This window comes from Streptomyces sp. NPDC050738 (assembly GCF_040654175.1).
In the GTDB taxonomy this organism is placed as follows: domain Bacteria; phylum Actinomycetota; class Actinomycetes; order Streptomycetales; family Streptomycetaceae; genus Streptomyces.
The window spans coordinates 113,841-225,727 of record NZ_JBFAHN010000011.1; the positions used below are offsets into that span (position 1 = coordinate 113,841).

Genomic DNA, 111,887 nt, shown 5'->3' on the forward strand with positions numbered 1-111,887 from the left:
GCCGTTGCACGATGCGCCCGACGACCCGGGCGCCGCGCGCTGTCAGTGCCGCGGCCGCCGCATCCATGATCGCCGTGAACTCCTTCTCCTTCGCGGAGAAGTAGCCGACGAGCACGACGTCGGCCCCCTCAACCCCCTCGGGCGGAGCTTGAGGCAGGGGCCTCTCCGGTCCCGCCCGGCGCGCAGGGCGTCGTTGGCGCCTCCGGAACTGATGCATGCGCCACAGGCTAGATGCTCCGCAGCCGGCGGCGACAGGCGATAGTGCACGGCCGGGCAACCGTCAGGCGGCGGGGCAGAGAGCGGTGGGGTCGGCGGGGGCCGTGGTGCGGGCCAGCGTGGTGGGCGCGGTACGGACGACGGGCGCGGCCGTGGCCTGCGCGTGGCTGCGTGCGAAGACGACGAGGCGCAGCATCGCGAAGCGTGCGACACCGGTGAGTGCCGAGGCCGACAGATAGACGGCCTGCTGGAGCATCGCGCCGGGCGCTGCCAGCAGGTGCTGGAGGAGGAGCATCGCCAGGCAGGTCACTGCGTACGCGGCCGCTGCCGACCCGGCGGACTGTGCGTGCTGGCGCCAGGTCGCGCGGCCGCCTGCGCCGAAGGTGAAGCGGGCGTGCAACTCGGTGGCGAGGAGTGTGGAGATGACGGTGATCAGGGCGTTGGCCAGGATCCAGGGAATCCAGGAGGCGAGAGCCGTCACGGCGAAGCTGGAGGCGATCCCCACGCCGCCGCCGCAGAGCACGAAGCGCGCGAAGGCGGCGCCGGCGCCGGGTGCCGCCTGCTGCTGGCTCTGTGCTGACTCCATGATCCGCCCCTTGGATGACTCGCTCCGTGCAACGCATCCCGTCGGCCCGTAAGGCAGGGGATGCGCTACCGATGGCGCCATCATGACATATCGATGGCGCCATATGTGCCATGAATGGCGCCATGATGTGGAAGGGGTGGCGTATGTGCAGGTCAGCGACTCGGATTGTTTTTGATGTGCGGCGGGCACGGAGGGGGATCTGGGCTCAACGGCGCGCGTAGTACAGCGTGTTGTGAGCGGTGTCCGGGAGGTACAGCACGTCGTTCCCGTCCGAGTCGCGGCACACTGCCAGCCGGTCGGCGGTCAGGCCGGGGACGACCGAGGCCGACGTCCACGCACCGCCCGCCTCCGTGGCGGCCATGACGCGGTCGGTGCCGGACGTGGTGACGTAGTAGACGCGCTTGCTGTCGGTCTCGTCCCAGGTGATGCCGAGTGCGGCGGTGGTCTGGCCTGCGGCGTACACGGTCTGGCGGGCCCAGCCGCCGCCGCTGGGATAGGCGTAGTAGACGCGGAAGTTGCCGGCGCTGTCGGCCGAGCGGTAGCGGTAGGCGACCTTCGGGACGGAGCCGTCAAGGGTGAGTTTGGCGCTCTGGACGGCGGGCCCGGTGTATCCGGTGTTGTCGTTGCTCCACTGCTCGCCGGTGGTCAGGCCCTGGATCACGTCGGCGGATCCGGGGGTTGCCGGAGTGGTGACGGCGTTGCCGGAGCTGTCGGCGAACGCACCGGTGGCCGGGTCGTAGCGCAGGTAGGAGAGCTGGTGGCGGAAGGAGGACGAGGGCGCCTTGGACCACTCGTAGAGGATGTGGACGCGCCCTGCGGCGTCCACGGCGAGGGAGTCGGGGTAGACGGCCCGGTCGGATGCGGAGGCGAAGGTGGCGACCACGCTCCATGTGGCGGTCGCGTTGTTCCAGCGGTACAGCTTGCCGGGGCGCTGGTCGGCGGCAGCGCCCACTCTGGCCATGAGGTACAGGTCGCCGTTGGGGGCAGTGGTCAGGACGGGGTAGGTGATGCCCTCGCCCTGGTCGGGCATCTCTGTCGCATGGTCGGTGACACTGCCGCCGGCTGCGTCGGAGCGGAAGTAGCGCCATGCGTTGACGTGCATGGACGTGAAGACGTGCAGGCGCCCGCTGCCGTCCCGGGCGATCGACGGCTGGTTGTGGCCGTTGTCGTCGGTGAACTCGGCCTGCTTGCCGTCCGTGCCGAGGAGGGGCAGTCGGCTCCAGGCGCCGGCGGGGTCCCTGCGGGCGATCGCAGGGCGGTGTGTGGCGGCGGTCGAGCCGGGCTCGTCGAAGGCGAAATAGGTGTACTGGCCGCTCCCCTTGTAGGTGGTGGCGGGTGTCCACCAGGCGGCCTGATTCGACGAGTCCATGGTGTACGGCACCGTCTCGACCGAGGCCGCCTCGGCGGTCGCGGGAGCGGCATGCGCGGCGGGGAAGGGCGTGACCAGGGCTGCGATGGCGGCAGCCGAAACCGCGAACGAGCGCGCGCGGGCGTGACGCATGGAGACTCCTTTGTCTCGTGTCTCAACCAGGGCTACCGAGGCGTGAGTTGTTCAGGCGGCGCCGAGTGCCTGACCGATCCTGTCGGCGGCCTCGATGACCTCGCGAGTGAGTGCGCTGCGGGTCTCGGCTCCCGCTCCGCCGCCCAGTACGGAGGTCGGCCCCCACAGGGACACGGCCGCCACGATGTCGCCGGATGCGTCGCGTACGGGGGCGGCCAGCGAGGCGCGGCCCAGGGCGCGTTCCTCGGCTTCCACCGCGTATCCGGTCCGGTGCACGGTGGTGATCTCCTCGTCGAGGAGATCGTGACTGACGGTGGTGAACTCGGTGTGCGACTCCAGCGGTTCGCCGAGGAGTTTCCGCCGTTCCTCGGGGGAGAGGCCGGCCAGCAGGCACTTGCCGATGCCGGTGGCGTGCAGGGGCGCGGTGTGTCCTGCCTGCGTGTACGACTTGGGCGCGCGGGCACCCTCGAAGTTGCACAGGAACATCAGTACGTCGTCGCGCCGGACGGCGACGTTCGCGCCGAGGCCGGTGCGCGCGGCCAGGTCCTGGAGCACGGTACGGGACGCCCAGTGCACGGGGTGACGGTTGACGGCGGTGGTGGCGAGGGACAAGGTGCCCAGGCTCAGCCGGTAGAGGTTGCTGACCGGGTTGCGTTCCACCAGGTCGAGGCGTTCCAGGGTGGACAGCAGCCGGGAAGCGGTGGAGGAGCCGAGCCCGGTCAGTTCGGCGACGTCGGAGACGCGGAGTTCGGCGCGTCCGGAGTCGAGTGAGCGCAGTACCGAGACGGCCCGCTCCACGCTCTGGTTCGTGCCCGCGCCGCGGTCGCCGGGCGAAGGATCAGCGCTTGACAAGGTCGGAGACCTCCTTGCCGGCCTGCTTCATCGCGTCCTTCGGCGACGACTTGCCGACCAGGACGGCCTGCACCTGCTTGGCCACCGCCTCTTCGATCTGCGCGTTCTGTGCGAAGCGCCAGAAGGGGCTGCCGGTCGCCGTCTTGGTGATCTTCTCGGTCCACTCGGTGGTGAACGTGTCCTTCGCGACCTTCGGGTCGGCAAGTCCGCTGGTGGTGGACGGAGGCAGGGCGAGGTCGGCGAAGTACCGCGATGTGGTGGCCTGGTCGGAGGTGGTGTGCAGTGCGAACTGCGTTGCCGCCTCCTGTCCCTTGCCCTTGACGACAGCGATCACGCCGCCCCACAGCAGCGCCCTCGGCGAATCGCCGGCGCGCAGCACCGGCCGGGGCACCGGCTGCATCGCCGCGGCCAGTGTCTTGTCCTTGGACTGTGCGGAGGTCACGCCCTTGCCGATGATCGCGTCGTCGTAGAACGCGGCCTTCCCCTGCCCGAACAGGGCCCGGGCGTCGAAGCGGTCCACATCCGAGGCGATCAGCTTCGCGTCGTGCAGTTTCTTGTACCAGGTGAGCGCGTCGATGGACGCGTCGTCACCTATGGTCACCTGGTCGCCGTCCAGGAGCGTGCAGCCGAAGGTCTGCATCCAGGGAAAGATGTCCTTGAGCTGGGCGACCTTGGTCGCCGCGGCGTAGGGGACGATGCCGCCGCCGAGCTTCTTGAGTTCGCGCAGCGCGGCTTCGAACTCCTCGGTGGTGGTGGGGTGTTCTTTGATGCCGGCCTTCTCCAGGAGCTTGGAGTTGGCGATGAGCCCGATCGATCCGGTGTTCCAGGGCAGGCCGTACTGCGTGCCGTCGTACTTGCCGCTGTTCAGCGCCACCTCGGTGTAACCGCCCTTCGCGGCCACGGGGCCGAGGTCGGCGAGCTTGCCCATCTGTGCCACCGTGCCGAGCCAGGCCATGTCGAGATGCACCGCACCGGTCGTCTCGCCGCCGCCGAGCTTGAGGGTCAGCTGGCTCAGGTATTCGTTGTACGGGTAGGCGACGGTGCGGATCTTCGCCTTCTCGGACTTCTCCCAGGCCACGATGATCTTCTCGATCGCGGGCTTGGCGGTCGCCTCGTTGAGGGACCAGGAGGAGAAGTCGAAGTTCTTGGCTTTCGTGTCGCCTCCGCCTGAGGTGCTGCCGCCGGACGGAGCGCAGGCGCCCAGCGCACCGGCGCCGGCCATACCGAGCGCGCCGATGCCGAACATCCGAAGGGCGCTGCGCCGGCTGATGCCAGAGGTGGTCATGGTGACTCCAGGGACGAGTACGGAAGGGGAGGGAGGAGCGGGGGTCAGCTCTTGACCGAGCCGGCGGTCATCCCGCCGACGAGGTAGCGCTGCAGGAACATGAAGGCGACGACCACCGGGACCGACACCACGAGCGAGGCCGCCATCAACTGGGGCCAGGAGGTCTGGAATTCACCGATGTAGGTGGAGACGAGCCCGGGCGGCAGGGTCTGCTTCTCCTTGTCGGCCAGGGTCAGCGCGAAGATGAAGTCGTTCCAGCCGCGTACGAAGGCGAACAGTCCGGCGGCGACCATCCCGGGCGCGGCCAGCGGCGCCACGATCGAGTGCAGCGTCCGCCACCGTGAGGCGCCGTCGATGGAGGCGGCCTCCAGCAGGGCGTCGGGGATGGTGTCGAAAATGCCCTTCAGCATCCAGACGCACAGCGGCATGGTGAAGGTGGTGAAGGAGAGCACCAGCGCGGTGTACGTGTTCAGCAGTCCGAAGCTGGAGAACACCGTGTACAGCGTCACCAGGAGCAGCGCCTGGGGGAACATCTGGGAGGCCAGCACCAGGTGCATCAGCGAACGGCGCCCGCGGTAGCGGAACTTGGAGAACGAGTAGCCCATGTACGTCGCGACGATCACGCTGAGCACCGCCGTGATCGACGCGACGATCATCGAGTTGAACAGGTACTTGAGCAGCTGGTCGTTCTCGGCGAGTGCGGAGAAGTTGCTGAAGGTGATCTCGGTGGGGATCAGCTTCGGCGGGAACTGGAAGGCCTGATCGGTGGTGCTCAGGGCCGTGACGAGCAGCCAGTAGACCGGCAGCATCCCGAACGCGCCGATCACCAGGACGGCCGACCAGGCGGCGATGCGCGAGCGGAGCAGGTCCTTGCGTATCCGGCGCCGGGAAGAGCTCCGGGCGGGTGCAGTTGTCGGCCCGAGCGTGTCGGCGCCGGACAGGGGGGTGGTGGTCGTGGACGTCATCGGGCGTCGTCCTTCCGCTCGGCGATCCTGAGGTAGACCGCGACGAGGACGAGGAGCAGCAGCATCCACAGACCGCCCAGTGCGGTCGCCCGGCCGAGGTCGAATCCCTTGAAGGCGGACTGGTACACGGCCGTCGCGAAGGTTTCGGTGGAGCCCGCCGGGCCGCCGCCGGTGAGGACGTAGATCGTGTCGAAGTGCTGGAAGTTCCAGATGAACTCCAGCAGCAGCACGATGGAGGCGACGCCGCGGACCTGTGGCCAGGTGACGGCGAAGAACCGTCGCACCGCACCTGCCCCGTCCATCGAGGCCGCCTCGTGCAGTTCCCTCGGTACGGTCTGCAGGCCGGCGAGGAGCATCACCATCATCCAGGGGAAGCTGGCCCAGGTCTTGGTGATGATGACGGCGAGCATGGCCGTACCGGGCTGCCCGAGCCAGGTGATGGCCTCGTCGGTGATTCCGGTCTGCATGAGGATCCCGTTGAGCACGCCGTAGTTGGCGTTGAAGATCCACATCCAGAGGAAGGAGACCACCACGCCCGGGATCACCCACGGGAAGAGGAAGAGCCCGCGCAGGAAGCCGCTGCCCTTCAGGCCCGTGTTGAGCGCGAGAGCCAGTGCGAAGCCGATCACGAAGGGGACGATCGTCGCCCCGACCGTGAAGATCAGCGTCTGCTTGAGGATCGTGACGAAGTCGCCGTCCAGCCAGTAGGTGAAGTTGTCCAGGCCGACGAACTCGCGTCCCGGCAGCCGCAGATCCTGCTTGAAGAAGCCCGTGAACAGCGCCGACACCAGCGGATAGACGATGATCGCCGCGAACAGGGCGAGGCCCGGTGCGGTGAGCAGCAGCGCGAAGGCTCCGTTGGAGAGCCGGCCACCGTGCCGTGCGCGGGGGCGCGCCGTGGTGTCGGGAGGTGAGGCGCTGGTCATTGCTCTGTCCTCTCGGAGGGGACCCGTTCCGAGCCCTGACTGGATGCCATTGATGCTCCAATGAAACTTGCTTGCGACATGCGGGATCGTTCTCCATATGACGCAACAGCGTCAACCCTCTTGCGCGTTGTATCTCCGTTCCGGGCGCGGACGGCGGCGCAAAGTAGGGTGATTTGAGGGTGAATTCCGCATCACGCGGGGCGCTCCACGCGGCAAGTCCCATCGAGTGAACGGTAGTTGCACTATGTGGATGTAATGTACGTTCGTCGCGCCTGGTTCCACCACCGAGGAGGCCGCACGTGCGGGAAGAAGAGGCCCACTACGACATCGCCGTGATCGGCGGCGGCCTGGCAGGGGTGTGCGCGGCCATCGCCGCGGCCCGGCTCGGACGCAGTGTCGCCCTGGTCAACAACCGCCCGGTCCTGGGCGGCAACTCCAGCAGCGAGATACGGGTCTGGGTCTGCGGGGCCACCGCACACGGGGTGCACCGATGGGCGCGCGAGACCGGCATCATGGGCGAGCTCTACACGGAGAACCAGTACCGCAACCCCGAGGGGAACCCGTACTACTGGGATCAGGTGGTCCTCGACGCCGTCCTCGCCGAACCGAACCTGGACCTCTACCTCAACACCGACATACGCGAGGCCCACGCATCGGGACCGGACGACGCACGTGAACTGCACTCCTGCACCGGCTGGATGATGGGCTCCGAACGCCGCATCACCTTCCACGCACGGCAGTTCCTGGACTGCACCGGCGACGGACTGCTCGGACACCTCGCAGGCGCGCGGTACCGGGTCGGCCGCGAAGCGCAGGCCGAACACGGCGAACCCTGGGCGCCCGACGAGGCGGACGAGGCGCTCCTCGGCTCGACGATCCTGTTCCACACCAAGGACGCCGGCCGGCCCGTCAAGTTCGTACCGCCCGCCTACGCCCGCGATCTCACCACGACGCCCATCCTGCGCAACCGCGTGCTGCGCACCGGGGACAACGGGTGCGACTACTGGTGGATCGAGTGGGGCGGCGAACTCGACACGGTCCACGACAACGAGCGCATCCGCGACGAGCTCCAGGCCGTCATCATGGGCATCTGGGACCACATCAAGAACTCGGGGGAGTTCCCGGACGCCGCGAACCTCACCCTGGAATGGGTGGGCAGCCTGCCCGGAAAGCGCGAGTACCGCCGCTTCGTCGGGGACCATGTCCTGACGCAGCAGGACATCCTCGGCCAGCGCCAGTTCGAGGACCGTGTCGCCTTCGGCGGATGGTCGGTCGACCTCCACCCCGTGCAGGGGATGTACGCCGACGAGCCCGGCGCCCGCCAGCGCTACGCGGACGGCATCTTCCACATCCCGCTGAGATCCCTCTACTCCGTGAACGTCACCAACCTGCACTTCGCCGGACGCAACATCTCCGCCACCCACATCGCCTTCGGCGCCACCCGCGTGATGGCCACCTGCGCCACCCTCGGGGAAGCCGCCGGCACCGCGGCCGCCCTGTGCGTCGAAGAAGGACTCACGCCGCGCGAACTGGCCACCAAACAACCGGAGCTGGTACGCCGCACCCTGCTGCGCCAGGATGCGTCCGTCATAGGTGTACGCGACGACGACCCCGCCGACCTGGCCCACGCCGCCCGCGTCAGCGCCTCCTCGCACCTCGGCCGCCTGGCCGCCGAGCCCTCGCCGGACGGTGCGCAGGGGGAGCCGTATCCGCTCACCCGCGACCTGGCGCTGCTGCTGCCCGTGGACCCCTCGCTAGACGCGGTCGACCTGCTCGTGCACGGCGCTCCGGACGGGCAACCCGGCGAACTCGTAGTGGAGTTGTGGGGCACGGGCCGCCCCGAGAACGCCGTACCCGTCGACCACCTCACCACCACCACGGTTCCCGTCCCGCCGGGCGGCCCGCACTGGGTGACCGCGCGTCTAGACCACCACCCCCAAGAGCCGGGCCATGCCGTCCTGGTGGTCCGGGCCTGCCCCGGAGCCTCGCTCGTCCTCGTGCCCGAACGGACCGACGGTGTCCTTGCGTTCCGCCGCCGAGCCGAGGGAGACGCAGCCGTCGATCACGACATTCCGGAAGAGGAAGGACAGCTGGTCCTGGAGTGGCAGGCCCGGGGTCTGCGCCGGCACACCTTCTGCTTCCGTGCCTCACCGGATACCCGCGCTCTCGCCCCCGAGCGCGCCGTCGGCGGATTCCAACGCCCCTACGGGGGGCCGCAGATGTGGTGTTCGCAACCGCTCGCCGACCCGGATCGGGCCGATGAGTGGCTGCGCCTGGACTGGGACCAGCAGCGGCAACTGGCAGAGGTGCGCGTGGTGTTCGACGACGACGTCGACGAATACCTGAACAACCTGCACCGCCACCGCACCCCGTTCGAGGTCATGCCGGAACTCGTACGCGACTACCGCATCCAGCACCAGGACTCCGAGGGTGCCTGGCAGACCCTGCTGACCGTGACCGGCAACCGCCGCCGCCACCGGGTGCACCGGATCGCCGCACAGACCCGTGCGCTCCGGCTGATGGTGGACGCGACACACGGCGCACCGCGTGCGCACGTGGTCGCGTTCAAGGTGTACGGGGCGTAGCGGGCAAGGCTCCCATGGCCAAGGCCCGTTGAGCGACGCGGACGGTCAACGGGGCCTCGGTATGCGGCGGTTCAGATGCCCCCGAGCGCCTGGCTGATCGCGTCGGCGGCCTCGATGACCTCGCGGGTGAGGGCCGTGCGCGCCTCGTCCTCGGGCCGCGTCGCCTTGGCCTGGCCACCGAGCAAAGAGGTCGGCCCCCACAGGGAGATCGCGGCCACGACGTCGCCCGACGCGTCACGCACCGGAGCCGCCAGCGAAGCGCGGCCCAGCGCCCTTTCCTCGGCCTCCACCGCGTACCCCGACCTGCGTACGGTGTCGATCTCCTCGTCGAGCAGATCGTGGCTGACGGTGGTGAACTCGGTGTGCGCTGCGAGCGGTTCGGCGAGAAGCCTGCGCCGTTCCTTGGGGGTGAGTCGGGTGAGCAGGCACTTGCCGATACCGGTGGCGTGCAGCGGTGCGGTGTCCCCGGCCTGGGTGTACGACTTCGGAGCGCGTGTGCCCTCGAAGTTGCAGAGGAACAGCAGAACATCACCGCGGCGTACGGCGACGTTCGCGCCGAGTCCGGTGCGTGCGGCCAGGCCCTGCAGCACCATCCGCGACGCACGGTGCACCGGATGACGGTTCAGGGCGGTGGCGCTCAGCGACAGCGTCCCGAGGCTCAACCGGTAGAGATTGCTGACCGGGTCCCGCTCCACCATGTCGAGCCGCTCCAGCGTCGACAACAACCGTGAAGCGGTGGACGAGCCGAGCCCCGTCACCTCGGCGACGTCGGACACCCGCAGTTCGGCCCGTCCCGAATCCAACGCACGCAGCACCGAGACGGCCCGCTCCACACTCTGGTTCGTTCCCGCGTCGGTCACTCGGATGGCCATGCCCTTCCTCGTTCTGCATTGGACTTGCACATCTTGCATCACCCTATCCCGAGCATGGTCCGCCCCGGGGGCTCTGTGATACACAGCCAGCACGGGCGAGTGCACGGCGCCTGCATGTTGTTGGTGATCGGTGAGAGGTGCGTGGCGCGTGAGCGAACCACTGCGTGTGGCAGTCATAGGTGCGGGACACATGGGAGCCGATCACATCCAGCGTATCGACCGCGTGGTGAGCGGGGCCCGGGTCGTCGCGGTGGCGGACCCCGACACCGGGCGGGCCAAGGACGTCGTCGCGGGCATCGACGGCGTCTCGGTCCACGCGGACGCGATGGCCGCGCTGGATGCGCCGGATGTCCAGGCGGTGTTGATCGCCTCACCTGGGCCCGCGCACGAGGAAGTGCTCCTCGCTGCCTTCGCGCGCGACCTGCCGGTGTTGTGCGAGAAGCCGCTGACGCCTGACTCGGCCGGTGCGCTTCGGGTCGTGGAAGCCGAGGCGGGCCTGGGGCGGCGGCTTGCGCAGGTCGGGTTCATGCGGCGTTACGACGCCGAGTACCTGCGTCTCAAATCCCTCCTGGACAGTGGTCGGCTGGGCCGGCCGCTCATGCTGCACTGCACGCACCGCAATGTCTCTTCGCCGCCCGGATTCACCTCCGTCATGCTCGTCAACAGCTCCGTCTCGCACGAGATCGACGCTGCCCGCTGGCTGCTGGGGCAGGAACTGACGGCCGTGACGGTGCTGAAACCCCGGCCCTCCTCGCACGCCCCCGAGGGGCTGGCCGACCCCCAACTGGTGCTGTTCGAGACCGCGTCGGGCGCGCTGGTCGACGTGGAGATCTTCGTCAACTCGGGCTTCGGCTACCAGGTGAGATGCGAGGCGGTCTGCGAGGGCGGCAGCGCGCGGATCGGCGACGAGCACGCGATGGTGGTGACCACCGCCGAAGGCGCGTACGAGGAGGTGGCCCAGGACTATCTCGTACGGTTCGCACAGGCCTACGACCAGGAGGTCCAGGCATGGGTGGACGCCACCCGGCAGGGCCGGGTCACCGGACCCAGCGCCTGGGACGGTTACGCGGCGGCTGCCGTTGCCGAAGCCGGGGTCCGCGCGCAGGAGAGCGGTGTCCGCACATCCGTCGAACTCGCCGAGTGCCCTGCGCTCTACCTCTGACCGCACGTCATGTCGGGAGCTTCGTGCCGGTCGGCCGAACGCCATCCGCGGTTTCCTCGGATCGAGGTTTTGCGACGCCTCGCCCACGGACCTGGTCCATCTCGCGCCATTCCGGCCGCAGACCGGCCAGGTTCGTGGTGAGGAAGTACCCGGCGCCGCCGACCAACAGCACCGGGGTGAGCCCGACAGCGGCCACCGCCGCTCCGGCGATCAGCCCACCGAGAGGGATGCCGGCCCAGGCCAGCGAGTCACCGAGGGCGTTGACCCGGCCCAGCATCCGGCGCGGCACCCGCTCGAAGAGGACGGCACTCAGCACCGGGTTGACGAAGCCCGCCCCGAACCCGCTGACGGCGAACACGGCCAGCACCGCGCCCATCGGAGCGCCGGAGGCGAGGATCAGAAATCTCGGAGCCCCGGCCAGCAGGAACCCGGCGAAGAACACCATCCGGCGTGGCAGCCGTTGCGCGGCCAGCGCAGCTATCAGGCTCCCCGCGACCGCCGCGGCTCCCATGACGCTGCCCAGCAGCCCAAGGGCGGCCGGACCGTTGCCGGACTCTCTGGCCCAGACGGGCACGAGCACGGAGGAGAAGCCTGCGTCGAGCAGGTTGGTGACGCCGACCATGACGATGACGGTCAGCAGCAACGGATCGCCGCGCAGGAAGGTGAATCCCTCACCGAACCGCTGCCAGTATCCCGGTTCCGTCTCTCCGGTCTGCGCGGGCGTCTCATCGACGGCGTGCCCCATCCCGCGGGGCATCGCCACCCCGATGATCAGCGAACCGAGAGCGAAGCAGCCAGCGTTGACGACCAGCCCCGGCATGGGGCCGAGCACCGCCACGAGAGCGCCGCCGGCCGCCGGGCCGACGGTGGACGCAAGCCGCTCGGTCACGCCGGAGATACCGGCGGCCCGTTCCAGCGCCACCCGGCTGCGCTCGGCGGCTTCCGGGACCATGACTTCCTTGGCCAGGTCGCCGGGACCACGGGCCGCGCCGATCAGCGCCACAAGTGTCAGCAGAAGGGGAAAGGAGAGCAGATCCAGGGCGTGGAACAGGGGAACCGCCGCGGCTGCGGTCGCGCTGGCCAGATCGGTGGTCCACGAAACGGCCCGCGGGCCGATCCGGTCCACCAGTGGTCCGGTGAACGCCTTGACCACCACGTACGGAGCCATCTCGCAGAAGGCGACCAGCCCCGTCTGTGTGGCGCTGCCGGTCGTGACGAGCACGAACCAGGGCAGCGCGACGGCGGAGATACGCGTACCGGCGAGCGATACGGCCATGGCGGCAAGGACTCCGCCCAGCGGTCGTAAGGACCGCTTTGCGGGTATGCCGTCCCAACCAGTGTCGTCTTTCGTCACGGCGCCGCAGCTCCTGTCGTTTCCGAAGACGTGTCCAGTTCGGGCAGGAGGTGCGTGATGACGGAAACCCGCTCCGCCCCCTCGGGGGCGTTCGCCGCCGCCTCCGGCGTTTCGCGCCGGTAGCGGGCGAGAACGGTGTGCAGCTCCTGGCGCAGGGAGGCGGCCTCCTCGGGCGTGAGCCGCAGGGGCCAGTCGCTCATGTCGAAGGTGTCACGCCACTCAGGGGGCATCGTCTGGAGCTCGTTGAGTGCCCGCTGTGCGCGAAGGGTGTAGGTGGCGGCGACGGACTGCAGGTAGGTCAGGGCGGCCTCGGGCTCGCGCTCGGTCAGCTCGGGGTCGTCGAGGTACGTCATCTGGTGCAGCGAACGCCACCAGCGCTCCCGCGCGTTGCCGCGTCCCGTGTCCTCCTCGACGAACCCGGCCGCGCCGAGCTGGCGCAGGTGGTAGCTGGCCGTCCCCGAGTTCACGCCGAGCCGCTCCGCGAGGCGGGTCGCGGTCGAGGGGCCGTGCTGGCGCAGCAGCCCGACCAACTGCACACGTACCGGGTGCGCCAGAGCGCGCAGCCCCTTGGCGTCCAGGACGATCGCGTCGACTTCTCGCTTCGGGCCGTCCGGCCCCGTGCTGGTTTCGGTCATGGCGCCACCCTAGACCGCAAACAGTTCTTCGCAAAGGGTTCTTTGCGAAGAACTGTTGGGGAATCAGAAGTGCGGGGCGGCCACGGGCAGTTCGACCGTGATGCGGATCCCGCCGGCAGAGCGCGGCGTGAGGGTGAGCGTGCCGTCGTGCGCGCGGGTGATGGTCTTGACGATCGCCAGGCCGAGACCGACGCCCGCATGGTCGGTGTGCATGCGCTCGGTGCCGCGCTGGAAGGGTTCAGTGAGAGTCGATGCCAGTTGGGGGGTGAGCATCTCGCCGGTGTTCTCGACCGTGAGCACCACCGACCCGGAGCGGAGGCCGGTCGTGACCCACACGGCGCCCTGTCCGGGCAGGTTGTGGACGATCGCGTTGTGCACGAGGTTCGTGGTCAGCTGCAGCAGAAGCGCCGGAGATCCGATCGTGGGCGTGATGTCGCCGCTCGTCTCGAGGGTGACGCCATGCTTCTCCGCGAGGGGCAGGAGCGACTCGGTGGCTTCTTCGGCCAAGAGGGACAGGTCGACACGTTCCGCGGTGAAGGACCGCTGGTCGGCGTGGCTGAGCAGGAGAAGTGCCTCCGTCAGGTCGATCGCCCGGGTGTTGACCGCGTGCAGCCGCTCGACGAGTTCAGCGGGGTCCTGGGTCGGATCGTTGCGGGCCACGTCGAGAAGCGCCTTGGAGATCGCCAGCGGTGTGCGCAGCTCGTGAGAGGCGTTGGCCGCGAATCTCTGCTGCTCGGCGACGTGTGCTTCGAGCCGTACGAGCATCGCGTCGAAGGCGTCGGCGAGTTCGCGGAATTCGTCCTTGCGGCCGGGCAGCCGGATCCGGTGGGAGAGCGACCCGTGCGTGGCCTTGCGCGTGGCATCCGTGATGCGCGTCAGCGGAGCGAGCATACGGCCGGCGAGGATCCACCCTCCCAGGAGACCGAAGAACAGCAGGAAGACCATGACCGCGGCCGCCCTCGGGGCGAAGACCTCCAGGAGCACGGACCGTACGGGAAAGACACCACCCGTCGGTTTGTCATCCGGGTTGATGAGCATCGCCCGGTCGGGAACGTAGCGAAGCAGGAACACCCACACCGCCGCGAGCAACAGGGCTCCGGCAAGCATGAGGAACCCCGCGTAGCTGAGGGTGAGTTTGAGGCGGACGCTCGGCCCGGGAGCCCTATCCATGGTCTGTTCCCTCGTGGCCGGTGTCCGGCTGCGTGTCGATGCGGTACCCGACGCCCGGCACGGTGGCGATGATCCAGGGTTCGCCGAGCCGTTTGCGCAGGGCCGAGACGGTGATGCGTACGGCGTTGGTGAACGGATCGGCGTTCTCGTCCCACGCGCGTTCCAGGAGCTCTTCGGCGCTGACGACACCGCCTTCGGCGGCGACGAGGACTTCGAGCACCGCGAACTGCTTCCTGGTCAGGGCGACGAAACGGCCCTCCCTGTAGACCTCTCTGCGGAACGGATCGAGGCGCAGACCGGAGATCTCGCGTACGGGAGGCCTGTTGTGGGCGCGTCTGCGGTCGAGTGCGCGCAGCCTGAGTACGAGTTCCCGGAGTTCGAAGGGTTTCGTGAGGTAGTCGTCGGCGCCGAGTTCGAACCCGCTGGCCTTGTCGTCGAGACGGTCGGCCGCGGTGAGCATGAGGATCGGCATGCCGCTGCCGGAGACGATGATGCGTTTGGCGATCTCGTCACCGGAAGGGCCGGGGATGTCGCGGTCGAGGACGGCGATGTCGTAGGTATTGATGTCCAGCAGTTCCAGGGCGGTGTCGCCGTGGCCCGCGATGTCGGCCGAGATCGCCTCCAGACGCAGACCGTCGCGGATGGCTTCTGCCAACAGGGGTTCGTCCTCGACGAGCAGCACACGCATGCCGTCGATGCTACGAGTCGGGACATATCGTCGGCGTATCGAAATCCCCATACGTGTCGGCAACACCGCGCTGCTTTGACTGGCCGTATGACTCGACCCCTCTCATCAGCACGAAAACCGGCCCGCCGGATCCGGTGGCTCCTCGCCATCGGCCTGATCGTCGTCATCGCGGCGATCGCCGAAGTCCTGGACCATCAGGAGGCCGGGCACTCGTCCCTCTCGCCGGCTCTGCCCTTCGCGTCGCCCTCGAAGATGCTTCGCGGCGAGCACCGTGGCGCGCGGGGCGAAGCCGTCGGCGCCGTCCCTGACGGTGCGACGGTCTTCGATGACGCGATTCCCGCGGTGGCCAACCTCGATCCCGATCTCCTCAGAGCCCTCCGGCAGGCCGCAAAGGATGCCGCGGAGGACCGGGTCTCCTTCTACGTCAACAGTGGCTGGCGTTCCCCGGAATATCAGGACCAGCTTCTTCGCGAAGCAGTCTCCAAGTACGGCTCCAAGGCCGAGGCCGCCCGTTGGGTGGCCACCGCCGAAACGTCTCCCCATGTGTCGGGGAAGGCGGTCGATATCGGGCACACCGACGCGACGGCGTGGCTGTCCGAACACGGCGCCGCGTACGGTCTCTGCCAGATCTACCGGAACGAACCCTGGCATTACGAGCTGCGCTCCGAAGCGATCGATCACGGCTGCCCGCGGACGTACGCCGACCCCACCCAGGACCCGAGGATGCAGCAGTGACCGGTAGTGAACAGGGACAGTTGACCATGCAGGTCGACACCGCGGAACGGACCGGTCAGGGGGCTGCCGGCCGCCCGGACACCGGCTCAGGCAGCTGGCGCGCGGGCATCCGCCGTACGATCCGCGCCACCTCCCGGCCGGGCCCCTGGAAGCGCGGCCCGGTGCTCGCGGCGCTGGCACTGCTGCTGGGCCTGCTCATGATGTTGCACGCGAGCATCCCCAACCGGATCGGCAACGTGGGCAGTCTGGTGGAGACGCTCCTGCCGTGGTTCGGTCTGTTCATCCCCGTGCTGCTGGCCGGGGCGCTCTGGCGTCGCTCGCTCTCCGTCGTGGCCGCGCTGCTGCTGCCCGTCATGGTGTGGCTGAACCTCTTCGGCGGCCTGCTCGGCGACAAGTCCCACGCCGGCGGCGACCTCACCGTGGTCAGCCACAATGTCGGCGCCGACAACCCCGACCCGGCCGGCACCGCCCGCGACCTGACCGCCTCCGGCGCGGACATACTCGCCCTGGAGGAGATCACCACGCAGGCGAAGCCGCAGTACGAGAAGGCGCTGGCCAAGGCGTATCCGTACCACGTGGTCCTCGGCACGGTCGGTCTGTGGAGCAAGCTGCCGTTGTCGGACACCGGTCCGGTCGAGATCCGGACGGACGCCGGGCCGCTGGGGGAGAGGAAACCTCTTGCCGTCAAAATGGCCGAGGCCAGGGCGCTGCGCGCCACGGTGACCACCCACCAAGGACCGTTGGCGGTGTACGTGGCCCACCTCGGCTCCGTGCGCGTGAACCCGAGGGCGGGCTTCTGGACCGACTCGCGGGACAGGAACGCGCAGGCGCTCGCCAAGGCCATCGCCGCCGAGCGCAATGAACGCGTGGTGCTTCTCGGCGACATGAACGGCACCACGGACGACCGCGCGTTCGCCGGCATCACCTCGCGGATGCACTCGGCGCAGGACACGGCAGGCGACGGCTTCGGCTTCACCTGGCCCGCGAAGTTCCCGGTGGCGCGGATCGACCAGATCCTGGTGAGCGGCGTGAAACCGGAGAGTTCATGGGTGCTGTCGGCCACCGCCAGCGACCACCTGCCGGTGGCGGCCGACATCAACTGGTGAACTCCGGGCTGTCAGTGGGCTGTCCCGCCCCGCGGCGCTGCTGGAGGGACCGCTCGCAGCCGATGTCTGGGCGTTCGGCAGGGAGCTGACGCACATCCTGCTGGTCGATCACCGCTGTCGCGGGTGGGTCCCGCAGCGCTGCATGCCCGCTCCGTCAGGCGGCCTCGCGCAGGGCCCCTTCGGGTTCCTCCTCACGGGGGCGCACCGCCTTGCGGCGGGGTGTCATCACCAGGCCCAAGCCCAACGCCAGGCCCAGCGCGGGCAGGAGCGGGAACCGGCCCTCGTACGCGAAGCCCTGCACGGCGAAGCGGGTCAGCGCTGCGACGCTCGCCGCGAGACCGAGCCACAGCTGCCAGGAGCGGTTCGTCCCGGCGTCCGGCAGAGTCCGCTCGTACGCGCGCGTCAGCCAGTGCTCCAACGGCCTCAACGCCAGCAGGACACCGGCCAGTACGACGCCGAGCACCAGCAGCCACGGCCCCCGGAGCCACCACCACGCCGCGGACCCGAAGGCGGGCTCCGGCGCGAGTCCGGTCAGGTAGAACGCGGCGGCGACCACCAGCACGGGCAACATGTGCCAGAGGTAGAGCGTCATGCTCGCGCCACTCACGGGGCGTACCACCCGCCATATCCGGGCACGGGCCAGAAAGCGGCGGGCCGTCGGTGCGATGAGCAGGCACAGGCCTGTCTGGGCCACCGCCCACGCCAGCATGGCCGCCGACGGCGGGTTGGTGTTGCTGGGTGTCTGGCCGGTCACCATGATCAGGCTGACGGGGAACGGACCGACCGTGATCAGTGCGGCGAAAGCCAGTCCGCCGACGGCCGCCATCGCGGCCGGTACCGGCCGGCGTTCGGTGAGCGAGCCGTCGTGCCAGCAGAAGCCGAGTTGGTACGCCGCGCCCCACACGAGCACGTAGTTGAGCAGTCCGATGTACGGGACCTGCGCGGCCACCACCAGCGTGTCCGCCGCCAGGGCCGCCGCCCCCATCGCCACGGGCACCAGGAGACCCCAGCGCCGGTGCGCCGCGTGCAGCGCCGGCGTCAGGGCGCTGAGGAGCAGATACACCGGAAGGAACCAGAACTGCATCGCCATGGCCCACCCCACCAGGGCCAGAGTGCCGGCGTCCACGCCGACGGCAGAGCAGACCCCGACGGCGAGCAGCACCAGACCGCTGTACGCGCACGCCGGAAGAAGCAGCCGCAACGCCCGACGCCTCACCCAGCCGGCCGCCGTACCGTCCGCCTCACGCGTCCTGGACCAGGACCCGCCTGCCGCATGGCCTCCGGCAAGGAAGAACAGCGGCATGATCTGGAAGCCGAGGGTCAGCCACTGGGTCCAGTGGACGGTCGCCAGCAGCTCCGGGGCGGTGATCTCCCCGCCGGGCGCCCGGACCAGGGCAGTGATCAGCCAGTGTCCGAGTACCACCAGGACGATCGCCCAGGCGCGAAGGAAGTCGAGGTAGCGGTCTCTGCTCATGCACCGTGATGCTGCCGCAGCCTGGGTACGGCCGGGGCGGGAAGCCGAGGCTGTGATCAATCCGTGGCTGGTGCGACACCGCGCCGTTCCATGACCTCGGGTTATCCCCACCCTTCATCCGCCAGCAGCCGCCATGGTCCGCAACGACCGTGATCCGTAGCTTCGAGTTGACGGCTTGAAGAGAACGCGAGAGGACGGGCATGAGGCTGCGCGGCGGCACACGACGGATGGCGGGGGTCGCGGCGTGACCAGGTTCACCCCCAATGGCCTTGCTTGGGCGGCCGTACGCTTCAAACCGGCGTCGTTCGCCGGGACCTTCGTCGCGCTCATGATGGCGGCGCTGATCGTCTCGGCCTGCGGCATCCTCCTGGAGACGGGCACCCGCGCGTCGGTGCCCGCGGAGCGGTACGCGAAGGCGCCGGTCGTCGCGGCCGCGGATCAGTACGCCCACCTCGTCACGGGCAGCGGCGACAGCCGCTCCGATTCGGCGGTCCCGCTGCCGGACACCGCACGCGTGGACGTCGCGCTGGTTGCCAAGGCGGCCGCCGCGCCCGGCGCGGAGTCGGCGGTGGCGGACTTCTCGTTCCCTGTGCGCCAGGGCGATGGCGCGCTCACGGGCCACGGCTGGGGGTCGTACGCCTTCACCGGCACCGCGCTGACCTCCGGGACCGCGCCCCGTACCGGCGAGGTGGTGCTCGACGCCGCCGCGGCGCGGGCCGCCAGGGCCGGCGTCGGTGACACCGTCGAGCTCCAAACCGCCGCCGGGCGTACCGACTTCCGTGTCTCGGGGCTGGCAGCGGCAGGACCCGGCGATGAGGCCGGGACCGCCACGGGATGGTTCGCCGATGCCCAGTCGCCCGCGCTCGCCGGGCATCCCGGCAAGGCGGACGCCATCGCCGTACTGGCGAAGGGCGGCGCGGACACCGATGCCCTGGCCGACGGCGTGAAGAAGGCGCTCGCAGGCTCCGGCGCCAAGGTGCACACCGGAGACGACCGAGGCGCCGTCGAGGACAGCGGGCTCGCGTACGCCAAGGAAACACTCACCGGGCTCGGCGGCTCCTTCGGCGGGATCGCCGCCGCGGTCGCCATCTTCACGGCGTCCGGAACGGTGGCGCTGTCCGTCGGCCAGCGCGCCCGGGAGTTCGCGCTTCTGCGCGCGGTCGGCGCCACCCCGCGGCAGATCCGGCGCGCGGTCGCCTCCGAAGGGCTGCTCGTCGCGCCGCTCGCCGGAGTGGTCGGCTGCCTGCCCGGGATCGGGCTCGCGCACTGGTGGTTCGGGCAGTTGAAGGACCGCGGGGCCGTCCCGGCCGCCGTGGATCTGCAGGTGTCCTGGATCCCGCTCGTCGTCGCCGTCGCAATCGGGCTGCTGACCGCGCTCGTCGCCGGCTGGGCGGCCGGGCGCAGGCCCGCGAAGATCAAGCCGGGGCAGGCGCTCACCGAGGCGTCGGTGGAGCGGCTGCGGCCGGGTGTGATCCGTACCGTGCTCGGTCTGGCCGCCCTCGTCGGCGGCGGGTTCCTCACCGTCGTCGCCGCCCGTTCGGCCGGGGACGACGCGGCCAACGCCGCCCTCGGTGTGGTCATGCTGTTCATGCTCGCCGTCGCACTGCTGGGCCCGCTCGTGGCGCGGCTGTGCGCGGAGCTCTTCGGGCTGGCGCTGCGGGGTGGTGACGCCGCGGCCTCGCTGGCCGCCGCCAACTCTCGTACGAACGCCCGCCGTTCGGCCTCCGCGATCACACCGATCGTGCTGGCCATGGCGTTCGCCTCGACGCTCGCCTTCATGCACACCAGCGAGAGCCACGTCGCCGCCGACCAGCTGCGCGCGGGCGTCACCGCGGGCCACGTCGTCACGCACCCCGCAGGGTTGCCCGCCGGAGCCGTCGACCGGGCTGCTCGCGCACCCGGTGTCGACACGGCGGTGGGCCTGCTCGACACGCAGGTGCTGGTGCCCGTCGGATCGGGCGGCGACCGCTGGCTGCAGGGCTCGACGACCCAGGGCATCTCCGGCTCCGGTGCGCAGCTAGCGAAGGTGCAGGACCTCGATGTGCGCAGCGGCAGCCTGGACCGTCTCGGCACAGGTCGCGTCGCCATCGACAAGACGCTCGCCACCTCCGCGAAGGTCAAGGTCGGCGACAAGCTGCCGTTGTACCTCCCGGACGGCACCAGGGTCAGCCCTGAGGTCGTCGCCGTGTACGGCCGCGGGCTCGGTCTCGCGGCGGTGACGATGGACCGCGCGACGCTGGCCGCGCATGTCACCTCGGGCTTCGACAGCACGCTGCTCGTACACGGCGGAGAGGCGAAGTCCCTGGCCGCGCTGGGCCTGGGGGAGGTCGCGGACGGTTCCGGTTATGCGGTCGAGCAGACCGCCGACAATGAACTCAACGCCTGGGCCAACTACACGATGGCCGGAGTCCTGGGCGGCTTCGCCGCGGTCGCCGCCGTCAACACCCTCGTGATGACCGTCCTCGACCGCCGCCGTGAACTGGGCATGCTCCGACTCGTCGGTGCGACCAGGCGTCAGGTGATGGGCATGCTGCGCTGGGAGGGCCTGATGGTGGCCGCGGCCGGCATCGTCCTGGGTACGGCCATCGCCGCGGCCACGCTGATCCCGATGATGCGCGGTCTGACCGGCGAAGCCCCGTACGTCCCTCCGCTCGTGTACGGGTCCTTCGTCGCGGCCGCGGTGGGCCTCGCCCTCCTCTCCGTCACCCTCCCGGCGCGAGCGGCGCTCCGCGACCGGCAGGGCTGAGGGAAGTCAGCTGGGCGGGGCGGTGCTCTCGCGCGGTTCGAGGTGGGGGAGTTCGGCCTGGACGCTGCGCACCGGACCGCCGTCCAGCCGGTCGAGAAGCTCCTTGGCCGCGAGGCGGCCGAAGCCCGAGGTGTCCCGGACCAGAGCGGTCAGCCGGGGATGGGTGACACGGCACAGGGGCGAGTCGTCCCAGGCGACGATGGAGAGCCTGCCGGGGACCGGAATGCCCCGTTCGGCGGCTACGGAGGCGCCCGCCACGGCCATCACGTCGTTGTCGTAGATGATCGCGGTGGGCGGCCGGGGATCGTCGAGGATGCGCCGGGTGGCCTCCGCGCCCTCGGCGTCCGAGTAGTCCGTGGTGACCGAGCGGGTGTGCTTCAGGCCCAGGCGTGCCGCTTCGGTACGGAGGCAACGGATGCGTCTCTCGGTGTGCGCCAGTCCGGGCAGTCCCGCGACATGGACGATGCGGCGGTGGCCCAGGTCGTACAGGTGCACCAGCACGGAGGCCATCGCGGCGGTGTCGTCCGCCCATACGGTGGACACCTGCGGGTCGTCCTCACCGGGTGCCGGAGCACCGATGACGACCGCGGGCAGGCCGAGAGAGGCCAGCAGTTCGGGCCGCGGGTCGTGGGTGCGCGGGTCGACGACCAGTACGCCGTCCACGCGCTTCTCCGCCCACCAGCGCCGGTGGACTGCGCACTCGGCGTCGACGTCCTCCACCACCTGGAAGAGCAGGGCCACCTTGCGCGCGGCCAGCGCCTCTTGAACTCCTGAGACCAGCTGCAGGAAGAACGACTCCACCCCCAGCGTGTGCGCAGGCCGGGCCAGCACCAGACCGATGCATCCCGAGCGCTCTCCGGACAGTGCGCGGGCGGCGCTGTTGGGCTGCCAGCCCAACTCCTCGGCCACGCGCCGGACACGGTCGCGGGTCCCCTGGGACACGCCGGGGCGGCCGTTGAGCGCGAAGGAGACCGCGCTCTCGGAGACGCCCGCCCGCCGGGCGATGTCTTTGATGGTGGGCCGGCGTGCCGGAGTGGTGCGGGTGCCGTCGCCGGGCGGTGTCATCGTGTGCGCTCCTCGTACCGTCCGTGCCTCTGAGCACCCAGTAGACCCCGGCGGCGGTGCCGACGTCCATGTTTGCCCGCTTTCCCGCACCCGCAGAGCTGAAAGGCGCTGAGGGTCAAATTACCTAAAGCGCATTAGTGCATCAAGTCTCGGCGGGGCACATGCTGGTTCAAGGATCGGCTCTGACCAGGTAGTTGACGATGAACCGGGCCAGGGCATTGACATGAACTAAAGCGCATTAGTAGCGTCGGCGCCGCCACGGTGGAGAAGCGAGCAGAACCTCCGCCGACATTCCCCGTGTGCGCCTTCAGACATGTTTCTGGTCCGAGCAAAGGAGCCGCCAGCCATGCGCATATCCCGCCGAGCAGCCGCAGTCGCCGCGGTAGCTGTCACGTCAGCACTCGTCATCACGGGATGTGGTTCCTCGGGAGGCTCCGGCAGCTCCGACGGTGCGTCCGGCAAGGTCGAGGGCACGGTCAAGTTCCAGACCTGGAACCTGAAGACCAACTTCAAGGGCTACTTCGAGGGCGTCATCGCCGGGTTCGAGAAGAAGTACCCCGACGTCAAGGTCGAGTGGATCGACCAGCCCGCCGAGGGCTACGCGGACAAGCTGAGCGCCGACGCCACCGCCGGCACCCTGCCCGACGTCGTCAACGTCTCCCCGGACCTGGCGACCCCGCTCGCCAAGGCAGGCCTCGCCCTCAACCTCGACGACGCGGCCGCCAAGTACAAGGGCGAGTACCTCGACGGCGCCTGGACGAGCCATGAGATGCCCGGCAAGAAGGGCACGTACGCCTTCCCCTGGTACCTCAACACCGGGCCGATGTTCTACAACAAGAAGCTCTTCAAGGACGCGGGCCTCGACCCCGAGAAGCCGCCGACGACGTACGACGCCCTGTTCAAGGACGCCCTCGACATGGCGGACAAGAGCAACGGCAAGATCGCGATGCTGGCCAACGCCCCGGCCGTCGAGGACTTCGGCCGCTACGGCGTGAAGATGATGAACGACGACCTGACCTCGTTCACCTTCAACGAGCCCAAGGGCGTCGAACTCGTCGAGAAGTACAAGGAGTTGTACGACCGCAAGGCCCTCGACTCGCAGGCCCTGACCTCCGTCGCCGAGGCCGCGGGCCGCAAGTTCCAGCAGCAGTCGATCGCCATGAACCCCGGCGGCGCGAACGACCTGAAGACGTACAAGACCGAGGCCCCCAGCCTCTACAAGAACATCGGCATCACGCCCGCGGTGAACAACACCGGCAAGGACAACATGTACGTCCAGGGCCTGATGGTGAACTCGCAGTCCAAGGTGAAGCCGGCCGCGATCGAGTTCGCGCACTGGGTCACGGACGCGAAGAACCAGGAGGCGTTCGGGCGCCAGGTGGCGATCTTCCCGTCCACCAAGGGCAGCCTGGACAGCCCGTATTACACCAAGGACGACGGCACCGACGAGGGCCGGGTGCGGATCGCCGCGGCCAAGGCCCTGAAGACCGCGGTCAACTACACGCCCGTCGTCTTCAGCGAGCAGATGAAGACGGTCCTGAAGAACGAGGTGGCCAAGGCCATGCAGGGCAAGAAGTCCGCCAAGCAGGCCATGGACGACGCGGTCGCACAGTGCAACAAGCTGCTGCAGCAGGCCGGCTGAGCCGCGGCCGAGGAGTCACGATCATGAGTGCCACGTCGATGCGGGGCGGTGAACCGGTCGCACACACCGGCCGGGCCGCCGCCCCCTCGCACACCGCTTCCCCTGCCGCCGCCCACAGCGGCGGCACGGGGGAGCGGGCCGAGGCCGGACACCCGGGCGGTGCCGGCCGGCGGCGCCAGGGCATCCGCACCCATCTGCCGATCACGCCCTGGCTCTTCCTGCTGCCGGGCCTGCTGGTCACCGGCGTCTTCGTCCTCTATCCGTTCCTCTCGACGGTCAGGAGCTCGTTCACCGACCGGCGGACCCTCATCGGGGGCCAGTGGGTCGGCGGCGCCAACTACCAAGAGCTGCTGCACGACGACATGTTCTGGACCGCACTGCGCAACAGCGTCCTGTACATGGTGGGCGTCGTACCGCTGCTGGTGGTCCTGCCGCTGCTGCTCGCGATGCTGGTGCAGAACTATCTGCCGGGCATCGGCTTCTTCCGCTCCGCCTTCTACACCCCCGTCGTCGCCTCCGTCGTCGTGGTCGGCCTGATCTGGGTCTGGATGCTGGACGACCGCGGACTGATCAACTCCACGCTGGGCGTCATCGGCGTGGGGCCGGTCGCCTTCCTGAGCGACCAGTGGCTGCTGCTCATCAGCTGCATGCTGGTCACGGTCTGGAAGGGCCTCGGCTACTACATGATCGTTTACATGGCCGCGCTAGGGAACGTCCCGAAGGAGCTGCACGAGGCCGCCGCCGTCGATGGGGCGGGCGCGGTGCGCCGGTTCTTCACGGTGACCGTGCCGGCCGTGCGGTCCACGATGGTGCTCGTCGCCGCGCTCTCCTCGGTCAACGCCTTCAAGGTGTTCTCGGAGGTCTATCTGATGGCCGGCCCGAACGGCGGGCCCGGCGGCGAGGACACCACCCTGGTGATGCTGATCAAGCAGGTCGGCACCGGTCTGACCGGCCGGGTCGGCTACGCCTCGGCGATCTCCGTGGTCGTCTTCGTGATCACCCTGGGCCTGATGCTGCTCGTCCTGCGTGCCGACCGTAAGGAGGACGCATGAGCGCCCCCGCCGCCAGGTCCGTCAGGGACAAATTCCTCGCCGAGGGCGGCCGCCGCCCGCCGCTGTGGAAACTGGCCCTGCGCTACCTGCTGCTGCTCGCCGTACTCGCCCTGACGGTCGGCCCGTTCGTATGGCAGCTGTCCACCTCGCTGAAGGGCCCCACCGAAGACCTCTTCAGCAGCACGCCCAAGCTGCTGCCCGCCCACCCGACGCTCGACAACTACGCCAAGGTCGCCGACCTCATCCCTGTATGGGACTTCGCGCTCAACTCGCTGAAGGTCGCCCTGGCCAATGTCCTCACCAACTGCGTGGGCGCCGCACTCGCCGGATACGCGCTGGCCCGGCTGAAGTTCCGCGGCCGCAAGCTCGGCACGGTCGCCTTCATCGTGGCCATGCTCGTGCCCGTCGAGTCGATCATCATCGCCCAGTTCCTGACCATGCGGGATCTGCAGCTCAACAACACCCTGACCGCCGTCGTCCTGCCCGGCTGCATCGGCGCACTCAATGTCCTGCTGATGCGCAACGCGTTCGCGAACATCCCCTACGAGATCGAGGAAGCCGCCTTCGTCGACGGCGCCAACGCCTGGCAGCGCTTCACCCGCATCGCACTGCCCGCCGTGAAGGGCACCGTCGCCGTCGTCGCGATCTTCTCCTTCATGGGCGCCTGGGACGACTTCCTGTGGCCGCTGATCGTGCTCAGCGACCAGTCGAAGTTCACCCTCACCATCGGGCTCGACTATCTGCACGGCACCTTCGCGAGCAACCAGCGCCTGGTGGCGGCCGGCACGATCATCGCCGTGGCCCCGCTGATCGCACTGTTCGCCTGCCTGCAGCGCTACTTCTTCCGTGGTGTCGGAGAGGGCGCCGTCAAGGGCTGACCCGACCGACGACGCGTCCGCCACCCCCGTACTTCTAGGAACTCCGTATGTCAGACACGGCCATGCCGGTCAGCTCCCGCACGCCGCGCTTCGGCGCCAACTACACGCCCAGCCAGGGCTGGTTCCACCACTGGCTCGACTTCGACCTCGATGCCGTACGCGCCGATCTGGACTCGATCGCCTCGCTCGGCCTGGACCACATCCGGGTCTTCCCCCTGTGGCCGGTCTTCCAGCCCAACCGCACCCTGATCCGCCCGCGCGCCGTCGAGCAGCTGGTGCAGCTCGCCGACGCCGCGGCCGAGCGGGGGCTGGACGTCAACGTGGACGGTCTGCAGGGGCACTTGTCGAGCTTCGACTTCCTGCCCGCCTGGACCCAGACCTGGCACCGGCGCAACATCTTCGCCGACCCCGAGGTGATCTCCGGGCAGGAGGAGTACCTGCGCACCCTCGCGGCCGCGCTCGCCGACCGGCCGAACTTCCTCGGCATGACCATCGGCAACGAGATCAACCAGTTCTCGCACGACCCGCACCCCGACCCCGACCGCATCTCCCATGAGCAGGCCGCCAGTTGGCTGGAGCGGATGCTCGCCGCGTGCGAGGCGGGCGCGCCCGGCCGGTTCCATCTCCACGCCGAGTACGACGCCGCCTGGTACCAGGACGCGCACCCCTTCACCCCCGCGCAGGCCGCCCGGCTCGGCGCTGCGACCGCCGTGCACTCCTGGGTGTTCAACGGGACCGCGCAGCGGCACGGGCGTACGGGCACGGCGACCGAGCACCACGCCGCGTACATGATCGAACTGGCCCGCGCCTGGCACACCGACCCGCGCCGGCCCGTATGGCTGCAGGAAGTCGGAGCCCCGGCCCCGCACATCCCCGCCGAGCACGCCGCCCACTTCACCGAGCGGACGATCGCGGGCGCGCTCGACTGCACGGACGTCTGGGGCGTCACCTGGTGGTGCTCGCACGACGTGTCCCGCGAGCTCGCCGACTTCCCCGAACTCGAATACAGCCTCGGCCTGTTGACGAACGACCGTGAGGTCAAGCCGGCCGGACACGCCATCGCCCGGATCGTGAAGGAGTGGCGTGGCCGTACGTACGAGCCCGCACCCCGCACCACCGCCCTCGTCCTGGACACCGGCGACACCATCGCCTCCCCGCACCGCGCACTGTGCGGACCGGGCGGCGCCTTCTTCGAGGCCTGGCACCGCCTGACGGCGCAGGGCGTACGCCCCGCCGTGGTCCTGGCCGGGCACGCGCACGACACCGAGCACCTGACCGCCCGCGGTATCACCGCGACGGTCACCCCCGAAGAGGTTGACTGACCCCGCGCAGAACCTGCAGCCACCCGACAGCACCGCTCCCCTCGGAAAGTTGGAGTCCCCTCATGCATGACGACCGCGTCCTCGTCGAGGCCCGCCTCAAGCGCGTACTCGACGAACGCATCCGCCCCGCCGTCTACCCCGCCTCGGTGCCGCTCACGGTCGAGTCCTGGACCGCGCCCGGCGAGCCCGTGCCGGTGGCGGAGGGGCTGGCCGCCACGCACGGGCCGGTCGCGGTCGGCGACGCATGGGGGGCTCCGTGGGCGACCACCTGGTTCAAGGTGACCGGCGACGTGCCCGCCGAGTGGGCCGGAAAGACCGTGGAGGCCGTACTCGACCTGGGCTTCGACGAGCGGATGCCGGGCTTCCAGTGCGAGGCGCTCGTCTACACGCCGGACGGCACCCCGCTCAAGGCGATCAACCCGCGCAACCAGTGGGTGAGGGTCGGTGACCCGGTGACCGGCGGCGAGAGCGTCGAATGGCACCTGGAGGCCGCCTCCAACCCGGTGCTGCTCGGCGACAACCCCTTCCGCCCGACGAACCTGGGCGAGAAGGAGACCGCGGGCACCGAGCTCCAATACCGCCTGGAGCGCATGGACCTGGCGGTCTTCGACCGTGACGTCTGGGAGCTCATCGCCGACCTGGAGGTCGTCGGCGAGCTCATGGAGCAGCTGCCGGTCGAGGGCGGCCGGCGCTGGGAGCTGCTGCGCGCCGTCAACCGCTGCCTGGACACGGTCGACCTGCAGGACGTCAACGGCACGGCGGCCGCTGCCCGTTCGGAACTCGCCGGCGTGCTGTCGGCGCCCGCGGACGCCTCCGCGCACCGCATCAGCGCCGTCGGCCACGCCCACATCGACTCGGCCTGGCTGTGGCCGCTGCGCGAGACGGTGCGCAAGGTCGCCCGTACGACATCCAACATGACCTCGCTCCTCGAGGACGAGCCCGAGTTCGTCTTCACCATGTCCCAGGCCCAGCAGTACGCCTGGATCAAGGAGCATCGCCCCGAGGTGTACGCGAAGGTCAAGAAGGCGGTGGCGGACGGCCGCTTCGTGCCGGCAGGCGGCATGTGGGTCGAATCCGACACCAACATGCCCGGATCCGAGGCCATGGCCCGCCAGTTCGTGCACGGCAAGCGGTTCTTCATCGACGAATTCGGCATCGAGAACGACGAGGCATGGCTGCCGGACACCTTCGGCTTCGCCGCCGGACTGCCGCAGATCATCAAGGCCGCGGGTTCCAAGTGGCTGCTGACGCAGAAGATCTCCTGGTCGCAGATCAACCGGTTCCCGCACCACACCTTCAACTGGGAAGGGATCGACGGGACCCGGATCTTCACCCACTTCCCGCCGGTGGACACCTACAACTGCTCCATGCAGGGTAGCGAAATCGCCCATGCCGCCAAGAACTTCAAGGACAAGGGCGTCGCCAGGCACTCCCTGGCGCCGACCGGCTGGGGCGACGGCGGTGGCGGCACCACGCGCGAGATGATCGCCAAGTCCAAGCGCCTGAAGTCGCTCGAAGGATCGGCGCAGGTGACGTGGGAGACCCCCGCCGAGTTCTTCACGAAGGCGGAGGCCGAGTACCCCGAGCCGCCGGTCTGGGTCGGCGAGCTCTACCTCGAACTCCACCGCGCGACCCTGACCAGCCAGGCCAAGACCAAACAGGGCAACCGCCGCTCCGAGCACCTGCTCCGCGAGGCCGAACTGTGGGCGGCGACGGCGTCCGTACGCACCGGATTCGCCTACCCCTACGAGGACTTGGACCGGATCTGGAAGACGGTCCTGCTGCACCAGTTCCACGACATCCTGCCCGGATCGTCGATCGCCTGGGTGCACCGCGAGGCGGAGAAGACGTACGCGGCGGTCGCAGCCGAGCTGAACGGGATCATCGACGCCGCCCAGCGCGCACTCGCGGGCACCCCCGAAGGCGGCTCCGAGATCGTCTTCAACGCGGCCGCGCACACGCGCTCCGGCATCGCGGCCGGTGGCGCGGGGCCCGCCGAGATCTCCGGCGAGGTCACACTCACCGCCCGACCCGAGGGCGGCCACGTCCTCGACAACGGCCTGCTGCGCATCGAGATCGACGGGCGCGGCCTCATCGTCTCGGCGTACGACATCGAAGCGGGCCGCGAGACGGTCGCACCCGGTCAGGCGGCCAACCTCCTCCAGATCCACCCGGACTTCCCGAACATGTGGGACGCCTGGGATGTGGATGAGTTCTACCGCAATGTCGTCACGGACCTGACCGCGCTGGACTCTTTGTCGGTACGCGTCCAGAGCGCGGCCACCGTCTCCATCGAGGTCGTACGCTCCTTCGGCTCGTCCAGGGCCACGCAGGTGCTGACCCTCGCGGCGGGGCAGAAGCGTCTCGACATCGACACCGAGGTCGACTGGCACGAGACGGAGAAGTTCCTCAAGGCCGCCTTCCCGGTCGATGTGCACGCCGACCGGTACGCGGCCGAGACCCAGTTCGGGCATCTGTACCGGCCGACCCACACCAACACCAGCTGGGAGGCGGCCAAGTTCGAGGCCTGCAACCACCGCTTCCTGCACCTGGCGGAGCCCGGTTGGGGCGTCGCCCTGGTCAACGACTCGACGTACGGCCACGACGTGACACGCGAGGTCCGCCCGTCCGATGCGGGTACCACCACCACGGTCCGTCTCTCCCTCCTGCGCGCCCCGCGCTTCCCCGACCCGGAGACCGACCAGGGTCTGCACCGCTTCCGCCATGCCCTGGTGCCGGGTGCGACGGTGGTGGACGCGGTGCGCGAGGGATTCCGTATCAACCTTCCCGAGCGGCGCGTCGCCGGCTCCGCCGAGGTGCCGCCGCTGGCGGTGGCGGACAACGAAGCGGTGGCCATCAGCGCGGTGAAGCTGGCCGACGACAGTTCGGGCGACGTGGTGGTCCGCCTCTACGAAACCGGGGGCGGCCGCGCCACCACCCGCCTGGCCCTCGGGTTCCCCGCGGACGCGGTGACGGCGACCGACCTGCTGGAGCGGCCGCTGGAGGAGGCACCCGCCTACGCCGTCGAGGACGGTGGGATCACGGTCCGGCTGCGCCCGTTCCAGCTGCTGACACTGCGGCTGCGACGGAGCTGAGCGCCTGAGGCCCGGCCGGAGCCCGCGGGCTCCGGCCGGACACCGTCCTCACCCTCACCCACCGATGATGAGCGATTACTCACTGTTCACCCCTATTGCCCGGTTAGGTGCATTTTTGCTACCTTCGCCTCTCCCCGTCCAGATCCTTCTCCAGGGAGAGTCATGCGCCGAATACATCCCGCCGCGGCCGCTGGTGGTGCGGTGGTGGTCGGCGCAGGCGGCCTCTATCTGGCCGGGCTCCTCCTCGCCGGCGACGGCATAGCCGACGGCACTCAGGTGCGCGGTGTCGACATCGGCGGTCTGAGCCGGTCCGAGGCCCGCGAGAAGCTCGAGAAGCAGTACGCCGGGCCCGCATCCGCGCCTCTCGCGATGAAGATCGGGGACCGCACCGTCGAAGTCGACCCCGTCAGGGCCGGCCTCGGGTTCGATGCCGGGCAGACCGTCGAACAGGCCGCACGTCCCGGCGGCGCCAACCCATTGACCGTGATCGGGAACCTCTTCGGTTCCGGCGGCGACATCGATCCGGTGGTGCGCGTCGACGAGGCCAAGGCCCGTACCGCACTCCAGGGGCTGTCCAAGACGTACGACCAGAAGGTCCGCGACGGCGGCGTGTCCTTCACGGACGGTACGGCCAAGGAGATCCAGGCCCGCAGCGGACAGACCCTCGACGTCGACCGTGCCGTCGAAACCCTGCGCAGCGCCTACCTGGCCTCGGACAAGGGCGGCAAACCCGCGACGGCCGTGACCGGTCTCCCCACCAAGGAGACCGAACCCACGATCTCCGCCGGCGAGGCCCGGCGCGCCCTGCGCGCGTTCGGCGAGCCCGCCATGTCGGGCCCGGTCACGCTCACCGTCGACGGCAAGCGGCTCGTCATCGGCCAGGAGACCCTCGGCAGGCACCTGGCCATGGCACCCGACTCCGAAGGCCGTCTGCAGCCCGAGCTCGACGCCAAGGCGCTCCTCGCCGACCCCGCCCTCGCCGCCTCGCTCGCCCAGGTCTCACCGAAGGCGACCAATGCCCAGCTGCGGCTCGACGGCGACAAGGCGGTGGTGGTCGCCGACGCCGGCACGGGCCTGGAGATCACCGACAAGGCCCTCGGCAAGGCAGTCCTGCCGCTGCTGACCAAGACCGGGACGGCAGCCCGTAGCGCAGAGGCCACCGCCGAGCGCACCGAGCCCGAGGTCACCCGCGAGAACGCGGCCCGGCTCGGTCTGCGGGAGAAGATGTCCTCCTTCACGGTCGACTTCGAGAAGGCCCCGTACCGTACGACCAACATCGGCCGCGCCGCCGAGCTGATCAACGGTTCCTTCGTCGGGCCGGGCGAGACCTGGAGCTACAACAAGACCGTCGGCGAGCGCACCAAGGCCAACGGGTTCGTCGACGGCACGATGATCCTCGACGGGCAGTACACCAAGGCCGCGGGCGGCGGTGTCTCGGCCGTGGCCACCACCATGTTCAACGCGATGTTCTTCGCCGGCGTCAAGCCCGTCGAGTACGGCGCCCACTCCTTCTACATCGAGCGCTACCCGGAGGGCCGCGAGGCCACCGTCGCCTGGGGCAGCCTGGACCTGAAGTTCAAGAACGACTCGGGCAAGGCCATCTACATCGAGGCCAAGGCGACCGACACCTCGGTGACGATCAACTTCATCGGCACCAAGAAGTACGACGCCGTCGAAGCGACCAAGGGGCCCCGCACCAACGTCAAGCAGCCTGCGGAGCGCACCAGTACGAGCGCCCAGTGCGTGCCGCAGCCCCCGCTGGAGGGTTTCGACGTCACCGTCGAGCGGATCTTCAAGAAGGACGGCGACGAAGTGAAGCGTGAGCCCTTCCGCACGCACTACACGCCGCGCGACAAGGTGACCTGCGCGCCCGAATAGGGCCGGCCCCGCAGCCGACTTCCGGCCAGCCTGTCCGAAATGACCTCCTGACAGGGTGATCCGTAACCTGTTTCGGATCTCGGTACGTCGTACCCATGGATCCTTGGCGCCAATTGGTGCATTCTCCGCCCACCCGCAAGGGGCGACATGCACGAACTAGGAGGCCTCCCCATGGAGTTCGGACTCTTTCTCAATGGATTCATCCCCGGCAGGGCGGCCCACGACCGCCCCTCCGAACACCTCGCACTGAAGCGGGAGATGGACCTCGCCATCAAGGCGGACAAGCACAACTGGAAGTACGTCTGGTTCGGCGAACATCACTCGCTGACCGAGTACAGCCATATGTCCGCACCCGAGGTTGTCATGGGCTACGTCGCCGCGAAGACCGAGAGGATCCACCTCGGCACCGGCATCAACAGCCTCTCCCCGCGCAAGGAGCATCCGGTCCGCTACGCCGAGCGCGCCGCGATGCTGGACCACATCACCGAGGGCCGCTTCGAATGGGGCACGGGCCGGGGCGCGGGCAGCCATGAGCTCGCTTCGTTCAACATCATGGACACCTCGTCGACCAAGGCCGAATGGGACGAGGTGGCACCGGAGATCGTGCGCATGTGGGAGCAGTACGACTACTCCTTCCAGGGGGAGCACTTCACGGTGCCGACCCCGCACAACATCCTTCCCAAGCCGTACGGTCACTCGCACCCGCCGATCTGGATGGCCTGCGGCAACCCGCCGTCGTTCGCCAAGGCCGGATCCCTGGGCATCGGGGCGATCGCCTTCAACTTCGAGCCGATCTTCGAGCTCAAGGGCCGTATCGACTCCTACAAGGAGGCGGCCGCGAACCCGGTCCAGCTCCTCGGCGACTACCAGAACAACAACGTCATGATGACCAACACGGTCATCTGCCTCAACGACCGCAAGCGGGCCCGCGAGATAGCCATGCACGCGGGCCTCGGCTACCTGATCACGCTGGTCAACCTCTACCACGACACCATGCCCAAATCGATGGACGAGAGGACATGGCCGACCCCGCCGATCGCCTTCAGCGAGCTCGGCGGCGAGGAGATCCTCGACGAGATCATCAAGGCGGGCCTGCTGCTGTGCGGCACACCCGACGAGGTCTGCGAACAGGTCGCCGCGTACCAGAGCGTCGGCTGCGACCAGTTGGTCTTCGGGCTGACCGGCGGCATGTCCTTCGACGAACACCTCGAGATGATCGAACTGTTCGGCGACAAGGTCATCCCCGAGTTCGACACGAACCCGGAGCACTCCACCGCCGTCTACCGCCGGGGTGCGCAGGGCCCCAAGTACCCGTCGCACAACCACCCCGTCCCCGCAGACCTCAAGCACACCGTGCTGCCGCCGAACGCGATCCTGCCGCTGGAGTCCTGACCCTGGAGAACGACGGGGACTTCTCCTTCGCGGCCTGGCGCGCCGCACACCCGGCCTGAGCGCACACGGCGCTCAGGCCGTCCCCCTCTTCACGCTCCCAAGGGCGGAACTCCCACCAGTTTCACCAGGAACCGCTCCACCTGCTCATCCAGCGGGGGCCAGGCGGACTCGGGATGATTGACGCGCAGTGAGACCGCTCCGTGGACGGCCGTGCGCAGATCCAGAGAGACGGTGTCCGCATCGCCGCGCGGCACCAGCCCGGTGTCCATGCAGCGGCGGATCGCCGTGGTCGTACGGGTGGCCATGTCCTCTTTGAAGGACATCGCCGAGCGCCGGTTGAGCGTGCTCTCGTGCAGCACCTTGTACAGCCCCGGGTGCTCGCGGGACCACGCGCCGAGCAGCGTGGTCCTGGCACGCAGTGCGGCCACCGGGTCGCCGGCGCCCGACTCCGCTGTGTCCACCGCGCGCAGCAGATCCTCGTGGCAGTGCTCCAGCGCGGCCAGCACCAGCGTGTCGCGGTCGGCGAAGTGGATGTAGACCGAGGTCGCGGCGATACCCACCTCGCGGGCGACCGCCCGCAGCGACAGTGTCTGGTCGTCGCCGAGTTCGTCCAGAAGCCGCAGCGCCGTGTCGATGATCTCGGCGCGCAACCGCTCGCCCTGACCGCGCGGGTTGCGGCCGCGTGGGGCCTTGCGGGCAGGTGTCCGGGGCGGAGTGGTCGCGTCCATGGTCGGCCATTGTATTGGATCGACTGTAGGGCTACAGTCGTAGCCCTACAGTCATTCACTTAAGAGGAGTCGTCATGACACTGCCGACCCAGGCCACGGTCAAGGAACTCGACCCGGTGTTCGCAGAGATGGCCGCCGCGAGCCTCCAACTCGCTGCGTTAGAGGCGAAGTTGACGCCACGCGAACTCGCCCTGCTCAGCCTCGTCGCGGACGTCTGTGAACAGGTCCACGGGCTGCCGTTCGAACTGCACGTCATGGCCGCCCTGGACAACGGCCTCGACGCCGACGACCTGCGCGAGCTGCTGCGATTCATCTCCTACGACAGCGGGTACCCGGCCGCGCTGGCAGCCCTGGAGCGCCTCGCGGAGGTCGAGCGCACATATGGCCTGCCCGGCCCGACGGGCCAGAGCCACCCGGTGAACGCGGAGGGCACGGGAAGCCCCCTGCCCGCAGCGATGCGCGAACAAGTGCAGGCACTCGACCCGGCCTTCGCCGACTACATGGACCTGCAGTCGCGGATGCGCGCGGGCATGTCCCGGATCACTGTCCGCGAGCGGGCGTTCGCCACCATGACGGTGGACGTCCTCTACCAGACCCTGCAGGAGAGCTTCCGCGCCCATGTCGGACGCGCGCTGGGCTCAGGAGCCACACCCGAGGAGGTGCGCGGCGTCGTGCGCGCCACCGCCCATTCGGGATGACCCGTACCTGGCGCGCCCTGCACGTCCTCGACGCACTGCTGGCCGAAGCGCAGGAGCCGCGGCCCGAGCAGTCGGCCAAGAACGCCTGACGGCGCCGGCGAGCTGCGGGGGAGTGCCCACGGCTGGAAGTACTCCGACATCAGTCCGCGTCAACCGACCAGCAGTACAAGCTTTCCGCGTACATGACCCTCCTCGCTCGCCCGGTGCGCCTCGGCAACTTCTGCGAGCGGGAAGGTCCGCGCGACCGGAAGAGAGAAGCGCCCGGCCTCGATCAAAGCGCCGATCTCGGCGAGTACGTGGACCGCACGCCCGGCATCCCCGCGGCTGAATGTGACCCCGTACTTCTGCGCACCGATGAAGTCGGCGACCGTGACGACGTGTTCCGGGCCTCCGGTGAGGGCGATGAGCTCGGGCAGCACCCCGCTTCCGGCGACGTCGAGCGCCAGATCGGCGCCGTCGGGAGCAAGCGCGTGAACACGCTCGACGAGGCCCTCTCCATAGGCGACGGGCTCGGCTCCCATCGCACGCAGGTAGTCGTGATTCGCCGGTCCTGCGGTGCCGATCACGCGGGCGCCGCGCACCACGGCGAGCTGCACCGCGGCGCTCCCGACGCTTCCGGAGGCGCCGTTGATGATGAGCGTGCCGCCGTCGCCGACGCCGAGTTGATCCAGTGCGCGGGTGGCCGTCTCGATGGCGGCGGGCAGCGCGGCAGCGCCGGCGAAGTCGAGCGACGGCGGGATCGGTGCATAGAAGGACAGCACCGCCAGCTCGGCCTGGGCCGACCCCTCTGTGGAGAAGCCGAATACGCGATCGCCGACTGCCACGTCCGTGACGCCTTCGCCGATCTCGTCGACGAGGCCCGCCGCCTCATACCCCAGGGTCTGCGGCAGTTCCTCGTCCATCAGGCCCTTGCGCTTCTTCCAGTCGCTCGGGTTGACTCCCGCCGCGCGTACCGCGATCCGGACCTGGCCCGTACCGGGCCGGGGATCGGGGAGATCCACGATCTCGAGGACCTCAGGGCCCCCGAACCGCTGGAAGCGAACAGCCTTCATCATGTGCTCCGTTCTGCTGACAGGGGTTCATCCGGATCCGGCACCCCGTGGACTTCGGACGCGAAGATGTTGAGACCGAGACTGCGGGAGAGGTACGCGGTAGCGCGCTGCCCACGGACGCTGTTGCCTGCCGCGTCCAGAGGCGGTGAGTACGTGCCGATACCCGCCTTGCCGGGAGACACGGCCACGATGCCGCCGGCCACACCGGACTTGCCCGGCAGCCCGATCTCGAAGAGCCATTCGCCGGAATTCTCGTACAGGCCGCTCGCCGCGAGCACGGCGAGCGTGTCCCGGCACGCATCCGCTGAGATCACCCGCTCACCGGTGACGGGATTGACGCCTCCATCGGCGAGCGTCGCCCCCATCACCGCAAGGTCGTGCGCGCCCACCAGCAGCGCACACTGGCGGGTGTAGAGGTCGACCACCGCGTCGGGGCCGTGGTCGATCCGTCCGTATCCCTCCAGGAGCCGGGCGATGGCCCGGTTGCGCTGGTTCGTCGCGGCCTCCGAGGCGTGGACGACGTCGTCGAGCTCCAACTGGCGGCCGGCGAACCGCGACAGCCCCTCACTGATGAACCGCCACTGTGCCGCTGGATTCCGGCCGGGCACGAGAGCGGTCGTCGCGATCGCGCCCGCATTCACCATCGGGTTCCTGGGATGCCCCTGGTGCAGCTCGATCGCCATGACGGAGTCGAACCGCAGACCGGTGTTGTTCACGCCGACTCGCTCGAACACCCGCGCATGGCCGAGGTGATCGCACACCAGGGCGTACACGAACGCTTTTGAAATCGACTGAATGGTGAAGCGCTCGCCCACGTCGCCCGCATCGTGCGTGCTCCCGTCGACCTCGACCACCGCAACACCGAACAAGGCAGGGTCCGCTGACGCCAATTCCGGGATGTAGTCGGCCACGACCCCCTCATCGACGTGCCGATTGCGTTCGTACGCGGACCGCACCAGCCGCTCGATGTCCTCCCAGCCCGGCAAGCCGCCGGTGGACACCTGCTGGGTGACGTCCCCGACCCCCAGTTCCACGGCCACGCTCCCTGAATTCAACGTAGGAAAAGGACGGAACAACCCAATCATGAGGCGATTGCCCCTGTGTGAGCGCCGCGTGCCGAGTACGCCGTCCGGCCGCACGGATTCCGACCACCACAATGGGTCCGGCGGAACGACACGTGTGAAAGACGATACGCAGAAGGCGTACGGGCGGATCGGCTATGGGAGTTTATGCCCATGTTCCTCATTCCGGCACGACGGCACATCACACGCGAGGTGCCGGCATGACCGACTCCGAAGAATCCGAATCGCGCCCACCTGTCCGCGAACCGTCCTTGATGGACGCCATCCTGCCCATGCTGGTTCTGATGGTCCTGGTCGCGGGCTCACTCGCCCTGTTCGGGCTCGACGCTCTGGACGGGCCCATCCAGGTCGCCCTCATCCTGTGTGCGATGGCCGCGGCACTCATCGCGATGAAGAACGGGCACAGCTGGTCGGCGATCCAAGGTGCCGGCCAGGGGGCACTGGCCTCGATCACCAGCGCCCTGTTCATCCTGCTCTCCGTGGGCGCCCTCATCGGCGTATGGAACCTGAGCGGCACCATCCCCACGCTCGTCTACTACGGCATCCAGATCCTGTCGCCCTCCTGGTACTACGCTGCCAGCGCGGTCATCTGCGGGGCGATCGCGATGAGCATCGGCAGCTCCTGGACGACCGCCGGCACGATCGGTGTGGGGCTGGTCGGTGTCGCGGAGATGCTGGGCTGTTCCCCCGCGATGACCGCGGGCGCCGTCATCTCCGGCGCATATCTGGGTGACAAACTTTCCCCGCTCTCCGAGACGACTGTACTGACCGCACAGATGGTGAAAGTCGATCTGTACGAGCACATCAAGCGGCAGGCCTGGACCTCGCTGCCCGCCTTCGCCATCGCTGTGGCCGTGTTCGTCGTTCTGGGGCTGGTCCGCGCCGCCGACGTACACAATCCGGTGGGCAAGGACATCGAACTGAACAGCCTCGGCGACATTTACCACATCACACCGTTGAACCTGCTTCCGCTGCTGCTCTTGGCATTCCTGTCCGTACGCAAGGTCCCCGCGACGCTCGCGCTGATCTGCTCGGCGTTGTTCGCCGGCCTGCTGGGCGCGTTTCTCCAGCCGTCCGTGATGCGGGACTTCGTCGCCGGGTCGGGCAACGTCGTCGTCGAGTCGATCAAGGGAGTGTGGGCCGCGATGGCCAACGGCTTCTCGATCGACTCCGGAATCCCGCTGATCGACCAACTCCTGTCCCGCGGCGGCATGGACAGCATGCTGCTCACCCTGTGGCTGATCATCGGAGCGGTGACGTTCGGCGCGCTCCTGGAGGAGTTCGGCCTCATCAAGCGTCTGGTCGACCCGCTGATCGACTCCGCGAAGAGCACCGGCCGACTCTTCTTCACCGTGTTCGCCTGCGCGTTCGGCCTCAACATCGTCGCAGGCGACCAGTACATCGCCCTCGTACTGCCGGCCAGGGTCTTCCGGGTCGAGTTCGAGAAGCGGCAACTGGCCCCCACGAACCTCTCCCGGCTCGCCGCCGACAGCGGCACCGTCACCTCGCCGCTGGTCCCCTGGAACTCCTGCGGCGCCTTCATGGGAGCCGTGCTCGGCGTCGCGACCCTCTCCTACCTGCCGTACGCCGTCTTCAACTACGCCAGCCCCGCCCTCAGCGTCCTGTACGGAATCACCGGTTTCAAGGTCGAAAAAATCAAATCACCGACGGCACAGGCACGTTAGGGCTGTGGCTCGCCTGTATGGCACAGAGAAAAAGAAAAAGGCAAAGAGCACGCGCTCTCCTTGCCACTACCAACATATAGCGCAGTGGGGGGCTTGCCGCAAGGCCCCGGTCACGGTGCACAATCGTCGGCCGGTCCCACAGCCTGCGGAAATGAGAGTACGACGTGCGTGTGTTGTCGCCGAAGTCCGGAGGACTCGCAGTGGTTGAGCAGTACGTGTTGGATCTTCGAGAGGTCGACGAGACACTGGTCGCGGCCGTTGGCGGCAAGGGCGCTCACCTTGGTGCGCTTTCGCGCATCGAAGGCATCCGCGTGCCGGGCGGCTTCTGCGTCACGACGGACGCCTTCCGGCGGATCATCGCGCAGGCGCCGTCGATCGGCGGTCTGATCGACCAGTTGTCGGGCTTGGACTCGGACGACCGGGAGGCGATCCGCACACTCAGTGCGCAGATTCGCCGGACCATCGAAGAGATCGACATCCCGGACGATGTCACCGCGGCGATCACCCGAGCGCTCGCCGGCCTCGGCGAGCAGACCGCCTGCGCCGTCCGATCCAGCGCGACGGCGGAAGACCTGCCGACGGCCTCCTTCGCCGGCCAGCAGGACACGTACCTCAACATCATGGGGCCGACAGCGCTCCTCCAGCACATCAGCCGGTGCTGGGCCTCACTGTTCACCGAGCGGGCGGTGACCTACCGCCAACGGAACGACGTCGACCACCGCACGGTCCACATGGCCGTGGTCGTGCAGCAGATGGTCATCCCGCGTGCGTCCGGCATCCTGTTCACGGCCGACCCCGTCACGGGCAACCGCAAGGTCGCCACCGTGGACGCCGGCTTCGGCCTCGGCGAAGCCCTGGTCTCCGGCCTGGTGAACCCGGACGTCTTCAAAGTCCGAAACGGCGAAGTCGTCGACAGGACGATCGCAGCCAAACAGCGTGCCATCCACGCTCTCCCTGCCGGCGGGACGCACACATCGGCAATCGACGCATCGCAACAGAAGCAGCCGTCGCTGACGGATCCGCAGGCGGTAGGGCTCGTGCAGCTCGGGCGGCGGATCGAGGCGTACTTCGGCCGCCCGCAGGACATCGAATGGTGCCTGGCCGACGACGGCTTCCACATTGTCCAGAGCCGTCCGATCACGACGCTGTTCCCCGTTCCCGAGGCCCACGACCAGGAGAACCACGTCTACGTCTCCGTCGGCCATCAGCAGATGATGACCGACGCGATGAGGCCCTTGGGGTTCTCCATGTGGCAGTTGACGGCCATGGCGCCGATGCACGAAGCAGGCGGCAGGCTGTTCGTCGACGTCACCCGGCGTCTGGCCGTGCCCGCCGTCCGTGCCGGACTCCTGGACCTCATGGGGAAGGGCGATCCGCTGGTCAGGGACGCACTGGAGACCGTCATCGACGCCGGTTTCGTCCCGTCGAACCCGGACCCTGCGCCGGCCCCCGGCGGACCGCCTGCCCGCGGCGCGTCCACCCCGATCGCGACCGATCCGGCCATCGTCGCCGAGCTGATCGAGCGCAGCCAGGTGTCCGTCGCCGCCCTGGAGCGCGACATCCGGACGAAGAGCGGACCGGCGCTCTTCGACTTCCTGCTGGAGGCCTTCGAGGAGCACAAACGTGTACTCGGCGACCCGTTGAGCATGCAGGCGATCATGGCCGGGATGGAGGCCACATGGTGGCTCAACGACACACTGCAGGAGTGGCTGGGGGAGAAGAACGCGGCTGACACGCTCACGCTGTCGGCCCCCGACAACGTCACCTCGGAGATGGGCCTGGCGCTGCTCGGCGTCGCGGACGTGATCCGCCCGCACCCTGAGGTAGTGGCGTTCCTGCAGGGCGCCGAGGACGAGGGTTTCCTGGACGAGCTGGGGAAACTCGCCGGTGGGACCGAGGCGCGCGATGCCATTGAGACCTACCTCGACCGGTACGGCATGCGCTGCGTCGGCGAGATCGACATCACGAGGCCGCGCTGGCGGGAGCGCCCCAGGACGCTCGTACCCGTAATCCTCGACAACGTCCGGAACTTCCGGCCGGGCGTCGCGGAACAGCGCTTCGAGCAGGGGCGGCAGAAAGCGGAAGAGAAGAAGCGGGAAGTGCTGTCCCGCTTGCGGGCCCTGCCGGAAGGGGACTTGAAGGCCGACGAGGCCCAGCGGATGATCGAACGGGTCAGAACCTTCATCGGCTACAGGGAGTACCCCAAGTACGGCATCATCTGCCGCTACTTCATCTACAAGCAGGCCCTGCTGGAAGAGGCCGAGCGCCTCGTGCAGGCAGGCGTGCTTGCTGAGAAGGAGGACGCCTTCTACCTCACGTTCCAGGAACTCCACGACGCCGTGCGCTCGCACCAGGTCGAGGGGGGACTCATCCAGCAGCGCAAGGACGCATTCCGCGCCTACCAAGCACTCACACCGCCGCGGGTGCTCACCTCGGACGGTGAGGCCCTCACCGGGGCGTACCGGCGCGACGACGTACCGACCGGCGCTCTGGTCGGTCTGCCGGTGTCCGCCGGGACCATCGAGGGAAGGGCCCGCGTCATCCTCGACCTGGCGCAGGCCGATCTCGAAGCGGGCGACATCCTGGTCACGACCTTCACGGACCCCAGCTGGTCGCCGCTGTTCGTCGGAATCGCGGGGCTGGTGACGGAGGTTGGCGGCCTGATGACTCATGGTGCTGTGATCGCCCGGGAGTACGGCCTGCCGGCCGTCGTGGGCGTGGAGCAGGCCACCCGGCTGATCCGGGACGGACAGCGGATCCGTGTGCACGGAACTGATGGGTACGTCGAGATCCTGCCCTGACCGACCTCACGGAGAAGCTTTCCACGGGCTCTCGATGGTCGCTGAGCGATCGAAATTCGGAGCCGCCGCCTTGAAATGTGCTGACGTCAGCGATCGGTTCAGCATCCGTAGGCATGATGGAGGGCATGACTCACAGTGCGCGGCGCATGTTCGAGCTCGTGGAACCGATCTGCCTGGTCACCTTCTTCGCCGATGAGTGCAACGAGGAGCTGACCGCGCTCGGCCACCGCACCTACTGGGACGGCTACTTCGCCAGCCGCGCCGCGCCTCTGGGGCGGGTGCCGGCGCAGGTCGTACACGCTGCCTTCTACAACTTCGCCGACGGGGAGGCCGCGCGGCACATCCCGAGCGCGTGGGAGACGATCCCGCCCGAGGCGTCCGCCGCCGCGAGGGAGAGGGGCAGCGCGGCCTCCCTGCGGCGGATCCTCGGCGACGAACTGGCCGGGTCCCCGGGGCTCGTGCGCGCCGCCGATCTGACCACCAAGGCCGCGACGAACGCACCCACGGAAGGCCGGGTGATGTACGCCGCCCTGCGCACCCTTCCGGTGCCGAGCGATCCCGTCGCCCGGCTGTGGCACTCCGCGAACATGCTGCGCGAGCACCGCGGAGACGGGCACATCGCCGCTCTCGTCGGGGCGCGCATCGGCGGCACGGAGGCTCATGTGCTTTCCGCGCTGGAGATGGGCATCCACCCGCCGGAGTCCTTCGGGCGCATCCACCACCTGCCGAAGGAGCGGCTGGCTGCGGTCATGGACGGCTTGCGCGAGCGCGGGCTCGTCGACGCCGAGGGCCGGTTCACCGACACCGGTCGTGAGACCAAGCAACGCATCGAGGCGCTCACCGACGAGCTCGCCGCTCCGCCGTACGACTCCCTCTCTCCCGCCGAGCTCGACGAACTGGTCGCCGAGCTCGAACCCATCACCGCGACGCTGGTGGCCGCAGGGTCGCAGTGACGGATATGGGCGCCGCAGACAGTGCAGCGGAGGAGTCGCGCTCACTCATGGGCGGCCAGCACTGCCGCGAGGCCTTCTTGCAGATCCTTGACGAAAAATTCGGGAACCTCCAGCGACGGGAAGTGCCCCCCGAATTCAGGCGACCTCCACCGGACGATCTGTCGGAACCGCTCCTGTGCCCAGACGCGCGGGCACTTCTCGACATCGCGGGGATACACGCTGATCGCTGACGGGACGTCGACCCGAAGATCGGGGTCGAGGGAGTTGTGGCTTTCGTAGTAGATGCGGGCCGATGAGGCACCGGTCCGCGTCAGCCAGTACAGCGTGACGTCGTCAAGAACGCGGTCCCTGGAAATCGTCTCGAATGGGCTGTCCCCGGTATCGCTCCACTCGGCGAACTTGTCGAGGATCCAGGCGAGAAGCCCGACTGGCGAGTCGACGAGCGAGTAGCCGATGGTCTGCGGCCGGGTCGCCTGCTGTTTCGCGTACGCCGCGTGGTGATGCCAGAAATCGCGGGTTTCCTCGGTCCATGTGCGCTCGGCCGCCGTCAGCCCGTCCGTCGTCAACCCGGGCGGTGCCTGCGCGGTTGTCGTGTGGATGCCGAGAACGTGCGCCGGGAACCTGCCGCCGAGGACCGTGGTGATCACACCTCCCCAGTCGCCGCCGTGGGCCAGGAACTTGTCGTAGCCGAGCCTGCCCATCAGTTCCACCCATGCGGCCGCGATCTTTTCGATTCCCCATCCGGTGGTGGCCGGCTTGTCGCTGTAGCCGAAGCCCGGCAGTGACGGGATCACGACGTGGAACGCCGGCACGTCCGGGTCTTTCGGATCCGCCAGCTCGTCCACCACATCGATGAACTCGGCGATGCTGCCCGGCCAGCCGTGCGTCACGAGCAGTGGTGTGGCGTCCGGGCGCGGGGATCGGCGGTGCAGGAAGTGGATTCCCAGGCCGTCGATGGTCGTGCGGAACTGGCCGATCCGGTTGAGGCGCTCCTCGAACGACCGCCAGTTGTACCCGGTGCGCCAGTAGTGCACGAGATCGACGAGGTCGGCAAGCGGAACACCCTGCTCCCATCGGCGAGCGTCGGGCGCGGTGCGATGGACCGTCTCGGCTTCCGGCAGCCGAGCCGCGAGCAGCCGCGCGCGCAGATCGTCGAGGTCGGCGTCCGTTGCGTGGGCTTCGAATGCTTGCACGTCGCTGGGCATGCGTCCTCCTGGTCCTGGGGGAGCCGACTCGGGCCTGTCGCGAACCGGCTAAGACGGTTCTAGCGCGTCTCGGCACCGGTACGCAACCAGCTAAGGTGGTTCCATGCATGCTCAGTTCCCTGACTTCCGTCTCGGCAAGGTGCTGGCGACCAGCTTCACGGCGACTCTGACGGAGCGTTGTGGCAACGCTGTGGAACGCATCCCCACGCCCCAGCGGCTCGTCGACTGGCTGGCGGTGACTGGCCTGGCCGTCGAGTCCTGCACCACGGCTCAGCTCGAACTCGCACGGGAACTGAGGGAATCGATTCACGCCGCTTTGACAGCGGCTGCGATCCAGCACCCTCTCCCTGCATCTGCTGTCCAGGTCATCAATGACTGCAGCATCCAAGGTCGGGCCGCGGCTGTCCTGACGCCCGAGAACAATCGGCAATGGCAGCTCGGCCCGGGATCCTGCGTGGAAGATGCCCTCGGCGTTATCGCCGCCGACGCGATCAGCATCGCCGCAGGTGAGCGAGACGGAAAACTGGCCTTGTGTGCGTCGCCGACCTGCCGTGCCGCCTTCTTCGACACCAGCCAGAGCCGCACCCGCAAATGGTGTGAAATGAACACGTGCGGAAATCGTCATAAGAAAGCGCGCTTCAATGCCAACAAACTCAATACGCGGTGAACCGCATTGCCGTGCAGTCCAGTTGAGCATCCAACGCACGCTGTGCCGGTGGCACTCGATAGGGTGCCGACGTGATGGTGGGAACCGAAGAGACGCGATTGATCATTCTTCGCGGGAACAGCGCCTCGGGGAAGTCGTCGATCGCTGCTGGTCTGCGAGAGCAGTTCGGCCGCAACCTGGCGCTGGTCGGTCAGGACAACGTGCGCCGCGTCGTGCTCCGCGAGCGTGACCGCCCAGGCGCGGCCAATATCGGCCTGATCGACGTGACAGCGCGGTACGCCCTGGACGCCGGATTTCACACGGTTGTCGAAGGCCTCCTGTATGCCGACCGGTATGCCGCAATGCTGGAAGCCCTCGTGCGGGACCACCGAGGCATCTCCCGGTGTTACTACCTTGATGTGTCGCTCCAGGAGACGCTGGTACGTCACGCGACCAAGCACGACGCGGAGTACCTGGCCCAGGTCACCGACGAGCACTTGCGGGATTGGTATCGAGAGCGGGATCTGCTGACCAGCGGTCTCGAAACGGTCATCGACGCCGGCAGTGGTCTGCACGACTCGGTGAAGCGCATCATGCGCGAGACGGGTCTGGACCAGGTTTCGCCCCTCGACCGCTGAGCGAGACCTACTCGGCGTCAGAGTTCGTGGACCGCCGAGCGGGCGGCAGCCACGAAGGAGAGCACCGAATTCCAGAACGGGTCGTAGCACTCCTCGAATGTCGCGCCGGCTCCGAGGCCGCCCGTGATGATCTGCTCAAGAGCGCGGTATGGGGGCCGAGTTGCCAGGCGAAGCTCTTCCGCGGCAGCCGCGACTTCGTCCGGCCCCTCCAGGTAGATGACCCAGATGGAGTGCCGGAGCTTCCCGTACTCCTCGCGCAGGCTGGTCCGGACTTCCTTGAGGGCGGGCAGCTGCTCGCCGCGGGGGAGGCCGGAGGCGAGCGTGTCCGACACGGTCCAGTACAACTCGGCCATGCGATGGGCCTGCCCGATCAGGCTGACGTAGGCGCTCTTGCGCGCATCGCGCACCTCGGCGGTCCGCTGGATCCGCTCGGTGGCGGAGGCCTGGATCTGAGCCGCACGGGAGGTGCCGCTGCTGGTCACCCAACTGGCGAGCACCGCCGTACCCGCGGTCAGCGACGAGATCCACAGAGCCGAATCGATCACGCCAGCGAGCATCGGCCAAAGGGCTCGTGTTGTTCCAGAGGAAAACAAGCCTGTTTGGCATCGGGATCACGTCAGTGCTGCGGAAAGCCGAATCCGTACGCCTGCTGCTTCATCCAGGGCAGGAGCCGCTCGAGAGCCGCGACGGTTTGCGACCGGTCCCCGCCGCCGTCATGAAAGAGGACGGTGGGGCGTGAGGAACTCACCTGCTGCTCAACGGTGTTCACGATCGCGCTGACACCTGGCCTGGTGTAGTCCTTGCTGTCCGCGTTCCAGCCCAGGGGGCGCATCCCGTGGTCGGCTGCGAGGTGGCGGCTGTACGGGTCGAACGCGCCGCCCGGAGCGCGGTAGTAGAGAGCCTTGGTTTCGCCGGAGGGGGATTCGATCATCCTCTGCGCATCGACTATCTCGGCGGACTGGTACCCCTGGGGCTTCTTGTCCATGGTCTCGTCGTGATGCACGGTGTGGTCGCAGAGCCGGTGGCCGTCCGCGACGACCTGCTTCACCAGGTCGGGATGTGCTTCGGCCTGTGGGCCGATCATGCAGAACGTCGCATGGACGTGATGCTGCTTGAGCACGGCGAGGATCTCAGGGGTCCACTGGGGGCTCGGACCGTCGTCGAACGTCAGATTGAGGCTCTTGCCCGGACGCTCGGAGGCGTGCGCGATGGACGCGTCCACGGCGGCGGGGCTGGTGGCCGGTGGGGCGGACGTGGCGCCGGTATGCGTACTGCCGTGCCCGCACGCGGCCGCACCCGCCGTCGCGAGGACGAGGACGGTCGCCCCCAGACGCAGCCTGGACCGGCCGGCGACCGTGGTCTCCGGGCCTGCGTGCAGCTCGTTCGCTCTGGTGTGTCGCTCGAACCTGGCCATCCCTCCAGGCTGCATCACCGGCCCGGCGTCATCGAGGGCCTTTAGTCCCTTACGGACGGGACGCTGGTCCCGGCCAGGAGGCGCCCGGGTTGTCAGACCTGATTCGTAGGATCACCGCATGTCTGATGCCTTCACCGTCCTGTGGACCCACGACACGTGCCGCGCCCTGCGTAAAGGGGGCCGGGTGGGCGCACGGCCCTCCGTCGCGTTCAGCGGTGTTCACTCGTCCCTGCCCGCCTGGTCGGGTGCCGCCGCCGGCGACCAGGTGTACGCACTCCATGTCAACCGCGGTGAGGTGTTCGTGCTGACCCGTATGGAAGTGATCGACAGGGAACGGGGTGAGTGCTGCGGCAAGGGCCCCGCGACATGGCAGGACCCGGTGTTTCCCGGCCACGACGACTGGGCGATGCTCGGCGCCGACGGCTGTGGAGCGGAGGCGGTGCATGTCGATGCGACGCCCGTCGCCTTCGACCGGCCGATACCCGGCGAACTGTTGGCCGGACTGACCTGGCGCAACCGGCGGGGCCGGATCCGCGGCCTGAAGTACGTGGAGGAAGGCCGCCTCGTGCACTCGATCAGTCTCCAGGGGTTCTACCGGCTGACCCAGGAATCCGCCGACGAACTGGCGCGCCTCTTCGGCGACGCGGAGTGAACCACTTGGCGTCTGTCACCACAAAGGCATCGTCGCAAGAGGAGCCGTATCAGGTTTGCGGTGCTGTGCCTGGACCGCCTCGCGATGCAGGAAGGCCGCGAAAATACCCGTGAGGTCGATCCCGGTGAGCCCCTCGACGAACAGGAACTGACCCTGCGGGTTGAGCTCCAACCAGACGGCCTCGCCGGTCGATTGATCGATTTTCAGGTCGGCGACCCCCATCCGCAGGCCCAGCAGTTCGAGCACGCGGGCGAGAGCGCGCCGGACGTGTGGCGGAAGGTCGCCATGGTGGACGGGTACGTCGAGGTTGCGCCGCCAGTCCAGCTCTGGGGAGTCGACGGTCACCGCGTGCACCTCGGTGTCGAGGCACAGCGCCCGGATGTGCACGGACCCGGGTACGTACTGCTGGAAGATCGATGGGCAGAGTCGCAGGGCCTCGTCGTCGGCGAGCATTTCCTGCGTCACCGGAAGGGTGAAGAGCTGGCTGCGCGGGGTCGACCGGAGAGCTTTGAGCACGATTCCGGAGGCCGCGTGGTCCTCGTGGAACTTCCTTATGGCGGGCGGGTCCTGGCTGATCAGGGTGGCGGGGACGGCCAGTCCGGCAGTGCGCGCGGCCTCCAGCTGGAGGATCTTGTTCTCCGCGCGACGGGTGGCTTCCGGGTCGCTCACCCACGTGCCGCGGAAGCCCGCGTACAGCGTGCCCAGGAGTGCGGAGGAGGTGGCCGCGTTCACCGTCTCTTGCACCGCCGGGTCGGCGAGCGCGTCGGCGGCGCGCTGTGGACGGTTCCAGCGGCGGTGCCAGATCAGGTCGAGGGAGGCGGGGTCGACCGTTCCGTTTCCGCGCACGGGAACGGTGTGCGGGAAGTGCCCCGGATCGGTGGACCACGACGGCCCCGGTCGGGTGTCGGCCAGGGTGTCCGTCTCGACGATCTCGCAGCGTGTCCCCGGGTATTGCTCCCGCAGCCGGTCGCGTACGAGCAGAGCGTGCAGGTCGTCGGTGAAGGTGATGACCGCAATGCGCGGTCCGCTCATTCCGGAGCCTCGTAGTCGGAGTCGTCCATGCAGTCGTTGGGCAGGGTCGCGCTCAGCGTGCCCGAGGAGGCATCCGCGCCGAGTTGCAGGGCGGGCAGTCCGACGTGCTCGCGGGTGATGCGTTCCCACTCCATGAGCTGGTCCGGGCCGATGGGATCGAAGCTTGTCGGCTGCCACGTGAACACCACGGGGCGCCGCTGCGACGTTCCTTCGGTACGGGATCCGGCGCCTTCGTCGGCGAACTCGTAGTAGTCGGAGTCGTCCGCGCAGATCTCGCCGTCCCCGGAGTTCGACCAGGTCGCGGACTCCAGCATGATCTTGCCTTCTGCCCCGGCCAGACGGGCGCCGGGCAGCCCGTACCGCGTGGAGAGCGACTCCTCCCACTCGGTCAGCCGCTCTGGGGTGACGGCCGTGAACGTGTGCGGCCGGAACGGGAAGACGGCGGGCCTGCGGCCGCGGCGGTCCTTGTCATTGCTCATGTCGGGCGTCCGATCCCGCGCCGGGCGAGGGCGCGCCTGGTGACGGATGGCGGGAGCGTACGGCAGCGGGGGAGCGGGCGGCAGATGGGCAGTTGGCGTATTTCTGTTGGTACCGGAGGGAGCCCAGCGGCCCCGGAAAGCGTGGTGCCGGTCAGGGCTACCAGGTGCAACCCGGCTGTGGTAGAACCCGTTCTACTTTCTTCGGGTGAAGGGCTGACCATGCACTGGTACACCGGCGATACCGTCTACGACACCGTCCTGACGATCGCCTGTGCGTTCGCCGCCCTCGTTCTCATCGGCGGGCTCGTCGCGCGCGGCTCCTACGGCCGTTTCGCCACCGCCACGATCGGGCTCAACCTGAATCCGAAACTCGGCTGGTGGCTGATGGAGATCCCGGCCACTGTGGTCTTCGCGGTCGCTTACCTGACGGGCCCGCACCGTTTCGAGCCGGCTTCCCTTGCCATGGCGTCCATCTGGATCCTGCACTACGCCAACCGCGGTTGGTACTTCCCCCTCACGATCCGCCGAGTCCCGGGGAAGGCCGGTGGCTTCAACATCTCGGTCCTCGTCATGGGCATGTTCGTCACCGCGCTGCACGGTTACCTCAACGGCGCGCTGTTCAGCCACGATTACCTGAGCCGATACGGCAAGGCGTGGCTGACCGACCCCCGCTTCCTCATCGGTGTGGTCGTCTACCTCGGCGGATTCACGCTGCTGGTGAGCTCGGAGCGGATCGTGCGCAATCTGCGCGACAAGAGCGCCACCGGCACGACCGACTACAAGATCCCTTACGGCCTGGGCTTCCGCTTCGTCACCAGTCCTGCGTACCTCGGTGAGTTGATCGCCTGGGCCGGGTTCGCCATCCTCACCTGGGCGCTGCCGGGTGTGGTCATCTTTCTGATCACCTTCGGCAACCTTGTCCCCCGCGCCTTCGCCACGCACCGGTGGTACGGGGAGAAGTTCACCGATTACCCGGCGGAGCGAAAAGCGCTGGTGCCCTTCGTGATCTAGGGCACCTCGGACGAGCTGCCGGGTGCGGTCAACTGTGCGGAAAAGGAACCCGCGTGAGCTCTTCGGAGATCTGCCAGATGCGCCGGGCCTGCTCGGGGCTGCTCAGCCGGCTGTACAGCTTCTGCACCCCCGGAGCACCGCCCAGGTGGCCGGGTCCGTTGGGCCCGTAGAAACGGCCGGGCTCGGCGTCGGGGGAGGTGGCGGCGTAGAGCGCCGGAAGCTGTGCGGAGCGAACGGTCCCGACGAGGATGCCGCGGGCGGACATGGCGCGGATCATGCGTACGCCCAGAGTGTCCTTGTCGCGCCCGAGCTCGGGGCGAGCCGCGAGCAGGCTGGTGGGGGCGATCCCGGGATGCGACAGGTTGCTCGTGATGCCCCAGTCGCCTGCGGCGCTGCGCCGGTTGAGTTCCAGACCGAAGAGCCCGAATGCGATCTTCGACTGGCTGTAGGCGCGCTGACCGCTGTAGGACCGCTCCCAGTTCAGATCGTCCCAGTTGATGGCACCCCGGTTTGCCGCGATGCTGACCTGCGAGGTCACCCGTGCCCGGCCGGCGCGCAGCAGCGGCAGCAGGTGGGCCACCAGGGCGAAGTGGCCGAGATGGTTGGTGCCGAACTGCAGCTCGAACCCATCGTCGGTGGTCTGCCGCTCGGGCGGGGTCATGACCCCGGCGTTGTTGATCAGGAGGTGGATGGGCCGGTCTTCTTCCAGCAGCGTCTTGCCCAGGGCCGCGACGGACGCGAGCGAGGACAGGTCGAGACTGCGCAGCGAAACGTCCGCATCCTGCACTTGCGCACGGAGCTTGCCGAGCGCGGCCTCGCCCTTGCGCGGATTACGGACCGGCAGGAGTACTTCGGCTCCGGCCGCGGCGAGCCTGGTGGCGATGCCGAGCCCGATGCCGTCGCTCGCTCCGGTGACGACGGCGCGCGTGCCGGACAGGTCCGGGACGGTGATGTCGATGGGTTTACGTGGCATGTTCGCGCTCCGAATGGTCGTGTCGCTGCCTCCCCTGGTGTGGAGGACGCCGCCGTGATGCGGGGCCCCTCGATGTGGCGAGAGCCTCCGAACCGGTCGTCACCAAGTCTCGGACGGTGTCCCAGTGGCGGCAACGCGGGAAGGGGGGATCAACAATCCGTGGATGCCACGACGTGCGGGCGGTAGAAATGAGCTACGAACGAGGCACGCTGGTGCAGGAGGTATCCACACAGTGATCGACCGGACCGCACTGGCGGGCTTCCTCCGGCGCCGACGGGAGTCGCTGCAGCCCGAAGACGTCGGCCTCCCACACGGACGACGCCGCAGGACCAGCGGACTGCGGAGGGAGGAAGTGGCCCTCCTCTGCCACATGTCGACCGACTACTACGCACGCCTCGAGCGAGAGCGCGGGCCCCAGCCGTCCGAGCAGATGATCGCGTCCATCGCGCAGGGACTCCACCTCTCCCTCGATGAACGCGACCACCTCTTCCGGCTCGCCGGACATACCCCGCCCCCGCGCGGCGCGGACAGCGAACACATCAGCCCCGGCCTGCTGCGCATCCTCGACCGTCTGCACGACACACCAGCGGAGATCGTCACCGAACTCGGCGAAACACTCCGGCAGACCCCGCTCGCCGTCGCCCTCACCGGCGACCTCACCGTCTACAGCGGACCGGCCCGCAGCATCGGCTACCGATGGTTCACCGACCCTGCCACCCGAGCGCTCTACGCTCCCGACGACCATCAGTTCCTCACGCGCATGTTCGTCTCCGGCCTGCGCACAGTGACCGCCACGCGGGGCCCCGGTTCGCGTGCTACCCACCTTGCCGACCTGCTGCTCGCCCAGAGCGAAGAATTCCGGCACGTGTGGGACGACCACGAGATCGGCATCCGCCCCAACGAGGTGAAGCACTTCGTCCACCCCGAGGTCGGCGCACTGGAACTGGCCTGCCAGACACTCCTCGATCCCGACCAGTCGCACCTGCTGCTCGTGTACACCGCCGCTCCCGGCAGCGAGAGTTACGAGAAGCTGCAGCTTCTGTCCGTCATCGGACCGCAGGCGCTCCGCCGAGGGTGAGACGCTCAGGATGAGGTGCTCACGCCGGTACGAAGCCGCATGCTGTTGCCTGTAGCCCCGGACCACCCGGGCACTCGAGCCACCGAAGGGACGCAGAAGGCGGGCACGAAGGCCGCCGAATCCGCCATGACCCACATCCGGCCGAACATCACCGACGAGCAGCGCCGAGCCCGCGTCACCAGCCGCCATCTGCTCACGCCCTCCACCCGTGCGACCACCCCGGAGCAGGTCACCGAAGCGCTGCTCGCGCTGCATGCCACGGACCCGGCGAGCGTGTATCTGACGGTGGCCGCCCGTATGACCGATCCGTCGGCGGCGGAACTTCAGCGGGCTCTGTACGAGGATCACACCCTGGTCCGGATGTTGTGCATGCGCCGCACCATGTTCGTCGTGCCCCGCGAACTGGCCCCCGTCGTGGACGCCTCCACCGCCCGCGCGGTGGCGGCCCGCGAGCGTAAGAAACTCATGAAAGACCTCAACGATCAACTCGGATACGACGAAGCCTGGTTCGCCGCCACCGAGAAAAAGGTCCTCACCGCCCTGGACGGCCTGGGCGAGGCCACCGCTTCCCAAATCGGCGACGCCGTACCGGAGTTGCAGGCGCAGCTCCTGATGGCCCCGGGCAAGCCGTACGAGGCGCGCCCCCGGATCACCAGCCGCTTCCTGGGCGTGATGGCTGCTGAGAGCCGTATCCGGCGCGGCCGTCCCCTGGGCAGCTGGGCCTCGTCCAAGTACCGCTGGACGGTGGCCGAACCGCACCCCGAGCTGTCCGGCGACGAGGCCAGAGCCGATCTCGCCACCCGCTACCTGACGGCCTTCGGCCCCTCCACCACCGAGGACCTCAAGTGGTGGACCGGCTGGACCCTCACCGACACCCGCAAAGCGATCACCCGCACGCCCGCGATCGAGGTGGACCTGGACCACGGCCCCGGCCACGCCCTCCCCGAGCACCTGGACTCCGTGCCCGCGCCCGAACCCGGCGCCGTCCTGCTGCCCGCCCTCGACCCCACCCCCATGGGCTGGCGCGACCGCGACTGGTACCTCGACCCCGCTTACGTACCCGAACTCTTCGATGCCTACGGCAATGTTGGCCCCACCATCTGGTGGAACGGCCGCATCGTCGGCGGCTGGACGCAGCGTCCCGACGGCGAGATCGCCACCGAACTCCTCACCACCAAGGGCCTGGGCCGGGACGTCCGCAAGGCCGTCGCAGCCGAGGCCGCCCGTCTGGCCGCCTTCTTCGGCGACATCCGCATCCGCCCCAGCTTCCGTACCCCGCTGGAACGCCGCCTCTGATCCACGCCGCCGGCGCGGGAGGTCAGACCGGGCGTCGTTGCACGGTGTCGGCGATGACCGTGGTCACGAGTTTGTTGACGACAGCCGTGGTCGGCGGACCGGAGTCGCGGTCTGCGAACAGGAGATGTCCGCCGCCGACCAGGGAGAGGGTGAGCGAGTCGATGTCGGCGTCGGCCGCGATGCGGTCCCGTTCACGCTCGGCGGCCAGGTAGGCGGAGACGGCGGTCGTGACCTGGGCCAGGATCGCGATGCCGCCCCCGGATCTCGCCACCCGCAATCGTGCGCGCAGCTCGTCCCGGAAGGTGATGAGCGGGATGATCGCCACCGGAACGGGTCCGAACAGCGTGGTCAGCGCGCTGGTGAGGTTGTCGGCGACGGTGCCGGTGCCGGCGGACGCGCGCAGCGTCATGGCCTGTTCCTCGAGCTGCGCCGCCCGGTCGAGTACGAGGGCGGTGAGGAAGGCGTCGAAATCGCTGAAGTGCCGGTGCAGCACGCCTTTGGCGCAGCCCGCCTCGTCGGTGACGGCCCGGCTGGTCAGCCCGTTCGGCCCGTCCCGCAGCAGCAGGCGTTCGGCAGCGTCGAACAGCTGCTGCCGCGCGTCGCGAAGGTGTACCCCGGTCGGCACTCGAAGGTCCTCTCGTACGTCGCTGCGCTGACACCCGTTGTCGAGTGGGCAGGCGCCCACTAAGGTGGGCGTATGCCCACTCTACCGCGAGAGCAACCAGAACCATCTCCGGTCAAGCCGCACGAATCCCGGCGGATAGCGGAGTCGTTCGGCGTGGACGTGCAACGCTACGACCGTTCCCGGCCCGGCTACCCCGATGCCTTGGTGGCTCGGATCGTCGCCGGCAGCCCCGGCCGTGACGTGCTCGACGTCGGCTGCGGCACCGGCATCGCGGCCCGCCAGCTCCAGGCTGCCGGCTGCGCCGTGCTCGGCGTCGAGCCCGATGCGCGGATGGCCGAGTTCGCGCGAGCCCGTGGTCTGCAGGTCGAGGTGGCGTCCTTCGAAGCCTGGCAGCCGGCCGGCCGGACGTACGACGCGATCATCGCCGCCCAGTCGTGGCACTGGGTCGATCCCGTCGCCGGCGCCGTGAAGGCGGCACAGGTGCTGCGTCCAGGCGGACGGCTGGCGATCTTCGGGCACGCCTACGAGCCGCCCATCGAGGTGGCCGAACCGTTCGCCGCTGCCTACCGGCGGGTGGCGCCCGGATCCCCGCTCGCCAGGCAGCCGGCCCGACGCCCGCTCGACTTCTACCAGGCGGCCTACGCGAAAGTCGCCGACAAGATCCGTGTGACCGGACAGTTCGACGAACTTGAGCAGTGGGAATTCGACTGGCAGCAGACCTACACACGCGACCAATGGCTCAACCTGCTGCCCACCACCGGCGGCCTCACCCAACTCCGCCCGGATCAGCTGGCCGAGATATGGGACGCGGTCGGCAGCGCCATCGATTCCCTCGGCGGACGCTTCACGATGACCTACGCCACCCTGGCCGCGACCGCAGTACGCGCCAACACCCCCTGAGTCCACCCGGCCGGTCCGACAGCGATGAGTTCTTGCGGTGGTCGAAGTCCCTACCTGCAGCGATCAACCGCACCCGAGGAGGACGACGTGACTGCCACCTACACCTTCGACATCTTCTCCAGCCTCGACGGCTATGGGGCGGCCAGCGGCGACTGGTCCGGATACTGGGGCAAGCAGGGCCCCGAGCTGCTCGAGCACCGCCTCGACTTGTACAGCGCGAAGCAGCGGATGGTCCTGGGGGCCCATACGTATCGGGCGTTCGCGGAGATGCTGGCATCGAGCACCGAGGAGTCCGATGTGCGTGATCCGTGGGTCACGTGCATGAGGAACCTGCCGGCAACGGTGGTGTCGACGACGCTGGAAGGTCCGCTCGACTGGCCGGACGCGACCCTTGCACGCGGGAACGCCGTCGATGTCGTCGCCCGGCTCAAGGAGGAGTCCGAGGTGCCGTTGCGTTCGCACGGCAGCCTGTCGATGAACCGGGCGCTGATGGCAGCCGGCCTGGTCGACAGGTTGCAGGTGACGCTCTTCCCTGTCGTCACGGGTCGGACCGGGCTGGCCCCGATCTTCCGGGGTGCGGACGATTTCGACCTGGAGCTGGTCGAAAGCCGAACCCTCGACGGTCACATCCAAGAGCTCGTCTACCGGCCCACGCTCCATTGACTCACCAGTCCTCCGCGCAGCTCAGGATGGTGAGTTCAGGCGACGAGGAGGCGCAGGCCGAGTTCTGCTGTGTCGAGATCGGTGAGATCGCGGTTGCGCTCCGCCCACCGGCCCGAGGAGAGGTCTTCGCGGAGCCCGGCCACCGCCCGCTTCTCGGCCTGTGGTCCCACCCTTGTCCAGACCGAGACCGCGCGGCGTACGTGCTCCTCGAGGTAGGCCTCAGGGCGGCGCCAGTGGGCTTCGAGGAATCCGTCCGCACAGTCCCACGGAATCAGTACCGGCTCCAGGCGCGCCCCGATCGCACGGGCGAGCTGGTCGACCGGCGGGCGCCCGGTGACGAGTTCGGAGACTTCGGGCAGGTAGTCGCGGGTGAGCCAGAACCGGTGACGCCATCCGGCGTCGCTGGCGTCATGGGTGAAGACCACCACGCGCCTGGCCACGCGCTGCATTTCGCGCAGCCCGGCGATGGGGTCCTGCCAGTGATGAATGGTGCTGAAGGCCATCGCGGCGTCGAAGGACTGGTCCTTGAACGGGAGGCTCTCCGCGCTGGCGGCCACGCACCGGGCTGCGCCCGCGGGGCGTTGCGCCCGCATGACTGCTGAGGGTTCGACCGCGGTCACGTCGCGGTGGGAGGGTTCGTAGGAGCCGGTGCCGGCCCCTACGTTCAGCACGGTCTGCGCGTCGCCGAGCGCATCCCAGACCTGTGCGGCGATCCGCGGTTCGGTGCGCCGTGTGGCGGGGTAGGCCGACCCGATGGCCTCGTACAACTGCGCGCCGAATACCTTGAGTTGTTCCTCCGGTGTCGTTCTGATCCCCATGGCCCGTGCCTCCAGTTCCTTGTCGATGGCCGCCAACGTGGCGGCAGCGCGGTCCCGCTGTTCGAGCAGGAGGCCGCGTAGCCGGTGCAGGTGCGCGATCGTGTCGGTCGCCGGGTCGTCGACCAGATCCGAGATCTCGCGCAGTCCGAAGCCCAGCCGCCGGTAGGCGAGGACCTCCCGTAGGCGTTCCACGTCGCCCGCCGCGTAGGCCCGGTAGCCGCCCGGGGTCCGTGCGGAGGGCCGCACGAGGCCGATCTCGTCGTAGTGATGCAGCGTGCGGACGCTCACACCGGCCAGCCCGGCCACACGTCCCACGGTCAGGTGCTCTTCCACGCCACCGACCATGCAGCATCACGCCACGTGAGGGTCAAGGGCCCCACTCCCGATACGGCGGGGAGGCGCTGCGTCGATCTCAGTAGCGGGTGATCGCAGTGGGTCCGGACGTGACGCCGATCGCGATGTGCGGCCGCTGCCCGGGCCTGGCCCATGCAAGGATCCGGCGCATGGCATCCAGCGGCACGGAGACGCAGCCGGCCGTCGCGGACCGACCGTTGACGTGCAGGAAGATGCCCGCGCCCCGGCCTCGTACCGGCGCCTTGTAGTTGAAGCCGATGACGAGAGCGTGCGCGTACTGGGTGGCGTAGTCGGCAAGGTGCTCGGACTCGGCGGCGCGGCAGCCGGCGGGCAGCGGCTCGACCCAGCGGTTGTAGGCGGGCGAGCGATTGTCCTGGCACCACCAGGAGTTCCGGTTCACCCGGCGGTACGGCATCGAAGTCCCGCCTGCCACGGCCTTGGTTCCGAAGCCGTAGGGCAGGTCGTACAGGCCAGTGGGGGTGGTGTTGCTGCCCTGGCTGCGCCTGCCGCCTTCGACAAGGCCCTTCGCACCGAAGCGAGCAGGGGCGGTGCCGATCGCGACCCACGTGCCGCCTCGCCGGTCCCACCAGGTCAGCGTCCCCGTCGTGGCACCGGTACGTGATGCGACTGCGGTGATCAGCTGACTGCCCCCGCCCGTGTTCGCCAGTCGGTCCGGTAGCGGTCGACCGCTGCCGTCCGGGGTCAGGGTGAGCAGCATGGCAGAGAGCACGACACCGGCGGATACGACGGTCACGGCAACCCCCGAGGGCAGTGGGACGGTTGCTCAGAAGTTACTGGGTGGCAGCGCAAGCGGCAGCCCGGGCAGGTCGTCCGTGCACCCGAACGATGCTTGACGGCCCTTGGAAGGCGCGCCACCTCCCCTTCGGCACTCCTATGCCACCTACGCCGAAGCCCTCTGATCAGCCTCCCCATGTTCCTTGGCAATGTCCGCGAAGGCCCTCGCGAAGGCATGCCAGTCAGCGGCCGAGGCGTCCTCCACTGCGAGGGCGCGGGCATGCAGGGCCTGCGGATCGAGTCCGTGGGCTGCGAGCGGGCCCTGAGGCCAGTCGAGAATCTTTGCGGCAGAGGCCTCCGGGTGGAACTGCACTCCCCAGGCGCGTCTGCCGATACGGAATGCCTGGTGTGCGCAGTCGGCGCTCTGCGCAATCCATACGGCTTCCGGGGGCAGCTTCGTGATGGCGTCCTGGTGGCGCTCGATGGCGTATGTCGTTTCCGGCAGCGCACGGAACAAGGGATCGGAGCGGGCTTCCGGGCGCAACTGGATCGGCGTGGCGCCGAATTCGGGGGTCCCGTGGCAGGCGTCGACCCGTCCGCCTGCCACGTGTGCGAGCAGTTGCCCGCCCAGGCAGATCCCGAGCATGGGGTTTCCGCCCTCGAGGGCTTGGCCGACGAGGTTGCGCACGGCCGGGAGCCACGGCGCTTGTTCGTCGTCGTCGGGCAGCCACTTGCCACCGAGTACCAAGAGCGCCCGGTGCCCGAGGTGTTCGGGCACCGGCACATGGTGAGGTCCCGCGACCTCTATGTCCATGCCTTCCTGGCGCAGCCACTCGCCGAACCGGCCGGCGCTGCCGAAGGGGGTGTTCTGGATGACAAGCACTGTCCGAAGCCGCATGCACCCAGGCTCCCCACACCCGGCCCGCCCCACACGGGCCCGATCACCGGACTCGCCGAGGGCCTCTCACGGGTGGTACGGAGTGTGGGTGATGGAGGAGATCTTGAGATAGCGGGCGCCGTCGGCGGTGGCCCAGGTGGAGGAGTCCGGGTTGCCCGGCCAGTCCCCGCCGACCGCGATGTTGGCAATGAAGCGCATGCCTGTGCCGGCCGGAGTGCTGTACCAGGTGGTGCCCGTGTAGACCTCGTCCACGGCGTAGTCGATGTGGTCGGGGAACCAGCTGAACGAGTACGTGTGGAACGCGTTCGTCCAGCCGGAGGAGTTCGTCTTCGAGAACTGCTGCTGGGCGTTGTTGGCGTCGTGCGACGTCTGGTGCACGACGTTGGGGTTCTGTCCCACGATCTCGGCGGCGTCGAACTCCGGCAGCCACGGATTGAGATAGGCCGCCCATACCGCCGGCAACAGTCCCTGCCCGTTGGGCATGTTCGCGGTGAAGCGGTAAGTGCCGTACCCGTACAGCGCCGTCGACTCCACGCGGCCCGAGTAATAGGTGCCGCCCCCGGCGTTGTACGCCTTGATGATCAGGGTGTTGCCCTCGTACCAGACACAGTCCGGTGTGTACGTCTCCAGTTCGTTGTTGGCCGTCCACCTTCCGCTGAGCTTCTTCCAGGAGTTGACGGTCACCGGGGCGCCCCACGAGGAGGCCCGTGCGGTCTGCGCACCCAGCATCAGTGCGGGCGGCACGACCAGCGCGGCACCGAGGATGCGCCGGCGGCTCGGCCTGCGAGGTATGGAGTTCATGGCGGCTCCATTGTTTGGATGAACGAAGAGGAATGGGAGCGATCCCACGCCCCACCTGTCGCCGGACTGTAGGAGTACGTTCGTCCATTGACAAGATGCGCCGCCAAGATTCGCGCATGCCTTTGGAAGTTGAATGCGTCAACTCTCGGAAGGAAGTGCGGCGGCCTGAGGGAATCGACCAGGCCGCCGAACAGGATTCAGGCGATGGCGAGCCGGTCCACCAGCAGGTCCACCCGCTGCTCGGTGAGCTCCGGCGGCAGTCGTCCGGACCGGGTCAGGGTTGCCACCCCGTGCAGGGATGCCCAGAACACCTCGGTGAACAGACCCGGGTCCATCCCGTCCCCGGCGACCTCGCCCAGGGTTTCCAACAGCGCGGCGAAGGCGTCCTTGAGCGGTGCCGGGGTGTCTTCCTGCGCGTACGCCAGGCCGCCGTCGAGCTGGAAGATGGCGTCGTAGACCGCTGGGTTGCGTGCGGCGAAGGCGAGGTAGGCGCGCGCGAGGGCGGCGACCCGCTCGCGTGTGCCGTCCTCGGCGGCGGTCGCGGCCCGCATCACCACGGCCATCTCGGTGGCGCCCTGAAGCGCGACGGCGCCGATGATCTCGCGCTTGCCGCGGAAATGGCTGTAGAGCACGGGCTGGCTGTATTCGATGCGCTCGGCGAGCCGGCGGGTGGTGACTGCGTCCCAGCCCTGCTGCTCGGCGAGTTCACGGGCCGTCGCCACGATGAGGCGCTCGCGTTCCGCCCGTTCGCGTTCCTTGCGTTCTTGTACCGACATGATTCGATCCTAGCATCGCTAGACAACCGAGCGGCAGTAGTACTAGCGTTGCCTCATCACCTAGCAACGCTAGATCCGAGGAAGGGTCGTCATGTTCAACGCGCTCGAGGTCTTCACCACCGTGGTCGTCGGCGTGATGGTGGGGGTGGAGTTCTCCGTCCTCTTCATCATGAACCGCATCCTCAACGCACTCCCGGAGGACAGCGCCCAGCTCGGCCACGCCCACGGGGGCCGGATGCTCGGCACGCTGATGCCCTTCTGGTACATCGGCTCGTGCGTCCTCGTCGCGGTCTGGACCATCACCGGGTGGCATCACCACGGCGCCGGACTTGCCCTCACCGCCGGTGCACTGCTGATCCTCAGCGTGATCATGTCGCTCCTGCTGCTCGTCCCGATCAACAACCGGAACAGGACGTGGACCCCCGAGACCCGGCCCGCCGACTGGAAGGAGCAGCTGGACCGCTGGCAGCGCTACCACTACGTCCGTGTGGCCGTCATCATCGCCGCATTCACCCTGCTGGTCGCCGCCCTCGTCTGAGCCTGCGGCCCCCGGCGACACCCACTGACCGACAGAGAGAGGAAGTACCGAAAATGGCCAAGCTGCAGAGTCTCGACCCGCACACACCGATGTTCGCGCAGTTCAGGGAGAAGACCGGACCCATCGTCCTGGCCAACACCTTCTTCGTCCCGAAAGAGAGCACGGAATCGTTCCTGCCCCTCTTTCGGAGGCAGGCCGAGTTCATGAAGGCTCAGCCGGGATTCGTCTCCCTGCAGATGCACAAGGGAACGGCGGACAGTCAGCTACTGATGAACGTCGCGGTCTGGGAGTCGACCGAGGCGCTCGCCACGGCGTTCGGCAGCCCGGAGTTCCAGCGCATGGCGGCCGAGTTCCCCGACGACATCGTGTCGTACCCGCACATCTTCGAGCAGATCGACGTATGACACGGCGGCTGCAACCGGGGGAGGGCAGCGGAGAAGCCCTGCCCTCCCCCGGTCGGTCACGCAGCCAGGCATCATGCCGGGTCGCCCAAGGCCATCGAGCACACCACCACGCGTAACCGGTCCTGAAAGGGAGTCACCATGACCGTGGAACTGAATCACACCATCGTCCCCGCCCGTGACCCGCAGGCCTCGGCGCAGTTCCTGGCCGGAATCCTCGGCCTGAGCGTCGATCCGCCGCTGGCGCACTTCACGCCCGTCACGCTGGCCAACCAGGTCAGCCTGGATTACGACCAGATGGACGTCTTCGAGCCGCACCACTATGCGTTCATGGTCAGCGAGCAGGAGTTCGACGCCGCCTTCGCGCGTATCCAGCACAGCGGGATCGCCTACTACGGCGATCCCGCATGCCAGGAGATCGGGCAGATCTATGAAAGCAAGCACACCGAAGGCCGCAGGGGTACGTACTTCCACGACCCCGACGGACATCTCATGGAGATCCTCACCCGGGGCGGCGCGGGGGCGTAAGGCCTGCTCGCGGATGGGCGGCGCTGCGCGGCCGGGTGCGCAGCGCCGCCCGTCGATGACTTCAACTCGTGGTGCGGGTTTGCGAAGTGTGGGGGCATCACCCGTTCAGCGCGCGACCCGCATGCGGCGGGACGATGGCCTTTCCACTGCTCCCACCTGCGGACATCGCCCGTCGTAGGACTGCCGCCGTGCCCCGTTCGGCGGAAGGATTCGGCAAGCCCCGTCGTGCGGGCGACCTCCGATGCCGCCTTCATGGAAGGAACAGGCACCACTGCGGCGCACCGGGCGCCGCGCCTGTCCGGCGAAAGCAGAGGCCATGCGCTCGATCCGTTTCACCCTCCCCGCCGCAGCAGCTCTCACCGTCGCCCTGGGCCTTGGCGCGCCGATAGCCCACGCCGCCGTGCCGCAGGCCTCCGCGGCCTGTGACACCGCGACGAGCAAGGCCAACCAGGCGCAGGCGGACTCCGACGCCGCCGCTTCGGACCTCAAGAAGCAGGAGGAGGCCGGCGGCCACCCGGGCAAGGCCGAGGAGGACAACGCCGCCACGCTGGCGAACGACGCCGCGCTCGCGACCACCGACGCGCAGCGCGTCTGCGGTGGAACCAGCCCGGTCGGCCCGATGAAGACCGGCGTCGGCAGCACGAGCGAGGGCTCGAACGCCGCCTCGTTGGCAACCGGCGCCGGCCTCATCGGCGCGGCCGGCATCGGCGTGATGGTGATGCGCCGTCGTCGGGCCGACTCCCAGGTCTGACGATCGCCCGGTCCCCGCGCGTCCGCTCTGCTTGCCGGCCGCGCGGGCCCGGCACGTCACCTGTCGGACGGGTAGGGAAAGAGCAGGCGTGAACGACCGATCCGCCACACACGACGAGCACCGGCCCAGGGGAGGGCCCGTAGCTCTGGCCTTGATCACGCTGATCGGGCTCATCCTTCTCTGTACCGGCAGACAAACCGACGCCCCGCCCCCTCAGCCGTCGTCGGCACAGAGCGCTCCGGGCCTGCGGTCCGTCGCCGACACCCACCCCGCGATGCCGAGCGCCACACCGACCCGGGTGCGTATCCCTTCCATCGGTGTGGACGCTCCGTTGACCGCATTGACGCTCGACGCCGACCGGCAGCTGTCGGCTCCTGAGGAGTCCGACGCCAACCTCGCCGGCTGGTTCCGCGACGGAACACCGCCCGGCGCCGACGGTACGGCGATCATCGCCGGGCACGTCGACAACGACCGAGGCCCCGCGGTCTTCTACAACCTGGGCGCGCTGAAGAGCGGCAACCGTATCGAAGTCGACCGCCAGGACGGCCGGACCGCCGTGTTCACCATCGACACCGTTGAGGCCTTCAGCGCCGACGATTTTCCCAGCCGGAAAGTCTACGGACCGGGCGTGGGCGCCGAACTTCGCGTCATCACCTGCGGTGCCGGCTTCGACAAGGCGAAGCACCGTTATCGGGGAAACGTCGTCGCCTTCGCCCACCTGACCGACGGACGGCGCATGTCGTGACTCGCGAACGGTCACGCGCAACCGTCGTGCGGCCAGACAACCGTGCCCCGCGACGCTTATTCGGAGCCGCATCGCTGCATTACTCTGGGCCGCTTGGCAACCGAGGGGGCAGAGCCACACATGCATGACCGCGCATCGCACCCACACGCCGCGCTGCAGCGCACCGCCGGAAACGCCGCCTTCACGAGTGCTCTTGCCGTCGGATCGGCCGCGCCGGTCCAGCGCCGCAAACCCTCTGCGGACGCGCCGACAGAGCACTATGCGGCCAAGGCCGAACAGCACCCGGAATGGCCGGTGTTCCAGAGCCTGATGCGGACGGCCCGGTGCACCGAGGCCGAGACGGCCTGGCAGCTCATCCTCGGCGGCCTGCGCGAGCAGTGCGACCGGAACCGGCGGTCCGCCGATCCGTGCGCTGTCCGTCGCCTACGTCAGCCACGCCACGAGCGCGGTGCACGTGTCCATGCGCGCGTACGACCCCGATAGCGTGCTGGCCCGGCAGGAGCTGTACACCACGCCCGACGGCAGGATCCACGAGATCACCCAGGATCTCCGCCTCACCGACGATGCCCCGTACACCAGCAGGGACAGGTGCGTGGCGGCTATGTACACGTACCTGCTGCGCATGCACGACGTGAGCAACGATCAGGCGGACCCGGCCTACAAGGACATGACGAACCGCTTGTCGGCCAACGTCGACGCGAAGGCCTGATGGTCCGATACGGCTTCCGGGAACAAGCTCAGCCGGCTGAGATCTTGGCAGTCGATCCGCGGACGACGAGTTCAGGCTCGAAGAGGAGCTCGCCGTGGTGTGCCGGGTTCCCGCGGATCTGTGAGCACAGCAGATCGACCGCCGCGCGGCCCATTGCCTCGATGGGCTGACGCACCGTCGAAAGCGGAGGGTCGGTGCAATTCATGAAGACCGAGTCGTCGAACCCGACGACCGACAGGTCGGTGGGGACGGCCAGTCCACGTCGGCGGGCTGCCCTGACGGCCCCCAGGGCAAGGGGATCGCTCCCGCACACCACGCCGGTGACGCCTCGCTGCAAAAGGCGAGCGGTGGCGGCCTGACCGCCTTCGAGAGAGAAGATCGACCGCTCGACGTACTTGTCGGGCAGCTTCATGCCCGCTGCTTTTGCGGCATTCCGGGCGGCTGACAGTTTGCGACGCGACGGCACATGGTCGTCGGGGCCCAGTACCAGGCCGATGCGTTGGTGCCCGAGAGAGGCGAGGTGGCGCCAGGCCTGTTCGACGGCGACGGCGTCGTCGCAGGCGACACAGGGGAAGTCGAGGCCCTCGATCGACGCGTTGATGAGGACCACCGGGATCTTCCGCTCGGCCAGCCTGCGGTAGTGGTCGTGCGGTGCATTGACCTCCGCGAAGAGGCCTCCGGCGAACACCACACCGGAGACCTGCTGCTCGAGCAGGAGATCGACGTAATCAGCTTCGGAGACACCGCCGTTGGTCTGCGTGCACAGCACGGGAGTGAGCCCCTGCTGTGCGAGCGCACCTCCGATGACCTCGGCGAACGCGGGAAAGATCGGGTTCTGCAACTCCGGAACCACGAGGCCGACGAGCCGGGCGCGCTCGCCGCGCAGCTGTGTCGGCCGCTCGTAGCCGAGGACGTCCAGAGCTGTCAGCACAGATTGCCGAGTCGCCGCGGAGACGCCAGGTTTCCCGTTGAGGACTCGACTGACCGTCGCCTCGCTGACCCCTACCTTTTTGGCAACGTGTGCAATTCGGCGCGTCATGAACGCAAGATTAGCGCAATCGATGCAAGACGATTACGGAACTTGCGTGTGTGTGCCGAGCAGTTGGATGCCACACCGACATCAGCCTCATCGGAAACGTGCACTGTAGTGAGACGAAATTGCACGTTGGACGGCGCGGAGTCCTGCCCCCGCCGGCTGTGAAGCGGGGGCAGGACTCGTGCGTTCGATCAGGTGCGGAGCCACACCGCAGTGTCCGCCGGCAGCCGGCCCTGCTCGTCCAGCGGTCCGCTCGTGAGCAACAGGCTCTCGTGCGCGGGCAGTTCAGCGGGGCTGTCGGAGAGGTTGACCACGCACACCAGGCCGTCTGTCCGGGCGAAGGCCAGTACACCGGCCTCGGCAGGGAGCCATGTCATCGGTCCATCACCGAAGCCCGCATGGGACCGACGCAGGAGCAGGGCCGTGCGATACAGGCTCAGCATCGAGTCCGGATCGGCGTCCTGGCGGTCGACGGCGTACTGCGCCCAGTCGGCAGGCTGCGGCAGCCAGGGTTCGGAACCCGGACCGAACCCGAAGTGCAGCGCGTCGGCGGACCAGGGCAGCGGCACACGGCAGCCGTCACGGCCGGGATCGGTGCCGCCGGAGCGGAAATGCATGGGGTCCTGGATGTGGTCCAGCGCTATGTCCGCCTCGGGCAGGCCGAGTTCCTCACCCTGATAGAGGTAGACGGACCCGGGCAGGGCGAGCGTGAGCAGCGCGGCGGCGCGAGCGCGCCGGGTGCCGAGGGCCAGGTCGCTGGGGGTGCCGAAAGTCTTCGTATCGAAGTCGAATCCGGTGTCCGTACGTCCGTAGCGAGTGACCGTACGCGTCACATCGTGGTTGCACAGCACCCAGGTGGCCGGCGCCTTGACGGGCGCGTGCTCGGCGAGCGTGTCGTCGATGGTGCGCCGGAGGCGGTCCGCGTCCCAGGGGCAGGCGAGGAGGTTGAAGTTGAAGGCGGTGTGCAGCTCGTCGGGGCGCAGATAGCGGGCGAAGCGTTCGGCGTCGGGCAGCCAGACCTCGCCGACGAACACACCGTTGTACTCGTCGGCGATCGCGCGCCAGGAGCGGTAGATGTCGTGGATCTCGTCCTGGTCGATGTACGGATGGGGGTCGACGTCCTCCACGAAGTCGGGCAGGTCGGGGTGCTTGGCGAGCAGGGCGGCGGAGTCGATGCGGACGCCGGCCACCCGGCGCTCGAACCAGAAGCGCAGCACGTCCTCGTGCTCACGGCGCACCACGGGGTGGGACCAGTTGAGGTCGGGCTGTTCCGGCGTGAACAGGTGCAGGTACCACTCGCCGTCGGGCACCCGGGTCCAGGTGGCGCCGGCGAACTGCGAGGGCCAGTCGTTCGGCGGGAGTTCGCCGTTCTCACCGCGACCCGGCCGGAAGTGGAACAGCTCCCGTTCGGGGCTGCCGGGACCGGCCTCCAGAGCGGCGCGGAACCAGGCGTGCTGGTCGGATACGTGGTTCGGGACGATGTCGACGATGACCTTGATGCCGAATTCGGCGGCCTCCGCGATCAGCTTCTCGGCCTCCTCGAGGGTGCCGAAGGCCGGGTCGATGGCTCGGTAGTCGGCTACGTCGTAGCCTCCGTCGACCAACGGCGAGAGATACCAGGGCGTGAACCACACGGCGTCGACGCCGAGTTCGGCGAGGTACGCCAGGTGGACGCGGACGCCTGCCAGGTCTCCGGTGCCGTCGCCGTCCCCGTCCGCGAAACTCCGGGGGTACACCTGGTAGATGACGGCATCGCGCCACCAGTCGTCGGTACGGAGCGGATGAACAGCTGCCACGTGAGGTTCCTTTCGGGCAGGCGGGGACTCCGCCGCCGGTCAGAGCGGGGACTTGGAAGGTCAGACCGGCGGCGGAGTGCTCTGTGGTGGGATGGGTGTGCAGGCTGGGGGCTGCGCCGCACTCGGCGCGAGCCCGGTCAGCCTTTGAGGCTCCCGGCGGTGAGGCCCGCCATGATGCTGCGCTGGAAGAAGAAGAACACGATGATCATCGGGATGCTGGCGATCACGAGCCCGGCCATGATCTGGTTCTGCGTCACCGCTCCCGCGGTCTGCGAGAGGCCCACACTGATCGTCATCTTCTCGCTGTCGGGAAGGACGAGCAGTGGCCAGACGAAGTCCTTGAAGACCATGACCACGGTGAAGATGGACACGACGCCGAGGATGGGACGGGAGATGGGCAGGATGATCGACACCAGGATGCGCCACGGCGGGACGCCGTCGATCGCGGCCGCTTCGAGGATCTCGTCCGGTATCGAGTCGAAGAACCGCTTGAGCAGGAAGATGTTGAAGCCGTTCGCGGCGGCCGGGAACCAGATGGCCCAGGGGGAGTTGAGCAGTTCCCAGCCGAAGATGGGTACGTGGGTCACCGTGATGTACGCAGGAATCATCACGACGATGGGCGGGATCATGAGCGTGACCAGCATCGCCGCGAGGATCACGTTCCCGAACATCGGCCGGAGTTTGGACAGTGCGTACGCGGCCGTGACGTCCACCGCGAGGGCGAAGAGCCAGGCGCCCACGGCGTAGAGGAGCGTGTTCTTGAGGAGCAGCCCGATGTCGAAGAGGTCCCAGGCATCGGAGAACACAGAGAAGTTGGGGTGTTTCGGGAACAGGCTGGGCGGCATCTGGGCGATCTCCTCGCCCGTCTTCATCGCCCCGGTGACCATCCAGTAGAGAGGAAAGACGAACACCAGGGTGAAGACGATCAGGATGGCGCTCAGCACCGTCCAGTAGATCAGCCGGCCCCAGCGGGATTTCAGCTCCAGCGGCGAGACGATGGTCCTGGCGTGGCCGTCGGCCCAGGCGGCCCGGCGCCTTTTCCGAGCCTTGTGCGGCCGAGGCGACGCCGTCTTCCGTGCTTCGTCCACCGCTTCGGGGTGGGCGGTTGTGTCGATCATGGGACTACCTCTTCTCGTCACGGGTCAGCCGGAGCTGAACTGCGGCGACTGCCAGAAGCACGATCATGAGCATGAGGCCGAGCGCGCTGCCGGCCCCGTAGTTGCCGCCGTAGACGAAGGCGTACTGGTACATCAGGTAGGCGACGGTCACGGTGGCGTTCTCCGGTCCGCCGCCCGTGAGCATGTACGGCTCGATGAACACCTGCATCGTGGCGACGATCTGGAGCATCAGCATCAGCAGCAGGATCAGCCGCGTCTGGGGGATGGTGACGCTCCATATACGCCGGAAGATGCCGGCTCCGTCGAGCTCCGCCGCCTCGTACAGGTCACCGGGGATGTTCTGCAGTGCGGCCAGGTAGATCAGCACCCCGGATCCCAGGTTCATCCAGGTGGAGACGATCACCAGTGAGATCAGCGCGGTGTCCGTGGAGTCCAGCCAGGACAGTGTCGGCAGGCCGACGAAGTCGAGCCCCTGGTTGAAGAGCCCGGGTCCGGGATCGTAGAACCAGCGGAACAGCAGGACCGACACGATCGGTGGCAGCATCACGGGCAGATACACCACGAACCGCAGATAACCGCGGGCGTGCCGAAGCTCGTTGAGCACGATCGCGACACCGAACGGGATCACATAGCCGCACACCAGGGCGAGCAGCGTGAAGATCACGGTGTTGCGCCACGCCTGCCCGAACGCCGGGTCGTTCACCACCGTACGGAAGTTGTCCAGACCCACCCAGTTCGGAGAATCGACGAGGTTGGTCTGCTGGAAGCTGAGGATGACTTCCCTGATGATCGGCCACCAGGCGAACATCGCGAAGCAGAACAGAGCCGCGCAGAGGAATCCGTAGGCGGTCAGGTTGTTCTGCGCCGCACGGCGCCGCTTCGACGGTGGTCTGCGTGGCGGTTTGGTCGACCGCTTCGGCTCGATGGTGAGTGTTCCCATGGTGAATCTCCCGTTCCTGGCTCTTACGCCGACCCGACACGGGGTGCCGCCTCCCCTGTGAGCGGCACCCCGGCACCGTTACCGTCAGCCTTGGGCCAGAATCCCGTTGGCCTTGGTCTCCGCGTCCTTGAGCAGCTTGTCGATGTCCGCGTTCTCGCGTGTCAGGACCGCGGACATGGCCACATCGAGCACGGCGTACAGTTCCTGCGCCTTCGCCGGCTCCAGCTTCGGGGCGATGCTCGCGGCGGCGTCGACGTAGGACTGGTAGTTCGCGACCGGGAGGTTGGCGTTGTCGGTGCGGCCCTTGACGATCGCCTTTCCGGTCGTGGAGTCACCCATGTAGTCGTTGTTGGGGACGCCCACGGCCTCGCCGTTGGCCTTGCCGCGCGCGTAGTCGTGACGGCCCTTGCCGGGGGTGTCGAACTGGAAGTCGATCCACTCCAGGCCGGCCTTCGTCTGGGCGGCGCTCGCCTTGGGGTTGATCATGTAGGCCTCGCCGCCGCTCAGCGACGCCTTGCCGTCCGGGACACCCGTGATGCCGTAGTTGTTGACGTCCCCCTTGAACTTCTGGACCACGTCGGTCACGACGTCCGGGGCGCCGAGCATCATGCCCGTCTTGCCGGCCGCCATCTGTTGCATCAGCGTGTCCCAGCCGATGAGCACCTTGCTGCCGACGCTCTTGTCCTCCCAGCGCATGTCGTGCAGGTTCTGCAGCACGGCCTTGCCCTCGGGGCTGTTGAAGGCCGCCTTGCCGTCGGTGACCATCTCGCCGCCGCGGCTGAAGATGGACTGCGCGAAGTGCCAGCCGCCGACGTTGCCGCCGCCGTACTCGCCGTATCCGACATAGCCGTTGCCGAGACCGGCGATCTTCTTCGCCGCGGCGCGGACCTCTTCCCAGGTCTTCGGCGGGGCGTCGGGGTTGAGTCCGGCGTCCTTGAACAGCTTGCGGTTGTAGACGAGCCCGACGCTGTAGCTGACGTTGGGGATGCCGTAGACCTTGCCGTCCTTGGTGACCATGTCCCGGACGGCCTGCTTGATGTCTCCGTAGTTCTTCACCGTGCCGGTGTCGCCGGTGATGTCCTTCGCCTGCTTCTTGGAGATCACGTCGGCGTAGTTGGTGACCGGCACCATGAACACCGTCTCCATCTGGCCGCCGGCCAGCTTCGCGGCGAAGGTCTTCGGGTCGTAGCACGGCTGCTGGTCGGTGCTCTTGACCTTGACACCCGGGTGCGCCTTCTCGAACGTGGCGACGTCTGCATTCCACGCCTCCCGCTGCTTCGGAGCGGTCTTCGCCGGCTGACACGCCACGGTGATCGTGACGTCTGATCCCTTACCGGAGTCCGACGAGTCGCTGCCACAGGCCGTGATGGTGAACACGAGACCTGAAGACAGCAGGATCGCGAGGTTACGGGGCTTCATTACGGCTCCTCTGAGGTGACGCCCAAGCACTGCCCTGATCGGAGCGTCACGATAGGACGGTCAGCAGATGTACGCAAGATTTCGATCCAATATTGCAAGATTACGACTGCATCACGTTCCGTCCCTCGCCGATGAGACGTCAGGGGCCGCACCGGGGGAGGCTGTGGTCACCTGGCGTGCCCGGGCGGTCATTTGCCCCGGTGGGCACGGTGATTTACGTGCTGATCGCGCCCCCCGGAGGGCCCTCACTTGTCGGACGATCCGCGGGCGGTGCGCGAGGCCCCTGCGCCGGCTGTCCGGGCAATCGCCCAGCTCCGCACCCGCGGTTCGACCCGCCCGGCTCCCGTGCACGTCGTCGCGCGGATGTCGCGCAGGAAGTGAAGGGTCAAGCATTTTCGCAATCTCATACAGATTTTGCGCGATCCATGGACGCTACTTCCACCTCGCTCTAGCCTGCTGAGCGTTCGCAGCGCCCCCACGAGCGACAAGGACCCCTTCTGTGGCATTCCCCCCAAGAGCGCATCTGCTCAGACGCGGCATGGCCGCCTCCCTCTCCATGGCGCTGGCGGTGGCAGGCACAGCCGCCGCCGTCGTGCTCTCGACCGGCACTTCGGCGCAGGCGGCGGCAGTCCAGGCCCCCTCACCGTTTGACGTCCAGGGCCGTGGCGCCTCCGTGCCGTTCAAGGAGCAGGAAGCCGAGTACGCCTCGACCAACGGCACGCTCATAGGCCCCGACCGCCTCTACGGCAACCTGCCATCCGAGGCCTCGGGCCGGCAGGCCGTCACGCTGGACTCCGTCGGCGAGTACGTCGAGTTCACCCTCACCAGCCCGGCCAACGCGATGTCCTTCCGCTACTCCCTGCCGGACAACGCGGGCGGAACCGGCCGGGACGCCGCGATCGATCTGCGGGTGAACGGCAGCCAGCTCAAGAGCGTGCCGGTGAGCTCCACCCACAGCTGGTACTACGGCGGCTACCCCTTCAACAACAATCCGGGGGACACCAACCCCCACCACTTCTACGACGAGACCCGCACCATGCTCGGAGCAACGCTCCCCGCGGGCACGAAGATCAGGCTCCAGGTCGCCTCGGTCTCCGCTTCACCCTCCTTCACCATCGACCTCGCCGACTTCGAGCAGGTGGGAGCGCCCATCGGCAAACCGTCGGGCGCACTCGACGTGGTGAGCGACTTCGGAGCCGACCCCACCGGCGCCGCGGACTCGACCGCCAAGATCCAGGCCGCTGTCGACGCCGGCCAGGCGCAGGGCAAGGAGGTCTACATCCCGCAGGGCACCTTCCAGGTCCGCGACCACATCGTGGTGGACAAGGTGACACTGCGCGGGGCGGGTCCCTGGTACAGCGTCCTGACCGGACGCGACCCCAGCAACCGCAGCAAGGCCGTCGGCGTCTACGGGAAGTACGCGGCCCAGGGCGGCAGCAGCAATGTCACGCTCAAGGACTTCGCCATCATCGGTGACATCCGCGAGCGCGTGGACGACGACCAGGTCAACGCCATCGGCGGCGCACTGTCCAACTCCACCGTCGACAACATCTGGATGCAGCACACCAAGTGCGGCGCCTGGATGGACGGCCCGATGGACAACCTCACCATCAAGAACAGCCGCATCCTGGACCAGACCGCCGACGGCGTGAACTTCCACTACGGCGTCACCAACTCCACCGTCACCAACACCTTCGTCCGCAACAGCGGCGACGACGGACTCGCCATGTGGGCCGAGGCCAAACCGAACGTCAACAACAAGTTCACGTTCAACACCGTCGTCCTGCCCATCCTGGCGAACAACATCGTCACGTACGGCGGCAAGGACATCACCATCGCGGACAACGTCATGTCCGACACCATCAGCAACGGCGGCGGCCTGCACATCGCCAACCGCTACCCGGGCGTCAACTCCGGCCAGGGGACCGCGGTTTCGGGCACCATCACCGCCGCGCGCAACACTCTGATCCGCACCGGGAACAATGACTTCAACTGGCGCTTCGGCGTCGGAGCCATCTGGTTCAGCGGCCTCAACGAACCCATCAACGCCACCGTCAACATCACCGACAGCGAAGTCCTCGACAGCTCGTACGCGGCCATCCACCTCATCGAGGGCGCGACCAACGGCCTGCACTTCAAGAACATCCGCATAGACGGCGCGGGCACCTACGCCCTGCAGATCCAGGCACCGGGCACCGCCACCTTCGACAACGTGACCGCAACGCACATCGCGCAGAGCAACCCGATCCACAACTGCGTCGGCAGCGGCTTCCAGATCACCCGTACCGGCACCAATTCCGGCTGGTACGCGGACCCGCCCGCCTGCACCGGCACCTGGCCCGATCCCGTATGGACCAATGGCGGCATCCCGCAGGACGGCGGTCAGCCGACCGACCCGCCCACCACACCCACCGACCCGCCCACGACTCCCACGGACCCGCCCACCACTCCGCCGACCGACACCGGGAACCTCGCCAAGGGCCGCCCGGTCACCGAATCCGGGCACGCCGACGTCTATCAGGCGGCGCACGCGGTCGACTCCAACGCGGACACCTACTGGGAAAGCACGAACAACGCCTTCCCGCAGACCATCACCGTGGACCTGGGGTCCGCCAAGGCCGCCAAGCGCCTGGTCCTCAAGCTCCCGCCGGCCACAGCCTGGGCGACCCGCACGCAGACCCTGAGCGTTTCCGGAAGCACCGACAACTCCACGTACACCTCACTCAAGGCATCCGCCGGCTACGTCTTCAATCCGGCGAGCGGCAACACGGCCACCGTCTCCCTGAGCGGCTCACCGACCCGCTACCTGCGGCTGACCTTCACCGCCAACACCGGATGGCCCGCGGCTCAGCTCTCGGAACTGGAGGTGTACACCAGCTGAGAGCACCGCGGCCCGGGCCTGCCCGCATCGGCGAACGCTCCACCGATGCGGGCAGGCCCGGTCAGGTCCCGGGGCCCCCGGGCCTGCGACGTATCAGCCGTCGATGCGGTGCGTGGTCCAGAAAGAGCTGAGATCTGTGCCTGTGGCGGCCTGGGCGGCCGCCTTGAACTCGGCGGTGGTCGAGACGCCGTACCAGTGCGACGCCGCGTAGTCCTTCAGCAGTTTGGCCATGACGCTGTCACCGAGCACGCGCCGCAGGTCGTGCAGGGCGCACTTGCCGTACCCGTAGACGACGGTGGAGTAGCGGGAGGAGTGGGTGTCCCAGTACGCCATCGAGTTGGTGATCTTCTCCGTCGTCGAGGCCCAGGAGACGCTGTTCCAGCAGTTGGTGCCGGACAGCCCCTGCGCGAGGTCGGTGGCGTAGTCGGTGAACGCCTCGTCGAGCCACGGGCTGGTGTACTCGTCGTCGCCGACGATCCCGTAGAACCACTGGTGGCCGATCTCGTGGGTGAGTGCGGTGGTGCTGACCAGGTCGAGAACGAACCCGGGGTATTCCATGCCGCCGAACCAGAAGTTGTTGTCGATGACCGCATCCAGCTCGCCGTACGGGTACGCGCCGAAGCGGCCCGAGTGCGCGTCCACCGCGGACTTGGCGGTGGTGAGCATCGACTGGGCGTTCGCGGAGCTGATGCCCGAGACCGAGTAGATGTTGACCGGGGTCCCGGCCGCGGACGTGCCGGATATCTTGGCGAACGGACCCGCCGCCCAGGCGAAGTCACGGACCTTGGACGCGGTGGCCGTGGTCACCGTACGACCGCTGGAGCCGGGAGTGTCGACCGAGGCGCCGGTGGCCGGGACCAACAGGGTGCTCGGATGGTCGAGAGTCACCTTGAAGTCGGCGGCCAGCGAGTAGAACGCCTCGCCGTTGTTGGTGTACGGATCAAGATGCCAGCCCGACCCGTCCTTGACCGCAAGGACCGGCAGCGCGTTTCCGATCATGCTGAACGCACCGTCGTGGCCGAACCGGTCGGCACCGCTGGGCACGGTGATGCCGAGATCGAAGCCGATCGTGGTCGACTGGCCCTGCGCCAGCGGAGTCGGCAGTGCGATCCGCAGCGCGGTGCAGGCGACCGAAAGGGCACCCGCGGTGCCGCCGGTGACGTTGCTGACGGCGATCGGCATGGCGGAGCAGGTGCCGTGGTAGTTGTCCCACAGCCGCAGGTACACCTCGGTGAGCGGGGTGGCCGAGGCGTTGGTGAAGGCCACGCTCTCGTGCCCGGTCCAGACGGTGCCGGCGGTGTTGCTGCTGAGGCTGACCGTGTACGAGGGTGCGGCCGGCGTCCGGGTGGAGTCGGCCGGCGGGGTGGTGCCCCCCGAGGTGTTGAGGGCGACGTCGTCGACGACGAAGCTCGTCTGGAGACTGGAGTCCTCGGTGCCCGTGAAGGTGACGTTGACGCTCTGGCCCGCGAACGCCGACACGTCGAACGACTTCTGCGCGTAGCCGGTGGCCTTGTTGAGGTTCGAGTACGTCGCCAGGGTCGTGCTGCCGATCTTCGCCGTCAGTTTGTCGTAGGCGGTGGACGAGGTCGTCTCGGCGGTGTCGATGTGCAGCCAGAAGGTGAGGGTGGCGCTGCTGCACCCGGCCGGGATGGTGACGCTCTGCGCGAGGGTGTCGGTGTGGGTGCTGCCGACGCCGTTCAGCCAGGCGAAGCTGGTGCCTCCGTGGGCGCTCTGGCCGGTACGGCTGGTGATCACACTGGAGGACGACTGTGTCCAGGGCGAAGTGCCGCTCTCGAAACCGCCGTTGGTGACCACTTGGGCCGGTGTGCAGGCTGCGGCCACCGACGGGGCGGTGGATTCCGCCACCGCGGGCCCGACGGGCAACAGTACTGCGGCCAACGCGGCGACGACGAGCGCGGCGAAGGTCTTGCGGGGGGTTGGTCTCACACGAAACTCCTTTGAAGCGGCCGGGATTGCGGCCTGCTCGGCAGCCGTCCGTCCGGCATGGGTGCGCCGGTGAACGGCCGTGGGGCGCGCATCGGTTGCGCGATCGCTGGGTGCGATTTCCGCGCCGTCGACCTGGTGGCAGGACGACGGCTGCCGGAAGCCTGGCAGATTTGACCGGGTCATGCCATCAAGAGTGGCTAAAAGGGGGTGGTGGGGCGGCGCCTCCAGTCGGACTCCAGCGCTATCGGCATCTGCAGCGGCCTGTGACGACGCAACGCGTACGCGTCGTGATCACAGGTTCGCGTCGAGCACCGCATGCCGGCGCGCTGACGCTGCACAGGGACTGACACGCGCAGCTCGGTCTCGTCGTTCACGACGCGGTCGCGAAGCGGGACCGCACTCCGACATCGTTGTCGGAGTGCGGTCCGCGCAGATCACAGCCCTACCGGGTGCGGGAAACCCCGAGCGGGCGCCGCGCTCCTGGGCGTGTGGAGGTACTACGGCGTGTAGACGGCGTCACTGCCGTACAACTCCCTGGTGAACGAGGAGACATCGGCGCTTCGGTCGGAGCCGTCGAGGTTGTAGGTCAGATAGACGCCGTACCCCTCGCTGACCGTACGGCGGGCGAAGTCGGCGACCGTGCTCTGTGAAGTCCGGCCGATCTCGACGGCCGCCGGCGACAGCTTCGACTTGGGCAGTGCCATGCCGGGGACCTGCCAGGTGCCGTAGTACGGGTTCCAGGCGTAGTCGAACTTGGATGTGACATCGACGCCGCCGTAGGAGAGGCGTGACGCGGCAGGGCCGATGTTGTAGAGGCTGATGATCTTGTCGGGCATGTTGGTGCGCAGCGCCGTCACCAGGTTCACGAACGAGCTGTCGTTGGGCTGGCCCGTGCCGTTGTTGCCGTACTCCGCGTACTCGTCGTCGAAGTCGATGCCGTCGAGTCCGTACGTGGCCACGGTGTCGGACAGCTGCTTCGCGAAGGCCGAAGCCGCCTGCTGGGACGGGAAGTTGGCGAAGCCCGCACCCTGGTGGTTGCCGAGCACCGACAGGACGACCTTGATGCCCTTCTGCTGCAGAGGGCGTATCTGCGTGGCGGCGTTGTCGAGGACGCGCTGTACGTTCTCGTTGAAGTACAGATACGCCGCCTTCGAGCCGGTGTCGTAGTTGATGTTCGCCGCGAAGATCACGGCGACGTCGAAGGCGTTGCCGCCGCCGTTGGCAAGGGTGTATTTGCCGACGTTGAGCATGCTGTTGTTGTTCACCTCGACATACGCCACCGAGGTCGGCCCTTGTTTGGACGCCGCAGGAGCGGCATCAGGAGCAGCGCTGGCCGTGGCGCTCGTGCCGAAGGCGAGGGCCGCCACGGCCGAGAGCGCGAGCGTGGCCGTCCGTACTCTGCTCAGTACCAGAGTGAACATCGTTGATCGGTCTCCCCTCAGATGGGTCGGCGCCCGGCCTGCTGGACGGCGCCGTGCGAGCCCTCTGATCTTTCCGCTCCGGTGACCGGATCCCCAGATTCGTGCGTGAACTCTTCACGACTCTCACGCACCTCACGGCCCCGAGTCTGCTTTCGCGTGGCGGTCCTCGACGGCGCAGTGGCCATGCCGGTGCTGTTGGTCAGCGCAGCACGGGGTTGCCCAAGAGGTTCGCATCCCCACACGGCCAGGGCCCCTCGGCCAGCGGCCCGAGCGAGGTCTGGAAAGCGAGGACCTCACTGTCCAGCGACACGACGACGCGACCGTCCCCCAACAGCAGCGTGCGGCCCATGACCTTCCGGTCGTCGTTCATAGCGAACAACTCGTGCGCATCCAAGCCCCTGTCGACGGCGATGAGCTTGCCGTCGCGCCAGAACACGGTGGTGCCCTCGCGGTCCATCGCGGGATACGACGTGTAGTAGCCCGTCAACGGCGGCCCATCACTGAGCGTGTTGCCCGGCGCCAGCCGCCGGAACAGCGACCTCGAAGGCAGACGGTTCTCCAACTCCGGGCCGCAGATGACGCCACGACCGTCGACGACCATCGCTCCATGGCTGGCCCACCGCGCCGTTGCACTCCCATCGCGGCCGTGAAGGCTGGTGGTGAACGCCCCGTATCCTTGGGAGCCGATCAAGAACTCGCCCGGCCCGGCTATCGCCTTACGTCCTGCGGGCGCGGGAGGGGTGGCCGAGACGATCGAGCCGTCGGCCAGGTCCAGGAAACAGGTACTCCCGATCCCACTTCGCTCATCGGTGAAACTGGCAGCGACCCTGTCGCCCGAGACCAGCAGCGGCTCCCATCGATCGGCAGCCACTTCTTGGGGAATCCAAGGCCGAAGAGCTCGCACCTGCCGGCCGGTCTCCACACCCATCCCGATCACACCCGGATGAGATACGGCGCCGAGCACGACCGGCGTGGACCACACACAGTCCCCCTCCCAGGTGTATCGGGCAACCCGAGGTTGGGAACTGGCAGGTTGTTCGCCTTCCGACATCCGCAGAAGACGGGACGTACTGGCCCAGGCGATGCAGAACCCATCTTCGAGCAGGACGAAGGCGCTGAGCTCCTCGCCGACCTGGCTCTCCGGGACAACCCTGTGGTGAGTGGTCCCGTCCGGGAGCACGCCCTCCAAGACCCGGCCGGCCTGCATCGGGTACGCGACCCAGAGCGTGCCATCGTCGGACAGGCGAGATTGCGGCCGTCCCGTCCCGGCGTACGTCCGTTGCCAGACCACTGATCCCGAGAGGTCGAGCATCGTGACGACCGTCTCCAACGGGCTTGCTCCGTAGCTGGTCACATACAGCGGGCCGGACGGATCCGGTACGGCCACGGACCAGACCTGGCCCGGCATGGCGATGCGATACGAGAGAGTCATGTGTCCGGATCCTGCCGCACGCCGATGGCCGTGTCAGCAGAGTGATCAATGCGCAGGGCCGACTACTTGCGCAGGTGAGAGCAGGGGAGGGGGGAGGGTGGGATGATCCTTTCCTGTCCGGTACGCCTGGCGATGCCCCGTGTACTGGATGGCCGGTGACCGATGAGGAAGACGAGGGATCGATGACGCTGAACGTGGGCCAACGGGTGCGGCTGCGGGCGGAGCTGCGGTTGGCCGGATCGGTGACCCCAGCCGGGGAGCCTGCGGAGGATGCGGGTGTCTTTGCTGCCTCGCTGGCCCTGGCCGCAGGCATCGAGGGCACGGTCGAGCGGGTGGAGGAGCATCATCGCCGGCAGAGCCACGAGGTCCGCGAGTACCAGCGTCTCAAGTCGCTGCTCGACGATTTCGGACACCAGATGCCTGCGGCGAGCAGGAAGCAAGTGGAGGAGCAGGTGGGGGCCCTGGAAGAGGAGTGGGTCGCCTACCAGCGAGAGATGCTCCGCGTCACGGTCCGCGTCCGGCTCGACAACGGATTCATCCTCGACGACGCCCCCGAAGAGGCTTTCGCCTCCGCCTGACCAGGCGTCGGCCGCAGCTGGCATCGGGGCCGTGGCCAAGCCCGTCAGCGGCGAGCGTCCCCTCCTCCTGACGGTAGCCCGGTCACGCGTGCCGAACAGGGCAGGTGGCCTCCCAGGCAGCCTCGATCATCTGGAAAATCTCGTCCACCGCGGCCTTCGGATCGGCTGCCTCACGGGCCAGCGAATAGGCGTCGATCACGAACCTCGCGATCGTCCTGCTCGCCATTGCGGTGCGTGCCAGTTCGGGATCGGCGGCAATGGCCGTTGCGAGAGTTTCTGCGTGGCGAAGCCGCATCGACTCCTCGTACTTCCGAAGGTCGGGTGATTCGTCGATCATGCGCCAGATCGGGGCGGCGCTGTCCGCCGTGCAATGTTGCACCAGGGCGTGGATCTCGCGGCGAAGAGCGGGGATCAGCGGCTCGTGAGGCGCCCGGTCGCTGACGGCTCGCGTCATGCCTTGCTCAAAGGTGTCGTCCTGCTCGAAGACCAGAGCCTCTTTCGAGGCGAAGTGGGAGAAGAGCGTGGTGACGGCTACGTCGGCCGCGGCGGCCACGTCGCGGATGCCCACCGCGTTGTACCCGCGTTCCAGGAAGAGACGCAGCGCGGTGTCGGCGATGTTCTGGCGGGTCGCGGCCTTCTTGCGCTCGCGGCGTCCTGTCGGCACGGTCATGCTCTGACACTATCAGCCACAAATAAGCAGCAGATTCGAAAAGCTAACGGTTAGTGTTACGGTCGGCTGCATGAAGAAAGTGAGCTTCGCCGAGTTCGGCGGTCCGGACGTTCTGCACCTCATAGACGCCGAGGAGCCCCACGCGGGCCCCGGCCAGATACGCATCGCCGTGCGCGCGGCCGGTGTGAACCCCGTCGACTGGAGGGTCCGCGAAGGCCAGATCCTGGGGGCCCATCCGACTCGGTTGCCAGCCGGCGTCGGACTCGACGCCTCCGGGGTGGTGGACGAAGTCGGCGAGGGCGTCGAAGGAGTGGAGGCCGGCGACCACGTCTTCGGCGAAGGCTCCAGCACCTACGCCGAGTTCGCCGTGCTGTCGGCCTGGGCTCCTATGCCGCAGGGGCTGACGTTTGAGGAGGCGGCCGGATACCCCTCCGTGGTGGAAACCGCACTGCGCCTCATCCTCGAAGTCGGTGTGCAGCCCGGGCAAACTCTGCTGGTCAGCGGCGCGTCCGGGGGAGTCGGTTCGGCGGTGCTACAGATCGCCCGCGACCGCGGCATCGCAGTGATCGGCACGGCCGGCGCCGCGAACCAGGACTATCTCCGCAGCCTGGGCGCCGCGGCCACCACGTACGGCGAGGGCTGGGTCGAGCGGGTGCGGCACATCGGCCAGATCGACGCGGCTCTCGACCTGGCCGGCTCGGGCGTCATCCGCCAGCTCGTCGAGCTGACCGGGGATCCGCAGAAGGTGATCTCCATCGCGGATCTTGCTGCGCCGGAGCTCGGTGTCCGATTCTCCGGCGTGGCCGGCAGCGTGCCTCAGGCGCTCGCCGAGGCCACCGACCTCATCTCGCGGGGGAAGCTCCACATTCCGGTCGAGAAGTCGTACGCACTCGCTGAAGCCGCGGCGGCCCACATCGACAGCCGGGCCGGTCACACACGCGGGCGCCGGGTCATGGTCATCGGCGAAACGCCGACGCCCGCTACCGCGACGTCCTCGGCAGCGTGACCGCGCCGTCCACCCCGCTGATGCACGATGTCAGGGCCGGAGCGCCACCAGGAGATCAACTACGTAGGTCTCGTCCACCTTTTCGCCCGGGAAGGTCCTGCGCAGCCGCTCGCGCTCATCCACGAGAAATGCATGACGGACAGGCTCATCAAGGACGAGGAATGCGGAGCGACTGCCGATGTTGGCGAGGTGCGTGTCCAGCGATACGGTGCGGCTCCAGCGCACGTGACGGCGCGCAACCCGCAGCCCTGTCAGGCCCGCCAGTGCGATGGCATCGCTGTCCGAGGGACGGGCCGCTGGGACTGGTTTGACTCCACAGTGGTGGGCGATGCGCTCGTGCTGCTCACGGATCCACGCTACGTCGAAGGCCGTAGTGTTCCACCAGATCGCCAGTGCACCACCCGCTCGCAGGACGCGCAAAGCCTCCGGGACGGACCGGCCGGGGTCGGTCCACTGCCAGGATTGCGCGTACGTGATGAGGTCACAGGAAGCCCCGGTCAGCGGCAGCGCGTTGCCGTCCCCTCTGACGATCGGTACGTCCGGCAGCGCCCGGCGGAACTCTCCAGCCATGGCTTTACCAGGCTCGACGGCAATGACCTCGGCGCCCCGTTCTTGCAGCAGAACGGTGGCGATTCCGGTGCCCGCACCGACGTCGGCGGCCCGGGAGCCGGCCAGACGACAGCTGGCGGACTCCTCGATGCAGTCGAAGAGCGCGGCTGGGTAGGAAGGTCGGCCGGCGGCGTACTGAGCAGCGGCTGCATCGAATGACAGGGCGCGTGAGCTGGCGGTCATCGCCTCATCATCGTCTCCCTGCCTCAACGTTCGCCCGCCATCAACCCGTCTTGCCCCAGCCCGGTGTGCCGGCCGGAACTCACGAACCGGGGCGAGTCTTGAGCAGGTTGATCACCGTGACCCGAAGCACGGGTGCGCCGTTGTGGTCGATGAGTTCGGCCAGGGTGCGGACGATTCCGCGTCCGGGGTCGGATCGTGAGTGTCTCGTCTCCAGGGTGTGGACGCGCAGGTGCAGGCGGTCGCCGGGGCGCACGGGCTTGAGCCAGCGCAGTTCGTCCACCCCGGGGCTGCCGAGGCTTGCGACGGAGGACAGATAGTGCTCGGCGAACAGTTGCATCATCAGGGCCGTGGTGTGCCAGCCGCTGGCGACGATTCCGCCGAAGGGCCCTTCCTTCGCCGCGGCCCGGTCGACGTGGAAGGACTGTGGGTCGAACCGGGAGGCGAAGTCGATGATTTCCTCCTCGGTGATGAGCAGGCTGCCGTAGGTGTGGATCGCTCCCGCCGAGTAGTCCTCGAAGTAGCGGTCGTCGATGGGGACGGTGAATCCGCCGGTGGTGGCATCGGTGTTCACGTTGCGCATCCTTCGTGTTGTCCGGGGGCGCCGATCGTCTCGGTCGTGTCTGTACCTGCCCGCTGCGGTGGGTGTGATGGCAGCAGGATTGCCGGCAGCAGCCCGAGGGCGGTGACCGCGGCCAGGACCAGCAGAGTTGGGCCCATGACGGGAGCTGGCGCTGCCCGGTTGCCGATGGCGGATGCCCCGGTTGCGGCGGCGATGGCGATACCGAGGGTGGGACCGATGTTCATGGCGGTCTGCTTGAGCCCGCCGACGACCCCGGCGTACCCGGGTGGTGCGTCACCGACGACGGTTCCGGTGGCGGTGACCATGATGGTGGCGAAACCCGCGCCGAGTACGGCGAAGGCGGAGCCCATGACCACCCACGTACTCGTCGGGCCGGATCGGGACAGCGCTGCGATGCCCATCACGACGAGGGTCGTACCGGCGGTGGCACAGCGGCGCGGGCTGAAATGGCGCAGTGCGGTGGCGGCGACCGGAGCGCCGAGGACCATGAGCACGGTCAGCGGGAGCACATGCAGGCCGCAGGACAGTGCGTTGAGGCGGAGCACGTCCTGGAGGTAGAAGGTGGCCGTGAACAGGGTGCCGAACAAGCCGGCCGTGGTGATAAGCAGGATCGCCATCGCTGCCGTCACCGGGAGAGAGCGTGCCACCGCGTGCGGCACGAGCGGGTGCGTGGTGCGGCGCTCGTACCAGGTGAACAACCCGGCGAGGCATGCAACGGCGAGGAGTCCGAGCACGGTTGGCGGGGCGGTCCATCCTCGCGCCGGTACGCAGGCCAGCGTGTGGACCAGGACCGCGAGCGTTGCCGTGAGCAAGGCCGCGCCGCGGAGTTCGAGCGGTTGGGAGCGACTGCGGACAGGTACGGGCAGTCGGGAGGCGAGGGTGAGGGCGACGATCAAAAGGGAGAGCGGGACGTTGATCCAGAACACGGCGCGCCAGCCCCACTGCGCGACCAGTACGCCCCCGAGGACCGGGCCTGCCCCTGCGGCCACGCCGATGCTGCTGGTACGGATCGCGACCGGCGTCCCGAGCCGGTCCGCAGCGTAGGCGAGCCTCAGCAGGGCGAGTGTCGCCGGCTGGAGCAGTGCGCCGGACACGCCCTGGGTGACGCGCAGGCCGATCACCCAGCCAACGGATGGGGCGAGCGCGATTCCGGCCGAGGAGGCTCCGAATCCGAGGACGCCGATGAGCAGCAGCCGTGCGTGGCCATAGCGGTCCCCGAGCCGCCCGGCGACGACGAGGAGCGAGGTCACCGCGAGGAGATAGCCGGTGCTCGTCCACTGGACCTGCGCCGGACTCGCACCGAGGTCGTGCTGCAAACTGGGCTGCGCGATCAGCAGGATCGTGCCGTCCAGAGCGACGAGCATCGCGCCGGCCGCACTGACCATCAGCGCCAGGGGCTGCCGGACGGTTGCGCTCACGCTTTCACCGGGCCCAGGTGGGCATCCAGTGCCGCGGTGATGAGCTGCTCGAGCTGATCGTCACCGCCTGCGCTGCCCTCTGGTGGGGTGAGGGCGAGAGGGATGCTGCCCCAGGCCCACAACTGGGCGATGCCGTGGAGGTTCGACCACAGAGCAGCAGCCACCATCTCAGGCGGTGCGCAGAACTGTGGCGTACCGGGCTGCGGTGCTGCATCTCGCGTGGCCTGGCAACGGGCGACCAGGTCGACCATGCGCTCGAACTGCAGGAGGCTCGACTCCCGCAGTCTTCGCTCGCCTGCCGCGTGCTGTTCGCTGTCGAGCAGGTCATGACGGAACATCAGCTCGAACATCCCCCGGCAGTCCAGCGCGTACGCGACATACGCCCGCCCAACAGCCCCCAACTGGGCCCGAGGAGCGCGCGTTTCAGCGATCACGGCTGCGAACCTGCCGCCGAGATCCTCGAAGCCACGCTGGGCGATCGCAGACAACAGGGCATGGTGCGTGGGGAAGTAGCGACGCGGCGCCCCGTGGGAGACGCCCGCTCGGCGGGCGATCTCGCGAAGCCCCAGCGAGGCGGATCCCTCGGTCATCACGAGATCGACGCCGACGTCGATCAGGCGCTCTCGAAGGGATGGTTCATCAGTCATAGACACTGTCTACCAAGCAACGTAGACAGTGTCTACCCCTTGAAGCCTGACGCATGGTTCGGGCCGGGAGGTGCAGTGCCTCGCGGTGGCAGCAACGCGTATCTCGCCGGTGGTCGACGCCTTCTTCACCGCAGAATGTCGGAACTATGAAATGCGGCACCTTGGAAGTGCGCGGCCGCAGCAAAGGCGAAGGCCTTGCGCTCGGGGCGGAGGTGGCTCGGCTGATCCCCTCCTTGGAGCGGTCCCATCAGCGCAGAGCAGCCTCCGACCTCCACCTGGGCGCAGCGCTGGGCGACCGCGGCTACGGCCACGGTTCCGCTCTGGGATCCCAACGCTGTTTCGGGGACCGGGCGTTCGTGCACGTGCGCTGGCCCTATCGCCTGCGGATCCGCTGATATATCCGCGAGGCCATTTCCGTATCGACGAAGGCCCAGGCCTTTTTGCTCTATGAATCAGGGCCTTTCGTCAGCACTATCCGGCATTGGGACCTCAATCAACTCTTCCTGCACTTATCTGGATTTCACCGTGCTTAAACTGGGCTCAACCACGAATTGGTGTAGACCATGCGGCCCGAATGTCGCGGTCCCCAGAGACGTCGCCCCTCAGTTCCCGGGCGGCGCCTTGCCCCACTGGAGGAAGTTGTGTCCACGGACAGCGCCATATCCACGGCCGCCCCGGAGAAGAAGAAACGCCCCAGCGTGCTGCAAGGCATGCAGAAAGTCGGCCGCAGTCTCCAGCTGCCCGTTGCGGTTCTGCCGGCCGCCGCCATCCTGCTCCGTCTCGGACAGGATGACGTCTTCGGCAAGGACGGCCTGGGCTGGGGCAAGTTCGCCACGGTCTTCGCCACCGCAGGCGGGGCGATCTTCGACAACCTGCCGTTGCTTTTCTGTGTGGGTGTCGCCATCGGATATGCGAAGAAGGCCGATGGATCCACCGCGCTCGCGGCGCTGGTCGGCTTCCTCGTCTACCACAACGTACTGACCGCGTTCCCGGTAAAGGGCTCGGTCACCGAGGCCCTGCCCTCGGGCCTGCCGCAGAACCCGGGTGTGCTCGGCGGCATCGTGATCGGTCTCATCAGCGCCATGGTCTGGCAACGCTTCCACCGCACCAAACTGGTGGACTGGCTCGGCTTCTTCAACGGGCGCCGCCTCGTACCGATCCTCATGGCCTTCATCGGTACCGGCCTCGGCGTCGTCTTCGGTCTGCTCTGGGGTCCGATCGGCACCGGCCTCGGCCACTTCAGCAACTGGCTCACGGGCCTCGGCGCTGTCGGCTCTGGTATCTACGGCGTATTCAACCGCGGTCTCATCCCGATCGGCATGCATCAGTTCCTGAACACCTTCTTCCAGCAGCAGGTCGGCGAGTTCACGACCGGCGCCGGCAAGGTCGTCCATGGTGAGATCCCGCGCTTCTTCGCCGGCGACCCGACCGCCGGCCAGTTCATGTCGGGCTTCTTCCCGATCATGATGTTCGGCCTCCCGGCCGCCGCGATCGCCATCGCGCACTGCGCCAAGCCGCACCGCCGCAAGGCCGTGATGGGCATGATGATCTCGCTGGCGCTCACTTCGTTCGTCACCGGCATCACCGAGCCGATCGAGTTCACCTTCCTGTTCATCGCTCCGGCCCTGTACGCGGTCCACGCACTCCTCACCGGCGTATCCATGGCCCTCACCTGGGGCTTGGGCGTACACGACGGCTTCGGATTCTCCGCAGGACTGATCGACTACTTGCTCAACTGGAAACTGGCCACCAACCCATGGCTGATCATCCCCATCGGCCTGGGCTTTGCCGCGGTCTACTACGTCCTCTTCCGCTTCCTCATCGTGAAGCTCAACATCCCCACCCCGGGTCGCGAACCCGAGGACGAGGTTGAGGACCTCACCAAGGCGTAGGCACCCGGGAGGCCACAGGAATAACGCGCCTCCGCCTTTCCGACCGGAAGACGGAGGCACGCTCGTTCTCTCACCACACAGAGCCACCACCCACCCGCATCCCACCCACCCGACGGAGTGCACCATGTCCCGCATTCTTGACCTCGACCGTGAGCAACTGGCCGCCCTGCGCGGGCGCGAGCTGACAGCCGCCGTCGCCGCCGCGGAAGGCCGCACGATGGTCGCCGAGGTCTTCGCCGAGCGCGCCGCGCTGATCCCCAACCCGGGCGGCAGCGGCGTGCACAACATGGAGCTGGTGGCGGCCTTCGGCGCCGACATCGTCGTCCTGAACCTGATCGAGCGCGCCTGGGACGGCGAGAAGCTGGAACTGCCCGGCCTGGGCACCTTCACCTCGTTCACCGACCTGGCCGCCTGCATCGGACGCCCCGTCGCCGTCAACCTGGAGCCCGGCGACGTACCGGAGATCCGCCGCGCCAAGCCCGAGCACGCCAAGCGCCTGATCGACATGGGCGCCGCGATGCTCTGCATCACCGCCAACCCCGGCACCGGCGGCTCCTTCGAGGGTATGGCCCGCGTCACGGAGGAACTGCGCGCCGGCCTGGGCGACGATGTCGCCCTGTGGAGCGGCAAGATGCACCACGCCGGACACCCCGAACGCGTCACCGTGGACAAGCTGACACGCCTGGTCTCCGCAGGCGCCGACGGCGTCGTCATGCCGCTGCCAGGCACCTTGCCCGGCGTCACCAAGGAACTCGCCGCCCAGGCCGTGGCCGCCGTCCAGGACGCCGGCGCGATCGTCATGGGCGCCATCGGCACCAGCCAGGAGGGCTCCCACACCAACGTGGTGCCCCAACTCGCCCTGAATGCCAAGGAAGTGGGCGTAGACGCCCACCACTTCGGCGACTCCTATATCCCCGGCATGTGCGACCCCGAGGTCCTCTACGCCTACTCCGTAGCTATTCGAGGCCGCCGCCACACCTGGAACCGGATGGCCCTCGGCGGCCGTGGGCAGCGTCGCCTCGCGGGTTGATTGGGACGCTACGGAGGTGTGACCGGATCTGAGGAGATCTCAGACGCTGGATTCCCCAGCCGAGTTTGCTCGCTCGGCCGGGGAAGGGGCACCATCACGCGGTGCCCGCGGGCCGGCGAGGCAAGAGCTCATCTCGAGAAGGCGAAGCAGAACGCGATATGTGTCACCGCGATCGCCGATGACGGGTGTCACTACTTTCTGGCCGATAAGCGGTTCGTCACCTGGGGACCTCAAAGAACCTGCTCGCGGCCTGCAGGTCAAACCAGTGCTCATCAGCGACCTCGGTCCCAAGCCCAACCGTCCGCGCGGTGAGGCATACCAGGAGCTCCCACAGGGTTCGACAACGATCTACCGCCGCCGCAATGAAGTCGAGCGGACCATCAACCGCCTAGAGGACTTCCGGGCCATCGCTACACACTATGAAAAGTGGGCGTACGTCTTCCACAGGACGGTCACCGTGGCCGCGATCCGTCTTTGGCTCCGCCCGGGTTGAAATGCCCTGCTCAGAGGTCCGTTGCACCCGGATAGTGGCGACGAAGATCGCTGAGTACGCGCTGGTCGACAGCCCTGACGTCCCAGCTGGAACTGTCCACTTCGGTCAGGACCACAACCAGCACATCCTCAGCGAACCCGCAAGCCTCAGCATCGATCAGCTGGATGCCCGGAGCTGCCAGCGAGAGCAGTGTCAACGTGTCCATGCCGTCGCCCACGGAACGCCTCTCCAGTTCCGCGGTGAGGTCCCACGTCTCGTCGCACTCCAGACGCCAACGCAGTCCCAGGCCGAAGCTGCCGAGCCGGACCAGCAGCTCAGCGAGCGTCACGTAGTGCTTTCCCTGCCAGGCGCGGAAGGTGATCCCCTTCATCCCCGCCTCAGCTCCAGCGGTATACCGCGACACGCGACCTCCATCGTTCGGCATCATCCACTAGGCCACGGAAATGACACCTCGCCCGACCCATCGGACAGACCCCGGGTCTGCTCGGTGAGGGGATGGCTGCACTTCTCGGCCCGGCGGACCTTACGGTTTGTGGGTCACCCAGAGGAGTTCCGCCGGCCAGCGGTGTGCCCAGTCGGGTGGGCTGGTTTCGTTGTAGCCGTTGGGTGTTCCGAGTTCGGGCCGCGGCTCGATGAGGTCGTCGATGATGAGACCAGCGCCGCGCAGGACCTTGACCCAGTCGCCGTAGGTGAGCTGATAGCTGGTCGCGCCGTCGTCTTCGGCGATGGAGTTCAGCCCGAAGTAGTCCTGCTGCAGCGTGGTGGTTACGCGGCTGGCGGCTTCGTCGTAGCACGCTTCGAACCATGGGCTGGCGACGTTGAACACCAGGCGCCCGCCGGAGCTCAGGACGCGCGCGGCCTCCGGCACGGCCAGGTGCGGGGGTGCCCAGCTGAGCCCACCGAAATCGCAGAACACCAAGTCGAAGCTGTCGGCGGCGAAGGGGAGTTGTTCGGCGGCGCCTTGCACCAGCGGGTAGCGGGCCGCTCCCATCGCGTTGGCCGCTGCGGCGAGTTGGGCTTCGGAGAGGTCGAGTCCGACCACGGTGGCGCCCTCGGCGGCGAGCGCCCTGGACCACTGGCCGGCGCCGCAGCCGAGTTCGAGGACGCGCTTGCCTGTGACGTCGCCCAGGGCGTGCAGGCGCGTGTCGGGGATGGAGTACATGCCCCACAGCCGGGGTGTGGCGCCGATTTGCGGGTCGTGCCTGTGCTGGTAGGCGCTGCTGATCTGGTTCCAGAGCCGCCGGTTGGCGGGGATGCTGTCCACGTGCAGACTCCAGCACTGCCTGCCGGGGGTGGTCAACACGATTAGAGCACTCGCCGGCCCTCGCCTCGGCCCAAGATGTGGCGGACGAGCCCTAGTGGAAGGACCTGCGAGCGTGACCATGCACGATGATCAACTGGACGTGACCGCCGAAACCGTTGCGACCTTGATCGAAGAACAATTCCCTAGCTGGAGCGGCAAGACGATCCAACTCCTGGCGTCGACCGGGACGGTCAACGCCATCTTCCGCATCGGGAACGACCTCACCGCGCGTTTTCCGCTGCGCCCGGCTGATGCCGCGGAAGTGCTGGCGGTCGTGGAACAGGAAGTCCAGGCGAGTGCGGAGCTGGCGCAGGTGTCTCGGTTTCCCGTCCCGGAACCCGTCGCCTTGGGAAAGCCTGGAGCGGGCTATCCCATGCCGTGGACGGTTCAGACATGGGTGCCGGGAACGGTCGCCTTTGATGCCGGCCCGAGTGGGTCGTACGCATTTGCCGGGGACCTTGCGGCCTTCATCGCGCCCCTGCGCGACGCCGAGACGCGAGGGCGGCTTTTCCGCGGCGAGGGCCGTGGCGGTGTGCTCACACACCACGATGATTGGATGGCGAAGTGCTTCAAGGAGAGTGAGGGGCTGCTCGACGTGCCTCGGCTGCGCCAGCTGTGGAGCCACTTTCGGGAGTTGCCACGCACGGGTGCCGACGTGATGAGCCACGGTGATTTGATTCCCGGCAATGTGCTGGTCGAGGAAGACCGGCTCAGCGGCGTACTCGACACTGGCGGCTTCGGCCCGGCCGACCCGGCGCTGGATCTGGTCAGTGCCTGGCATCTGCTGCAGCGAGGGCCGCGGGACGTGCTCCGGCGGACGTTGGGCTGTGACGATCTGGAGTGGGAACGTGGCAAGGCCTGGGCGTTCCAACAGGCGATGGGCGTTGTCTGGTACTACGTCGAGAGCAATCCGACGATGAGCAGAATGGGACGCCGGACGCTCGACCGTATTCTGAAATCGATGCAGTGATAGTCATGTCGTCTTGGCTGCAGGCTGTGGCCCAAGACGCTCGCTCGCTTCATCGCCAGTGTGCGGACCAGATGATCTGAGACGACTGAGCAACGCGCTCTGAGGCAAACCTTTTGTCACCGTGGCCGCGCTGGTATGCGCCAAAACGAGTTGATCGCCGACGCCCGCCAAGGGGGAGGGCCAGTGAGCTATCCTCCGCGCATGTGCGGACAGTTCACCGGATGGTCACAGCAGGCCATGGAGGTCCTGTGGCAGCTCCAGGGCGAACCGAGTCAGGCAATCCGCGAGCGCTACCGTGCGGACCGCGAACGGCTGGTGCGACAGCCGATGATCGCCCTGCTCAACGATGTCGCGGACACTGATTCCCGGTACGAGGACTTCTCCGTCTGGCACTACCGCACCAACTCCTGGTGGTGGCAGAACCAGAGCGCGGTGATCCGGCTCGGCCGCAAGATCGAGATCAATCTCCGGTTCTCCCTGGACGGCCTGTGGATCCAGGGCGCCTGGTGGTACCCCGACCCCGGCCAGGTGGACGCGTTCCGCAAAGCCGTGGCTTCCGAGGGGAGCGGCCGCGAACTGTCCGCCATCGTCGAGGACGTGCGGAACAAGGGCTACGACGTCTCCGGGGACATGCTGAGACGTCCTCCGCGCGGCTACCCGACCGACCACTCCCGTACGGACCTGCTGCGTCACCGTTCGCTGGTTGCCGCCCGCCTCCTGGGCGGCGAGGAGTGGCTGCACACCCCTGAGGCGGTCGACCGGGTCCTGGCGGCTGCCGCCGACCTGGACACCCTGCTGATGTGGCTGGTCCGCCACGTGAAGCGCGCCGCCTGACACACGAGAGCGCCGCGCGGCAAAGGCAGGTAACCACACCCGTGCCGTGGGATTCGCGTCGGAAGGTGATGCGCACCCGCAGCGCCGACCGGTGGTCCATGGTCCGAGGGCCGTCCGCACCGCCGTACGTGCAGATCACGGATCAACGATGGTGGGCCGGGGCAACGTCTCCACGGCTGGCAACGTATGCGGCCAGCACGCTGGTGTCGCCCTTTTCCATGTGCAAGCCGCGCCACCCGTCGCGCAGCGCTGCCTCGGCAATCACGTCCGCGACGGTGTGGCCGTAGGCAAGTCGTACGGGCGAAGCCTGATGGGCTCATCGAGTGTTCCCTCGACCTTTGGTTCAGGCTGAGACCGGCGGACGGAACGGGTTGCACGGGGTCCTCCCGAAGCTTCTTGGTCGGGCTGTTCGGGGAGATGCCACCAGGGACCCGCGTGGTGCCCCGTTACGTGACCGAGCGCGTGGCGCTTGAGAATCGGACTGCGGGCGGCTAAGCGAGGCCCCCATTGCTCATCAGTAGCTGACCGTTGATCCACTCGCCCTCCCTGGAGCACAGGAAGTCCACGAGGTGCGCGGTGTCCTGCGGAGTGCCCAGCCGGCCGCGCGGGGTGCTGCGGACGCAGTGCTCCCGTACCTCCTCGGGCATCCAGCCCGTGTCGACCGGCCCGGGATTGATCGCGTTGGCGGTCACACCGAGGTGGGCGAGTTCGTGGGCGGCGGCAAGGGTGATCCGGTCCAGGGCTCCCTTGCTTGCCCCGTAGGGCAGGTTGCCGACGGTGTGATCACTGGTGAGGCTGATGATCCGGCCGGTGCCCGGTTCTGCGGCGAAGCGGCGTCCGAACTCGCGGATGAGCAGCCAGGTGGCGCGTGCATTGACGGCGAAGTGCCGGTCGAAACTCTCGACGGTGGTGTCAAGCAGCCCGGAGTCGACAGACTCGCAGTGGCTCATCACCAGCGCGGTGACACTGCCCATCTGCTGTTCGGTCTTGTCGAAGACGCGTGCCGGAGCCTCCGGGTCGGCGAGATCCGCCTCGATCGTGGTGACGGACGCACCATGTTCAGCCAGGGATCGGCTGATCACCTCGGTCGCGCCGGGCTCACTGCCCCAACTCATACGGTCGTCGTACGGGGTCCAGTAGGTGAAGGCGATGTCCCAGCCCGATGCGGCGAGCCGACGGGCGATGCCCGCGCCGATACCGACGGTGCGGCCAACCCCTGTAATCAGGGCCAGCGGGCGGCCGGTCGAAGCGCCTTGCCCGTGGGCAGACTGGTCATGATCGGTGTCCGTGGTCACGAGCCGAAATGGTTCACGAACGACACCGCAGCGTCAATCGCTTTCCGGCGACTTCGCAGCAAACGACCAGACGTATACGGCGCACGAGCCCGGCTCTCAGGAACGGCGACCACTCTGCGCACGCGACCACAGGAATTGGACCAGAGCCCGAGCCCAGATGTCACTTGCTGGTCTTGTCGCGGTGGAGGTGGATGAGTTTCGATGTCGCTCCGGGGCATAGTCGGGTTGTCGTGATCTTTAAGGCCCTGGCATGCTCGCCGGATGTGGCGTGAACGGATCCTGGAACTGATGGCAGATGCAGAGCTTGCTGAGCCAGCGACCAGCGAGGCGCTGACCGAGGTCGCACGTGTGCTGGGGCAGTCGCTTCCCGAGGATCTCGCGTCCCTGCTCCGTGAGTGCAATGGAGTGCGAGGGCACTACGACACCGACGTGCTGTGGAGTGCCGAGCGGATAGCCGAAGAGAACGCGTCCTTCCGCGCCTCGGCGGACTTCGCCAAGCTCTATATGCCCTTTGAGCCGCTGATGTTCTTCGGTGACAACGGTGGTGGGGATCAGTTCGCCTTCGTCAGGGTCCCGCTGCGTGACGACGTGTTCGTCTGGGATCACGAGACGGACGGGCGTTCATGGGCAGCAAACGGACTGGACGACTACCTGCGTCGGGCCCTGGAGGACTCCGGGGACTGGTCGCGTAACTGAGTACTCATTCTTCGGGGGTTCGTCTATCCAGGCCTGGGTGTGGGCGAGGCTGTAGGACCTGCTGCCAGCCTCGACGATGTTGCCGCCGCGGTTGAGCCGGTCGACGATGGTCGCGCAGAGCCGGAGGTCGGTGAAGGTGCGGGGGCCACGCAACTGGGGCTGGCACTTGTTCCCTGCGGGGAGTCCGCCCTGCCACCTGGCCATAGGCGGGTTCTGGGTGTCTCTTTGATTGTCTCGCTGACAGCACGGTTTTGAAGGCACTACCTCCATTCATCAGGTGCGAGGAAGGTGTGCCCGATGGTGGAGTCGCGTCTGCGGGTGATCGAGGGCCGAGCGGTTCCCGATCTGCCCGCTGCCCTGGACCCGTGGGAGTTCCAGGCATTATGCGTGGAGGCGTTCGTGGCCTCCTGGCGAGCCCGCGGGTTCAGCCCGGTGACCATCGAGAACGACACCGGCCTGCTGGAGCGGACGCTCCAGGCCCTGGGCCGGCCCGCCTGGGATGTCACTCCTGAGGACATCGACCGCGTCGTCGGCGGCCTGGCGGTGGATGGCCGGGCTCCGTCAACCCGGCGTGGCTATGTCCAGATCTTCAAGGGGTTCCACCGGTTCCTGCAGGCCCGCAAGGCCGTCGAGATCGAGGCCGCGTTCGGGATCCGGCTGGTCTGCCCAGTCGATGAGTTCAACGCCTCGCGGCATGTCGGCGACGACTCCCCAGCCCTGCTGCCGCCACCGACCCCGGAGCGCGTGGAGGAGTTCTTCGCCTTCCTCAAGGCCCGGATCGCCACCGCCCGCAAGTACGCACCCGCCGCGCGCGACTACGCACTGTTCCGGACGCTTTATCACGCCGGCCTGCGCTCGGACGAGGCAGCGCGCCTGGACCGCCCCGACGTCCATTTCGACCGCGGCCCGTTCGGGAAACTTCACGTGCGCTTCGGCAAGGGCGCCCACACGTCCGGACCACGTCCGCGCTGGGTGCCCATGCTCGACCAGTTGGACCTGGTCCTGCACTGGTTCCTTGACGACGTACGCGGCAAGTTCCCCGACTCGCCCGCGCTGTTCGCCGACGAGTCCGGCGGACACCTCCACCAGGGCACCGTCCGCAACCGGCTGCGCTATCTGATGGAACTCGAAGGCCGCCCGGCCGCCGACCGCTTCAGCCCGCATGCCCTGCGCCGGGCGTGCGCGACCCACAACTACGAGCGCGGGGTGGACCTGGTGGCCATCCAGCAGCTGCTCGGTCACTGGACTGTCAGTTCAACCATGAGATACGTCCGGCCCTCGGCCACGTTCATCGAGGACGCCTATCGCCGCGCGGTGACCAGCACCCTCAGCGAGCTCACCGGAGAGGACTCCACGTCGTGAACATCAAGTGGAAGCTGCGGATCGCCGCCGCCCAGCGCGAAGTCTGGACCGGCGCCCAGTTGCGGCGGCTCCTGGCCGAGCGGGCCGGCCTGGAGCTGTCGTCCGCGTCGGTGTCGGCGCTGTTCACCAAGGAGCCCTCGCAGGTGAAGATGTCGACCCTGGCCGCGCTGTGCACCGCGCTCGAATGCAGCCCCAACGACCTGATCGAAGTCGACACCACTCCGGTCCAACGCCCCGTCACCCCCACGCAACCCGCAGCAGAGCTGCCCCGGGCCGCCTCGGCCTCGGGTCGGTCCATGCCTCCGATCTGACGCGAACGGGGGCGGGGCGACGATGGGCATGCGACAGCGGGACTGTGTGGACTGCGGGGCACCGGTCGGGATCATCGGCTGGCAACACTGCTGCCGCTGCACCGCCCAGATCAAGGACGAAGCCGCCCGAACACCCTGCCCCACCTGCGGAAAGCCACGGGTGCTGCAGGACGACACCGGACGGTGCATCAACTGCTCACGGACCTGCACCACCTGCGGCAGGCCAGTCCGCTCCCGAGCCGCCACCAGTTGCGGGGCCTGCCGCCGGGAAGCCGAGCGAGTCGCCACCAAACGGATCTGCCCGCGCTGCCAACGGCCCGGCTTCCTGCAGCCCGCCACCGGCTGGTGCGGCCACTGCTCACGCGTTCGCCAACCCAAGCAGCCGCCGCGCGAATGCGCCGGGTGCGGCCAGGTGCGACGCCATGCCGGGCTGGGACTCTGCTCGGCCTGCTGGCAGAAACACCCCGACCGTCCCTTCGTGACCGCCACCAACCTGCAAGAACGACTCACCGATCCGCCGCTGTGGCTGGGCGACTTCGCAGGCCACCTCGCCGCTCGGCACTGCGCCAGCCGAGCCTGCACCATGATCAGCACTCTCGGTCGGCTCCTTGAGGACGAACACCCCAATCATCCGCAGGCCCTCCTGGAGCGTGCTCGTCGCCCCGGCCGCTCGATGGGCTCCCTCGCCCGCGCGCTGGAGGACTTCCTCACCCAGCGCGCCCTCGCCCTGCCGACCAACCACGCCCATCAGCTCGCAGCCGGCCGCCGCCAACGACGCATCGACGACGCACCGCTCCCGCTGCGTCCCCAGGTTCACGCGTTCTCGGACTCACTGCTGCGAGCACGTGAGCGTGCCCTGCGAGCCGGGACCCTATCGCGCGCCGACATCACCATCGAGGCGACCCTGGCCATCGTCCGCGACCTCGCCCGCTTCCTGGTCGACCAGCGCGGCAAACAGGACTGGGCCCTGGCCGATGTCCACGACGTCGAAGTGTTTCTCGCCACCCAGCCCAAGGCCCGCCAGCGCCGGCTGACGGTGCTGCGTCAGTTCTTCCGCTTCGCGCGCTCCGGCAAAGTCGTCCTCGTCGACCCCACCCGAGGCCTGAAGGCGAAAGGGCCGTCCGGGTTTCGTGGCTCCACCGTCGCCGTCGACCAGCAGCGTCAGCTGTTCCGCCGCTGGACCACCACCGATGCTCACCCCCACGAGGCTGTGCTCGGAATGCTGGCCCTCCTGCATGCGGCTTCGAGCAGCGAAGTGCGACACCTGCGCGTCGACGACATCCATCCGATCAACCGCACCATCCACCTCGTCAAGCGCCCGCATCCGGTGCCGATGGACCCGGCCAGCTGGTCGGTATTGCAACGCTGCCTGGTCCACCGGGAGAGCCAGGCCACCGACAACCCGCACGTGATCGTCACCAAGATCACCAAATCCGGCCGGTCCGCAGCCTCGACCGCCTATATCAGTCACATCCTGGACCCCTGCGGGGTTCCGCCCCGGACGCTGCGGTGCACCCGCCTGGCCGACCTGGTCAACACCCTCGATCCCAAGCTCGTCGCCGCGACCTTCGGCATGGACCCCGAAGGCGTCATGATCTACCTCGCCGACCACGTCGACGCAGGACGCATCCCGACGAGCACCAAACCCCAGTGACTAGCAGTCGGCGGACCTCTACCCTCCGATGGAATCCCAGACCGGCACGTCCCCACTGAAGCGGAGCGATCATGGCCGATCGGCCGAGTGACCAGCGACTGTATGACTGGGGACGTTCCCGGTTCGAGAGCCAGCCCGCCCCCGTCCTCTGGGCCGGTCGCGTCCTTCGCGCCGCGAGCCAGAGCCGTGGGGGCTTCCCGGAGATTGACGAGGCTCTGCTGCTGACCGACACGGAAGAACAGTGGGCCCACGCCCGCGAAGTCTTCGACCAGCTCCGACACCGAAGCCTGGACAAGACCGCCCCGCTGACCGAGGAACAGAGCCTCCTGTTCACCCTTGCCGAACTGGTCGCCAAGGTGGCCCACAACGCTGCAGACGTGCGCCCCCCGTTCGACCACGATTCGGGATGGCGCATCGGGCCCGTTGCCTATCGCCTCAGCGCATCCGCAGACAACCCCCAGCTCCAAGGTCAGCTCACACAGGCCCTCGGCGGATGGCCGGAAGACGTCTGACGCCTCCGCACGGCCAAACCCGTTGCACTTCGGCACCGCCTCGCACAGGTTCGCCGGAACATGTGCGCTTTTCCGAAGGATTCGTTGGAAGCGATGGCGCCGCTGTTTTCCTGCTGGCGGCGCACGCCGAGGCGGTATCCGTACCGTGCATGCGGGGGACTCCGCGGCGCCGCGGATGCCGAAGTGCCGGCGGGCGACCGGCCCATCGCCTTCGACGACCACCCCGACCGGATGCCACGCGGGAACCCGCCCCCGCCTTCCCCGATCGGGAGCCTGGACGGGCCCGTATGACGGCACGCGGTAGTTGGTACGAGGAGGGTGTGGTGACCTTGCCCTTTGGGCCCCGCAGGTCACGCTCGTCAGAACCAAACGGCCACGCTGCTCGCACCCCTTCGAGCCGCGCGGGCGGAGCCGCCTCGCCCGGCGGCTGCTGACCGCCGTGCCCGTCACCAGGGCACTACACCGGCGTCGTCGAAGAACTTGCCGGTCGGGCCGTCGTCGGGCAGGGTCGCGAGTTTGACGGCGATCGCAGCACCCTGTTCCGGAGTGCGCACGCCGCGAAAACCGTTGAGGTCGGTCGCGACGTAGCCGGGGCAGCCGGCGTTGATCAGGATGTTCGTGCCGCTCAACTCCCTGGCGTACTGAAGGGTGACAGCGTTCAGGAACGTCTTCGACGGCGCGTACGCCACGGCCACCGGACCCGCCGTCTGCTCAGCGTTGGTTCCTGACTGCCGGGTGAGGGAGCCGACACTGCTGGACATGTTCACGATCCGCGGTGAGGCAGAGCGGCGCAGCAGCGGCATCATCGCGTTGGTGACGCGGATGACGCCAATCACGTTGGTCTCCACGACCGTGCGGATGGTGGCGGGGCCGACCTGGGTGGGCTCTTGGGGCATGCCGCCGGTGATGGCGGCGTTGTTGACGAGTACGTCCAGGCGCCCGGCCCGCTCCTCGAGCAGCTGTGCGGCGGCAGTCACGCTCGCGTCGTCGGTCACGTCCAGCGGTACGCCGAAGGCGTCGACACCGGCCGTGCACAGGGCCTCGACCGCTGCCTTGCGGCGCTGTTCGTCGCGGGCGCCGACGCCGACGCTCCAGCCGAGGGCTCCCAGACCCGCGGCGATCTCGTAACCAATTCCCTTGTTGGCGCCGGTGACCAGCGCAATCGTTCGTTCGCTCATAGCCGCAATGCTGCCGCCGCACCCCGGCGGGGGTCCAACACCGATCGGGTGGCCGGCGATACCCTGCGGGTATTGATCCGGAGTACGGTGGCGGTATGGAGACCCGGGAACTGCGGTACTTCGTCGCTGTCGCTGAAGAGCTGCACTTCGGGCGCGCCGCGCAGCGGCTCGGGATCGCGCAGCCGCCCTTGTCACGGGCGATCCAACAGCTCGAACGCCGGCTCGGGGCGGCGCTGCTGGATCGGACCAGCCGCACTGTCGCGCTGACCGAGGCGGGCTCGGTGCTGTTGGTGGAGGGCCGGGCGGCGCTCGACGCGGTCGACGCCGCCGAACGGCGGACTCGCCGGGCAGCCCTTTCCGGGACCGGCCATCCCGGCCTGGTCCTGGTTACGAAGGCCAGCGCGTCCAGGGAACTGCTGGCGAAACTGCTCGACGCGTACGCCGCCGAACCCGGCGCGGTCCCCGTCGAAGTCATCCTGTGCGGCCCGGCCGAGCAGGAACGACACCTGCGCGAGGGCCGGGCCGACGTGGCCCTGCTGCACCGGCCCTTCGACTCGACGGCCGGGTTCCACAGCGAAGAACTCAGCACGGAGGGCCAGGTTGTGGTCCTGCCGGCCGGGCATCCGCTCACCGTCCGGACCCACGTGCACATGGCCGACATCACCGGGCTGCCGGACCTGCCCCTCCCGCGCTGGCCTGACCGCGACGGCACCTACCCGCCCGGCCCCGGCCCGCAAGTCCGCGACCACGCGCAGTTGTTGCAGCTCGTCGCGCTCGGCCGTGCCTGCGCGGTCTCACCGGAGTCCTGCCGGGCCCAACTGCACGGCGACCTCGCCGCCGTGCCCGTACTGGACGCGCCGAAAGTCACCACCGTGATCGCCTGGCCACCGCACAGCCGGTCCGTAGCCGTCGCCGACCTGGTCCGGACTGCGACACGTCTCTAGTAGTTCCCACACGCCTGGCCAGGTTCCACCTATCGTCTCCCGGCTCACCCGGGAGCGCTTCAAGGGCCCGCTCCTTGTGGGGTGTGGCCATGGGATCCCGCTCAGCGGGTGAGCGCTGGGCGTAGGCCTCGGCGAGCGCTATTCACCTCTTCACACCCAGTTGCCGGCCAAGAATGCGGGAGATGTCAACCGTGCGGCAAGCCTGCTGCCGGTTCACCACGGAGGAAGGCCTTCAGGATTTCGGTGAACCGCTCCGGCTGCTCCTCAGCCGGATAATGGCCGCAGTCGTCGAGGACCACCCCGGTGACGTCGCCGCCCGCCAGCCGCATCGTCTCTGCGGCACTCGCGCCACTCCACAGCGCCCCGCCGACGGCGAGCACCGGCAGCGTCAACTGGGTCTTGCTGCGCTGCTCGTTCTGCGCGATCGTCTCGTCCAGCGCCCGGTAGTACGCGAAGCTCGCCCGCAGCGCGCGAGGATCCGCGGCGATCGCGTCGACATAGACGTCGACGGCGTACGCGGGGATCGCGGTCGGGTTGGCGGCCTTGGTGGCGAACTGCCAGCCGAAGAAGAGCCGCTCCCGTCCTCGGACGAGTTCCTCGTTGAGCTCGGTGAGCCGGTTGAAGCCGAACTGCCAGAGCTTCTGGTTGACCGCGGCCGGGCTGAAGGCCGGCGGGGACGGCACCAGACCGGGGATCACGGCTTCGACGACGGCGAGCCGACCCACCCGCTCGGGGTGATCAGCGGCGAGGGCGTATCCGGTCCACGTACCGATGTCGTGGCCGACGACGTCGAACCGGTCGTGCCCGAGCGCGGCCATCAGCGCGACCAGATCAGCGGCCAGCGTGCCGGCGTCGTAACCGTCGTCGGGCTTGTCTGAGAGTCCGGCCCCGCGCGAGTCGACGGCGACGACCGTGTGCTCGCGGGCGAGCGCGGGCATCACCTCCCGCCAGGCGTACCAGGTCTGTGGCCACCCGCCGACCAGCAGCACCGGCGGGCCGTCCCCGCCGATGACTGCGTGCAGCCGAAGCCCGTTCAGTTCCACGAGCCGACTGGTGAAGATGTCGGTGAACCCGTCGGGCAGCTGTAGTGAATCCAAGCGTGTCGTGTCGTCAGCCGCACTTATCATGGAACGATCAGTCCAACTTGTCATGCCAGCGACTCTACACATCACGAAACGATCGGTTCAAGATGTGTAGGTTGGCAAATCGTGGCGGACCGCCTGCAATTCGACGTGCACGAGGCGCCACGACGTGCGATGCACGTCTTCTGGCGCTTGGGCTATTCGGAGGCCTCGATCGATCGCCTGACCGAGGGCGCGGGCCTGGGCCGGAGCTCGCTCTACGGCACCTTCGGCGACAGGGGCACCCTCTTCCAGAAATGCCTCCAACGGTACGCGCAGACCTATCACTCGCTGTACGACCAGGCGCTGTCCGGCCCCCGCCCGAACCCAAGCGCCGTTGTGGCCGACGGTCCTTGATGGCTGCCTGCTCACGGTGTCGGCAACGCAGTTCCCGGCCCTCGACGCGGAGGGCCAGGCGACGCTCCACACCATGATTGACGGATTGCGGACCATGCTGGAGCAGGCATGGCGGGCGGCGGGGGCCGATGGGTGACAACCGCAGCCGCAGCCGCCCGTATCTCCAGGGAGACCGCATCCGCCACCTTGGGTAGTGCGAGGAACTAGGCAGAAACTGGTCCGGTGTTGATGCCCGCGATACGGCCTGCGGAGTCGAAGGAGACCACTGCGGCGCCCCCGCTGGGCAGAGACGCCGTGATCTGGTCGGCGGCCTCCTGCACCGGGACACCGTGCAGGGCGAACCAGCCGGTGACCACCAGCCGCGGCGAGCGTGCGAAAAGCTGTGCGCCAGTGAGTAGATGGCGCGGCATGGCGACCGAATCCAGTCGCGCGGGCTGGAGTTGCGGGTCTTGTGGCACGAAGTAGACCCGGGTCTCCGGACCGGCCTCCTGGCCGATGTAGCCGGGTGCGCCGAGCATTGCCATACCGAGAAAGGCGAGCGCCTCTGCGGCGCGGCGCGGATCGGCGAAACGGCTTAGCGCCACCCCCTCCTGCTGCAACTCCACGATGCCGTGGCGGCGGCCGAACTCGGGGATTCGCGCGCTGGCGGCGACCACTTCACTGCCGTGCAGCCCAGGATTGGCCCAGCCCCATAGCCAGGTCTTCTCGGCCAAGTCATAACTGCCCAGCAGCCCCACTCGAAGGCTCCGGCCGCCGGACTCATAGCTGCACTGGTCCAGATCGGCCGTCCACGGCCCAGCGGGGAAGGTCTGGTCGATCATTTCCAGCTGTTGTACGCCCCAGGCCGCGTGGTACTCGGCGGCCTGCAGGAAGGCGTCGGAGAAGGCCTCGGTCATCGGGGCAGCGTAGCCCCTGCCAGGCCGACGGCCCTCCGAGGGGGGCCTGTCGGTGGTCGGTGGCAGGGCCAGTCTCCTGACCCTGGTGGGCACTTAGCAACTCGCTCCCTGCCGCCGCGAACAGCCTTACCAACAGTGGGACAGTGTCCGGTCCGTGATCCGGAAGGGGGCGATCGAGGGCGGGGCTCGCGACACCGCCCTCGCGGACTGAACGGTCGGGCGGCCACACTGGGTCCATGGAATACGTCGGTCGGGTCCCCGCTCCGCCGCTCGACCGTTTCATCGACGACATCTACTGTCTGACCGGGGTGCCGCGTCACCGGTTGATGAGCGTCCCGCCGATGCCATCGGCGCACTTGTTTCTGCACCTGGGAGGGCCCGTTCGTCTGTGGGATTCCGACCGTTCCGTGCCGCCGGCGGTGTTCACGGACGGCTGGTTCATGGGCGTATGGACGAGGCGCTTCCTCTTCGAGTACCCCGCGCATGTGCGGCTCGTCGGGGTGCACTTCAAGCCCTGGGGGATGTCGCCATTCGTCGGCATGCCAGCGGCCGAGCTACGCAACCGCTGGGCGCCGATAGATGCGGTCTGGCAGCAATCCGCGGATCGAATTCGAAACCGGGCCGGTGACCTCGCTTCGGCCCGCGAGACATTACGGGTGCTGGAGGAGGAGTTGAGGTCACGGCTCGCCGAGACCCCGGCGCGCGGTCTCGATCTGGTCCAGCAGACAGGCGGGCGTCTGGAAAGCTCGCACGGCACGTTGCCGATCGGTGCACTGGCCGATGCCGCCGGAGTAAGCGGCAACCACCTGGCCAATCTTTTCAAGGCTCACGTCGGTGTCACCCCGAAGCATGTCGCGCGGATCTACCGCTTCGCGCGGCTGATCGTGTCCGTGGACGCCCAGCGTCCGGTCGACTGGTCTGCCCTCGCTCAAGCGGCCGGCTATTTCGACCATGCTCACTTCAGCAGGGAGTTCAAGAACTTCACCGGCCACACTCCGACGGCGTACCTGGCCCTGCAGCGTCGGTTCCCCACCGTCCGGGGAGGCCCGCAAGAGATCGGACCGATGCCCGCCGATTGATTTCTTACATGCCCGGGCCCCTTCGGCGCGAGAGGATCAGGCCGTAACCGCAACAAGATTCCGAGGAGGACCCGTGGGCACGGTGATCATGCACAGCGTGGTGTCGGTGGACGGCTTCATCGCCGACGGGAAGGGCGAGGTCGGGCCCCTCCACGAGTGGTACTTCAGCGGGGACGTGCCGATCGCCGTAGGCGCCGACGAGCAGTACGACCATTCTGGAACGGCAAACGGCTTCAAGGTCTCGCCTGCGTCGGCGGAGTATGTCCGATCGATGTGGGAGTCGATCGGTACTATCGTGATGGGCCGCACCCTGTTCGACCAGGTGAACGGCTGGGAGGGCAAGCCGCCTGCGGGCGATCACGTGGTCGTGGTGTCCCATCGACCCAAGCCCGAGGGGTGGCACCCCGAGGCGTCCTACCATTTCGTCGACGGCGCGACAGCCGCGCTCGACAAGGCTCAGGATCTAGCCGGACAACGAATCGTCGCCGTGAACGCCGGCGAGGCGGGTGCTCAAATCCTCGCGGCCGGTCTCGTGGACGAAGTGGCGATGGACGTGGTCCCGGTGGTGTTCGGTTCGGGCAGGCGCTACTTCGGCGGCATTGACGTGCAGCATCTGCTGGAGGATCCACACGTGGTCATCCAGGGTGACAGGGTGCTGCACCTGAGGTTCAAGGTCCGGCGCTAGAGAATTCCAATGGCTTAGGTGAGGGCGGTTGGAAGCCGCGGCCGCTCTGGTGGAACAAGCACGCCCACGACAAGCGTCTACGCGAAATCGTCGCCCGAGCGAACATCGCCTGAACCGAGCCACAGGCGCACAGCCGCGACGGTTTCAGCGATTTCCGAGGCCGCTACCACGCGATCATCACCCTCAACCAAGAATGGCGGCTGACCGCCCGGAGCGGTGTCGAGCTGGACACGATCGAGGACCGGCTCGGCACCCAAGAAGTACACATTGTCGTCGCCGGCGTGGGTGACCACCAGACGTTCGATCACCAACCCCGGCACTTCATGACGCACCTCTCCAGGGTGACGCCGTGGCCTTCGCTTGAGTCCTGGAAGCTCCTCGGCTGAGCCCGCCGGGCACAGTGGGTTGTCTCTGACAAGTCGCGGACGGTCACCTCGCTGAGGGGCCGCCCCTGCGCTTCGGGGTGGAGGGTGATCGTGGGGAGGAGGGGAACGCATGCTCGAAGTACCATCCCTGCAAGGTTCTCCGGCCGGTACTTCCCAACCTCCACAGTGGCGTAGCCGGACGGAGACATCCCTGTAGAGAGGGCAGAGGGCGATGAGTGTGGCTGAGAGTTGGTCGCGTGTGATGAGTCTTCTTCGGGAGCACGCGCCGGCTGATTACGCGGAACTGCCAGGGCCCGCTACGGAGCAGATGCTCGCGGCAGCCGAGGAAGGGATGGGGATCTCCCTGCATGGGGACCTGCGGACCTGGCTGTTGCAGAACAATCTGGATCTGCCGGAGGAAGACGTCGACGACGCAGTATCATGCTGCGGCTTCGACGGGTTCCCCGACGAGGGAAGCTTCTTTCTGGGCATCCGGGCGATGGAGGGGCTCTACGCGAACCGTTCTGTGCCCGATGGATTCGACCCTCCGGACCAGCCGGACAATCCGTTCTGGCGTAACGAGTGGATCCCTTTCCTGTCGGACCAGGACGGCTGGATGGGAAAGTTCATCGATGTGCGGGACGGGCGTGTCGGCAGTTGGTTCGTGGGTGGGGTCACGGTCGCGGGCGAGTACGAATCGATGGCCCAGTACTTCAACTCCGTCGCGCAGACGCTGACGAGGATCGCCGGTGGAAACTACCCGGTCTGCCGGTTCACCGAAGGTCGGCTTGTCTGGTCGTGAGGCGGTTCCCAACCGGATGACAGCTATTGCCGATCCGTCCTCACCCTGGAACGGCAATGAGATTCATCGCGTTGACGTTCCAGGGTGAGGACGGCTGCGGCGATGACGGTCATCAGGCTGGGGCTGCAGCGGGCCCGGCGGATATGCCGAAGCCGGCGGCGATCTGCGTGAGTGTGTCGTGCCGACGTAGGCAGACCAGGCCGACGAGGGCACGCTGGTGGGGCGGGAGCTTGCAGAGTCGGTCACCCTCACGGGTGACGATGAGCATGGATACCCACTCGACCAGGGCGTGCGGCAGGTCGAGTGCGGCGGGACAGGGAACCATTGAAGCTCCTGTGCTGATGAGTTGAGACGTCGAACAGCTCTCTCAACGGCACGCGAGCATCGTGAGTTGCTGGATGCTGGCCCGTCACCCGATCAGTGGCCACTCTGAAAGAGCTCAATGTCTCCCAGAGGTGGGAGCGCATCGAGTTCCGCCTCTACCGAGACAACGTCTACCTCCTCTCACCCGTCTCCCAGGACCTGGAAGAGCAGTGCGACGCGCTTCGAGGGCGGCTTGCAGAGCTCAGCGCTATCTGGCGTCCGCCGCCTCATGACGGGCGACGCTGGCGCGACGAGAAGCTGTGTGTCGTGGCGTTGAGCGAGCTGAGCATCACCGAGCGCGCGATGGAAACCACCCCCGACGTCCGTCCGTTTAGTGCTGGCCTGCATCGGCTGCATTAGGTGGTGAGACCCGGAGTAGCGCTGGCTTCAGTACTGCTCGGTCTCGATGAACCCGATGTCCGCGCCGTCGTCAGCGGCGAAGGCGTCGACAGCAGCGACAGGGTCGAAGCCGGGCGGGCTGTCCCTAAGGGCCAGGCCCATCCCGTGGAGCTTCATCTTGACCTCGTCGATCGACTTCGAACCGAAGTTGCGGATGTCGAGCAGGTCCGCCTCGGAGCGGCCGACGAGTTCGCCCACGGTGTGGATACCCTCGCGCTTGAGGCAGTTGTAGGAGCGGACCGTGAATTCGAGGTCTTCGATCGGCAGGATCAAGTCGGCGGCGAGTGCCGTGTCCACGGGCGAGGGGCCCATGTCGATGCCTTCGGCGTCGATGTTGAGCTCGCGCGCCAGACCGAACAGTTCGACCAGGGTCTTCCCGGCCGACGCCATGGCGTCACGCGGACGCATGGCCTGCTTGGTCTCGACGTCGACGATGAGCTTGTCGAAGTCGGTGCGCTGCTCGACGCGGGTCGCCTCGACCTTGTAGGTGACCTTGAGAACGGGCGAGTAGATCGAGTCGACCGGAATGCGCCCGATCTCCTGGCCAACCTGCTTGTTCTGGACGGCAGAGACGTAGCCGCGACCGCGCTCGACGGTCAGCTCCATCTCCAGCTTGCCCTTGGCGTTGAGCGTGGCGAGCACCAGGTTGGGGTTGTGTACCTCGACGCCCGCCGGGGGTGCGATGTCAGCGGCGGTGACCAGGCCCGGTCCCTGCTTGCGCAGGTACATCACGACGGGCTCGTCGTGCTCCGAGGAGAGGTCCAACTGCTTGATGTTGAGCATCAGGTCGGTGACGTCCTCTTTGACGCCGGGCACGGTGGTGAACTCGTGCAGGACTCCGTCGATGCGGATGCCAGTGACAGCAGCGCCGGGGATCGAGGAGAGGAGGGTGCGGCGCAAGGAGTTGCCGAGGGTGTAACCGAAGCCCGGTTCCAGCGGCTCGATGGCGAACCGGGACCGGAACCCATCGACGACCTCTTCGGTCAACGAGGGACGCTGAGCAATCAGCATGATGTGTTGCCTCCAGTGTTCGGCGCCCACTATTTGACGCCGTAGATCTCCGCGAAGCGTACGGGCGAACTGGCTCAGCCTTGGACACCTTTTTCGCCGCCACCTCATCCATCTGACGCCCGCAGACTTGTTGCCGAAGCTTGGCCGGGCCAGGCGCAAACGGCTGGATTCGTTGGCACGCTTCGATGGGACGCCATCGGGCAGTGGGTGTCCGCCGACTTCAAATCCAGGCGATACCGATTCCATGTGCTCCAACCGTGTCGCCCTGGGTCGGCGTGTTCAACGTGCCTGCACAACGATGAAGCTCCTGGTAGACGGGTTGTCGACCAAGATCAACCGCCTGTGCCAGGAGCTTCGAGTGCTTGTCTACCCTTCGTCGATCGACCTGTCCAGCCGCACCCTGCGATTCCTGACCGGGCAACTCGCCTCACGGAGGCGGGAGATCGGCACCCGGTGGAGACGGCTGACCGCAGGACGGCAGGCCCTGCTCGCCCTGGCGCACCTACGGTGCGGCGACACCTACACCCAGCTCGCTGCCGGGTTCACGGGCGCCGGAGTGCGGGAAGCGCCGTCATAGAGCAGGTCTACGTAGCTGAGCGCTCGATCGGTCGGTGACGGGGAGGGCGGGGCCGGCCGCGCTGCGGGCGCCACGCAGATGATCGCGGTAGGGGTGGGCGACGGTGGGCTGGTAGGCGGGGGCGATGCGCGGTGCCTGCGGTTCGGACGTGTGGGAGTTGCGTTTGACGGTGTTCAGCGCCAGGTCGAGGCGGCGGGCGCAGTGGAGCAGGCCGCCGGCATGTCCGAGCAGGGTGCGAATGTTGTTCCAGCGCTAGCGGGTGGTCTCTTCGCGTACTCCGCCCAGGGCGGGGCGGGCTGATGGTGGTCCAGCAGCGGGACTGTCGTTCAGATCATCTCGGTGATTACCCACTGCTGGGCGTGTGCCGCAGCTTCGTAGAAGGCTTGGAGATCCGTGTAGTGGCCGCGTAGTTGTTGGGTGCGCTGCTTGTCGTAGCCGTAGGGGTAGACGTCGTCCTCGTCCATGGCGTCCTCGTCGGCGAAGTCCGTCAGGGTGTCGAAGTCGAGGCCGGTGAGGAAGGCCGAGGCCTGGGTCGCCTCCTCAAGGGTCAGCACGCCTGGAGGTGCGTAGTCGAAGGGCTGGTCTTCAAGGAACGGTGTCCCCATCACCGGATCGACAGGGCAACCGGCGGCGGCGAGCAGCCATTGGAGCGCGTTCCACGACTTGTCCAGTGACAAGGTTGCCCTGAATCGCTCCCCTTCGCGCATCTGTGGACGCGGCCATGCTCGTCCTGCTGTTGCTGACTGTGCGGCTTCAGTCCCCACGCGCATCAGTTCGATGGTGATCCCCATAGCGGGTAAGCATGACCGATGAGGCCCGAGGGGCGACCGCAGGGGCGGATGACAGATCGGGCGGTCCCGGCCTTGGCGCAGTTGCAGCAACGTGCAGGCTGTACCCGGTATCTCCGCACGGGAACGGACGATTCCATTGCCCCCTGGGGCGGATCGGACGTGCAGTCGCAGGCGGGAACCCTGGCGCGACAGCCGCCCAGATCCTGGACAACGCGTGCCTCGTCCCGCCGTGGCACGACCGTCCCGCGCCGGGATCATTTCCGGCGAGCCCGTACCCGTGCTGTACAGCCTGCTGTACGTTCGGAGCATGGCATCGAAACCTGTCACCATTCGGGTCCCCGAGGAACTCCACGCTCAGCTGCAGGAGCGTGCCGAGACCGAGGGCACCACAGTGACCGCGCTCATCACCGAGGCCGCGAACAATGCCGTACGCGACCCCAGGCTCGAAGGTGCGGCCGAGGTGTTCCGCGCGTTCGTCGCGGACAACGCCGACGCGTTCGACGCGGCCTTCCCTGATGATGCTCCCAGTCAGCTCGACGCAAGTCGTCCGGGTCGGGCCGCCTGACCGTGGACCTCCACATCGACATCCGCTGGCTCCTCGAGCGCCAGGCGGAGGTCCTCCCCAAGTCGCCCGTCATCCACGATTTCAGCGCTCTCGTGGCCGCCGTCGGACGCCACCGCGTCAACACCCCGAAGGTCGGCGCGGTCGTCGACAGCGCCTGGCGCGCGGCCGCCCTTGTGCACTCGATCATCCGTCTGCGCCCGCTCCCGGCCCGCAACGCGCTCTTCGGTGCGGGCATCGTCGTGGCGTACATGGCAGCCGCCGGCGAGGGCATCGACGCTCCGTACGGCGCTCTCATCGACCTCGCCCGCGACATCGACACCGGGCATACGGACGCGTACGACGCCGCCGACCGCATCCGCTCCTGGCGGATCTGACCACCCGGCCCAACCCGCTGAAGGGGAATCCGCAGGTGCAGCCCGTGGATCGCCACAAGCAGCGGCGTCTAGGAGCGTCCGCTGGGCTATCGGATGTGGGGGCTGCGCGGGCGGGTGTCCCATCGGTGGGTGTAGCAGGCTCGTCGGATCAGGCTCCGGACGGTGATGATGGCCGTGGCCAGAGCAAGGAAGAACTCGGTGCATGCGCGTCGCCGCCCGGTGTTGCGGTGAAGCGTGCCGAAGTTGTTCATCCACGAGTTTGTGCGCTCGACCACCCAGCGGCCGTCGGTGTGGATCGGCGTCTTCGTGCCGCACTTGCTGATGCGTGGCCTGATCCCGCGGTCGGCCAGGGCGGTGTGGACGATTATCTGAGGGTCGTCCCCCCACATCGGAACCCGTCTTTGAGTCTCAAGTCTGGATGGCAAGGGCGAGGAGCGTATCGACCGCGACTTCGAAGGGACGCGTGCTGCGTTGCACCTGGGCGAGCAGGAGTCCCCCTTGCAGGGTGGCGAGCATGGTGGTGGCGAGGGCATCCGGGTCGATGCCGGGCGCGAGCTTCCCGTCGGCATGAAGCGACCTGAGTCCTTCGCTGATGACGGTTGACCATCGCTCGAATCCGGCGGCGATGAGGTCGCGGGCCTCGGGGTCGCTCTCGGCGAGTTGACCGCCGAGCGAACCGAGTGGGCAGCCGCCCTTTGCCTGGCCGTGCTTCACCCCGGCGATCAGCATGTTGCGCCAGGCTGCGACTGGGTCTTCGCTGCCGAGCGCGTGCCGATTGTGATTGACGAGAGTGTCGGCTTGGTGGCGGATGACGGCCTGCAGGAGCTCGTTCTTGTCGGGAAAGTAGTGGTAGAGCTGCGAACCGCTGACCTCCGCTGCCACCTTGACGTCCTCCAGGGTGGTACCCGCGACCCCGTGCTCGTGGATCAAGGCGGCAGCCCCTTCCACGATTCTCGCCCGGACCCGTTCGCCCTTCGGTGTGAGCCGGGGTCGATCGTTCGTCTTGTTCACCATGCACCCATAGTAGCGATTCTGAGTTTGACAGCCCAGTCTGGTCGAGTCAGACTGAGTTGCGTAACCCACTTTGAGCAGGGGGAAGCATCGCATGCCTGTTGACTTGAAGGACAGAGCTGCACTTGTCACCGGGTCCACGAGCGGAATCGGCAAGGCGACCGCCATAGCCCTCGTTGCCCGCGGCGCCCACGTCCTGGTTGTCGGGCGCGACGCAGAAAGAGCCGTCCACCCTGAACAGCCCCACAGAAGTTGAGAGGGAATCCCGATGAGCACACTCCCGGGAAAGACCGTGATGATCACGGGCGCCAACGTCGGGATCGGCAAGGACGTGGCCCGGCAACTGGCTCAGCGACCGGAGACGGCCCGCATCTACCTGGCATGCCGCAACCAGGATCGGGCGGCAACGGCAAAGGCCGAGCTCGAAGCCGCTACCGGCCGGCGCATCTTTGACATCGTCGTTATGGATGTCGCCGATCTGGGCTCGGTCCGAGCCGGCCTCGCGGCCATCGACGGATCCATCGACGCGCTGGTCATGAACGCTGGTGTCATCGGCCCGCAGTCGATGGAGTTGACCTCCGACGGCGTCACCAAGGTGTTCGCGACGAACGTTCTTGGCCACGTCGCCCTCCTCGAAGGCCTCCTGGCCGAGGGGCGGCTTGGCGAGGTCGCGGTCCTCGCCGGAAGCGAAGCAGCCAGAGGACTTCCGATGCTGCGAATGCAACGGCCGTCCTTCGCCTCAACCTCTGCCGACGAACTCGCCACCGTCATCGACGGCAGATACTTCGCCGACGGAAAGACAGACTTCAACCTCGCCTTCGGGCAGGCCAAGTACATCGGGGCCCTATGGATGGCCTACCTGGCCCGCCAACACCCCGACCGCCGCTTCATCACCGTGAGCCCCGGTGCCACCACCGGCACCCAAGCCTCCAACGACATCGCCCTACCGCTGCGCATGGCGTCCAAGTACGTCCTGCCCGCCCTGGGGATCTCCCACAAGCTTGAGGTCGGCGCGAAACGACTGGTCGACGGTGTCACCGACCCGACCCTGTCCAGCGGCGTGTTCTACGCCAGCGCGGCCAACAAGCTGAAGGGCCCCCTGGTCGACCAAGCGGACATCTTCCCCGACTTGGCCAACCCGTCGTTCCAGGACCACGCCGACGAGGCCATCCACCGCTTCATCATCTAGAGCGTCGGCCAGTAGGCGTGGGCAAGGATCGAGAGGGCGGCCCGACGGAGACGCGTTTGATCAGCATGGAGTTGTCTTCGCTATGTGACCATCTGGGGGGCGTGTCCGTCGTGTCCGCGTCCATCATCGACCCGATCCGTGAGGAGTTCCTGAGGCTGCTCCCTGCCCGGCCCGATTCGCACCCCGCTGGGGTGCCACAACCCGCGGATCGCGGACACGGTCGTGCTCGACCGGCTTGTCCTGGGCACGCCGTGGTGCTCTGCGGGCTGGAGCACCGGCTTGTGGGTCGCGACGGCCCAGCGCAGGTAGCCGGTGAACTCGAGGACGTGGGCCGGGTCGTTCAGTACGACGAAGGTGGCCCGCTCCCGGCTCCCCGCATCGAAGTTGGGCCCCTCCGGCCCCGCGAGGATGAGCGTCTCGAACTCATCGTCGCCCCGGAGGCCGGAAGCTCCGTAGTGACCCGCATGGATGAACTCCTCAGCCAAATCCGTGACTTGCAGACCGAATGGTCTGAGGAAGCCATCCAGCGGATGAGAACGCCATCCTCAAGCAGTGCGTCCGCCAGCTCACCACCGACAACCGCACCCTCGACGAGCCGCTCAAGGCCGCCCGCTCCAACCTGCGGTTCCAGGACCGGCGCGTCGCCGACCTTGAGGCCCGCCTAACCGAACTGGGGCCACCAGCCTGATCCTGTCCGGCCGTGGCCCGTGGATGTCAGTGGTGCGGGCGATACTCGTGCCGCGGCGCCGCTCGGGTACCGCAGCACGAGGGGAGCAACATGGCTGAGGTTCTGGTTTTCCACCATGGACACGGGCTGACCGCCGGCGTTCGTGAGTTCGCCGAGCAGCTGCGACGGGCCGGACACATCGTCCACACCCCAGACCTGTTCGAGGGGCAGGTATTCGACAGCCTCGAGGAGGGTGCCGGCTACGCCGAGAACGCCGGGTTCGACACGATCACCGCGCGTGGTACCGGCGCCGCGGAGGGGCTGCCCGCCGAGCTCGTCTATGTCGGCTTCTCCCTCGGCGTCCTGCCGGCGCAGAAGCTGGCCCAGACCCGACCCGGCGCAAGGGGCGCGCTGTTGCTCGAGGCATGCGTTCCGGTCTCGGAGTTCGGCGGCTCTTGGCCTCGTGGCGTCCCGGTCCAGATCCACGGCATGGACAGAGATCCCTTCTTCGCCGGGGAGGGCGATGTGGACGCTGCCCGCGCGCTCGTCGAGACGGCGCCGGATGCCGAGTTGTTCCTCTACCCGGGCGAAAGCCACCTGTTCACCGATAGCAGCCTGCCGTCCTACGACGAACAGGCCGCACAGCAGGTCAACCAACGCGTGCTCGGCTTCCTCGACCGCATCAAGTAAGGGCATCAACAACTTGCTCTTGTCCGGCTGACGACCGCGCGGCCCGTCCACCGTCCCGGTGGACGGGCCGTCCTGATTGCGACGGCTTCTTGGGGCTCTGGTCCACTTCGTGTGGTCGACCTGGACTCACAGTGAGGCCAGTAGGAGTGCACGCCGTTCCCTAGCTCGCGACTGTGCCGTTCTCCGATGTTGTCCGGTTGCGTTGAATGGCATGGCGATTGTCTTCGACGACAACGGACACTCATTGAGGTCTTCTCGGCAACGTGACAGTTGCGGTGTGTGACGGGGGGCGGGTGCCCGCTCGCGGCCTAGTTCTGCGGTGCCAGGGTGCGCAGGACACAGAATTCGTTGCCCTCGGGGTCTGCCATGACCACCCAGTTTCGGTCTGAGCCCTGGCCCACATCAGTCTTGGTGGCGCCGAGGCCGAGCAACCTGGTCACCTCGTCTGTGGTGCTGCCGTCGATCGGGCTGACGTCGAGGTGAAGCCGGTTCTTCACGGTCTTGCCCTCGGGCACGTGAATGAACAGCAGGGCGGGCGGCATCTGGCGGGCCCGAACATCCTCGACGGTAGGCACCCAGGAGCCGATTTCGACCTTGCCCTTGCTCTGGTCGATCACCTTGAAGTCCAGGACCTCGCACCAGAAGGCCGCGAGCTTCTCCGGATCGTGGCAGTCAACGGCCAACTCGGTGAACCTACTTGTCATGACTCCCCCAGATAGTGTGGACGGGGCTCAGGGTATGCCGCCCGTCCGACGGATCCGAGATCTTCCTGCTTAGGGACATCAGACGGGCTTGACCCGGCATCAGATACGCGAGAAGCCCCTGGTAGGAACAGACAGGTTCCGGGTGCCGAGAGGCCTCACGCGTTGACCAATATCACCTACACCGGCGTGCTCGATGTCAGCCAGGCCACTGCTGAGGCCCTCGCGAAGCTGCTGCTCGAACACCGCGAGCGTCTCGGGACCCGCAAGGGCACCCGCGCCCTGGGGCCGTTCAAACAGAGTGTGGTGATCCTGCGCCGGTTCCTGGACGGTGCCCGGCTGACTCAACTCGCCCGCGGCAACCGGAGCTCTGTCCCGACGGCCTACCTCTATGAAGGGCTGACCGTGCTCGCCGACCACGCCCCGGGCCGGTCCACCGCACTGGGGCGCGCGGCCGTGGCCGGCTTTACCAACCTCAACCTCGGCGGCACCGTCATCCGTACCGATCGCGTCACCGCCCCCCGCCCGAACAAGACCGACCTGTGGTGGTCGGGCAAGCACAAGCACCACGGCGGCACCGTCCAGGTCATTTCCGCACCCGACGGCTGGCCGCTCTGGGTCTCGCCGGTCCGGCCCGGCCGCGAGCACGACACCACCTGCGCCCGTACCCACGACCTGATCGCCGCCCTGAACCGGCTCGCCGACACCCTCGGCATCCCCGCCCTGACCGACCTTGGCTACCAGAACGCCGGGGCCGGCCTCCGCCACCCGGTCTAATAACCCAAGGGCGGTGAACTCACCGACGACGCCTAGGCGTTCGACTCCGACATCCGAGGCGTTCATGTCGTGGCCGAACGCGCCAATGCTCTGCTCAAGGTGACCTACAAGGCTCTGCGCGGGGTCAGCCTCGACCCCAAGGCGATGCCCTGGATTACCCGTGCCGCCCTCGTCCTGCTCCAGATGGAACACGGCCGCACCAGCGGAACGAAGATCACGAATCGTCATGAGACGTTACCGAGAAAGGCTCATTGAGCTGCGGCGACGTGATTGCTTGAGACAGCCGGTGCTCGGCTGCCCCCACCACGCCGCCCTCGTGGGGCGTACTACCTGGCGTCCGATCCTTCGTGGCATGGGCAATCGCAGTGCACCCCGGTGAACTTGTGGTTGATACGGCACCGCTGGCGCAGGCGGTCCACCCATCCTGCAAGCTCCGCGGCCTGTTCGGGGTGCCACGCGGTCGTG

105 protein-coding genes and 7 pseudogenes (1 of these 112 only partly in view) are annotated in these 111,887 nt (G+C 67.9%); 57 read left to right on the top strand and 55 right to left on the bottom strand.

The window, feature by feature from the left end; translation table 11 throughout:
* The 7 genes from AB0H78_RS26130 to AB0H78_RS26160 form a co-directional block, all read right to left on the bottom strand.
* Positions 1-115, bottom strand: partial view of a hypothetical protein gene (locus AB0H78_RS26130; RefSeq protein WP_363237026.1) — the start only. It extends 248 nt beyond the left edge of the window; only the first 115 of its 363 coding nucleotides appear in the window; its start codon is at positions 113-115; the stop codon falls past the left edge of the window.
* Between the two features lie 165 nt (positions 116-280).
* Positions 281-802, bottom strand: coding sequence for a GtrA family protein (locus tag AB0H78_RS26135; RefSeq protein ID WP_363237027.1), 522 nt, complete (start codon positions 800-802; stop codon positions 281-283).
* A 205-nt stretch (positions 803-1,007) separates the two neighbouring features.
* Entirely contained in the window at positions 1,008-2,303 is a 1,296-nt protein-coding gene (locus tag AB0H78_RS26140) for a BNR-4 repeat-containing protein (RefSeq protein ID WP_363237028.1), read from the bottom strand.
* A 51-nt stretch (positions 2,304-2,354) separates the two neighbouring features.
* Positions 2,355-3,155, bottom strand: coding sequence for an IclR family transcriptional regulator (locus AB0H78_RS26145; RefSeq protein ID WP_363237029.1), 801 nt, complete (start codon positions 3,153-3,155; stop codon positions 2,355-2,357).
* Complete coding sequence (locus AB0H78_RS26150; RefSeq protein WP_363237030.1) at positions 3,142-4,440, bottom strand: ABC transporter substrate-binding protein; 1,299 nt, start codon at positions 4,438-4,440, stop codon at positions 3,142-3,144. The genes AB0H78_RS26145 and AB0H78_RS26150 overlap by 14 nt, the downstream gene beginning before the upstream one ends.
* A gap of 44 nt (positions 4,441-4,484) precedes the next feature.
* Positions 4,485-5,405: a carbohydrate ABC transporter permease gene (locus tag AB0H78_RS26155; protein WP_363237031.1), complete on the bottom strand. Its 921-nt coding sequence runs from the start codon at positions 5,403-5,405 to the stop codon at positions 4,485-4,487.
* The gene (locus AB0H78_RS26160; protein WP_363237032.1) at positions 5,402-6,331 is read right to left on the bottom strand and encodes a sugar ABC transporter permease; all 930 of its coding nucleotides are present in this window, start codon (positions 6,329-6,331) and stop codon (positions 5,402-5,404) included. Before AB0H78_RS26160 ends, AB0H78_RS26155 begins: the two co-directional genes overlap by 4 nt.
* A gap of 299 nt (positions 6,332-6,630) precedes the next feature.
* Here AB0H78_RS26160 and AB0H78_RS26165 point away from each other — a divergent pair, with 299 nt between their 5' ends.
* The gene (locus AB0H78_RS26165; protein ID WP_363237033.1) at positions 6,631-8,916 is read left to right on the top strand and encodes an FAD-dependent oxidoreductase; all 2,286 of its coding nucleotides are present in this window, start codon (positions 6,631-6,633) and stop codon (positions 8,914-8,916) included.
* A 71-nt stretch (positions 8,917-8,987) separates the two neighbouring features.
* On the opposite strand, the gene AB0H78_RS26170 is transcribed toward AB0H78_RS26165, so the two are convergent.
* Positions 8,988-9,788: an IclR family transcriptional regulator gene (locus AB0H78_RS26170; protein ID WP_363237034.1), complete on the bottom strand. Its 801-nt coding sequence runs from the start codon at positions 9,786-9,788 to the stop codon at positions 8,988-8,990.
* Positions 9,789-9,936: 148 nt separating this feature from the next.
* Between AB0H78_RS26170 and AB0H78_RS26175 the strand changes: the two genes are divergently transcribed.
* A complete protein-coding gene (locus AB0H78_RS26175) occupies positions 9,937-10,950 on the top strand; it encodes a Gfo/Idh/MocA family oxidoreductase (protein ID WP_363237035.1) in 1,014 nt (337 codons plus the stop codon).
* Between the two features lie 7 nt (positions 10,951-10,957).
* Here AB0H78_RS26175 and AB0H78_RS26180 read toward each other — a convergent pair whose 3' ends face one another.
* The 4 genes from AB0H78_RS26180 to AB0H78_RS26195 form a co-directional block, all read right to left on the bottom strand.
* Positions 10,958-12,226, bottom strand: coding sequence for an MFS transporter (locus AB0H78_RS26180; RefSeq protein ID WP_363237165.1), 1,269 nt, complete (start codon positions 12,224-12,226; stop codon positions 10,958-10,960).
* Positions 12,227-12,300: 74 nt separating this feature from the next.
* Positions 12,301-12,939 (bottom strand): helix-turn-helix domain-containing protein, encoded by a 639-nt coding sequence (locus AB0H78_RS26185; RefSeq protein WP_363237036.1) that lies wholly within the window; start codon positions 12,937-12,939, stop codon positions 12,301-12,303.
* 63 nt (positions 12,940-13,002) lie between these two features.
* A complete protein-coding gene (locus tag AB0H78_RS26190; protein ID WP_363237037.1) occupies positions 13,003-14,109 on the bottom strand; it encodes a HAMP domain-containing sensor histidine kinase in 1,107 nt (368 codons plus the stop codon).
* On the bottom strand, positions 14,102-14,797 hold the full coding sequence (locus AB0H78_RS26195) for a response regulator transcription factor (protein ID WP_363237038.1): 696 nt from the start codon (positions 14,795-14,797) through the stop codon (positions 14,102-14,104). Before AB0H78_RS26195 ends, AB0H78_RS26190 begins: the two co-directional genes overlap by 8 nt.
* 87 nt (positions 14,798-14,884) lie before the next feature.
* On the opposite strand from AB0H78_RS26195, the gene AB0H78_RS26200 reads away from it, so the two are divergent.
* On the top strand, positions 14,885-15,532 hold the full coding sequence (locus tag AB0H78_RS26200) for a M15 family metallopeptidase (RefSeq protein WP_363237039.1): 648 nt from the start codon (positions 14,885-14,887) through the stop codon (positions 15,530-15,532).
* A gap of 26 nt (positions 15,533-15,558) precedes the next feature.
* On the top strand, positions 15,559-16,638 hold the full coding sequence (locus tag AB0H78_RS26205; protein WP_363237166.1) for an endonuclease/exonuclease/phosphatase family protein: 1,080 nt from the start codon (positions 15,559-15,561) through the stop codon (positions 16,636-16,638).
* A 154-nt stretch (positions 16,639-16,792) separates the two neighbouring features.
* Here the strand turns inward: AB0H78_RS26205 and AB0H78_RS26210 are convergent, their stop codons facing one another.
* Positions 16,793-18,112, bottom strand: coding sequence for an acyltransferase (locus AB0H78_RS26210; protein WP_363237040.1), 1,320 nt, complete (start codon positions 18,110-18,112; stop codon positions 16,793-16,795).
* Between the two features lie 244 nt (positions 18,113-18,356).
* Here AB0H78_RS26210 and AB0H78_RS26215 point away from each other — a divergent pair, with 244 nt between their 5' ends.
* Positions 18,357-20,858: an FtsX-like permease family protein gene (locus AB0H78_RS26215; RefSeq protein WP_363237041.1), complete on the top strand. Its 2,502-nt coding sequence runs from the start codon at positions 18,357-18,359 to the stop codon at positions 20,856-20,858.
* A 6-nt stretch (positions 20,859-20,864) separates the two neighbouring features.
* Here AB0H78_RS26215 and AB0H78_RS26220 read toward each other — a convergent pair whose 3' ends face one another.
* Positions 20,865-21,923 carry a LacI family DNA-binding transcriptional regulator gene (locus tag AB0H78_RS26220; protein ID WP_363237042.1) on the bottom strand — a complete coding sequence of 353 codons (1,059 nt, stop codon included), beginning with the start codon at positions 21,921-21,923 and terminating at the stop codon, positions 20,865-20,867.
* A gap of 346 nt (positions 21,924-22,269) precedes the next feature.
* On the opposite strand from AB0H78_RS26220, the gene AB0H78_RS26225 reads away from it, so the two are divergent.
* The 7 genes from AB0H78_RS26225 to AB0H78_RS26255 all read left to right on the top strand — a co-directional run bounded on the left by AB0H78_RS26225 (position 22,270) and on the right by AB0H78_RS26255 (position 33,182).
* On the top strand, positions 22,270-23,565 hold the full coding sequence (locus AB0H78_RS26225; RefSeq protein WP_363237043.1) for a sugar ABC transporter substrate-binding protein: 1,296 nt from the start codon (positions 22,270-22,272) through the stop codon (positions 23,563-23,565).
* Positions 23,566-23,588: 23 nt separating this feature from the next.
* Positions 23,589-24,617 carry a sugar ABC transporter permease gene (locus AB0H78_RS26230; protein WP_363237044.1) on the top strand — a complete coding sequence of 343 codons (1,029 nt, stop codon included), beginning with the start codon at positions 23,589-23,591 and terminating at the stop codon, positions 24,615-24,617.
* Positions 24,614-25,495 carry a carbohydrate ABC transporter permease gene (locus AB0H78_RS26235; protein WP_363237045.1) on the top strand — a complete coding sequence of 294 codons (882 nt, stop codon included), beginning with the start codon at positions 24,614-24,616 and terminating at the stop codon, positions 25,493-25,495. The genes AB0H78_RS26230 and AB0H78_RS26235 overlap by 4 nt, the downstream gene beginning before the upstream one ends.
* A 47-nt stretch (positions 25,496-25,542) precedes the next feature.
* Positions 25,543-26,817 (top strand): glycosyl hydrolase, encoded by a 1,275-nt coding sequence (locus AB0H78_RS26240; protein WP_363237046.1) that lies wholly within the window; start codon positions 25,543-25,545, stop codon positions 26,815-26,817.
* A 62-nt stretch (positions 26,818-26,879) separates the two neighbouring features.
* Complete coding sequence (locus AB0H78_RS26245; RefSeq protein ID WP_363237047.1) at positions 26,880-29,912, top strand: glycoside hydrolase family 38 C-terminal domain-containing protein; 3,033 nt, start codon at positions 26,880-26,882, stop codon at positions 29,910-29,912.
* Positions 29,913-30,074: 162 nt separating this feature from the next.
* Positions 30,075-31,790, top strand: a complete 1,716-nt coding sequence (locus tag AB0H78_RS26250) for a VanW family protein (RefSeq protein ID WP_363237048.1) — start codon at positions 30,075-30,077, stop codon at positions 31,788-31,790.
* 171 nt (positions 31,791-31,961) lie between these two features.
* Positions 31,962-33,182, top strand: coding sequence for an LLM class flavin-dependent oxidoreductase (locus AB0H78_RS26255; protein WP_363237049.1), 1,221 nt, complete (start codon positions 31,962-31,964; stop codon positions 33,180-33,182).
* Between the two features lie 89 nt (positions 33,183-33,271).
* Here the strand turns inward: AB0H78_RS26255 and AB0H78_RS26260 are convergent, their stop codons facing one another.
* Positions 33,272-33,910: a TetR/AcrR family transcriptional regulator gene (locus tag AB0H78_RS26260; protein ID WP_363237050.1), complete on the bottom strand. Its 639-nt coding sequence runs from the start codon at positions 33,908-33,910 to the stop codon at positions 33,272-33,274.
* Between the two features lie 74 nt (positions 33,911-33,984).
* Here AB0H78_RS26260 and AB0H78_RS26265 point away from each other — a divergent pair, with 74 nt between their 5' ends.
* Positions 33,985-34,608 (top strand): carboxymuconolactone decarboxylase family protein, encoded by a 624-nt coding sequence (locus AB0H78_RS26265; RefSeq protein WP_363237051.1) that lies wholly within the window; start codon positions 33,985-33,987, stop codon positions 34,606-34,608.
* A 149-nt stretch (positions 34,609-34,757) separates the two neighbouring features.
* Here the strand turns inward: AB0H78_RS26265 and AB0H78_RS26270 are convergent, their stop codons facing one another.
* On the bottom strand, positions 34,758-35,660 hold the full coding sequence (locus AB0H78_RS26270) for an NADP-dependent oxidoreductase (RefSeq protein WP_363237167.1): 903 nt from the start codon (positions 35,658-35,660) through the stop codon (positions 34,758-34,760).
* Positions 35,660-36,694, bottom strand: coding sequence for a glutaminase A (glsA, locus tag AB0H78_RS26275; protein WP_363237053.1), 1,035 nt, complete (start codon positions 36,692-36,694; stop codon positions 35,660-35,662). The genes AB0H78_RS26270 and glsA overlap by 1 nt, the downstream gene beginning before the upstream one ends.
* A 248-nt stretch (positions 36,695-36,942) precedes the next feature.
* On the opposite strand from glsA, the gene nhaC reads away from it, so the two are divergent.
* The 3 genes from nhaC (at position 36,943) to AB0H78_RS26290 (ending at position 42,181) form a co-directional block, all read left to right on the top strand.
* Positions 36,943-38,427, top strand: a complete 1,485-nt coding sequence (gene nhaC, locus AB0H78_RS26280; RefSeq protein ID WP_363237054.1) for a Na+/H+ antiporter NhaC — start codon at positions 36,943-36,945, stop codon at positions 38,425-38,427.
* Positions 38,428-38,627: 200 nt separating this feature from the next.
* The gene (gene rph, locus AB0H78_RS26285; RefSeq protein ID WP_363237055.1) at positions 38,628-41,228 is read left to right on the top strand and encodes a rifamycin-inactivating phosphotransferase; all 2,601 of its coding nucleotides are present in this window, start codon (positions 38,628-38,630) and stop codon (positions 41,226-41,228) included.
* 125 nt (positions 41,229-41,353) lie between these two features.
* The gene (locus AB0H78_RS26290) at positions 41,354-42,181 is read left to right on the top strand and encodes a MarR family transcriptional regulator (RefSeq protein WP_363237056.1); all 828 of its coding nucleotides are present in this window, start codon (positions 41,354-41,356) and stop codon (positions 42,179-42,181) included.
* Positions 42,182-42,222: 41 nt separating this feature from the next.
* Here AB0H78_RS26290 and AB0H78_RS26295 read toward each other — a convergent pair whose 3' ends face one another.
* Entirely contained in the window at positions 42,223-43,386 is a 1,164-nt protein-coding gene (locus AB0H78_RS26295; protein WP_363237057.1) for an epoxide hydrolase family protein, read from the bottom strand.
* A gap of 103 nt (positions 43,387-43,489) precedes the next feature.
* Between AB0H78_RS26295 and AB0H78_RS26300 the strand changes: the two genes are divergently transcribed.
* The gene (locus AB0H78_RS26300) at positions 43,490-44,053 is read left to right on the top strand and encodes a CGNR zinc finger domain-containing protein (protein WP_363237058.1); all 564 of its coding nucleotides are present in this window, start codon (positions 43,490-43,492) and stop codon (positions 44,051-44,053) included.
* A 74-nt stretch (positions 44,054-44,127) separates the two neighbouring features.
* Positions 44,128-44,670, top strand: coding sequence for an AAA family ATPase (locus AB0H78_RS26305; protein WP_363237168.1), 543 nt, complete (start codon positions 44,128-44,130; stop codon positions 44,668-44,670).
* A gap of 17 nt (positions 44,671-44,687) precedes the next feature.
* On the opposite strand, the gene AB0H78_RS26310 is transcribed toward AB0H78_RS26305, so the two are convergent.
* Both AB0H78_RS26310 and AB0H78_RS26315 read right to left on the bottom strand, forming a co-directional pair.
* On the bottom strand, positions 44,688-45,215 hold the full coding sequence (locus AB0H78_RS26310) for a hypothetical protein (protein WP_363237059.1): 528 nt from the start codon (positions 45,213-45,215) through the stop codon (positions 44,688-44,690).
* 71 nt (positions 45,216-45,286) lie between these two features.
* Positions 45,287-46,084 carry a polysaccharide deacetylase family protein gene (locus tag AB0H78_RS26315; RefSeq protein ID WP_363237060.1) on the bottom strand — a complete coding sequence of 266 codons (798 nt, stop codon included), beginning with the start codon at positions 46,082-46,084 and terminating at the stop codon, positions 45,287-45,289.
* A 118-nt stretch (positions 46,085-46,202) separates the two neighbouring features.
* On the opposite strand from AB0H78_RS26315, the gene AB0H78_RS26320 reads away from it, so the two are divergent.
* Positions 46,203-46,736 (top strand): hypothetical protein, encoded by a 534-nt coding sequence (locus AB0H78_RS26320; protein ID WP_363237061.1) that lies wholly within the window; start codon positions 46,203-46,205, stop codon positions 46,734-46,736.
* Positions 46,737-46,751: 15 nt separating this feature from the next.
* Here AB0H78_RS26320 and AB0H78_RS26325 read toward each other — a convergent pair whose 3' ends face one another.
* Together AB0H78_RS26325 and AB0H78_RS26330 are read right to left on the bottom strand one after the other, a co-directional pair.
* On the bottom strand, positions 46,752-47,768 hold the full coding sequence (locus AB0H78_RS26325) for a hypothetical protein (protein ID WP_363237062.1): 1,017 nt from the start codon (positions 47,766-47,768) through the stop codon (positions 46,752-46,754).
* A complete protein-coding gene (locus AB0H78_RS26330; protein WP_363237063.1) occupies positions 47,765-48,247 on the bottom strand; it encodes a hypothetical protein in 483 nt (160 codons plus the stop codon). Before AB0H78_RS26330 ends, AB0H78_RS26325 begins: the two co-directional genes overlap by 4 nt.
* Before the next feature lie 219 nt (positions 48,248-48,466).
* On the opposite strand from AB0H78_RS26330, the gene AB0H78_RS26335 reads away from it, so the two are divergent.
* Positions 48,467-49,258 (top strand): hypothetical protein, encoded by a 792-nt coding sequence (locus AB0H78_RS26335; protein WP_363237064.1) that lies wholly within the window; start codon positions 48,467-48,469, stop codon positions 49,256-49,258.
* A 28-nt stretch (positions 49,259-49,286) separates the two neighbouring features.
* Here AB0H78_RS26335 and AB0H78_RS26340 read toward each other — a convergent pair whose 3' ends face one another.
* On the bottom strand, positions 49,287-50,231 hold the full coding sequence (locus AB0H78_RS26340; protein ID WP_363237065.1) for an SDR family oxidoreductase: 945 nt from the start codon (positions 50,229-50,231) through the stop codon (positions 49,287-49,289).
* A gap of 232 nt (positions 50,232-50,463) precedes the next feature.
* On the opposite strand from AB0H78_RS26340, the gene AB0H78_RS26345 reads away from it, so the two are divergent.
* Positions 50,464-51,309: a helix-turn-helix transcriptional regulator gene (locus AB0H78_RS26345; RefSeq protein WP_363237066.1), complete on the top strand. Its 846-nt coding sequence runs from the start codon at positions 50,464-50,466 to the stop codon at positions 51,307-51,309.
* A 39-nt stretch (positions 51,310-51,348) separates the two neighbouring features.
* The gene (locus AB0H78_RS26350) at positions 51,349-52,605 is read left to right on the top strand and encodes a winged helix DNA-binding domain-containing protein (RefSeq protein ID WP_363237067.1); all 1,257 of its coding nucleotides are present in this window, start codon (positions 51,349-51,351) and stop codon (positions 52,603-52,605) included.
* A gap of 22 nt (positions 52,606-52,627) precedes the next feature.
* Here the strand turns inward: AB0H78_RS26350 and AB0H78_RS26355 are convergent, their stop codons facing one another.
* Positions 52,628-53,230, bottom strand: a complete 603-nt coding sequence (locus AB0H78_RS26355; RefSeq protein WP_363237068.1) for a TetR/AcrR family transcriptional regulator — start codon at positions 53,228-53,230, stop codon at positions 52,628-52,630.
* Positions 53,231-53,302: 72 nt separating this feature from the next.
* Here AB0H78_RS26355 and AB0H78_RS26360 point away from each other — a divergent pair, with 72 nt between their 5' ends.
* Positions 53,303-54,130, top strand: a complete 828-nt coding sequence (locus tag AB0H78_RS26360) for a class I SAM-dependent methyltransferase (protein ID WP_363237069.1) — start codon at positions 53,303-53,305, stop codon at positions 54,128-54,130.
* An 87-nt stretch (positions 54,131-54,217) separates the two neighbouring features.
* A complete protein-coding gene (locus AB0H78_RS26365; RefSeq protein WP_363237070.1) occupies positions 54,218-54,793 on the top strand; it encodes a dihydrofolate reductase family protein in 576 nt (191 codons plus the stop codon).
* Positions 54,794-54,828: 35 nt separating this feature from the next.
* On the opposite strand, the gene AB0H78_RS26370 is transcribed toward AB0H78_RS26365, so the two are convergent.
* From AB0H78_RS26370 to AB0H78_RS26390, 5 genes are all read right to left on the bottom strand, one after another.
* Entirely contained in the window at positions 54,829-55,956 is a 1,128-nt protein-coding gene (locus AB0H78_RS26370; protein ID WP_363237071.1) for a MerR family transcriptional regulator, read from the bottom strand.
* 67 nt (positions 55,957-56,023) lie between these two features.
* Positions 56,024-56,683, bottom strand: a complete 660-nt coding sequence (locus tag AB0H78_RS26375) for a L,D-transpeptidase family protein (protein WP_363237169.1) — start codon at positions 56,681-56,683, stop codon at positions 56,024-56,026.
* Between the two features lie 183 nt (positions 56,684-56,866).
* The gene (locus tag AB0H78_RS26380; RefSeq protein ID WP_363237072.1) at positions 56,867-57,598 is read right to left on the bottom strand and encodes a type 1 glutamine amidotransferase; all 732 of its coding nucleotides are present in this window, start codon (positions 57,596-57,598) and stop codon (positions 56,867-56,869) included.
* Positions 57,599-57,664: 66 nt separating this feature from the next.
* Entirely contained in the window at positions 57,665-58,399 is a 735-nt protein-coding gene (locus AB0H78_RS26385; protein ID WP_363237073.1) for a glycoside hydrolase family 16 protein, read from the bottom strand.
* A 197-nt stretch (positions 58,400-58,596) separates the two neighbouring features.
* The gene (locus AB0H78_RS26390) at positions 58,597-59,175 is read right to left on the bottom strand and encodes a TetR/AcrR family transcriptional regulator (protein WP_363237074.1); all 579 of its coding nucleotides are present in this window, start codon (positions 59,173-59,175) and stop codon (positions 58,597-58,599) included.
* A gap of 91 nt (positions 59,176-59,266) precedes the next feature.
* Between AB0H78_RS26390 and AB0H78_RS26395 the strand changes: the two genes are divergently transcribed.
* From AB0H78_RS26395 to AB0H78_RS26420, 6 genes are all read left to right on the top strand, one after another.
* Positions 59,267-59,713, top strand: a complete 447-nt coding sequence (locus AB0H78_RS26395) for a DUF1772 domain-containing protein (protein WP_363237075.1) — start codon at positions 59,267-59,269, stop codon at positions 59,711-59,713.
* A 53-nt stretch (positions 59,714-59,766) separates the two neighbouring features.
* Positions 59,767-60,117, top strand: a complete 351-nt coding sequence (locus AB0H78_RS26400; protein ID WP_363237076.1) for an antibiotic biosynthesis monooxygenase family protein — start codon at positions 59,767-59,769, stop codon at positions 60,115-60,117.
* 138 nt (positions 60,118-60,255) lie between these two features.
* A complete protein-coding gene (locus AB0H78_RS26405) occupies positions 60,256-60,642 on the top strand; it encodes a VOC family protein (protein WP_363237077.1) in 387 nt (128 codons plus the stop codon).
* A 316-nt stretch (positions 60,643-60,958) separates the two neighbouring features.
* Positions 60,959-61,393 (top strand): hypothetical protein, encoded by a 435-nt coding sequence (locus AB0H78_RS26410; protein ID WP_363237078.1) that lies wholly within the window; start codon positions 60,959-60,961, stop codon positions 61,391-61,393.
* Positions 61,394-61,667: 274 nt separating this feature from the next.
* Positions 61,668-62,138 (top strand): class F sortase, encoded by a 471-nt coding sequence (locus AB0H78_RS26415; RefSeq protein ID WP_363237170.1) that lies wholly within the window; start codon positions 61,668-61,670, stop codon positions 62,136-62,138.
* Positions 62,139-62,598: 460 nt separating this feature from the next.
* On the top strand, positions 62,599-62,847 hold the full coding sequence (locus AB0H78_RS26420) for a hypothetical protein (protein ID WP_363237079.1): 249 nt from the start codon (positions 62,599-62,601) through the stop codon (positions 62,845-62,847).
* 28 nt (positions 62,848-62,875) lie between these two features.
* Here AB0H78_RS26420 and AB0H78_RS26425 read toward each other — a convergent pair whose 3' ends face one another.
* The 5 genes from AB0H78_RS26425 to AB0H78_RS26445 all read right to left on the bottom strand — a co-directional run bounded on the left by AB0H78_RS26425 (position 62,876) and on the right by AB0H78_RS26445 (position 69,156).
* Positions 62,876-63,886, bottom strand: a complete 1,011-nt coding sequence (locus AB0H78_RS26425) for a LacI family DNA-binding transcriptional regulator (protein WP_363237080.1) — start codon at positions 63,884-63,886, stop codon at positions 62,876-62,878.
* A gap of 188 nt (positions 63,887-64,074) precedes the next feature.
* Positions 64,075-65,679 carry a glycoside hydrolase family 13 protein gene (locus tag AB0H78_RS26430; RefSeq protein WP_363237081.1) on the bottom strand — a complete coding sequence of 535 codons (1,605 nt, stop codon included), beginning with the start codon at positions 65,677-65,679 and terminating at the stop codon, positions 64,075-64,077.
* A gap of 137 nt (positions 65,680-65,816) precedes the next feature.
* Positions 65,817-66,797, bottom strand: coding sequence for a carbohydrate ABC transporter permease (locus tag AB0H78_RS26435; protein ID WP_363237082.1), 981 nt, complete (start codon positions 66,795-66,797; stop codon positions 65,817-65,819).
* A gap of 4 nt (positions 66,798-66,801) precedes the next feature.
* Entirely contained in the window at positions 66,802-67,737 is a 936-nt protein-coding gene (locus tag AB0H78_RS26440) for a sugar ABC transporter permease (RefSeq protein WP_363237083.1), read from the bottom strand.
* 84 nt (positions 67,738-67,821) lie between these two features.
* The gene (locus tag AB0H78_RS26445) at positions 67,822-69,156 is read right to left on the bottom strand and encodes an extracellular solute-binding protein (protein WP_363237084.1); all 1,335 of its coding nucleotides are present in this window, start codon (positions 69,154-69,156) and stop codon (positions 67,822-67,824) included.
* Between the two features lie 538 nt (positions 69,157-69,694).
* Between AB0H78_RS26445 and AB0H78_RS26450 the strand changes: the two genes are divergently transcribed.
* Positions 69,695-72,037 (top strand): glycosyl hydrolase family 28-related protein, encoded by a 2,343-nt coding sequence (locus AB0H78_RS26450; RefSeq protein WP_363237171.1) that lies wholly within the window; start codon positions 69,695-69,697, stop codon positions 72,035-72,037.
* A gap of 93 nt (positions 72,038-72,130) precedes the next feature.
* Here AB0H78_RS26450 and AB0H78_RS26455 read toward each other — a convergent pair whose 3' ends face one another.
* The 3 genes from AB0H78_RS26455 to AB0H78_RS26465 all read right to left on the bottom strand — a co-directional run bounded on the left by AB0H78_RS26455 (position 72,131) and on the right by AB0H78_RS26465 (position 76,837).
* Positions 72,131-73,984 (bottom strand): M1 family aminopeptidase, encoded by a 1,854-nt coding sequence (locus AB0H78_RS26455; protein ID WP_363237085.1) that lies wholly within the window; start codon positions 73,982-73,984, stop codon positions 72,131-72,133.
* A 497-nt stretch (positions 73,985-74,481) separates the two neighbouring features.
* A complete protein-coding gene (locus tag AB0H78_RS26460; RefSeq protein WP_363237086.1) occupies positions 74,482-75,405 on the bottom strand; it encodes an endo-beta-N-acetylglucosaminidase H in 924 nt (307 codons plus the stop codon).
* Between the two features lie 199 nt (positions 75,406-75,604).
* Entirely contained in the window at positions 75,605-76,837 is a 1,233-nt protein-coding gene (locus AB0H78_RS26465; RefSeq protein WP_363237087.1) for a hypothetical protein, read from the bottom strand.
* Between the two features lie 155 nt (positions 76,838-76,992).
* Here AB0H78_RS26465 and AB0H78_RS26470 point away from each other — a divergent pair, with 155 nt between their 5' ends.
* Positions 76,993-77,415 carry a hypothetical protein gene (locus tag AB0H78_RS26470; protein WP_363237088.1) on the top strand — a complete coding sequence of 141 codons (423 nt, stop codon included), beginning with the start codon at positions 76,993-76,995 and terminating at the stop codon, positions 77,413-77,415.
* An 82-nt stretch (positions 77,416-77,497) separates the two neighbouring features.
* On the opposite strand, the gene AB0H78_RS26475 is transcribed toward AB0H78_RS26470, so the two are convergent.
* Positions 77,498-78,085 (bottom strand): helix-turn-helix domain-containing protein, encoded by a 588-nt coding sequence (locus AB0H78_RS26475; RefSeq protein ID WP_363237089.1) that lies wholly within the window; start codon positions 78,083-78,085, stop codon positions 77,498-77,500.
* Positions 78,086-78,155: 70 nt separating this feature from the next.
* Here AB0H78_RS26475 and AB0H78_RS26480 point away from each other — a divergent pair, with 70 nt between their 5' ends.
* A complete protein-coding gene (locus tag AB0H78_RS26480) occupies positions 78,156-79,091 on the top strand; it encodes an NADP-dependent oxidoreductase (RefSeq protein WP_363237090.1) in 936 nt (311 codons plus the stop codon).
* Positions 79,092-79,121: 30 nt separating this feature from the next.
* Here AB0H78_RS26480 and AB0H78_RS26485 read toward each other — a convergent pair whose 3' ends face one another.
* The 4 genes from AB0H78_RS26485 to AB0H78_RS26500 all read right to left on the bottom strand — a co-directional run bounded on the left by AB0H78_RS26485 (position 79,122) and on the right by AB0H78_RS26500 (position 82,528).
* Positions 79,122-79,883, bottom strand: coding sequence for a class I SAM-dependent methyltransferase (locus AB0H78_RS26485; RefSeq protein WP_363237091.1), 762 nt, complete (start codon positions 79,881-79,883; stop codon positions 79,122-79,124).
* 79 nt (positions 79,884-79,962) lie between these two features.
* The gene (locus tag AB0H78_RS26490) at positions 79,963-80,454 is read right to left on the bottom strand and encodes a MaoC family dehydratase (RefSeq protein WP_363237092.1); all 492 of its coding nucleotides are present in this window, start codon (positions 80,452-80,454) and stop codon (positions 79,963-79,965) included.
* Positions 80,451-81,827, bottom strand: coding sequence for an MFS transporter (locus tag AB0H78_RS26495; protein WP_363237172.1), 1,377 nt, complete (start codon positions 81,825-81,827; stop codon positions 80,451-80,453). The genes AB0H78_RS26490 and AB0H78_RS26495 overlap by 4 nt, the downstream gene beginning before the upstream one ends.
* A 50-nt stretch (positions 81,828-81,877) precedes the next feature.
* A complete protein-coding gene (locus AB0H78_RS26500; RefSeq protein ID WP_363237093.1) occupies positions 81,878-82,528 on the bottom strand; it encodes a TetR/AcrR family transcriptional regulator in 651 nt (216 codons plus the stop codon).
* 641 nt (positions 82,529-83,169) lie between these two features.
* Here AB0H78_RS26500 and AB0H78_RS26505 point away from each other — a divergent pair.
* The 3 genes and pseudogenes from AB0H78_RS26505 to AB0H78_RS26515 all read left to right on the top strand — a co-directional run.
* Positions 83,170-84,420 (top strand): PTS transporter subunit EIIC, encoded by a 1,251-nt coding sequence (locus AB0H78_RS26505; RefSeq protein WP_363237094.1) that lies wholly within the window; start codon positions 83,170-83,172, stop codon positions 84,418-84,420.
* A gap of 124 nt (positions 84,421-84,544) precedes the next feature.
* Positions 84,545-85,450, top strand: coding sequence for a hypothetical protein (locus AB0H78_RS26510; protein ID WP_363237095.1), 906 nt, complete (start codon positions 84,545-84,547; stop codon positions 85,448-85,450).
* Positions 85,451-85,777: 327 nt separating this feature from the next.
* Positions 85,778-85,943, top strand: a pseudogene (locus AB0H78_RS26515) (IS5/IS1182 family transposase); the annotation flags it as partial.
* Positions 85,944-85,953: 10 nt separating this feature from the next.
* Here AB0H78_RS26515 and AB0H78_RS26520 read toward each other — a convergent pair.
* Both AB0H78_RS26520 and AB0H78_RS26525 read right to left on the bottom strand, forming a co-directional pair.
* Entirely contained in the window at positions 85,954-86,313 is a 360-nt protein-coding gene (locus AB0H78_RS26520; protein WP_363237096.1) for a hypothetical protein, read from the bottom strand.
* A gap of 153 nt (positions 86,314-86,466) precedes the next feature.
* Entirely contained in the window at positions 86,467-87,207 is a 741-nt protein-coding gene (locus AB0H78_RS26525) for a class I SAM-dependent methyltransferase (RefSeq protein WP_363237097.1), read from the bottom strand.
* Between the two features lie 118 nt (positions 87,208-87,325).
* Here AB0H78_RS26525 and AB0H78_RS26530 point away from each other — a divergent pair, with 118 nt between their 5' ends.
* Positions 87,326-88,216 carry an aminoglycoside phosphotransferase family protein gene (locus tag AB0H78_RS26530; RefSeq protein ID WP_363237173.1) on the top strand — a complete coding sequence of 297 codons (891 nt, stop codon included), beginning with the start codon at positions 87,326-87,328 and terminating at the stop codon, positions 88,214-88,216.
* Between the two features lie 201 nt (positions 88,217-88,417).
* Positions 88,418-89,050 (top strand): DUF2461 family protein, encoded by a 633-nt coding sequence (locus AB0H78_RS26535; protein ID WP_363237098.1) that lies wholly within the window; start codon positions 88,418-88,420, stop codon positions 89,048-89,050.
* Positions 89,051-89,541: 491 nt separating this feature from the next.
* Here the strand turns inward: AB0H78_RS26535 and AB0H78_RS26540 are convergent, their stop codons facing one another.
* Positions 89,542-90,345: an SDR family oxidoreductase gene (locus AB0H78_RS26540; RefSeq protein WP_363237099.1), complete on the bottom strand. Its 804-nt coding sequence runs from the start codon at positions 90,343-90,345 to the stop codon at positions 89,542-89,544.
* A 288-nt stretch (positions 90,346-90,633) separates the two neighbouring features.
* Here AB0H78_RS26540 and AB0H78_RS26545 point away from each other — a divergent pair, with 288 nt between their 5' ends.
* The 5 genes from AB0H78_RS26545 to AB0H78_RS26565 all read left to right on the top strand — a co-directional run bounded on the left by AB0H78_RS26545 (position 90,634) and on the right by AB0H78_RS26565 (position 94,880).
* Entirely contained in the window at positions 90,634-91,041 is a 408-nt protein-coding gene (locus AB0H78_RS26545) for an SMI1/KNR4 family protein (protein ID WP_363237100.1), read from the top strand.
* A 297-nt stretch (positions 91,042-91,338) separates the two neighbouring features.
* On the top strand, positions 91,339-92,403 hold the full coding sequence (locus AB0H78_RS26550; RefSeq protein WP_363237101.1) for a tyrosine-type recombinase/integrase: 1,065 nt from the start codon (positions 91,339-91,341) through the stop codon (positions 92,401-92,403).
* Positions 92,400-92,714 carry a helix-turn-helix transcriptional regulator gene (locus tag AB0H78_RS26555; protein ID WP_363237102.1) on the top strand — a complete coding sequence of 105 codons (315 nt, stop codon included), beginning with the start codon at positions 92,400-92,402 and terminating at the stop codon, positions 92,712-92,714. The genes AB0H78_RS26550 and AB0H78_RS26555 overlap by 4 nt, the downstream gene beginning before the upstream one ends.
* Positions 92,715-93,192: 478 nt before the next feature.
* Entirely contained in the window at positions 93,193-94,368 is a 1,176-nt protein-coding gene (locus tag AB0H78_RS26560; protein WP_363237103.1) for an integrase, read from the top strand.
* A 71-nt stretch (positions 94,369-94,439) separates the two neighbouring features.
* Positions 94,440-94,880: a hypothetical protein gene (locus AB0H78_RS26565; protein WP_363237104.1), complete on the top strand. Its 441-nt coding sequence runs from the start codon at positions 94,440-94,442 to the stop codon at positions 94,878-94,880.
* A 446-nt stretch (positions 94,881-95,326) separates the two neighbouring features.
* Here the strand turns inward: AB0H78_RS26565 and AB0H78_RS26570 are convergent, their stop codons facing one another.
* Positions 95,327-96,058 carry an SDR family oxidoreductase gene (locus AB0H78_RS26570; protein ID WP_363237105.1) on the bottom strand — a complete coding sequence of 244 codons (732 nt, stop codon included), beginning with the start codon at positions 96,056-96,058 and terminating at the stop codon, positions 95,327-95,329.
* 95 nt (positions 96,059-96,153) lie between these two features.
* On the opposite strand from AB0H78_RS26570, the gene AB0H78_RS26575 reads away from it, so the two are divergent.
* Positions 96,154-97,002, top strand: coding sequence for a LysR family transcriptional regulator (locus AB0H78_RS26575; RefSeq protein WP_363237106.1), 849 nt, complete (start codon positions 96,154-96,156; stop codon positions 97,000-97,002).
* A 185-nt stretch (positions 97,003-97,187) separates the two neighbouring features.
* On the opposite strand, the gene AB0H78_RS26580 is transcribed toward AB0H78_RS26575, so the two are convergent.
* Positions 97,188-98,099, bottom strand: coding sequence for an alpha/beta hydrolase (locus AB0H78_RS26580; RefSeq protein WP_363237107.1), 912 nt, complete (start codon positions 98,097-98,099; stop codon positions 97,188-97,190).
* A 111-nt stretch (positions 98,100-98,210) separates the two neighbouring features.
* Between AB0H78_RS26580 and AB0H78_RS26585 the strand changes: the two genes are divergently transcribed.
* Positions 98,211-98,480, top strand: a complete 270-nt coding sequence (locus tag AB0H78_RS26585) for a TetR/AcrR family transcriptional regulator (protein ID WP_363237108.1) — start codon at positions 98,211-98,213, stop codon at positions 98,478-98,480.
* Positions 98,481-98,683: 203 nt separating this feature from the next.
* Here AB0H78_RS26585 and AB0H78_RS26590 read toward each other — a convergent pair whose 3' ends face one another.
* Positions 98,684-99,376, bottom strand: a complete 693-nt coding sequence (locus AB0H78_RS26590; protein WP_363237109.1) for a DUF6882 domain-containing protein — start codon at positions 99,374-99,376, stop codon at positions 98,684-98,686.
* A 236-nt stretch (positions 99,377-99,612) separates the two neighbouring features.
* Between AB0H78_RS26590 and AB0H78_RS26595 the strand changes: the two genes are divergently transcribed.
* The gene (locus tag AB0H78_RS26595) at positions 99,613-100,455 is read left to right on the top strand and encodes a helix-turn-helix domain-containing protein (protein ID WP_363237112.1); all 843 of its coding nucleotides are present in this window, start codon (positions 99,613-99,615) and stop codon (positions 100,453-100,455) included.
* A 73-nt stretch (positions 100,456-100,528) separates the two neighbouring features.
* Positions 100,529-101,140: a dihydrofolate reductase family protein gene (locus AB0H78_RS26600; RefSeq protein WP_363237113.1), complete on the top strand. Its 612-nt coding sequence runs from the start codon at positions 100,529-100,531 to the stop codon at positions 101,138-101,140.
* A gap of 77 nt (positions 101,141-101,217) precedes the next feature.
* Here the strand turns inward: AB0H78_RS26600 and AB0H78_RS26605 are convergent, their stop codons facing one another.
* Positions 101,218-101,472 carry a hypothetical protein gene (locus AB0H78_RS26605; protein ID WP_363237114.1) on the bottom strand — a complete coding sequence of 85 codons (255 nt, stop codon included), beginning with the start codon at positions 101,470-101,472 and terminating at the stop codon, positions 101,218-101,220.
* A gap of 295 nt (positions 101,473-101,767) precedes the next feature.
* Between AB0H78_RS26605 and AB0H78_RS26610 the strand changes: the two genes are divergently transcribed.
* The gene (locus tag AB0H78_RS26610) at positions 101,768-102,307 is read left to right on the top strand and encodes an SMI1/KNR4 family protein (protein WP_363237174.1); all 540 of its coding nucleotides are present in this window, start codon (positions 101,768-101,770) and stop codon (positions 102,305-102,307) included.
* Positions 102,308-102,446: 139 nt separating this feature from the next.
* On the opposite strand, the pseudogene AB0H78_RS26615 reads toward AB0H78_RS26610, so the two are convergent.
* A pseudogene (locus AB0H78_RS26615) lies at positions 102,447-102,632 on the bottom strand (transposase family protein); the annotation flags it as partial.
* 95 nt (positions 102,633-102,727) lie between these two features.
* Between AB0H78_RS26615 and AB0H78_RS26620 the strand changes: the two are divergent.
* The gene (locus tag AB0H78_RS26620; RefSeq protein ID WP_363237115.1) at positions 102,728-103,030 is read left to right on the top strand and encodes a hypothetical protein; all 303 of its coding nucleotides are present in this window, start codon (positions 102,728-102,730) and stop codon (positions 103,028-103,030) included.
* Between the two features lie 27 nt (positions 103,031-103,057).
* Here the strand turns inward: AB0H78_RS26620 and AB0H78_RS26625 are convergent, their stop codons facing one another.
* The gene (locus tag AB0H78_RS26625; RefSeq protein ID WP_363237116.1) at positions 103,058-104,080 is read right to left on the bottom strand and encodes a DNA-directed RNA polymerase subunit alpha; all 1,023 of its coding nucleotides are present in this window, start codon (positions 104,078-104,080) and stop codon (positions 103,058-103,060) included.
* A 358-nt stretch (positions 104,081-104,438) separates the two neighbouring features.
* Here AB0H78_RS26625 and AB0H78_RS26630 point away from each other — a divergent pair.
* Positions 104,439-104,636: pseudogene (locus AB0H78_RS26630) on the top strand (transposase family protein); the annotation flags it as partial.
* A gap of 347 nt (positions 104,637-104,983) precedes the next feature.
* Here the strand turns inward: AB0H78_RS26630 and AB0H78_RS26635 are convergent.
* A complete protein-coding gene (locus AB0H78_RS26635) occupies positions 104,984-105,778 on the bottom strand; it encodes a DUF1877 family protein (RefSeq protein ID WP_363237117.1) in 795 nt (264 codons plus the stop codon).
* On the opposite strand from AB0H78_RS26635, the gene AB0H78_RS26640 reads away from it, so the two are divergent.
* Positions 105,756-106,013 (top strand): YlcI/YnfO family protein, encoded by a 258-nt coding sequence (locus tag AB0H78_RS26640; protein WP_363237118.1) that lies wholly within the window; start codon positions 105,756-105,758, stop codon positions 106,011-106,013. The genes AB0H78_RS26635 and AB0H78_RS26640 overlap by 23 nt on opposite strands.
* Complete coding sequence (locus AB0H78_RS26645; protein ID WP_363237175.1) at positions 106,010-106,387, top strand: toxin Doc; 378 nt, start codon at positions 106,010-106,012, stop codon at positions 106,385-106,387. The genes AB0H78_RS26640 and AB0H78_RS26645 overlap by 4 nt, the downstream gene beginning before the upstream one ends.
* Positions 106,388-106,473: 86 nt before the next feature.
* Here the strand turns inward: AB0H78_RS26645 and AB0H78_RS26650 are convergent.
* Together AB0H78_RS26650 and AB0H78_RS26655 are read right to left on the bottom strand one after the other, a co-directional pair.
* Positions 106,474-106,770, bottom strand: a pseudogene (locus AB0H78_RS26650) (IS5/IS1182 family transposase); the annotation flags it as partial.
* 25 nt (positions 106,771-106,795) lie between these two features.
* Positions 106,796-107,401, bottom strand: a complete 606-nt coding sequence (locus tag AB0H78_RS26655; protein ID WP_363237119.1) for a TetR/AcrR family transcriptional regulator — start codon at positions 107,399-107,401, stop codon at positions 106,796-106,798.
* A gap of 91 nt (positions 107,402-107,492) precedes the next feature.
* Here AB0H78_RS26655 and AB0H78_RS26660 point away from each other — a divergent pair.
* From AB0H78_RS26660 to AB0H78_RS26675, 4 genes and pseudogenes are all read left to right on the top strand, one after another.
* Positions 107,493-107,621 (top strand): annotated as a pseudogene (locus tag AB0H78_RS26660) (SDR family NAD(P)-dependent oxidoreductase); the annotation flags it as partial.
* A gap of 45 nt (positions 107,622-107,666) precedes the next feature.
* Complete coding sequence (locus AB0H78_RS26665; RefSeq protein WP_363237120.1) at positions 107,667-108,587, top strand: SDR family NAD(P)-dependent oxidoreductase; 921 nt, start codon at positions 107,667-107,669, stop codon at positions 108,585-108,587.
* A 101-nt stretch (positions 108,588-108,688) separates the two neighbouring features.
* Positions 108,689-108,827, top strand: a pseudogene (locus AB0H78_RS26670) (IS5/IS1182 family transposase); the annotation flags it as partial.
* A gap of 538 nt (positions 108,828-109,365) precedes the next feature.
* A complete protein-coding gene (locus AB0H78_RS26675) occupies positions 109,366-109,944 on the top strand; it encodes a dienelactone hydrolase family protein (RefSeq protein ID WP_363237121.1) in 579 nt (192 codons plus the stop codon).
* 308 nt (positions 109,945-110,252) lie between these two features.
* Here AB0H78_RS26675 and AB0H78_RS26680 read toward each other — a convergent pair whose 3' ends face one another.
* A complete protein-coding gene (locus tag AB0H78_RS26680; RefSeq protein ID WP_363237122.1) occupies positions 110,253-110,648 on the bottom strand; it encodes a VOC family protein in 396 nt (131 codons plus the stop codon).
* Positions 110,649-110,810: 162 nt separating this feature from the next.
* Here AB0H78_RS26680 and AB0H78_RS26685 point away from each other — a divergent pair.
* Positions 110,811-111,677: pseudogene (locus AB0H78_RS26685) on the top strand (transposase family protein).
* Positions 111,678-111,887: the final 210 nt, after the last annotated feature.

Coding starts and splice junctions, on each gene's coding strand:
- AB0H78_RS26665 (WP_363237120.1), top strand. CDS start 107,667: ATGAGCACACTCCCGGGAAAGACCGTGATGATCACGGGCGCCAACGTC.
- AB0H78_RS26565 (WP_363237104.1), top strand. CDS start 94,440: ATGGCCGATCGGCCGAGTGACCAGCGACTGTATGACTGGGGACGTTCC.
- AB0H78_RS26385 (WP_363237073.1), bottom strand. CDS start 58,399: ATGAACTCCATACCTCGCAGGCCGAGCCGCCGGCGCATCCTCGGTGCC.
- AB0H78_RS26195 (WP_363237038.1), bottom strand. CDS start 14,797: ATGCGTGTGCTGCTCGTCGAGGACGAACCCCTGTTGGCAGAAGCCATC.
- AB0H78_RS26610 (WP_363237174.1), top strand. CDS start 101,768: ATGAGTCTTCTTCGGGAGCACGCGCCGGCTGATTACGCGGAACTGCCA.
- AB0H78_RS26200 (WP_363237039.1), top strand. CDS start 14,885: ATGACTCGACCCCTCTCATCAGCACGAAAACCGGCCCGCCGGATCCGG.
- AB0H78_RS26155 (WP_363237031.1), bottom strand. CDS start 5,405: ATGACGTCCACGACCACCACCCCCCTGTCCGGCGCCGACACGCTCGGG.
- AB0H78_RS26635 (WP_363237117.1), bottom strand. CDS start 105,778: ATGGTGACAGGTTTCGATGCCATGCTCCGAACGTACAGCAGGCTGTAC.
- AB0H78_RS26445 (WP_363237084.1), bottom strand. CDS start 69,156: ATGAAGCCCCGTAACCTCGCGATCCTGCTGTCTTCAGGTCTCGTGTTC.
- AB0H78_RS26150 (WP_363237030.1), bottom strand. CDS start 4,440: ATGACCACCTCTGGCATCAGCCGGCGCAGCGCCCTTCGGATGTTCGGC.
- AB0H78_RS26390 (WP_363237074.1), bottom strand. CDS start 59,175: ATGTCGGTACAAGAACGCAAGGAACGCGAACGGGCGGAACGCGAGCGC.
- AB0H78_RS26340 (WP_363237065.1), bottom strand. CDS start 50,231: ATGCCACGTAAACCCATCGACATCACCGTCCCGGACCTGTCCGGCACG.
- AB0H78_RS26160 (WP_363237032.1), bottom strand. CDS start 6,331: ATGACCAGCGCCTCACCTCCCGACACCACGGCGCGCCCCCGCGCACGG.
- AB0H78_RS26545 (WP_363237100.1), top strand. CDS start 90,634: ATGGCAGATGCAGAGCTTGCTGAGCCAGCGACCAGCGAGGCGCTGACC.
- AB0H78_RS26415 (WP_363237170.1), top strand. CDS start 61,668: ATGCCGAGCGCCACACCGACCCGGGTGCGTATCCCTTCCATCGGTGTG.
- AB0H78_RS26330 (WP_363237063.1), bottom strand. CDS start 48,247: ATGAGCAATGACAAGGACCGCCGCGGCCGCAGGCCCGCCGTCTTCCCG.
- AB0H78_RS26510 (WP_363237095.1), top strand. CDS start 84,545: ATGTCCCGCATTCTTGACCTCGACCGTGAGCAACTGGCCGCCCTGCGC.
- AB0H78_RS26270 (WP_363237167.1), bottom strand. CDS start 35,660: ATGAAGGCTGTTCGCTTCCAGCGGTTCGGGGGCCCTGAGGTCCTCGAG.
- AB0H78_RS26135 (WP_363237027.1), bottom strand. CDS start 802: ATGGAGTCAGCACAGAGCCAGCAGCAGGCGGCACCCGGCGCCGGCGCC.
- AB0H78_RS26290 (WP_363237056.1), top strand. CDS start 41,354: ATGACTCACAGTGCGCGGCGCATGTTCGAGCTCGTGGAACCGATCTGC.
- AB0H78_RS26235 (WP_363237045.1), top strand. CDS start 24,614: ATGAGCGCCCCCGCCGCCAGGTCCGTCAGGGACAAATTCCTCGCCGAG.
- AB0H78_RS26535 (WP_363237098.1), top strand. CDS start 88,418: ATGTGCGGACAGTTCACCGGATGGTCACAGCAGGCCATGGAGGTCCTG.
- AB0H78_RS26405 (WP_363237077.1), top strand. CDS start 60,256: ATGACCGTGGAACTGAATCACACCATCGTCCCCGCCCGTGACCCGCAG.
- AB0H78_RS26640 (WP_363237118.1), top strand. CDS start 105,756: ATGGCATCGAAACCTGTCACCATTCGGGTCCCCGAGGAACTCCACGCT.
- AB0H78_RS26335 (WP_363237064.1), top strand. CDS start 48,467: ATGCACTGGTACACCGGCGATACCGTCTACGACACCGTCCTGACGATC.
- AB0H78_RS26550 (WP_363237101.1), top strand. CDS start 91,339: ATGGTGGAGTCGCGTCTGCGGGTGATCGAGGGCCGAGCGGTTCCCGAT.
- AB0H78_RS26520 (WP_363237096.1), bottom strand. CDS start 86,313: ATGAAGGGGATCACCTTCCGCGCCTGGCAGGGAAAGCACTACGTGACG.
- AB0H78_RS26220 (WP_363237042.1), bottom strand. CDS start 21,923: ATGACACCGCCCGGCGACGGCACCCGCACCACTCCGGCACGCCGGCCC.
- AB0H78_RS26435 (WP_363237082.1), bottom strand. CDS start 66,797: ATGATCGACACAACCGCCCACCCCGAAGCGGTGGACGAAGCACGGAAG.
- AB0H78_RS26225 (WP_363237043.1), top strand. CDS start 22,270: ATGCGCATATCCCGCCGAGCAGCCGCAGTCGCCGCGGTAGCTGTCACG.
- AB0H78_RS26400 (WP_363237076.1), top strand. CDS start 59,767: ATGGCCAAGCTGCAGAGTCTCGACCCGCACACACCGATGTTCGCGCAG.
- AB0H78_RS26250 (WP_363237048.1), top strand. CDS start 30,075: ATGCGCCGAATACATCCCGCCGCGGCCGCTGGTGGTGCGGTGGTGGTC.
- AB0H78_RS26295 (WP_363237057.1), bottom strand. CDS start 43,386: ATGCCCAGCGACGTGCAAGCATTCGAAGCCCACGCAACGGACGCCGAC.
- AB0H78_RS26675 (WP_363237121.1), top strand. CDS start 109,366: ATGGCTGAGGTTCTGGTTTTCCACCATGGACACGGGCTGACCGCCGGC.
- AB0H78_RS26185 (WP_363237036.1), bottom strand. CDS start 12,939: ATGACCGAAACCAGCACGGGGCCGGACGGCCCGAAGCGAGAAGTCGAC.
- AB0H78_RS26485 (WP_363237091.1), bottom strand. CDS start 79,883: ATGACCGCCAGCTCACGCGCCCTGTCATTCGATGCAGCCGCTGCTCAG.
- AB0H78_RS26255 (WP_363237049.1), top strand. CDS start 31,962: ATGGAGTTCGGACTCTTTCTCAATGGATTCATCCCCGGCAGGGCGGCC.
- nhaC (WP_363237054.1), top strand. CDS start 36,943: ATGACCGACTCCGAAGAATCCGAATCGCGCCCACCTGTCCGCGAACCG.
- AB0H78_RS26240 (WP_363237046.1), top strand. CDS start 25,543: ATGTCAGACACGGCCATGCCGGTCAGCTCCCGCACGCCGCGCTTCGGC.
- AB0H78_RS26190 (WP_363237037.1), bottom strand. CDS start 14,109: ATGGATAGGGCTCCCGGGCCGAGCGTCCGCCTCAAACTCACCCTCAGC.
- AB0H78_RS26375 (WP_363237169.1), bottom strand. CDS start 56,683: ATGCTGCTCACCCTGACCCCGGACGGCAGCGGTCGACCGCTACCGGAC.
- AB0H78_RS26300 (WP_363237058.1), top strand. CDS start 43,490: ATGCATGCTCAGTTCCCTGACTTCCGTCTCGGCAAGGTGCTGGCGACC.
- AB0H78_RS26680 (WP_363237122.1), bottom strand. CDS start 110,648: ATGACAAGTAGGTTCACCGAGTTGGCCGTTGACTGCCACGATCCGGAG.
- AB0H78_RS26180 (WP_363237165.1), bottom strand. CDS start 12,226: ATGGCCGTATCGCTCGCCGGTACGCGTATCTCCGCCGTCGCGCTGCCC.
- AB0H78_RS26500 (WP_363237093.1), bottom strand. CDS start 82,528: ATGACTGATGAACCATCCCTTCGAGAGCGCCTGATCGACGTCGGCGTC.
- AB0H78_RS26205 (WP_363237166.1), top strand. CDS start 15,559: ATGCAGGTCGACACCGCGGAACGGACCGGTCAGGGGGCTGCCGGCCGC.
- AB0H78_RS26595 (WP_363237112.1), top strand. CDS start 99,613: ATGGAATACGTCGGTCGGGTCCCCGCTCCGCCGCTCGACCGTTTCATC.
- AB0H78_RS26425 (WP_363237080.1), bottom strand. CDS start 63,886: ATGACGCGCCGAATTGCACACGTTGCCAAAAAGGTAGGGGTCAGCGAG.
- AB0H78_RS26170 (WP_363237034.1), bottom strand. CDS start 9,788: ATGGCCATCCGAGTGACCGACGCGGGAACGAACCAGAGTGTGGAGCGG.
- AB0H78_RS26410 (WP_363237078.1), top strand. CDS start 60,959: ATGCGCTCGATCCGTTTCACCCTCCCCGCCGCAGCAGCTCTCACCGTC.
- AB0H78_RS26395 (WP_363237075.1), top strand. CDS start 59,267: ATGTTCAACGCGCTCGAGGTCTTCACCACCGTGGTCGTCGGCGTGATG.
- AB0H78_RS26575 (WP_363237106.1), top strand. CDS start 96,154: ATGGAGACCCGGGAACTGCGGTACTTCGTCGCTGTCGCTGAAGAGCTG.
- AB0H78_RS26590 (WP_363237109.1), bottom strand. CDS start 99,376: ATGACCGAGGCCTTCTCCGACGCCTTCCTGCAGGCCGCCGAGTACCAC.
- AB0H78_RS26245 (WP_363237047.1), top strand. CDS start 26,880: ATGCATGACGACCGCGTCCTCGTCGAGGCCCGCCTCAAGCGCGTACTC.
- AB0H78_RS26350 (WP_363237067.1), top strand. CDS start 51,349: ATGCTGTTGCCTGTAGCCCCGGACCACCCGGGCACTCGAGCCACCGAA.
- AB0H78_RS26495 (WP_363237172.1), bottom strand. CDS start 81,827: ATGCTCGTCGCTCTGGACGGCACGATCCTGCTGATCGCGCAGCCCAGT.
- AB0H78_RS26315 (WP_363237060.1), bottom strand. CDS start 46,084: ATGGCCAGGTTCGAGCGACACACCAGAGCGAACGAGCTGCACGCAGGC.
- AB0H78_RS26450 (WP_363237171.1), top strand. CDS start 69,695: ATGGCCGCCTCCCTCTCCATGGCGCTGGCGGTGGCAGGCACAGCCGCC.
- AB0H78_RS26420 (WP_363237079.1), top strand. CDS start 62,599: ATGCGCGCGTACGACCCCGATAGCGTGCTGGCCCGGCAGGAGCTGTAC.
- AB0H78_RS26370 (WP_363237071.1), bottom strand. CDS start 55,956: ATGGTCGGTGGCGTGGAAGAGCACCTGACCGTGGGACGTGTGGCCGGG.
- AB0H78_RS26655 (WP_363237119.1), bottom strand. CDS start 107,401: ATGGTGAACAAGACGAACGATCGACCCCGGCTCACACCGAAGGGCGAA.
- AB0H78_RS26265 (WP_363237051.1), top strand. CDS start 33,985: ATGACACTGCCGACCCAGGCCACGGTCAAGGAACTCGACCCGGTGTTC.
- AB0H78_RS26260 (WP_363237050.1), bottom strand. CDS start 33,910: ATGGACGCGACCACTCCGCCCCGGACACCTGCCCGCAAGGCCCCACGC.
- AB0H78_RS26440 (WP_363237083.1), bottom strand. CDS start 67,737: ATGGGAACACTCACCATCGAGCCGAAGCGGTCGACCAAACCGCCACGC.
- AB0H78_RS26465 (WP_363237087.1), bottom strand. CDS start 76,837: ATGACTCTCTCGTATCGCATCGCCATGCCGGGCCAGGTCTGGTCCGTG.
- AB0H78_RS26320 (WP_363237061.1), top strand. CDS start 46,203: ATGTCTGATGCCTTCACCGTCCTGTGGACCCACGACACGTGCCGCGCC.
- AB0H78_RS26230 (WP_363237044.1), top strand. CDS start 23,589: ATGAGTGCCACGTCGATGCGGGGCGGTGAACCGGTCGCACACACCGGC.
- AB0H78_RS26480 (WP_363237090.1), top strand. CDS start 78,156: ATGAAGAAAGTGAGCTTCGCCGAGTTCGGCGGTCCGGACGTTCTGCAC.
- AB0H78_RS26210 (WP_363237040.1), bottom strand. CDS start 18,112: ATGAGCAGAGACCGCTACCTCGACTTCCTTCGCGCCTGGGCGATCGTC.
- AB0H78_RS26570 (WP_363237105.1), bottom strand. CDS start 96,058: ATGAGCGAACGAACGATTGCGCTGGTCACCGGCGCCAACAAGGGAATT.
- AB0H78_RS26380 (WP_363237072.1), bottom strand. CDS start 57,598: ATGCGGCTTCGGACAGTGCTTGTCATCCAGAACACCCCCTTCGGCAGC.
- AB0H78_RS26140 (WP_363237028.1), bottom strand. CDS start 2,303: ATGCGTCACGCCCGCGCGCGCTCGTTCGCGGTTTCGGCTGCCGCCATC.
- AB0H78_RS26360 (WP_363237069.1), top strand. CDS start 53,303: ATGCCCACTCTACCGCGAGAGCAACCAGAACCATCTCCGGTCAAGCCG.
- AB0H78_RS26325 (WP_363237062.1), bottom strand. CDS start 47,768: ATGAGCGGACCGCGCATTGCGGTCATCACCTTCACCGACGACCTGCAC.
- AB0H78_RS26530 (WP_363237173.1), top strand. CDS start 87,326: ATGCACGATGATCAACTGGACGTGACCGCCGAAACCGTTGCGACCTTG.
- AB0H78_RS26305 (WP_363237168.1), top strand. CDS start 44,128: ATGGTGGGAACCGAAGAGACGCGATTGATCATTCTTCGCGGGAACAGC.
- AB0H78_RS26475 (WP_363237089.1), bottom strand. CDS start 78,085: ATGACCGTGCCGACAGGACGCCGCGAGCGCAAGAAGGCCGCGACCCGC.
- AB0H78_RS26625 (WP_363237116.1), bottom strand. CDS start 104,080: ATGCTGATTGCTCAGCGTCCCTCGTTGACCGAAGAGGTCGTCGATGGG.
- AB0H78_RS26460 (WP_363237086.1), bottom strand. CDS start 75,405: ATGTTCACTCTGGTACTGAGCAGAGTACGGACGGCCACGCTCGCGCTC.